Origin of the sequence: Lysobacter daejeonensis GH1-9, from assembly GCF_000768355.1 — a bacterium.
In the GTDB taxonomy this organism is placed as follows: domain Bacteria; phylum Pseudomonadota; class Gammaproteobacteria; order Xanthomonadales; family Xanthomonadaceae; genus Aerolutibacter; species Aerolutibacter daejeonensis.
Window position 1 is genome coordinate 1 of record NZ_AVPU01000014.1, and the last position, 85108, is coordinate 85108.

Annotated in this window: 71 protein-coding genes, 3 tRNA genes and 3 pseudogenes; 47 read left to right on the top strand and 30 right to left on the bottom strand. The window is 65.8% G+C overall.

The annotated features are described in order from the left end of the window. The first annotated feature begins 83 nt into the window (after positions 1 to 83). From N800_RS09035 to N800_RS09050, 4 genes are all read left to right on the top strand, one after another. Positions 84 to 167, top strand: a tRNA-Leu gene (locus N800_RS09035). Between the two features lie 176 nt (positions 168 to 343). Then, positions 344 to 1582 carry a lytic murein transglycosylase gene (locus N800_RS09040; RefSeq protein ID WP_036137457.1) on the top strand — a complete coding sequence of 413 codons (1239 nt, stop codon included), beginning with the start codon at positions 344 to 346 and terminating at the stop codon, positions 1580 to 1582. A gap of 59 nt (positions 1583 to 1641) precedes the next feature. After that, positions 1642 to 3267 carry an FMN-binding glutamate synthase family protein gene (locus N800_RS09045; protein ID WP_036137324.1) on the top strand — a complete coding sequence of 542 codons (1626 nt, stop codon included), beginning with the start codon at positions 1642 to 1644 and terminating at the stop codon, positions 3265 to 3267. 64 nt (positions 3268 to 3331) lie between these two features. Further along, a tRNA-Val gene (locus N800_RS09050) sits at positions 3332 to 3406 on the top strand. 90 nt (positions 3407 to 3496) lie between these two features. Here N800_RS09050 and N800_RS09055 read toward each other — a convergent pair. Beyond that, positions 3497 to 4684: a glutathionylspermidine synthase family protein gene (locus tag N800_RS09055; RefSeq protein ID WP_036137327.1), complete on the bottom strand. Its 1188-nt coding sequence runs from the start codon at positions 4682 to 4684 to the stop codon at positions 3497 to 3499. Next, positions 4684 to 5268: a DUF1190 domain-containing protein gene (locus N800_RS09060; protein WP_052108115.1), complete on the bottom strand. Its 585-nt coding sequence runs from the start codon at positions 5266 to 5268 to the stop codon at positions 4684 to 4686. Before N800_RS09060 ends, N800_RS09055 begins: the two co-directional genes overlap by 1 nt. A gap of 123 nt (positions 5269 to 5391) precedes the next feature. Here N800_RS09060 and N800_RS09065 point away from each other — a divergent pair, with 123 nt between their 5' ends. The 23 genes from N800_RS09065 to N800_RS09165 all read left to right on the top strand — a co-directional run bounded on the left by N800_RS09065 (position 5392) and on the right by N800_RS09165 (position 31522). Further along, positions 5392 to 5859, top strand: coding sequence for a hypothetical protein (locus tag N800_RS09065; protein ID WP_036137330.1), 468 nt, complete (start codon positions 5392 to 5394; stop codon positions 5857 to 5859). Positions 5860 to 5915: 56 nt separating this feature from the next. Beyond that, positions 5916 to 6299 (top strand): arsenate reductase (glutaredoxin), encoded by a 384-nt coding sequence (gene arsC / locus N800_RS09070; RefSeq protein WP_232227578.1) that lies wholly within the window; start codon positions 5916 to 5918, stop codon positions 6297 to 6299. Positions 6300 to 6301: 2 nt separating this feature from the next. After that, positions 6302 to 7135 carry a tyrosine-protein phosphatase gene (locus N800_RS09075; RefSeq protein WP_084087410.1) on the top strand — a complete coding sequence of 278 codons (834 nt, stop codon included), beginning with the start codon at positions 6302 to 6304 and terminating at the stop codon, positions 7133 to 7135. A 165-nt stretch (positions 7136 to 7300) separates the two neighbouring features. Then, positions 7301 to 7990, top strand: a complete 690-nt coding sequence (locus N800_RS09080; RefSeq protein ID WP_036137336.1) for a polysaccharide biosynthesis/export family protein — start codon at positions 7301 to 7303, stop codon at positions 7988 to 7990. A 23-nt stretch (positions 7991 to 8013) separates the two neighbouring features. Further along, positions 8014 to 10137 (top strand): GumC family protein, encoded by a 2124-nt coding sequence (locus N800_RS09085; protein ID WP_232227579.1) that lies wholly within the window; start codon positions 8014 to 8016, stop codon positions 10135 to 10137. Between the two features lie 28 nt (positions 10138 to 10165). Then, positions 10166 to 11350, top strand: coding sequence for a tetratricopeptide repeat protein (locus N800_RS09090; RefSeq protein ID WP_036137339.1), 1185 nt, complete (start codon positions 10166 to 10168; stop codon positions 11348 to 11350). A 97-nt stretch (positions 11351 to 11447) separates the two neighbouring features. Beyond that, on the top strand, positions 11448 to 11834 hold the full coding sequence (locus tag N800_RS09095) for a hypothetical protein (RefSeq protein WP_036137341.1): 387 nt from the start codon (positions 11448 to 11450) through the stop codon (positions 11832 to 11834). Between the two features lie 109 nt (positions 11835 to 11943). Next, positions 11944 to 13221, top strand: coding sequence for an O-antigen ligase family protein (locus tag N800_RS09100; protein WP_198032504.1), 1278 nt, complete (start codon positions 11944 to 11946; stop codon positions 13219 to 13221). 66 nt (positions 13222 to 13287) lie between these two features. Beyond that, on the top strand, positions 13288 to 14673 hold the full coding sequence (locus N800_RS09105; protein WP_036137468.1) for an undecaprenyl-phosphate glucose phosphotransferase: 1386 nt from the start codon (positions 13288 to 13290) through the stop codon (positions 14671 to 14673). 20 nt (positions 14674 to 14693) lie between these two features. Further along, positions 14694 to 15812 (top strand): GDP-mannose 4,6-dehydratase, encoded by a 1119-nt coding sequence (gene gmd, locus N800_RS09110; protein ID WP_036137345.1) that lies wholly within the window; start codon positions 14694 to 14696, stop codon positions 15810 to 15812. A gap of 12 nt (positions 15813 to 15824) precedes the next feature. Beyond that, a complete protein-coding gene (locus tag N800_RS09115; protein WP_084087415.1) occupies positions 15825 to 17327 on the top strand; it encodes a lipopolysaccharide biosynthesis protein in 1503 nt (500 codons plus the stop codon). A 26-nt stretch (positions 17328 to 17353) separates the two neighbouring features. Continuing rightward, a complete protein-coding gene (locus N800_RS09120; RefSeq protein WP_198032505.1) occupies positions 17354 to 18541 on the top strand; it encodes a glycosyltransferase family 4 protein in 1188 nt (395 codons plus the stop codon). Continuing rightward, positions 18538 to 19629 (top strand): glycosyltransferase, encoded by a 1092-nt coding sequence (locus N800_RS09125; RefSeq protein WP_036137353.1) that lies wholly within the window; start codon positions 18538 to 18540, stop codon positions 19627 to 19629. The genes N800_RS09120 and N800_RS09125 overlap by 4 nt, the downstream gene beginning before the upstream one ends. A gap of 69 nt (positions 19630 to 19698) precedes the next feature. After that, positions 19699 to 21009: an O-antigen ligase family protein gene (locus N800_RS09130; RefSeq protein WP_198032506.1), complete on the top strand. Its 1311-nt coding sequence runs from the start codon at positions 19699 to 19701 to the stop codon at positions 21007 to 21009. A gap of 7 nt (positions 21010 to 21016) precedes the next feature. Beyond that, complete coding sequence (locus tag N800_RS09135) at positions 21017 to 21871, top strand: glycosyltransferase family 2 protein (protein WP_198032507.1); 855 nt, start codon at positions 21017 to 21019, stop codon at positions 21869 to 21871. 43 nt (positions 21872 to 21914) lie between these two features. Further along, complete coding sequence (locus tag N800_RS09140; RefSeq protein ID WP_198032508.1) at positions 21915 to 23039, top strand: glycosyltransferase family 4 protein; 1125 nt, start codon at positions 21915 to 21917, stop codon at positions 23037 to 23039. Next, positions 23036 to 24196: a glycosyltransferase gene (locus N800_RS09145; protein ID WP_036137360.1), complete on the top strand. Its 1161-nt coding sequence runs from the start codon at positions 23036 to 23038 to the stop codon at positions 24194 to 24196. Before N800_RS09140 ends, N800_RS09145 begins: the two co-directional genes overlap by 4 nt. Then, entirely contained in the window at positions 24193 to 24987 is a 795-nt protein-coding gene (locus tag N800_RS09150) for a WecB/TagA/CpsF family glycosyltransferase (protein WP_036137363.1), read from the top strand. Before N800_RS09145 ends, N800_RS09150 begins: the two co-directional genes overlap by 4 nt. Then, positions 24984 to 25085, top strand: coding sequence for an NAD-dependent epimerase/dehydratase family protein (locus N800_RS15900; protein WP_156962936.1), 102 nt, complete (start codon positions 24984 to 24986; stop codon positions 25083 to 25085). Before N800_RS09150 ends, N800_RS15900 begins: the two co-directional genes overlap by 4 nt. A 247-nt stretch (positions 25086 to 25332) precedes the next feature. Further along, positions 25333 to 26349, top strand: coding sequence for an HNH endonuclease (locus N800_RS15905; RefSeq protein WP_156962937.1), 1017 nt, complete (start codon positions 25333 to 25335; stop codon positions 26347 to 26349). Between the two features lie 93 nt (positions 26350 to 26442). Further along, entirely contained in the window at positions 26443 to 27417 is a 975-nt protein-coding gene (galE, locus tag N800_RS09155; RefSeq protein WP_036137367.1) for a UDP-glucose 4-epimerase GalE, read from the top strand. Between the two features lie 187 nt (positions 27418 to 27604). Continuing rightward, complete coding sequence (locus N800_RS15360) at positions 27605 to 28087, top strand: hypothetical protein (RefSeq protein ID WP_156962938.1); 483 nt, start codon at positions 27605 to 27607, stop codon at positions 28085 to 28087. Positions 28088 to 28615: 528 nt separating this feature from the next. After that, positions 28616 to 31522: a sialidase family protein gene (locus tag N800_RS09165; protein ID WP_156962939.1), complete on the top strand. Its 2907-nt coding sequence runs from the start codon at positions 28616 to 28618 to the stop codon at positions 31520 to 31522. A 64-nt stretch (positions 31523 to 31586) separates the two neighbouring features. Here N800_RS09165 and fcl read toward each other — a convergent pair whose 3' ends face one another. Continuing rightward, complete coding sequence (fcl, locus tag N800_RS09170) at positions 31587 to 32528, bottom strand: GDP-L-fucose synthase (RefSeq protein ID WP_036137375.1); 942 nt, start codon at positions 32526 to 32528, stop codon at positions 31587 to 31589. Positions 32529 to 32669: 141 nt separating this feature from the next. On the opposite strand from fcl, the gene N800_RS09175 reads away from it, so the two are divergent. After that, a complete protein-coding gene (locus N800_RS09175) occupies positions 32670 to 34067 on the top strand; it encodes a mannose-1-phosphate guanylyltransferase/mannose-6-phosphate isomerase (RefSeq protein ID WP_036137377.1) in 1398 nt (465 codons plus the stop codon). A gap of 32 nt (positions 34068 to 34099) precedes the next feature. On the opposite strand, the gene N800_RS15365 is transcribed toward N800_RS09175, so the two are convergent. The 3 genes and pseudogenes from N800_RS15365 to N800_RS16530 form a co-directional block, all read right to left on the bottom strand. Next, on the bottom strand, positions 34100 to 35029 hold the full coding sequence (locus N800_RS15365) for a phosphoenolpyruvate carboxykinase (ATP) (protein ID WP_052108118.1): 930 nt from the start codon (positions 35027 to 35029) through the stop codon (positions 34100 to 34102). A gap of 307 nt (positions 35030 to 35336) precedes the next feature. Further along, positions 35337 to 36767 carry an asparagine synthase-related protein gene (locus N800_RS09185; RefSeq protein ID WP_232227580.1) on the bottom strand — a complete coding sequence of 477 codons (1431 nt, stop codon included), beginning with the start codon at positions 36765 to 36767 and terminating at the stop codon, positions 35337 to 35339. Positions 36768 to 36851: 84 nt separating this feature from the next. Next, positions 36852 to 37292: pseudogene (locus N800_RS16530) on the bottom strand (class II glutamine amidotransferase domain-containing protein); the annotation flags it as partial. A gap of 33 nt (positions 37293 to 37325) precedes the next feature. On the opposite strand from N800_RS16530, the gene N800_RS09190 reads away from it, so the two are divergent. Continuing rightward, positions 37326 to 38450, top strand: a complete 1125-nt coding sequence (locus tag N800_RS09190; RefSeq protein ID WP_036137381.1) for a nucleotidyltransferase family protein — start codon at positions 37326 to 37328, stop codon at positions 38448 to 38450. Here the strand turns inward: N800_RS09190 and N800_RS09195 are convergent. Next, the gene (locus tag N800_RS09195) at positions 38440 to 38883 is read right to left on the bottom strand and encodes a lasso peptide biosynthesis B2 protein (protein ID WP_052108119.1); all 444 of its coding nucleotides are present in this window, start codon (positions 38881 to 38883) and stop codon (positions 38440 to 38442) included. The genes N800_RS09190 and N800_RS09195 overlap by 11 nt on opposite strands. Then, a complete protein-coding gene (locus N800_RS09200; protein ID WP_198032509.1) occupies positions 38876 to 39169 on the bottom strand; it encodes a PqqD family protein in 294 nt (97 codons plus the stop codon). The genes N800_RS09195 and N800_RS09200 overlap by 8 nt, the downstream gene beginning before the upstream one ends. A 166-nt stretch (positions 39170 to 39335) precedes the next feature. Here N800_RS09200 and N800_RS09205 point away from each other — a divergent pair, with 166 nt between their 5' ends. Continuing rightward, entirely contained in the window at positions 39336 to 40931 is a 1596-nt protein-coding gene (locus N800_RS09205; protein ID WP_269635141.1) for an ABC transporter ATP-binding protein, read from the top strand. A 138-nt stretch (positions 40932 to 41069) separates the two neighbouring features. Next, entirely contained in the window at positions 41070 to 41969 is a 900-nt protein-coding gene (gene galU, locus N800_RS09210) for a UTP--glucose-1-phosphate uridylyltransferase GalU (protein WP_036137385.1), read from the top strand. Between the two features lie 57 nt (positions 41970 to 42026). Here galU and N800_RS15630 read toward each other — a convergent pair whose 3' ends face one another. Beyond that, positions 42027 to 42125 carry a DUF3789 domain-containing protein gene (locus N800_RS15630; protein ID WP_084087426.1) on the bottom strand — a complete coding sequence of 33 codons (99 nt, stop codon included), beginning with the start codon at positions 42123 to 42125 and terminating at the stop codon, positions 42027 to 42029. Positions 42126 to 42300: 175 nt separating this feature from the next. Beyond that, positions 42301 to 43590, bottom strand: coding sequence for a Vi polysaccharide biosynthesis UDP-N-acetylglucosamine C-6 dehydrogenase TviB (gene tviB / locus N800_RS09215; RefSeq protein WP_036137486.1), 1290 nt, complete (start codon positions 43588 to 43590; stop codon positions 42301 to 42303). A 365-nt stretch (positions 43591 to 43955) separates the two neighbouring features. Here tviB and N800_RS09220 point away from each other — a divergent pair, with 365 nt between their 5' ends. After that, positions 43956 to 44966: an NAD-dependent epimerase gene (locus N800_RS09220; protein ID WP_036137388.1), complete on the top strand. Its 1011-nt coding sequence runs from the start codon at positions 43956 to 43958 to the stop codon at positions 44964 to 44966. Between the two features lie 16 nt (positions 44967 to 44982). Here N800_RS09220 and N800_RS15370 read toward each other — a convergent pair whose 3' ends face one another. Continuing rightward, positions 44983 to 45939, bottom strand: a complete 957-nt coding sequence (locus N800_RS15370; RefSeq protein ID WP_198032511.1) for a GGDEF domain-containing protein — start codon at positions 45937 to 45939, stop codon at positions 44983 to 44985. A gap of 494 nt (positions 45940 to 46433) precedes the next feature. Here N800_RS15370 and N800_RS09230 point away from each other — a divergent pair, with 494 nt between their 5' ends. Continuing rightward, on the top strand, positions 46434 to 47348 hold the full coding sequence (locus N800_RS09230) for a DUF808 domain-containing protein (RefSeq protein ID WP_036137390.1): 915 nt from the start codon (positions 46434 to 46436) through the stop codon (positions 47346 to 47348). 55 nt (positions 47349 to 47403) lie between these two features. Here N800_RS09230 and N800_RS09235 read toward each other — a convergent pair whose 3' ends face one another. Next, positions 47404 to 50007: an N-acetylmuramidase domain-containing protein gene (locus N800_RS09235; protein WP_052108122.1), complete on the bottom strand. Its 2604-nt coding sequence runs from the start codon at positions 50005 to 50007 to the stop codon at positions 47404 to 47406. Between the two features lie 278 nt (positions 50008 to 50285). On the opposite strand from N800_RS09235, the gene N800_RS09240 reads away from it, so the two are divergent. Then, on the top strand, positions 50286 to 52634 hold the full coding sequence (locus tag N800_RS09240; RefSeq protein WP_156962941.1) for a putative bifunctional diguanylate cyclase/phosphodiesterase: 2349 nt from the start codon (positions 50286 to 50288) through the stop codon (positions 52632 to 52634). 6 nt (positions 52635 to 52640) lie between these two features. On the opposite strand, the gene N800_RS09245 is transcribed toward N800_RS09240, so the two are convergent. From N800_RS09245 to N800_RS09260, 4 genes are all read right to left on the bottom strand, one after another. Continuing rightward, positions 52641 to 53063: a universal stress protein gene (locus tag N800_RS09245; RefSeq protein WP_036137392.1), complete on the bottom strand. Its 423-nt coding sequence runs from the start codon at positions 53061 to 53063 to the stop codon at positions 52641 to 52643. Positions 53064 to 53170: 107 nt separating this feature from the next. Further along, positions 53171 to 54058, bottom strand: a complete 888-nt coding sequence (locus N800_RS09250) for a hypothetical protein (protein WP_232227581.1) — start codon at positions 54056 to 54058, stop codon at positions 53171 to 53173. 338 nt (positions 54059 to 54396) lie between these two features. Continuing rightward, positions 54397 to 55023, bottom strand: coding sequence for a TetR/AcrR family transcriptional regulator (locus tag N800_RS09255; protein WP_036137395.1), 627 nt, complete (start codon positions 55021 to 55023; stop codon positions 54397 to 54399). 28 nt (positions 55024 to 55051) lie between these two features. Further along, a complete protein-coding gene (locus tag N800_RS09260) occupies positions 55052 to 55309 on the bottom strand; it encodes an acyl-CoA-binding protein (RefSeq protein WP_036137500.1) in 258 nt (85 codons plus the stop codon). A gap of 205 nt (positions 55310 to 55514) precedes the next feature. Between N800_RS09260 and N800_RS09265 the strand changes: the two genes are divergently transcribed. Then, the gene (locus N800_RS09265; protein WP_036137398.1) at positions 55515 to 57506 is read left to right on the top strand and encodes an SDR family oxidoreductase; all 1992 of its coding nucleotides are present in this window, start codon (positions 55515 to 55517) and stop codon (positions 57504 to 57506) included. 106 nt (positions 57507 to 57612) lie between these two features. On the opposite strand, the gene N800_RS09270 is transcribed toward N800_RS09265, so the two are convergent. The 3 genes from N800_RS09270 to N800_RS09280 form a co-directional block, all read right to left on the bottom strand. Continuing rightward, complete coding sequence (locus tag N800_RS09270) at positions 57613 to 58587, bottom strand: restriction endonuclease (protein ID WP_036137400.1); 975 nt, start codon at positions 58585 to 58587, stop codon at positions 57613 to 57615. Between the two features lie 214 nt (positions 58588 to 58801). Next, positions 58802 to 59383: a phasin family protein gene (locus N800_RS09275; protein ID WP_156962942.1), complete on the bottom strand. Its 582-nt coding sequence runs from the start codon at positions 59381 to 59383 to the stop codon at positions 58802 to 58804. Positions 59384 to 59440: 57 nt separating this feature from the next. Then, positions 59441 to 60685, bottom strand: a complete 1245-nt coding sequence (locus tag N800_RS09280; protein ID WP_036137401.1) for a patatin-like phospholipase family protein — start codon at positions 60683 to 60685, stop codon at positions 59441 to 59443. Between the two features lie 188 nt (positions 60686 to 60873). On the opposite strand from N800_RS09280, the gene N800_RS09285 reads away from it, so the two are divergent. Next, entirely contained in the window at positions 60874 to 61587 is a 714-nt protein-coding gene (locus N800_RS09285; protein WP_036137402.1) for a DUF8198 family protein, read from the top strand. Positions 61588 to 61636: 49 nt separating this feature from the next. Here the strand turns inward: N800_RS09285 and N800_RS09290 are convergent, their stop codons facing one another. After that, positions 61637 to 61912 carry a polyhydroxyalkanoic acid system family protein gene (locus N800_RS09290; RefSeq protein ID WP_036137404.1) on the bottom strand — a complete coding sequence of 92 codons (276 nt, stop codon included), beginning with the start codon at positions 61910 to 61912 and terminating at the stop codon, positions 61637 to 61639. A gap of 84 nt (positions 61913 to 61996) precedes the next feature. On the opposite strand from N800_RS09290, the gene N800_RS09295 reads away from it, so the two are divergent. Continuing rightward, positions 61997 to 62803: an FHA domain-containing protein gene (locus tag N800_RS09295; protein ID WP_084087428.1), complete on the top strand. Its 807-nt coding sequence runs from the start codon at positions 61997 to 61999 to the stop codon at positions 62801 to 62803. Here the strand turns inward: N800_RS09295 and N800_RS09300 are convergent. From N800_RS09300 to N800_RS09330, 7 genes are all read right to left on the bottom strand, one after another. Beyond that, positions 62772 to 63419: a protein-methionine-sulfoxide reductase heme-binding subunit MsrQ gene (locus N800_RS09300; protein ID WP_036137408.1), complete on the bottom strand. Its 648-nt coding sequence runs from the start codon at positions 63417 to 63419 to the stop codon at positions 62772 to 62774. The genes N800_RS09295 and N800_RS09300 overlap by 32 nt on opposite strands. Beyond that, positions 63419 to 64387 carry a protein-methionine-sulfoxide reductase catalytic subunit MsrP gene (gene msrP / locus N800_RS09305; protein WP_036137411.1) on the bottom strand — a complete coding sequence of 323 codons (969 nt, stop codon included), beginning with the start codon at positions 64385 to 64387 and terminating at the stop codon, positions 63419 to 63421. Before msrP ends, N800_RS09300 begins: the two co-directional genes overlap by 1 nt. Before the next feature lie 81 nt (positions 64388 to 64468). Beyond that, a complete protein-coding gene (locus N800_RS15375) occupies positions 64469 to 65131 on the bottom strand; it encodes a TetR/AcrR family transcriptional regulator (protein ID WP_052108124.1) in 663 nt (220 codons plus the stop codon). A 5-nt stretch (positions 65132 to 65136) separates the two neighbouring features. Further along, complete coding sequence (locus tag N800_RS09315; protein ID WP_052108125.1) at positions 65137 to 65745, bottom strand: TetR/AcrR family transcriptional regulator; 609 nt, start codon at positions 65743 to 65745, stop codon at positions 65137 to 65139. Next, positions 65742 to 67169: an efflux transporter outer membrane subunit gene (locus tag N800_RS09320; RefSeq protein ID WP_036137413.1), complete on the bottom strand. Its 1428-nt coding sequence runs from the start codon at positions 67167 to 67169 to the stop codon at positions 65742 to 65744. Before N800_RS09320 ends, N800_RS09315 begins: the two co-directional genes overlap by 4 nt. Continuing rightward, the gene (locus N800_RS09325) at positions 67162 to 70323 is read right to left on the bottom strand and encodes an efflux RND transporter permease subunit (protein WP_036137415.1); all 3162 of its coding nucleotides are present in this window, start codon (positions 70321 to 70323) and stop codon (positions 67162 to 67164) included. Before N800_RS09325 ends, N800_RS09320 begins: the two co-directional genes overlap by 8 nt. Before the next feature lie 12 nt (positions 70324 to 70335). Then, positions 70336 to 71532 (bottom strand): efflux RND transporter periplasmic adaptor subunit, encoded by a 1197-nt coding sequence (locus N800_RS09330; RefSeq protein ID WP_036137417.1) that lies wholly within the window; start codon positions 71530 to 71532, stop codon positions 70336 to 70338. 183 nt (positions 71533 to 71715) lie between these two features. Between N800_RS09330 and serC the strand changes: the two genes are divergently transcribed. From serC to aroA, 4 genes are read left to right on the top strand one after another with little or no spacing between them, the layout of a single operon-like run. Continuing rightward, positions 71716 to 72801 (top strand): 3-phosphoserine/phosphohydroxythreonine transaminase, encoded by a 1086-nt coding sequence (serC, locus tag N800_RS09335; protein ID WP_036137420.1) that lies wholly within the window; start codon positions 71716 to 71718, stop codon positions 72799 to 72801. Continuing rightward, positions 72801 to 74051: a prephenate dehydratase gene (gene pheA, locus N800_RS09340; RefSeq protein WP_036137423.1), complete on the top strand. Its 1251-nt coding sequence runs from the start codon at positions 72801 to 72803 to the stop codon at positions 74049 to 74051. Before serC ends, pheA begins: the two co-directional genes overlap by 1 nt. Beyond that, the gene (hisC, locus tag N800_RS09345) at positions 74048 to 75208 is read left to right on the top strand and encodes a histidinol-phosphate transaminase (protein WP_036137426.1); all 1161 of its coding nucleotides are present in this window, start codon (positions 74048 to 74050) and stop codon (positions 75206 to 75208) included. The genes pheA and hisC overlap by 4 nt, the downstream gene beginning before the upstream one ends. Beyond that, entirely contained in the window at positions 75205 to 76518 is a 1314-nt protein-coding gene (aroA, locus tag N800_RS09350; RefSeq protein WP_036137429.1) for a 3-phosphoshikimate 1-carboxyvinyltransferase, read from the top strand. Before hisC ends, aroA begins: the two co-directional genes overlap by 4 nt. Before the next feature lie 87 nt (positions 76519 to 76605). On the opposite strand, the gene N800_RS16310 is transcribed toward aroA, so the two are convergent. After that, a complete protein-coding gene (locus tag N800_RS16310; protein ID WP_232227582.1) occupies positions 76606 to 76866 on the bottom strand; it encodes an energy transducer TonB in 261 nt (86 codons plus the stop codon). 508 nt (positions 76867 to 77374) lie between these two features. Between N800_RS16310 and serS the strand changes: the two genes are divergently transcribed. From serS to alkB, 3 genes are all read left to right on the top strand, one after another. Next, positions 77375 to 78694, top strand: coding sequence for a serine--tRNA ligase (gene serS / locus N800_RS09360; RefSeq protein WP_036137437.1), 1320 nt, complete (start codon positions 77375 to 77377; stop codon positions 78692 to 78694). A 122-nt stretch (positions 78695 to 78816) separates the two neighbouring features. Further along, the gene (gene ada / locus N800_RS09365; protein ID WP_036137440.1) at positions 78817 to 79881 is read left to right on the top strand and encodes a bifunctional DNA-binding transcriptional regulator/O6-methylguanine-DNA methyltransferase Ada; all 1065 of its coding nucleotides are present in this window, start codon (positions 78817 to 78819) and stop codon (positions 79879 to 79881) included. 14 nt (positions 79882 to 79895) lie between these two features. Beyond that, positions 79896 to 80558: a DNA oxidative demethylase AlkB gene (gene alkB / locus N800_RS09370; RefSeq protein ID WP_036137508.1), complete on the top strand. Its 663-nt coding sequence runs from the start codon at positions 79896 to 79898 to the stop codon at positions 80556 to 80558. A gap of 262 nt (positions 80559 to 80820) precedes the next feature. Here the strand turns inward: alkB and N800_RS09375 are convergent, their stop codons facing one another. After that, positions 80821 to 81399 carry an FMN-dependent NADH-azoreductase gene (locus N800_RS09375; protein WP_036137442.1) on the bottom strand — a complete coding sequence of 193 codons (579 nt, stop codon included), beginning with the start codon at positions 81397 to 81399 and terminating at the stop codon, positions 80821 to 80823. A gap of 124 nt (positions 81400 to 81523) precedes the next feature. Between N800_RS09375 and N800_RS09380 the strand changes: the two are divergent. From N800_RS09380 to N800_RS09390, 3 genes and pseudogenes are all read left to right on the top strand, one after another. Beyond that, positions 81524 to 82444 (top strand): annotated as a pseudogene (locus N800_RS09380) (LysR family transcriptional regulator); the annotation flags it as partial. A gap of 144 nt (positions 82445 to 82588) precedes the next feature. Further along, positions 82589 to 82678, top strand: a tRNA-Ser gene (locus N800_RS09385). 227 nt (positions 82679 to 82905) lie between these two features. Continuing rightward, entirely contained in the window at positions 82906 to 83553 is a 648-nt protein-coding gene (locus N800_RS09390; protein ID WP_036137443.1) for a response regulator, read from the top strand. A gap of 120 nt (positions 83554 to 83673) precedes the next feature. Here N800_RS09390 and N800_RS09395 read toward each other — a convergent pair. Next, a pseudogene (locus N800_RS09395) lies at positions 83674 to 85108 on the bottom strand (hypothetical protein); the annotation flags it as partial.

An 85108-nucleotide genomic window follows, 5' to 3' on the forward strand; every position in this document is an offset into this window, starting at 1 on the left:
GAGTTCGAGTCTCGTTTCCCGCTCCAGATTCAGGGGTTCGCCCCACGCAAAGCCCCGCATCTGCGGGGCTTTGTTGTTTCCACGCCCGGTTGGCGAAACTGGTAGACGCAAGGGACTTAAAATCCCTCGGCCGCAAGGTCATGTCGGTTCGATCCCGACACCGGGCACGCCTTTCGCGCGAGTTCCATTGGGGTTTGTCGCTGCCGTGTGACAAGCCTGCGCCGCGCGGACGGGTAACGTCGCGCACATGGCTTCGTGGATATCTTCATTACCGATGTTGGCCCTGACGGTACCGGGGCTGGCGCCTGCGCACGCCAGCACGCAGGAGCATCCGGTGGTGGTCGTGCCGCAGGCCACTTTGCCGCCCGCCGCATCCGCGCCCCGGACAGACCCGACTCCGACTGTGTCGACGGCGACGGACCTCCCGCCGGGAGTGGCAGCCTGCAGGTCGCGATTACGCGCATCGGCCATCGGCGCCGGCGTCACGCCACAGGTGTTTGATCGTCACGTGGCTACCGTCGCGCCTGACGCCTCCGTGTTGGGGTTTCTCGATGCGCAGCCGGAGTTCACCACGCCGGTGTGGGATTACCTCGCTGGGCTCGTCGATGAGGAGCGTGTCAGCGACGGACGCGAACAAATGCGCGTCCACGCCGATTTGCTTGCTCGCGTCGCGCAACGCTACGGCGTCGACCCGGCGATGGTGGTCGCGGTGTGGGGTGTGGAAAGCAATTTTGGCCGCGCGTTCGGCAAGCGGCCGCTGCTGGTGTCGCTGGCCACGCTGGCCTGCCAGGGACGCCGGCAGGCGTTCTTCCGCGGCGAACTGATCGACACGCTGCACATCATTCAATCCGGTGATGTTGCGCCCGATGGGCTCGTGGGGTCGTGGGCCGGCGCGTTCGGGCATACGCAGTTCATGCCCTCCACGTTCCGTCGCATCGCGGTCGATTTCGATGGGGACGGTCGACGGGACCTCGTGGGCAACGTTGCCGACGCGCTGGCCTCAACCGCCCACTTCCTCCAGCGGGCGGGTTGGCGCAGCGGTGCCCCTTGGGGCCATGAAGTGCTGGTTCCAGCCGACGCGTATTTGGGGCCCACGGGACGGCGGCATCGCGAGCCGTTGCGTTACTGGATGGCCAAGGGCGTCACTCGCGCGGATGGTCGAGGGTTTGAGCCGGATCGCGACACGCCTGCCTCATTGCTCCTGCCAGCGGGACGCGGCGGGCCGGCTTTCCTGGTCTATCGGAACTTCCATGCGATCTATTCGTACAACGCGTCGGAGAGCTATGCACTGGCTATCGCGCTGTTATCGGATCGCCTTCGGGGCGGGGCAGGGTTGAAGACCCCGTGGCCGACCGAGGATGCAGGGCTATCCCGTCTCCAGCGGCGTGAACTGCAGGCGTTGCTGCTGGCCCGTGGCCATGCCATCGGGGAGGCCGACGGCATCATTGGTGCGGCGACCCGACGCGCAATCGTGACGGAACAGCAGCGGTTGGGCCTCACGCCACAGGATGGCCGCGCGGGCCTGCTCATCCTGCAAGCGCTGCGCAGTGCACAAGGCAGCGGTCCGGGTGATGAACGCTAGGCCACAGGTCGTCGCCGCGACACGTTATCCTCATCCGCAATTGCCGATATGGACTGTCCATGACCCGCTACGCCCCTTATGCGCTGAGCGTGCTCCTGACGCTGCTGTCGTTGCTGGCCTGGTTCAGTGAAGGGGGTGGGTGGTGGATCGGCGCGGCGGTATTTGGCGCGCTGGCCGCGCTGGGGACGGCGGACCTGCTGCAGACCCGCAGCACGCTGCGCCGCAACTACCCGCTTCTGGCCCATTTCCGCTATAGCCTGGAGTCGATCGGCCCGGAACTGCGGCAGTACTTCTTCCAGTCCGACACCATGGAAGTGCCGTACTCCCGGCAACAGCGCGCGCTCATCTACCAGCGGTCGAAGTCGGTCAACGACGTGCTCCCTTTTGGCAGCCAGCAGGATGCCTACGCCGTGGACTATGAGTGGATCAACCACTCCATGGCGCCCACGCCCCACCGCAGCCACGACTTCCGCATCACCATCGGCGCGCAGTGCGCCCAGCCTTACTCGGCCAGTGTGTTCAACATCTCGGCGATGAGCTTTGGCGCGTTGTCGGCCAATGCCATCCGTGCACTGAACAAGGGGGCCAAGCTGGGCAACTTCTACCATGACACCGGCGAAGGCTCGATCTCGCCGTACCACCGCGAGAACGGCGGCGACCTGGTGTGGGAAATCGGCTCCGGCTACTTCGGCTGCCGCAATGACGATGGCGGCTTCAGCGAGGAGCGTTTCATTGCCAACGCGCGCGACCCGCAGGTCAAGATGATCGAGGTGAAGCTGTCGCAAGGTGCCAAGCCGGGCCACGGCGGCGTCCTGCCCGCAGCCAAGGTCAATGCGGAGATCGCGATGACGCGAGGGGTGCCGCAAAGTATGGATTGCGTCTCGCCTGCGCGGCACCACGCGTTCAGCACGCCACTCGAACTGCTGGCCTTCGTCGCTCGCCTGCGGGAGCTGTCGGGCGGGAAGCCCACCGGTTTCAAGTTGGCCATTGGCCATCCGTGGGAGTGGTTCGGCATCGCGAAGGCCATGGCGGAAACGGGCGTGCTGCCTGACTTCATCGTGGTGGATGGTGCGGAAGGGGGCACCGGCGCCGCGCCAGCGGAGTTCATCGACCACGTAGGCGTACCGATGCACGAAGCGCTGATGCTGGTGCACAACACACTGGTGGGATTGGAACTGCGTGACCGCATCCGCATTGGCGCGGCGGGGCGCATCAGCAGTGCATTCGACATCGCCCGGACGTTGGCCATGGGCGCGGACTGGTGCAACGCGGGCCGCGCCTTCATGTTCTCGCTGGGCTGCATCCAGTCGCTCAGCTGCCACACCGACCATTGCCCCACCGGCATTGCCACCCAGGACCGGACGCGATGGCAACACCTGGACGTCACCGACAAGGGGCAGCGGGTGTTCAACTTCCACCAGAACACGCTGAAGGCGCTGCGCGACCTGTTGTGTGCCGCGGGCCTGGAGCATCCGGACCAACTGGGGCCGGAGCACATCCTGCGGCGTGTGTCGCCCATCGAGGTCCGCTCGCTGGGTGCGTTGTACGCCTTCCTCAAGCCGGGTGACCTGCTGGGGCGCATTCCGCAGCACGCGTTGTTCCAGCAGTTCTGGGCGAGCGCCAGCAGCGAAAGCTTCGTAGCGCCGGCGACCGTGCAGTCGCTTCGCCAGTCGAAGCTGGTGTGAAGAAATTTCGTTCACCCCCCTTGGCAAGCATGGGGGCGATTGCTGTATACTGCGCAGCCCTTCGGGGCGGTTAGCTCAGCGGTAGAGCATTGCCTTCACACGGCAAGGGTCACAGGTTCGATCCCTGTACCGCCCACCATATGCAACAGACACAGCCGGCCTTGTGCCGGCTGTGTTTTTTCTGCGCATGCTCTTCTTTGGGTCGAGCCTTGCAGCCCGCGGATCGTGCTCAGGCCTCGATGGCGAATTTGCCCGCAGGTTCGCTGCCGACGATGGCATGCGGCACGAACCGCGCACTGTCATGCGTGATGGGGCTGTCGTCCTCGCGGATGCCGATGCCGCAGGCGTGGTCGCCCACCACCCAGCTGCCGACCATCGGGTAACGGCCGTCAAACGCGGGCAGCGGATGCAGCGCTTGGCGAATGGCGGGCCCCAGGTACGGCCCCGACTCGCTCAACAGTCGGCCATCGGCATAGCGCATGTCCACGTTGGCGCCTTCGCGCGAGAACAGCGGCTTGCGTACCCAGCCGGGCTGCAGTTCGCCGCCTTGCTCGAAATGCGCTTCCAACAGGTTGGGGTGGCCGCGATGGCGCTCCCACAGCAGTGGTAGCACGCCCTTGTTGCTCAGGATCAGCTTCCACGCCGGTTCCAGCAACTGCAGGTCCGAGCGCAGCAGCTCCATGCCGAACGGGTCGGCGAACAGGTCTTCCAGCGGGTACAGCTTGAACAGGCTGCCGATGGCGACATCATCCAGATCGGTGAAACGGCCGTCCTGTGCGATGCCGATGTCTTCCAACGCCATCAGGCCCGCCGGAAAGCCGGCCTGTGCGGCGCAGTCGTGCAGGTAGGCCACCGTGCCCTGGTCCTCCACGCTGCTGCCCACGGCCGCGAAATACATCGGCGGCTTCAGGCGCGAGGCGAGTTCTCCAAACCGTTCGACCAGCGCCTCGTGGATGGCGTTGAACTGGTCCGCATCCTGGGAGAGGGCACCGCGGTCGCGCTGGTTCTCAAGCCACTCCCACTGGAAGAACGCCGCCTCGTACAGCGAGGTGGGCGTATCGTAGTTGAGTTCGTACAGCTTGGCCGGACCGTGGCCGTCGTACGCCAGGTCCAGGCGGCCATACAGATGCGGATCGCGGCGGCGCCAACTCTGCGCCACGTAGTCGCGGAACGCCTCCGGGATGGCCAGGCGCTGCATGAGTGCGTCGCTGTCCACCACCTCGTCCACCAGCGACAGCGCCATCTGGTGCAGTTCGGCGGTGGGGTCTTCCAGATCACGCTCTATCTGCTGCAGCGTGAACGCGTAATAGGCGCTCTCGTCCCAGTAGGGCGCGCCGTTGATGGTGTGGAACTGGAAGCCGCAGGCCTCGGCGCGCCGGCGCCAGTCCGGTCGCGGCGGGATGGCGACGCGGCGCATCAGCCGCCGAAGCTGCCGGAGCGTCGTGCCGAGGTCGCGCCAAAGCCGCCACGACGCACGGTCATGGCGCGGTCGGGCTGCGCATCCACACGGATCAGGGCAGTGGCGCCCCCGGCGGACGACGGGCCGGGCTTGAGCCAGTCGTTGTGAGCGGTGCGGAACGCTGGCTCGCCTTTCGTGGTGCCAACCGGCGGCGGTCCGCCCGCGGAAGCCAGGCCCGCGCCACGGCCGTTGAGCATCTGCGACAGGAAGAAGCCCGTCATCAGCGGCCCGATGAACGAGTGGCCGCCCGCGGTCTGCTGCGTGCCGCACTGGCCCTGACCGAACTGGGACTCACACTCATTCACCGAGGCGAACTTCGGCGTGGTCTCCGCCGCCTGCAACCTGGCCTGGTCGAAGGCCTGCCTGCACATGTATGGGTTCTGGGTCTTGTCCACGCATGCTTCCACCGAGGTGAACAAACCTTCGGCGGTCTGCACCTCCGGCTCGCGCGAGCAGGCCAGCAACAGGATGGGCGCCGTGCCCATGAGCACGAGGGCGGTCCGGCGGGAGCGCTTCATCGGGAGCGTGGAGTGATCGGTCATGGCCCAAGAATACGGCATGCCCGCCAGGCGCTGCGAGATGAGATCGGCGTCCCGCTTTAACAAACGCTCTGCGCGATAGCCTCGCCCTGTGTCTGTTCCCCACGTACCAGCAGGGATTTGCCCATGAAGCACCTCATCGCCACCCTCGCGCTGCTCGGTCTGCCGCTCGCAACGCCGACCGCGTCGGCAGCGACCCAGTTGCCGGCTGGCTACGTCCCGGCACCGACGGGCAAGGGGTGGAGCGAGGGGCCGACCTTGTGGCGTGAATACGATCATGCCGGCAAGCGCGTGGTGCGTTGCATGGCCGGGCCGCAGGATGTCGAGTTCAAGGCCGCGCCAACCGGGCCGGTACAGAGCTGCAAGGACAGCCAGCGGGTCTTCCAGGGCACGATCGCGGCCACTGGTACCAGCCTAGTCCAGGACCAGGACGGCAATCGCTGGGAAGTTCGCGTGTCCGACAAGATCGAGCGTTGGACGGACGTCCACGGCAATATCACCACATGCAAGTACGAGGCCGGCTTCAAATCGTGCAAGTTCCCGGAGCCTGCCACGATCAAGGTTTCGCGCCTCACGAGCGGAATCGCGCGCTGATTCTTGCGGGCATCGCGCCGGCGTCGTCCATCGGCCAACGCCCCTGAGCGGGTACCATGGCGTCAAATCCACGCCTGCATGCCATGACCACCGACGCAACCCGCCTGTACCACAACCCGCGATGCTCCAAATCCCGCGGCGCCCTTGACCTGTTGCGCGAGCACGGCGTGGAGCCGCAGATCGTGGCCTACCTGGATACGCCGTCCTCCGCTGCGGAACTGCGTGGCCTGTTGGCGATGCTTGGGCTGCCGGCACGCTCGCTGCTGCGCGCGGGTGAGGAGATCTATGGCGAACTGGGCCTGGCAGATCCTTCTCTTGATGAGTCCACCCTGATCGACGCGATGGTCCGCCACCCGCGGCTGATCGAGCGTCCCATCTTCGTGCATCGCGGCAAGGCCGTGATCGGTCGGCCGCCCGAGAACGTGCTGTCGTTGCTGTAACGATGCTCGACCTGCATTGCCACATCCTGCCGTCCATCGACGACGGTGCCACCGATCTCCCGATGGCATTGGCGATGGCCCGGATCGCAGCGGCGGACGGCATCACCACCATCGCCTGCACGCCCCACATCTACCCGGGTGTCTACGAGAACACCGCCGCCGGGATCCGCGCCGCCATTGCCGCGTTCCAGGCGGAACTGGACGGGCAGGGCATCGCCATCCGGCTGGTTGAAGGCGCCGACGTACACCTCGATCCGGCACTGGTCGATGGCCTGCGCAGCGGCCGCATCCCCACGCTGGCCGGTTCGCGCTACCTGCTGCTGGAGCCGCCACACCACGTTGCTCCGCCGCGCTTCGAAGAGGCCGTGTTCGAGTTGATGGCTGCCGGCTACGTGCCCGTCATTACCCACCCCGAACGGCTGACTTGGGTGGAGAGTCACTACGACCTGTTCACCCGCCTCAGCCAGCGCGGTGCGTGGATGCAGATCACCGCTGGGGCCCTGACGGGCCGTTTCGGCCGGCGGGTCAAGTATTGGGGCGAGCGGTTCGTAGCCGAAGGCCACGCCATGCTGCTGGCCACCGATGCCCACCACCCCGAGCGGCGGCCACCGCTGCTGGCCGAGGCCCGGGAGGCGGCGGCCGCACTGGTCGGGGTGGAAGAGGCCATGCACCTGGTGCGGACACGGCCACAGGGCGTCGTGGACGACCTCGCGCCCGACTCGCTGCCGCCTCCCCTGCACGCCTGCGGTGGATTCCGTGCAGAAGGAATGCAAGGTGCCCGGGACAACCCGGGAGTACTGGCCCGGCTCATGCGGGGCTTCGGGATGCGGCGGTAGCCGGGCCGGCGCCGCCACGGCCGCCGACACCCCCGCGCGTGCAACCCACGCCAAAGAACTTTTCCCACGCGTGCCAACCACTGCACGCCACCCTGAGCGGCCGTTCACGCCCCGCATGGGGCATAATTCCCAAGTTGTTGAATTTGTTTAACAGGGGCCCTCCGCTTGTTCACCTTTGTCCGTGTCAGCGCTCTGCTGTGCGCTGTGCTGTTGTCCGCGTGTGCCAGTCGCGGCGATGTGGCCCAGGCGCCTGCGTTGCCGGTGGTCGACCCGGTCACCGAAGTGCTCGGCCAGCCCGAGTATCGCGTTGGGCCCCATGACCTGCTCACCGTCACGGTCTTCCAGATCAAGGACCTGGACCGCGAGGTGCGCGTCAACAACGCTGGCCAGATTTCGCTGCCACTGATTGGCGGCGTGCAGGCGGCCGGCCGCACCGTGGCCGAGTTGGAGGCGGACATCGCCCGCCTGTACAGCGCACGTTACCTGCAGGACCCGCAGGTCACCCTGTTCGTGAAGGAATTCTCCAGCCAGCGCGTTACGGTCAATGGTGCCGTGCGCAAGACCGGCATCTTCCCGATGAACGCCGCACGGCTGTCGCTGTTGCAGGCCGTGTCGCTGGGTGAGGGCCTGACCGATACCGCCAACCCGCGACACGTCGCCGTCCTGCGCCGGGTGGACGGCCGCACCATGGTCGCCCGCTTTGACCTGGAGGCCATCCGCGAAGGCCGCATGCAGGACCCCGAAATCCTGGGTAACGACATCGTGGTCGTGGACGAATCGAAGGGCGCCGTCTGGTTCAAGCGCTTCATCCAGATTGCTCCCGTCCTGACGTCCTGGTTCTACTACTCCAACTGATGAGCAACGAAATGCAATCCGGCATGACCCTGGCCACTTCGCCCCAGGGCGATCGCGATCCGGACGAGATCGACCTGCTCCAGTACTGGCACGTCCTGTGGAACAACCGCTGGCTGGTGGCCATCGTCGGCGCTGCGGTGGTGGCCATCGCGGTGGTGTTGACGCTGCTGGCCACGCCCATTTTCCGCTCCACCTCGCTGTTGCAGATCGAGCGCGAGAGCCTGCAGGTGCTCAACGTCGAAGGCGTGATGCCGACCGAGCGCGGTTATTACGGCGACGACTTCTACCAGACCCAGTACGAGCTGCTGTCCAGCAGCTCGCTGGCGTTGCGCGTGGTGCAGGACCTCAACCTGACCCAGGACGCGTACTTCAAGCCCATGGTGCAAGACGTGGGCGAGGGCCAGAAGCCTGCGCAGCGCCTGCAGGAGCAGCGCCGGGTGCTGGCCGACATCGTGCTCGGCGATGTGAGCATCGAGCCGGTGCGCAACTCGCGCCTGGTCCGGATCAATGTCGACTCGCCCGATCCCAAGGTGGCGGCCCGTGTCGCGGACGCCTGGAGCGAGGCCTTCATCGCCTCCAACCTGGAGCGCCGTTTCGATGCGTCGTCCTACGCGCGCAAGTACCTGGAAGAGCGCTTGGCGCAGTTGAAGGCCAAGCTGGAGGACTCCGAGAAGGCGCTGGTGGAGTTCGCCGCGCAGGAGCAGATCGTGTCGGTGGGCGACGACAAGCCGTCGCTGTCAGCGCAGAACCTGAGCGAGCTCAATGCCTCGCTGGCCAAGGCCCAGGACGAGCGCATCCGCGCCGAGGCCGAGTGGGCGCAGGCCTCACGTGGCGACGGCTTCGGCCTGCCGCAGGTGGTAGCCAACACGCTGATCCAGCGCCTGCGCGAAGAGCGCAGCAAGCTGCAAGGCGAATATCAGGAGAAGCTGCGCACCTACAAGCCCGACTACCCGGACATGCAGCGCCTGTCGGGCCAGATCGCGGAAATCGACCGCCAGATCTCGGGCGAAGTAGGGAACATCCGCTCGTCGGTCAAGGCGCGCTACGACTCTGCCGTGGCACAGGAAGAGCTGCTGGACGCGCGCATCGGCGGCCTGAAGGGTGACGTGCTGGACCTGCAGAGCCGCAGCATCCAATACAACATCCTCAAGCGCGAAGCCGAGACCAACCGCCAGCTCTACGACGGCCTGCTGCAGCGCTACAAGGAGATCGGCGTGGCCGGCGGCGTGGGCGCCAACAACATCTTCGTGGTGGACCGCGCGGTGGTGGCCGAGGCGCCGTACAAGCCCAGCCTGCTGCGCAACCTGGCGCTGGCCATCCTGGTGGGCGGCATGCTGGGCGTGCTGGCGGCATTCGCGCGCCACTACCTGGACCGCACCATCCACTCGCCCAAGGCGCTGGAGGAGCTCACGCGCCGCCCGGTGCTGGGTGTCATTCCGCGCCTGGCCACCGGCGTCTCGCCGGCGCAGGCGTCGACCGACCTGCGCTCGCCGTTTGCCGAGGCCTATCGCTCCGTGCGCACGGCGTTGCAGTTCGCCACGGCCCATGGCCTGCCACGCAGCCTGCTGGTCACCAGCCCCAGCGCCAGCGAGGGCAAGAGCACGACCGCTCTGGAGCTGGCACGCAACATCGCGCAGTTGGGCAAACGCGTGGTGCTGGTGGATGCCGACCTGCGCAATCCTTCGGTGCACAAGTTGACCGGGCTGTCGAACGCCACCGGCCTCTCCAACGTGCTGGCAGGCGCCGCCGCGGCCGAAGCTGCCGTGCAAGTGAGCAAGGAAGGCGGTCTGAGCGTCATCACCTCCGGCCCGCTGCCGCCCAACCCGCCGGAGTTGCTGGCCGGCGAGGGGCTGCAGGCACTGCTGTCGGCATTGAGCGAGTGCTTTGACGCCATCGTGCTGGACGGCCCGCCGGTGCTGGGCCTGGCCGACGCGCCGCTGTTGGCGCACCGCGCCGAGGCCACGCTGCTGGTCGCCTCCGCCGAGCAGACCCGCACCGATACCCTGCAGGGTGCCCTGCAGCGCCTGGTGGCTGCGCGTGCGCATGTGCTGGGCTCCGTGCTGACCGGTTTCGACCTCAACAAGGGCAACTCGTACGGCTACGGCGGCTACACCTACTACAACTACGGCGGTGACGGCCGCGCCTGAGGGCCGCGCCGTTCCTGCAGCCACGGGCATGGCCAGGTTCTCGCGCACTGCAGTTGTCGCGGCGCTGGTGCTGGGTGGCGCCGCGCTGGCTGTGCAAGTGGCGCTGCGCGATGCCGAACTCGGCCCGCCGAAAGGTGCGGACCGGTGGATGCGCGCCATCGATGCCGACCCTGTGGTGACGGACGCGGATGTTGCCGCCGCGCATGCGGTCCTGCGCGAGCGGCCAAATGACGGCCGCGCCTATCGCGTCCTTGCCCAGGCCGCGGATGCCAGTGGCAACCATGACGAAGCGACCCGCTTGCTGGGCATCGCCGTTCGGCTGGCCCCGCGTGACCGACTGACGCGGGCCGCCTTGCTCGACCGCGCTTCGGCCCGCGACGACATCCCACAGGCCCTGGAACATCTGGACGCGTTGCTGCGTGTCGCCCCGGCCCTGCGCGAGGCCGTGTTGCCGGAACTGGGCAAACTGCTGGACCGCGAGGACGTGCGCGTTGCCCTGATCCCGCGGCTGGCCGCCGGACCCAAGTGGCGCGGGGCGCTGGTCCCAGCCTTGTTGGTCAACACCACGCCGGCCGCCGGCGCCGAAGCCTTGCTCGCCGCCCTGTCGCAGGCCGGCACGCTGGCTCCTTCCGAGTTGGAGGCGCGCATTACGCTGCTGCAGCGTCTGGGCCGGCCGGCGGACGCGCGCGCCGCGTGGCTTGCGATGCTCGCGCCGGCACAGCGTGCCTTGGCCGGACCTGCGCTGTTCGATGGCGGCTTCGAGGCCCCGGAGGTCACCGGCGGCTTTGCGTGGCGAATCACCCCGCGGACCGGTGTCAGTGTGTTGCCGGATGACACCGCGCCGGCCGATGGGCAGGGCAGCCTATCGCTGGTATTCGAAGGGCGATCGGTCACTGGGTTGGGACTTGAGCAGGCCTTGGCGCTGGCCCCGGGCCGTTATCGACTGACGGGGCAGGCGGCCAACGACACCCGTGCCATGCGCCCCTTCGCATTTGAAGTCGTCTGCGCCGCCAATGGCCGCCCGTTGGGCACGGTGGAACTGCCCAACGCCAGCCTCGCACCCGCTTGGCAGCCCTTTGGCGGCACCGTACAGGTGCCGGCCGACGGGTGCACCGGCCAGTGGCTGCGGTTGCGCTACTTGGGCCGCTCCCTCAACGAACGCATCCTTTCAGGAACATTGCGGCTGGACGCCCTCGAACTGCGCCCCGAATGAGACAAACTCTCGAGTGGCCGGCTTGCGGGCCAGCCCCCGTTCCGCCTATCCTTCCGCCGGTATGTGCCGGAATTGGCACGAATTTTGGGAGTCATGCATGAAGCAGTTGGTAGTTGGCCTGATCGCCACCCTCGCCGCGGGCGCCGCGTTTGCACAGCAGCCCACCGTTCTGGCGCATGCCAAGAGCGAAGGCGTGACTGTCAGCGGTCATGCGGTGCCGGCCGCCAGCAGCATGGGCGCCGCCCCCGGCGACGTCATTGCCGTGACCTCCGGCGAAGCCAAGGTGACCTACGCCAACGGCTGCAGCGTGACCGTGACCTCGGCCGCCTCGTACACCGTGGAAGCCAAGCCGCCGATGTGCGCCAGCCCGGTCAAGGCCGCGGCCACCGACACCAAGTACTACTGGGCTGTCGGTGCGGGCGTGGTGGCCGCTGCGGCTCTGGCCGGTGGCGGTGGTGGGGACGACAAGCCCTCCAGCCCCTGATTCCAGGACGGAGTGGGTTTCACGGACGGGCCGCCTCTGCGGCCCGTTTGTTTTTCAGGGGATGTGCGTGCGGGTAGGGGTATCCACACAGGACCGATGGGCCGAAGGCGTGGCTGGCACTTTGTTGCTGGCGGCGTTGCTGTTTGGTGGCGGTCCGCGTGGGCTGGGGGATCTGGCGGTCCATCTGGCGGCACTGCCAGCGGCCGCACTGGCCGCGTTGCGCTGGCGTACCGCCGAGCGCGCATCGCTTCAGCGTTGGGTGGCTTGGGGGTGGGGCGGCATTCTGTTGGTGCTGTCCCTGTCACTGCTGCCGCTGCCGGCCAGCGTGTGGGGCCACGGTGGCCCCCGCGCCGACCTGCTGGCCGGCTTGACCGTCATCGGTGAATCGGGGGGCTGGCGGCCCTGGTCCTTGGATCCGTGGGGCACGGCGCGCGCGCTGCTGGCCGTGGGCACCGCATTCGCCCTGTGGGCCCTGCTGACCACGTTGGGCGAGGCATCGCGGCGCCGCTTGCTGATGCTGGCCATTGGCGCGGGGCTGGCGATGGCGCTGCTGGGGTTTGCCCAAGCTGCGGCCGGCGCGCACTCCACGCTGCGCCCGCATGCCTATCACCACCCGGTGGGCGCCATTGGCCTGTTCGCCAACCGCAACCACTTCGCCAGCTTGATGGGCATGCTGCTGCCGCTGACATTGGCTCTGGCCGCCCGGGCCCAACGGCACCGACGCCCCTCCGAGGCAGCGGTTTGGTACGGTGCCGCCGTCATCCTGATGCTGGCGGCCGCCCTGAGCTTTTCGCGCATGGGCGGCGCGCTGGCATTGCTGGCGACGCTGGCGGCGGTGCCGTTGTGCCTGCGGGGCGAGGGCAGGGCCCGCCGTAGGCTGTTGGCCCCGATCTCGGCCGTGGCCGTTGCCGCGGCGGGCGTTGCCGTCTACGCATGGAACGGCCTCGCCCAGCGCCTCAACCAGGACGTGGCCGAAGACCTGCGTTGGCAATACCTGCAATACGGCTGGCAAGCGGCCAAGGCCTACCTGCCATGGGGCAGTGGTGCGGGCAGCTTCCGCGAGGTTTACGCGCCCTTCGAGCCCATGGGGGCGATGCGCGACGTGCACGCACTGCACGCCCACAACGATCTACTTCAAGTGGCCATCGAGTTGGGCGTGCCCGGGCTGTTGTTGGTCGCTGGCCTACTGGCCGTGCTGATTGTTGCAGTGCGAAAATATCGTATTGCTGACTGCGGTGGACGGGAGATACTGACCGCCGCCGCATTGGCGGTTTCCGTGCCGTTGGTCCATTCGTTCGTCGACTACCCGTTGCGCACCCTTGCGGTGGCAACCACGTTTGCGATGTGCATGGCGCTAATCACGGCCAACTCGCAACGTGCTCAATGACTTAGGGGAGTCATGAACATGGTGTCTTCATCCATCGCGCATTCCGCGCGACCTGGCAGCCTTGCCATGCACAAGTTCGCCGCCATGGCGACCTTGGGCCTGCGCGTGGGCGACGCCGTGGTCCTGGTGGCGGCCGCCTGCCTGGCGTACTGGCTGCGCTTTGACACCTACTGGCTGCCCATGGAATACCAGAGCACGGTGGCGCGTGCCGTGATCGTAATGCTACTGGTGTTTGGCAGCGCCAACATCTACCGCAGCTGGCGCGGGCAGAGCCTGACGCTTGAGTTGACCCGCATGACCGCGCTGTGGGGCGTGGTGTTCGGCCTGAGTCTTTTGTACGTGCTGATGTTCAAGCTGGAAGGCGCCACCTCGCGCCTGTGGTGGGGCAGCTGGTTCGTGGCGGTAGTACTTACTACAGGGGGGGCTCGCATCCTGGCTCGCGGCCTGGCTGCGTGGGTGCGCGCCCAAGGCTGGGACCTGCGCAGTGCCGTGGTCATCGGCGCCAATGCCGACGCCACGCGCATCGTGCAGACCTTCCAGGGCAGCCCGTGGGCCGGCATCGACGTGCGCGGCTGGTTCAACACCTGCGCCGATACCCGCCAGCTGACCGGTGTTAGACACCTGGGCGACCTGGACGCGCTGGCGGATTACGTGGAGTCACACCACATCGACCAGGTGTGGGTGGCGCTGCCAATGAGCGCGCAGGCCGAGATCCAGGCCATTCTGGCGCGGCTGGACCACGCCACCGCCGACATCAAGTTCGTGCCCGACCTGTTTGGCCTGCAACTGCTCAACCACTCGGTGGACCAGGTGGCTGGCCTGCCGGTGATCAACCTGCGCGCCAGCCCTCTGGACGGCCACGCCCGTGCCATCAAGGCCATCGAGGACCGCGTGCTGGCCGCGCTGATCCTGATCCTGATCGCACCGCTGCTGGCGATACTGGCGCTGGGCGTGAAGCTCAGCTCGCCGGGGCCGGTGCTGTTCCGGCAGCAGCGCCATGGCCTGGGCGGCAAGATCATCGAGGTGTGGAAGTTCCGCAGCATGCGCCTGCATGCCGAAGACGATGGCAAGGTCACGCAGGCCAAACGCGGCGACCCGCGCGTGACGCGCTTTGGCGGCTTCCTGCGCCAGACCAGCCTGGACGAGCTGCCCCAGTTCTTCAACGTGCTGCAGGGCACGATGTCCATCGTGGGCCCGCGCCCGCATGCGGTGGCGCACAACCACCAGTACAAGAACGAAGTGCAGCACTACATGCAGCGCCACCGGGTCAAGCCGGGCATCACCGGCTGGGCGCAGGTCAACGGCCTGCGTGGCGAGACCGACACCGTGGCCAAGATGGCTGCGCGCGTGGAATACGACCTGTACTACCTGCAGAATTGGTCAGTGTTATTGGACCTGCGCATCATTGCCCTGACCATCGTCAAAGGGTTCATGGGCAAGGCTGTGTACTAACTTTGGATTTGGAGCAATAGATGGCAAAGCGTGCCCTTATTACCGGTATCACGGGTCAGGATGGTTCCTATCTGGCGGAACTTCTGTTGGAGAAGGGCTACGAAGTCCATGGCATCAAGCGCCGTGCGTCCTCGTTCAATACCGATCGCATCGATCACCTTTACCATGATCCGCATGCGGCCAATGGTAATTTCTACCTGCACTACGGCGACCTGACGGACACCAGCAACCTGACCCGCATCGTGGCGGAAGTGCAACCCGATGAGATCTACAACCTCGGCGCGCAAAGTCATGTCGCCGTTAGCTTCGAGATGCCGGAATACACGGCCGACGTCGATGGCTTGGGTGCGCTGCGCCTGCTCGAAGCGATGCGCTTCCTCAAGCTTGGTGACAAGTGTCGCTACTACCAAGCGAGCACCTCCGAACTCTACGGTTTGGTGCAGGAAGTCCCGCAGAAGGAAACCACGCCATTCTACCCGCGGAGCCCCTACGGCGTGGCCAAGCTCTACGCCTACTGGATCACGGTGAACTACCGCGAGTCCTACGGCATGTATGCCTGCAACGGCATCCTCTTCAATCACGAGAGCCCGCGCCGCGGCGAAACCTTCGTCACCCGCAAGATCACCCGCGGCTTGGCCAACATCGCCGTCGGCCTGGAGCCGTGCCTGTTCATGGGCAACCTCGACGCACTGCGCGACTGGGGCCACGCCAAGGACTACGTGCGCATGCAGTGGATGATGCTGCAGCAGGACAAGCCGAAGGACTACGTCATCGCCACCGGGGTGCAGTATAGCGTGCGCCAGTTCGTGGAACAGGCGGCCAAGGAACTTGGCATTACTCTGGCGTGGGAAGGCGACGGAGTCGGCGAGAAGGGTGTCGTGCAGGCCGTGGAAGGGGAGAAGGCGCCCGCAGTCAACGTTGGGGACGTCATTGTGGCGGTAGATCCGCGCTACTTCCGGCCTGCGGAAGTGGAGACGCTGCTGGGAAATCCCGACATGGCGAAAGCCGATCTCGGTTGGATTCCCGGGATCACCTTGACCGAAATGGTTGCCGAGATGGTTGGTAGCGACTTGAGGGAAGCACAGCGTCATGCACTGCTGCGCGATCACGGGCACCGCGTCGCGGTCGTTAGAGAGTAGTGGGCGTACGCAGTGAAAGCCCAGGAACAATCCTTGGCCGGGAGAACGATTGCAGCTGCGAAGTGGAGCTACGCGGGAAACGCCATTCGGGCTGTTAGCCAGTTTCTTGTCGGGATACTGCTCGCCAGGCTTCTTGGCCCAGCGGCGTATGGAACCATCGCCATTGCGTGGATCATCGTGGGCTTGGGTAAGCTTGTCTCGGATTTTGGCTTGGGTGCAGCATTGATCCAACGACCGGATCTTGGCGAGCGCGACATTAGATTCGCCTTCACGGTTCAGCTGCTAATCGGCTGTGGCCTCGGGTTGGTGGGAGTCGCCGGGGCGCCCGTCATTGCGGCGTACTTCAAGGACCCAGGCGCGATTCCTGTAATACGAGTGATGTCACTGCTCTTTGTAGTGCAGGCGATCGGACAGGTTGGGACGTCGCTGCTCACCAGGGGATTGCGGTTCAAGGCGATTCAGCTCGCGGGGATCTCCACTTACCTGCTCGGATACCTAGGGGTCGGTTTTGTGCTCGCATTGGCGGGGGCGGGGGTATGGAGCCTGGTCGCCGCACAGATGGTCCAAACCATCTCCTTCGCCATCGTCGTAATGTGGTTGGCAGGGACCCGCGTTGGACTTTGTCTTCAGGCTGAGTCCACCGGCTTGTTCCGTTTTGGCGGGAAAGTCATCGGCGCAAATCTCGCCAGCTGGGCGCTGCTCAACGTTGACAGTTTGTTCGTTGGCCGCGCGTTAGGAGTGACTCAACTTGGGCTATACAACCGCGCGATGACGCTTGTTTCCACTCCGACAAGCACGATCGTCGCAAGCGCTCAGCCAGTACTGTTCTCCGGTTGCTCGCGTCTCAATAAAGACTATGACCGTGTTCTGCCTGTCTATCTCGGGGTCACGGGGGGGATAGCGATCGTCGTTCTGCCAGTATTCTTGGTAATCGCTGCGATTCCGGATACTGTTGTTTCGGCCGTCTACGGTGACGCTTGGCTTGAAGCCGCCACGATCCTGACGCCGCTTGCGCTTGCGATGCCGGTATTCGCGCTTCTTTCCGTGATTGGCCCAGTGCTGATGGCAGTGGACCGGGTCGAGCTTGAGGTCCGCGCGCAGTGGGTCGCCTTGCTGATCTCTGTCCCCATCCTTGGCCTGACAGCACATCACTCGCTGACCGCACTGGGATGGGGCGTGCTCATGTCCTACCTGGTGCGATTTGTCCTGTTGGCCATGGCGATCCGGAAAGCGACCGGGTTGACTTGGGCAAGGTGGATGAACGCCATTGCCCCGGCGGCCGCATTGGCGGGAATTGTGGGAACCTCGGTATACGCCGCCGACCGGGCTTGTGCCATCAGCGACCCACACTCGCGCTTGGGCATCGACATGCTGGTCGCAGCCGTTACGTATGCGCTGGCTTTGCGCGCACTGGGGCCCACGGTCGGCCGGACGCCGGTGGGCACCCTGCTGCAGGCGCGCGCCTTGATGCCTTCACCCCTGCGCCGATGGCTGCGGATCAGCCACCTGGCTTGAGCGTGCCACATTTACGCGATCAAACAATGACTTCGAATTACACGCTGGGCATGGCAGGCCCTATGAGTGTCGCAGAGTTCAGGGATTTCCTGCATCCGGGGCAGTGGAGTGAGCGACTGCCAAAAGGTATGGGCGGGACTCCGGTAAACCTTCTGTGCAAGGAGCTTCTTCGCCGGGGGCAAAGGCTGGTTCTTTTCAGCTGTGATCCGTCTGTTGAGAACGAGGTTGTTCTCACCGGCGACAACCTCAGGATATGCATAGGGCCGCTAGGCACCCGGCCAGCGCGCAACTTCTTCAAAACGGCGCGTTCCTATCTTCGACACGCGATCCTGAGGGAGCGGCCCGATATCGTCCATGCACAGTGGACGTATGAATATGCGATGGCGGTACAGCAGCTTGATATCCCGCAGGTCGTTACTGCGCACGACGCGCCGTTACGTTGCCTTTGGCACAGCCTCATACCTTTCCGTGCTGCCAAGACGGCGATGGCCTATAGCGTCATGATGCGGGCGCGAAAAATCGTGAGCGTCTCTCCCTATGTGGCAGAGCACATAAGGCGCTATGCGTTCTATCGTCGGCCGGAGCAAATCATTCCCAATGGCATGCCGGCAGAAGCATTCATCGGCGACGTTGCTCCCGGCGTGAAAACAGGAGCAATTACCTTTGCAACCGTTCTGGTGGGATGGGGTGCATACAAGAATGGCCAAGCGGCGATCAAGGCATTTGCAAGGGTCCGAACCAAGCATCCCGAAGCCCGGCTATTGATGTTTGGCGCCGGTCACGGCGGTGGCGATCCGGCAGCAAGTTGGGCGCGCGAACGCACGCTTGCAGCGGGTATCGAGTTCGTTGGCGCACTTCCCTACGACCTGCTGATGAAGCGTCTCGCCAAGGAGGTGGATGTGCTCGTGCATCCTTCTTTGGTTGAGTCGCAGGGGATGGCTCTGATTGAGGCGATGGCCCGCGGGATTCCGGTCATCGGTGGCCACAGGAGTGGCGGAGTGCCTTGGACGCTCGACAATGGCCGGGCAGGGCGCCTGGTCGATGTGCGTTCACCGGACGCTATTGCAGCTGCGATGCACGAGCTGGCAATGGATGCTGAATTGCGTCGATCCTTGGCCATTGCCGCCCTTGATCATGCGAGGGCGGCATTCCACGTCGAGAAGGTGGCAGACGCCTGGCAGTCTGTGTACGACGATCTGGCGGCGCAACGATGAGAGTGCTGCACGTCCTCAACGAGTTGCGTCCTTCCGGTGCGGAGACGATGCTCCGTCTTGCTGGGCCTATCTGGAATAGCGCGGGATATCAATGCGACATCTTGTCGACGGGCCAGGATGTCGGCCCATATGCGGAAGCACTGCGATCTGCTGGCTATCAGGTCCATCATCTTGCGGCGCGCAAGAACCCTGCTTACTTCGTCGAATTCGCGAATCTGGTGAGGCGTGGTGGCTATGACGTGGTTCACCAGCATGCTGAGGGGATGCGCTATTGGTTCTGTCTGGCGGCCTTGGCCGTCGGAGCGAAGGTCGCAGCCACGGTGCATAGCAATTTCTCGTTCGATGGCTCGCTGAGATGGCGCCGCGCCTGGCAGCGTCGGCACTTGCAGCGCCTTGGGGTGGCCTTTATCGCAATCGCTCCTGGAGTCAGGGCAAACGAGGCTCGCCGCTTTGGCATTGAGTCGAGGTTGGTGTGGAACTGGTTCGATAGCGAAAAGTTCCGGCCAGTCACCAGCGAAGAGCGGATGCTTGCAAGACGCAGCTTTGGGCTGAGCGATCATGACAAGGTGGTCGTCTCGCTAGGCAACTGTTCTGAAGTCAAGAACCATGCGGCGCTCCTTGGAGCGCTCACCCATATGCCCGGTGTGAAATACCTGCATGTGGGGCAGGAAGATCACCAGTGTTCGGAGCAGAGGCTTGCCAAGGAAGTGGGGCTGTCCAGCCGCGTCCACTTTCTGGGATGGCTCGATGACCCACGAACCGCGCTTGCTGCCTCTGATGTTTATGTGATGCCGTCTTTATTCGAAGGTCTTGGAGTTGCGGCCTTGGAAGCCATCGGCTCTGGTCTACCGTGCGTGCTTTCACGTGCTCCCGGCCTAGTGGACCTGGCGTCGCTCGGTTTGACGCTTGAATACGCGGATGCAACGCCAGAAGCGCTTGCGAAGGTCATCACGACAGTGCTCGATAGAGGGGGCTTTGAGTCCGGGGCGGCGGATGCCAATGCCCAGATGGTGATTAAGCGGCTGAGTCCAGCCGAGGGCGGTGCCGCTTACGCCAAGATCTGGAGTGACCTAGCATGCTCGAGCTGAAGCATTCCACACTGGCATGCATCGTTATGTCGTCCAGGGATGTTGAGCAGTGCTGCTCAACATATCGGAATGAATAAGTCGTTCGATCTCACTAAAGGGAACAGATTGCCGCCGCGGTTCGGCGTGATCCAATTTCCATTGAGAGCGGTTCCGGTGGCTGCCCTGCTGGGACTGACTGGGCTTGGTTCCGCTGCGCTGCAGGCTGTTTCCGGGCGGCAATATGTCGCGGAATCAATGCGAATGTTCGGACATAGCGCGCCGTTTCTGTTTACGGTGGTCAGCCGTGTCCTGAATCTTATGCTGGTGATTGCCATAATCGCCATGCCCTTGATGGCTGCCCCTAAAAAGCGGCGTGCACCGATCCTGCTTGCGTTCGGCGCTGCCTTCTTTTTTCTGACTAACGATATTTTTGGTTCTCTTTTCGGTCGATATCCGGGAGGGATCGAGCCTCTTCCCGTCATGGCCTTGGTGGCAATGGTTGTCACGCTGGTGTTCGGACGTGTTCATCACGATGAACTGATCCGCTTCGCAAGATTCATTTTGCGCCTGATGGTTTTCGGCAGCCTGCTTTGCGCGGTTGTGATTCCAGATTGGTCATACGTTGCCGACAGTTATGCTGGTTCTCACAGGTTGATCGGGCTGTTCAACCACCCCAGAGCGCTTGCCATTCAGGCGGGCGGGTTGTTTGTTATTGAACTCTTCTTCGTCGACGGCGCGAAGTGGAAGCGGGGCGCGTCGATGTTTGGGGCAGTTATGGCGATTCTCCTGTCCGTCTCCAAGACGACGATTGCGTTGATTCCTGTCGTGATGTCGATATATGCAACTGCCACGCTCGGCGAGCGGAGGGGCGGGCACTCGCGAATCGTGAGGTTGCTCCTGGTGATGCTTGTTATCGGAGCTATTCCGTTTATTGGCTATTCGCTATACGGGAATTTCGTGGCCGAAAACGCCTCGCGCTTGGAGACGCTAACCGGTCGATCTGCGTTGTGGTCGAATGTATACACATCCTGGTTGCAGGATCCCATGTTTGGTAATGGGGCCGGATTCTTTGAGAACTCAGGGTACGCTAATGCCCATAACCTCTTCCTGCAGTCCCTTTCGGATGGCGGAGTTGTCGGTGTCGTTGGTTTGGTGGTTTTCGTCGGCTTGTTGGTGCGTTTTGCCTTCAAGGGCAGAGCGAAAGATGGATGGCTCGGTATATCGCTCTTGACCGTGGTCCTGTTTGTCGGTCTAAGCGAAAACGTATTCGCGTTCGAAAATTTGTACTCAGGCGAGTATTTTGTGTTCCTGCTGTCTGTTCTTTGTGTTGGGAGTGATCGCGTGTGTTCCAATGGCTCCGTCCCTTTGATGAAGCGAAGGGAGTCGGGTAGTTATGACTAGGCATTTGGTGGCGCTACTTGCCTGCCACAATCGCAAGAAGAAGACGGTCGAATGCTTGGCGGCGTTCTATGCTCAGGGCGCGGACCTCGACGTTGCGCTGAGTGCTGTGCTCGTTGACGACGGCAGTAGTGATGGAACAGCGGACGCCGTCCGTGCGGAATTTCCCGATGTTGCGGTTGAGCGTGGCGATGGCAACCTCTTCTGGTGCAGAGGTATGCATCGCGCTCAAGAGGTTGCCGTGAAGTCGCGGCCGGACTTCCTGCTCTGGCTTAACGATGACACTACTGTGGCGCCGGGTGCGCTGCGCAATCTTCTCGCTGTACACGATCGGGCGAAAGAGCGCGGTCAGGACGTTGTCGTTGTGGGAACTACGATAGATCCCACAACCAGCGCGCTCAGCTACGGCGGGCTGAAGCCAGTATCGCGCTTGCGGCGCTACAGCTTCGTGAAGCTTCCGATCTCCTCGGAATCGCAGGAGTGCGTTGCGATGAACGGAAACATCGTACTGGTACCGCGAGCGATCTACGAGCGAGTTGACTTGGATCCCGTGTTCGAGCACGCGCTCGGGGACATCGACTACGCCCTGCGGGTTCGTGCGGCGGGTTTCTCCGTTGCTGTTGCGCCAGGATTCTCGGGTAGCTGCTCGGCAAACGTGGCAGCGGGAACGAGTATGGATCCATCGCTGCCAATGTGGGCCCGCTGGCAGAAATTCATCGGGAGGAAGGGGCTTCCTCCGTCCTCGTGGCGTCATTTCGTGAAGCGGCACGCCGGCTGGGCTTGGCCGCTGTACTTCACCTATCCATACGTTAACTTCGTGTTGCGTATCGCCAAGGATTGCGTTCTTGGCAAGGAGAGGAATTGACATGGCGGTGCGGAGTTCCCTCGCGCGCCAAGAAGCAAGGCGGGTGCTGATCGTGCAGCGCCGCCTGACGCACTACCGTGTGCCCTTCTTTGAACGGCTGCGTGGTGAGATGAAGAGGCGCGGAGTCGAGCTGGTGCTCGCGCATGGCGACCCCACGACAACGGAAGCGTCTAAGCGTGATGAAGGCGAGCTCCCTTGGGCGTACAGACTGGGAACCCGGTACCTGTTAGGGGGACGCGTTTGCTGGCAGCCATTCTCGTCCCTTGCCCAGAACTCGGACCTTGTCATCCTTACCCATGAGAACAAGCTGCTCTGTAATCTTTGGGCGCAGTACAGGCTGGCTGGCCCGCGCGTGGCGCTGTGGGGGCATGGTGCCAACCTGCAAGGCTCTAGCACGAGCTGGCGTGAGCGATTCAAGCGACGCACAGCCCTGCAGGCCGATTGGTGGTTCGGCTATACCGAGCTCAGTCGTGCACTGATCCTAGGCAACGGATTTCCAGCAGGCAGGATCACTGTCGTCGACAATGCGATTGATACGTTGACGCTGCGCAAGCAATGTGAGGCCGTACTTCCGGAGCAGTTGTCGGCGTGGCGTCGTCAACTCGGGTCTGCAGGAAACCGGATTGGGGTGTTTCTTGGATCCCTGTATGGCGAGAAGCGGATCGATTTTTTGCTGGATGCCGCGTCGAAGATTCGCGCGCGGGTTCCGGATTTCGAGCTCGTGATCGTCGGAACTGGTCCAGAGAGCGGCAAGGTCGAGGCATTCTGCGCGACAAATGCATGGGCGCGTTACCTAGGGCCATTGATCGGGGAGCAAAAGGCGCAGGTGCTTGCCTTGGCTCACGTGATGTTGAACCCTGGTTTGGTCGGCTTGGGGATACTTGACTCGTTTGTCTGCCAGGTACCCTTGGTGACCACGGACTGCGGTCTTCATAGCCCGGAGATCGCATACCTGGAGAATGGCCGGAACGGCGCCATGACGCGGGATGTCATGGCGGAATATGTTGACGTCGTGGTCAGTCTTCTCGTCGATGGCGAATATCGCGCGCAGCTGGTGGCCGGTTGCGCTGCCAGCGCATCGCGCTACACGATCGACAACATGGCACATCGGTTCGCGGACGGCATCATGGAGTGTCTCGCCAGGCCTGTACATCGGAGTGTTTCTTGAGAGTCCTGGTAGTCCATAACGCCTATCAGCAGCGCGGCGGCGAGGACGCCGTCGTACTCAATGAAGTGACGATGCTTCGTGCCAAGGGGCACGATGTCCACCTGCATCTACTTAGCAATGAGAAGATTTCGGGCTGGATGGGGCGATTTCGAGCGGCCTGCGCGGCGGTCTTCTCAATCGCCTCCTATCGGAGGATCTCGGTGATCATCGACGGATTCAAACCTGACGTCGTCCATGTGCACAATTTTTTTCCGCTGATGTCCCCGGCGGTGTTTTATGCCTGCGCCCGGAAGCGGGTGCCAAGCATATTTACGCTGCATAACTATCGGATCGTCTGTCCGACCGCTTTGCTCATGCACGACGGAGTAGTGACTGAGAGAAGCCTTCGGGAAGGGCCCTGGTGGGCGGTGTCGCAAGGCGTCTATCGAGGTTCATGGCTGGGCACTGCGGCACTAGCGACCATGATCTCCGTGCACCGGCGCATCGGCACGTGGTCCCGGCGTGTAACCCGCTTCATCGCATTGACGGGATTTGCGGCTTCAAAGTTCGCTGCCGCTGGCATTCCGGGTGAGCGGATTTCGGTCAAGTCCAACTTTGTGGACGTTCCGCTGCAGTCGGACCGGGACCGCTCCGGCTTTCTGTTTGCTGGACGCCTTTCTCCCGAGAAGGGCGTCGAGGTGCTGGTCGACGCAGTGAAGCTCCTCGACGGGGCATTGGTAAAGATTGCGGGAGGCGGACCGCTGGAGGGAAGGCTGTCGGGCGCTCCGGGTCTCATACCGCTCGGCGTGCTGGGCGCGGATGCGATGTATCGAGAGATGGCCTCTTCCCAGGCATTGATCCTGCCAAGTGTCTGGTACGAAGGATTTCCGATGGTTCTCGTGGAAGCTTATGCGTGCGGCCTGCCCGTCATCGCGAGCCGACTAGGGGCCATGGCGGAACTGGTGGACGACGGGGTGACAGGATTGCTGTTTGATCCCGGTTCCGCGGACGACCTCGCGCGCAAGATGCGTTGGGCCATGGAACACCCGGAAGCGATGGCCAGGATGGGGCGTGCGGCGCGCGCGCGCTATGAGGCCGAGTATACGCAGGAAATCAACTATTCCCAGTTGGTGGCGATCTATCGTGACGCCATGGATGCCGTAGGGCGAACAGAATGAACGGGATACTCCGCAAACGAGTAGAAGTCATTGGTTCGCCCATCGATGCCGTCACTTGGGACGAGGCTATCGAGCGCATCCATGTTTGGGCAAGGGCGCGTGAGAGTCGTGTCGTGTGCATCTGCAACGTGCATTCCGTCGTTACGGCGCGAAGCGACTCTGGCTTCTCGGCCGTGATTCGCGATGCCGACATGGCCACGGCGGATGGATTCCCGGTCGCCCTCATGTTGCGCCGATTGGGGGTGCCCGGGCAGGAACGCATAAATGGTCCGGACCTCATGTTGCGCTACTGCAGGCATGTCGCAGCAGCCAGTGAATCCATTTATCTGTACGGTGGCAGCGTGGCGACGCTCGATGTCCTGCGCCGAAGGCTACTGGAAGCGTGCCCCGGATTGATGATCGCAGGTGCGTACTCTCCGCCGTACCGTGAGCTGACGCCGGACGAGGATGCGGCCATAGTGGCCAAAATTAATGCGTCTGGCGCCGGCGTGGTGTGGGTCGGCCTGGGATGCCCCAAGCAGGAAAAGTGGATGGCCGATCACCGCGGCCGCATCAATGCCGTGATGATCGGTGTCGGTGCTGCCTTCGACTATCACGCCGGCATCGTCAAGCGCGCACCGCCATGGATGCAGCGCAGGGGGTTGGAATGGTTCTACCGTTTGGTGACCGAGCCGCGCCGGTTGTGGCGCCGCTACCTGGTGACCAACTCGCTGTTCATCTGGCATGTCGCCAGACAACTGTTCGGTTGGCGAGCGTCTGGTGAACGGCCGGACGGCGGGCGTTCGACATGAAGATCCTGGTTTGCGGTGGTGGTGGCTACATTGGCAGCCATACCTGCCTGGCCCTGCTCGAGTCCGGTCATGATGTGGTGGCCTACGACAACTTCTGAAATAGCTCGCCGGTAGCGTTGGCGCAGGTGGAGGAATTGGCGGATCGGCACCTGTAGAGGGGGTGCTCCGGTGTGGATGCATCGCTATCTAATTACTGACCTGCCCCCACTGAGCCGTACCACGTGAAGCTGTAAAGTCCGTCAACCACGAGGACGGACATAAAGAAGAGTCGTTTCACTACCGAGCAGATTATCGGATTAATCAAGCAGGCGGACGCCGGCACATCGGTGCTTATGAGGGGAAATCATGCCTACAAATCGCTTTGGCTTGCCGCGTCACATACCTGCTGCAATTGCTTTAGAGGTTCGGCGCCGTTCGAAGTTTGGGTGCGTTATCTGCAGGAGCGCCTTCTATGAGTACGAGCACATCGAGCCGGAATTCGCCGAAGCCGAGCGCCATGAGGCGCAGAACATATGTTGTTTATGTCCGTCCTGTCACTCTGAAGTTACTCGCGGGCAAAGATCGAAGGCGTCGGTGAGGGCGGCTTACGATCAGATCCAATCTGGAGAAGCGGAGGTCGGTAATCCCGTCGGTCCTATTGATCTCTTCGACGGTACGGCAGAGGTCGTGCTAGGCGGAATCGAGTACTCGCCATTGGTTCGCTGCGTGCTGCGATACAACGGAAGCGAACTGATCCGGGTGAATCCAGGTGAAGGAGGTGAGCCTGGGGCCATTGACGCTGTTTTTACAGATGATGCTGGCGTGCCAGTCCTGTCCTTGGAGAAAAACGCATGGATTGGTTCAGTGGATCACTGGGATCTTTCGGTGACGGGGTCGCGGATTACCGTTAGAAAGCGCGAACGAGAGATCGCTTTACAGCTCCGGCTTGATCCTCCTGGGCGAATAGTGATTGAGCGGCTGGATATGCGCATTCATGATAGTCATGTGGTTGCGTCCGAAACGCATTACGCCGTCGGGCGTTACATGGAGGACGGACGGATCGGATGGTTCAGCGCTCAAGTGCGGATAACACGATCGTGCGAACGCGGAGTAGCGATCGATTTCATGTCCCCGGTCGATCTTGCGGCTACTGCGGAAGCGGTGCAGGAAGCCGTGCCACAACTGCGCAGTGCAGACGGCAGGTACATGATGGCAACTAGCTTGGGAGTGGCCTGGTTGCCAGCCGGAATCGTCATTGCGAGCGGTTGTGCTTTCGATATGTATGGAATGGCCAGTGGGCCGCGTCCGCTCGAAGAAGTTAGAAGGCGCGTATGGGCGGGCTCCGCATCCTTGAATCAATACCTTGCGACCGGCGAGGACTAATTGAATCTTGATCGCGACCATCCGTGCTGGACAACGATTACACCAGCTAATCGTTAGGCGCAGACCGGGGTGTGGTCGATGGAGGAGGAGAAAATGAAGACTTTGCTTTGCGGCGGCGCCGGCTATATCGGCAGCCACATGCTCAAGTGGCTCGTGGAACGCGGCCACTCCGTCACCGTCCTCGACAACCTCTCCACCGGCCATCGCGAAGCGGTGCAGTGGGGCGAGTTCGTGCAGGCGGACCTGCTCGATCCGGCTTCGCTGGAAAGCGCATTCGCGGGGCGTTCGTTCGATGCGGTGATTCACTTCTGCGCCCGCTCGCTCGTGGGCGAGTCGGTCGCGCAGCCATACGACTACTACGCCAACAACGTCGCCGGCACGCTCAACCTGCTGGAGGCGATGAAGCGGCATGGCGTGTCGAAGCTGGTGTTCTCCTCTACGGCCGCGGTGTTCGGCCATCCGGTGCAGGATTTCATCGACGAGGAGCATCCGAAGGCGCCGATCAATCCGTATGGCGCGAGCAAGCTGATGGTCGAGCGCATCCTGGCGGATGCGGCGCAGGCGCACGGGCTGCGGTCGATGGCGTTGCGCTATTTCAATGCTGCGGGGGCGAGTCCGGAGAGCGACATCGGCGAGTCGCACCAGCCCGAGACGCACCTTATCCCCAACGCGCTGCGTGCGGCCTTGGGCACGGGGCCGGGCCTCAAGGTGTTCGGCAGCGATTACCCCACGCCCGATGGCACCTGCGTGCGCGACTACGTGCACGTGGATGACCTGGCCCAGGCGCACGAGCAGGCGCTGGCCTACATGGACACGCACGAGGGCGCGCATGCCTTCAACCTCGGCAACGGGCAGGGGTTCTCCGTGCGCGAAGTGATCGACGCGGCATCAAGGGTGGCCGGCCGCCCGGTGCCCTACGAACTGGCGCCGCGTCGTGCCGGCGACCCGCCGGTGCTGGTGGCCTCTAGCCAGCGCGCCCGCGCCGAGCTGGGCTGGTCGCCGCGTTACACGTCCCTCGACGACATCATCGAAACCGCCTACCGCTGGCACCGCAACCCGCGCTACTGAGCGGGCGGGTAGGGATAGGCAAATTCCTACCCCACAACGCGCCTTCCGCTGATGCCCTTGCTGCGCCCTTGCGAACATAGTCCTCTCCGCTCCGGCCACACCCAGTGGCCCACGGCCCACGACGGGCCCGGAGCAGGACCCGCCGGCCTTCCGCCGGCCCACAAGGAACGCAACAAGGAGCGTCACAGTGAGCAAGAATCGCGTCAGCATGACCATCACCCCCGAGCAGGCGCAGAGCGCCCGCGCCGGCGTCACCCAGACCCGTGCGGCCTTGCCGCAACTCATCGAGCTGGAAGCCGACGAGTCCGGCCTGCTGTACATGGGCCCGCAGTCCGAGGCCTTCGTGCGCGCCACCCTGCGCGTGCTGCGCGAGAACCCGCAACTGGTGCCGCCGGGCCTCAACCTGGCCGAGGCTGAGGCCGACCTGGCCGCCTGGGATGCGCTGCGCCCCATCGCCGACCAGGTGTTGGCGCTGTCCAACCAGTTGCAGGACAACCTGACCGCGCTGGGCAGCGACGCCATGGACGTGGCGCTGGACGGCTACGCGCAGATCAAGCTGATGGGCGACCGCTACGGCCTGGGCGACCTGCGCAAGGAGATCGGCGCCCGCTGGCGCCGCCGCAGCCGCGCCAGCGCCCCGGCGCCGGAACTGGTCACCGGCGGGGGCTGAAGCCCGCCGTCCGCACCGCACCGCAACTTCGACAGGCCGCCTCCGGGGGCGGCCTTTCGTTTTTGTGGCTCAGTGTTCTGTTTTTGATGTTATAGGCACTAATCGCAGCGTGGTGGCAACAATCATGTTGTAAAAACCCCTGCGCATGATGTCGCCGGGGCGGACGTTGAAGGCACGACGGCTGCGATTGATGCCGCGCCCTCATGTCACCAGCGCGGGAGCAGCAAGCTTGATGCCGCGGGCCCTGCGCGCAGACGCGGCGGCAGTGTGATCGGCCGTCTGATGGCTGTACGTGCCCGTCCGGTCATTGCAATCAGCCCGCCATCGCATTTGCGAGGCCCCGGGCGCGCTGTCGCAAGAAGCGGCCCCCTCTCCGGCGGCCTGGCTGGGAATCTTTCTTGCTCCTCCCCCTCGTGCCTTGGACGGGCTGCGCAATTATCATTCCCCGTCGCCTGGCAACCCCGGGCGTAGGGGGACTCCGCCGAGCCGCGGAGTCGGCGGGCGCACCGCTCTGTCACAGGGGACAACATGAAACATCGGAAGTGGAGCTGGCTCGCCGCCGGCGCTGGCGTGGCGTTGGCCGTATCCGCCATGGCATGGGTGGGGCAGGGCGAGTGGACGCAGGCCTCGGTTGAACCATCGCCTGCCGCGGTGACCTCCGCCGGCACGCTGCAGGCCATGGCGGCCTTGCCCGCCGACGCGCACGTGCAGTTTGGCGAATGGCGCTTTGAAGGCCCGCGCAACGTGGCGGGCGCCGCCGTCGACATCACGGTGGATGAAGTCAACGGCGACCTGTACACGGTCAGCCGCGAGAACTGGATCTATCGGTCCACAGACCACGGCAAGACCTGGACCGCCGTGCACCGATTTGACAGCCCGCGCCCCATCAAGCGGATGGTGATCGAGCGTGGCGCGACCAGCGTGTATGCGTTCTATGCCATCACCGAGCCGGTGGAGGTGTACAACGGCGTGACCCAGCACTCGCTGCTGCGCCTGCGCAACTCCACGGGGGCGACGCAGGTGCTGCTGCCCACGTACGACGTACGCGACGTGGTCATCGGGCCGCAGGGCGTGTACGCCCTGACCGACGAGACGCGTAGCGACTTCCTGTCCAGCGTGCGGCGTACCAGCGATGGTGGCCAGACCTGGACGGTGCTGATGGACGAACAGGGCACTGGCCGTTTTGCCGAGTGCAGCCGACTGGTGCGTGCTGGCACGCGCGTGCTGGCGGGCTGCTTCGTGCGCGACTACAACTACCGCTACAACGCAGCCGTGTACGTCAGCGAGAGCGGTGGTGCGTTCCTGCCGCGTTGGCAGAACACGTTCGCCGAGTCGGGCGACATGAGCTTCGATCACCTGTTCGCGGTGTCACGCTCGGACCCGTCGGTGGTCTACATGAGCATCGACCGCTACGGCAAGGGCGGCGCCTATATCTTCCGCAGCACGGACGGCGGTATCACGTTTGAAAAGCGTGCCGACCCCACCACGGGCCACGTCTTCAACGGTGCGCTGGCCGGTCGCTTCGACCTGGCGTGCACCAACTCGTACCAGTTCTCCGCGATGCCCACCGTGCTCGCAGTGGACCCGGTTGACCCGCAGGTCGTATGGACAGGCGACGTTGACCTGTACCGCTCCGACGACGGTGGCGCCACCTTCGGTCGCGCGTGGACCGATCCCGCGGCCAATACGGCGGATTACCGCCAGCGCAAGCCGCATGGCATCGCGTTCCCGGTCAATTACGACGCCATGAATGCCCGCGAGATGCTGGTCGCCACCGACTTCGGCATCCAAGGCACGGTGGATGCGCGTGCGGCGGTGGAGGCGGCGCCGCCGACCACGTGCACCACGCCGGGTTCGGCTTCTTCAGTGGCATGGGTGTCCCGCAACGAGGGCTTCGACAGCGTGTACGTGGCCCAGGCGCACGTACGCGATGACGGCCAGGTGCTGGCCGTGTTTGGCCCCGACAATGGCGGCCAGAACGTGGCGGGCAATGGCCTGTTCTATGGTGACCTAGCCTCCCCGGCGGAGTGGCTGCAACTCTCGGCTGCCCAGCCCAAGGTGGTGCTGGCCGAGGCGCGCAGCCCGGAGGTCTTCTACACCAGTTCGTGCGGTACCGCCCGGTTCTGCCGCTGGGAGTGGGACAACGAGATGGGCCGCTGGGAGCTGGCGGCATCGCAGGCCAGCGTGGTGCAGGTGGACGGTGGGGTGATGGTACCCGACCCGTCCGATCCGGCGCGTTTCTGGGGCGCACATGCGGCCACCCAGTCGCTGCTGCGCTCCAGCGATGGCATGCAGTCCTGGCAGGACGCGGGCTACCTGAGCTCCGGGTACCCCAAGTTCATGGCCATTTCGCCCGTCAACCCGGACCATGCCGTGGTGGTGAGCGACATGAACACCATCCACCGCCGCACCGATGCCCGCAGCGCGGTCACGGGCACGCGATGGGAGTCGATGTATCAAGTGGCGCCGTGGGAAAGCCCGTGGCGCGCGCGCTCCGTCATGTACGACAAGCGTGACCCGAATCGCGTCTATGTCACCGGCACCGCCGAGCCTTCCGTCGTCACCAGCCGTGACGGCGGCGCGACCTGGCAGTTGGCCGATGCGCTGGGTGAGGTGGACGGCCTGCCGGGCCGGGACACCGCGGGCGTCGCGATTCATCCGGACAACAGTGACGTGCTGGTCGCGGGCACCAGCAACGGCGTGTACGTGACGTGGAACTACTCGCAGGCCTCGGGCCAGAAGTGGTTCCCGGTGGCGGCGCCCTTTGGCAATACTTCGATCGTGCAGGTCGCGTTCCGTACCGACGAACAGGGCGCACGCCGCCTGTACGTGTTCACCGCCGGCCGCGGCATCTGGTCGATCCCGGTGCAGGCGCAGCGCTTCTTCGACGTGGGCCCGGACCATTGGGCGTATGGCGCCATCGAAGCGCTGGGCGCGGCCGGCATCACCACCGGTTGCGCGGAATACCCCACGGTCTATTGCCCGGAGGGACCGGTGGCCCGCGACCAGATGGCCGTGTTCCTGCTGCGCGTGTTGCACGGTGCCGACTACAAACCGCCGGTGGCGACCGGTGTGTTTGCCGACGTGCCGACCGGTCACTGGGCCGCGGGCTGGGTGGAGCAGCTGCGCCGGGAGGGCATCACCAACGGTTGCTCGACTGACCCGCTGGCCTATTGCCCCACACGCGAGGTCAACCGGGCGGAAATGGCGGTGTTCCTGCTGCGCGCAAAGCACGGGACGGCCTATACGCCGCCGCCGGCAACCGGCGAATTTGCGGATGTGCCCGCAACGCATTGGGCCGCGCCCTGGATTGAGCAGTTGGCGCGCGAAGGTGTGACCCGCGGCTGTGTGCTCGAGCCGAAGGCCTATTGCCCGGACTCGACGGTCGACCGCGCGCAGATGGCGGTGTTCATCACCAAGGCCTTCGGAATCTGAAGCGCCGGAACAGGGGGCACGTCGCTACGGCAGGCGTGCCCCGCAGGAGGCGAGGCCGGGTGCCTCAGCCCCGCACGTCGGCCTGATGTTCCAGGAACCACCGGTAGGTCTGCTCGATGCCCTCGCGCAGGCCGATCCTGGCCTGCCAGCCCAGCGCATGCAGGCGGCTCACGTCCATCAGCTTGCGCGGGGTGCCGTCGGGCTTGCTGGTGTCGCTGACGATGGCGCCCGGGTACCCGGTGATGTCCTTCACCAGCTCGGTCAGCTCGCGGATGCTGATGTCCTCGCCCACGCCGATGTTGACGATGTCCTCGCCTTCGTAGGTTCTGGTCAGCTGCACCACGGCGTCGGCCAGGTCATCCACGTGCAGGAACTCGCGGCGCGGGGTGCCCGTGCCCCACATCACCACTTCGGCGTCGCCGCGCAGCTTGGCCTCGTGGAACTTGCGGATCAGCGCCGGCAGCACGTGTGAGTTGTTGAGGTCGAAGTTGTCGCCCGGGCCGTACAGGTTGGTGGGCATCAGGCTGATGGCGTTGAAACCGTACTGCCGGCGGTAGGCCTGGCACAGCTTGATGCCGGCGATCTTGGCGATGGCGTACCACTCGTTGGTCGGCTCCAGCGGGCCGGTGAGCAGGTACTCCTCCTTCAGCGGCTGCGGGGCCAGCTTGGGATAGATGCATGACGAGCCCAAGAACGTCAGCTTGGTGGCGCCGTGGCGGTAGGCGGCGTCGATGACGTTGTTCTGGATCTGCAGGTTCTGGAACAGGAAGTCGGCGGGGTAGGTGTTGTTGGCGTGGATACCGCCCACCTTGGCTGCGGCCAGGAACACGTACTCGGGCTTGTGCTGGGTGAAGAACGCCTCCACCGAGTCGCGGTCGCGCAGGTCCAGGCTGTCGCGGCCAGCCAGCAGCAGGTTGTCATAGCCCTCGGCCTGCAGGCGGCGGGTGATGGCACCGCCCACCAGTCCACGGTGGCCTGCGACGAAAATACGGGCGTTGCGCTGCATGCGGTACGGTCCTGACGGTAAGGGGTCCGCTATTCTAGGGCGAGCCGCACCGTGGGTTGACGGATGCGAGACTTTTTTCCGCTACCGGTGGCCCTGGGTGCCGCTAGGCTATGCGCAGTTTTCTAGGAGTGAAGTGCACGCATGATTCCTGTGATCCTGTCCGGCGGTTCGGGTACGCGCCTGTGGCCCCTGTCGCGTGAGGCGTTTCCCAAGCAGTTCCTGAGCCTGGTGGGCGAGGACTCCATGCTGCAGGCCACTTGGCAGCGGGTGGCGCCGCTGGCGTCGGCCGCGCCGATCGTGGTCGCCAACGAGGACCATCGCTTCATGGTGGCCGAGCAGTTGCGCGAGTCGGGTTGCGGCAAGGCGACCATCCTGCTGGAGCCGGTCGCGCGCAACACCGCGCCGGCGATTGCCGTGGCCGCGCTGGAAGCGATGGCCGGCGGCAACGACCCGCTGCTGCTGGTGCTGCCCTCCGACCATGTCATCGTCAATGCCGAAGGCTTCCGCCAGGCGGCACAGGCCGCCGCGGGCGCCGCCGAGGACGGCGCGCTGATCACCTTCGGCATCGTGCCCACTGGCCCCGAGACGGGCTACGGCTACATCCTGGCCGAGATGGGCGAGGGCGTGCGCCGCGTCATCGAGTTTGTCGAGAAGCCCGACGCTGAGACCGCCAAGACCTACGTGGCCAGCGGCGACTATTTCTGGAACAGCGGCATGTTCATGTTCCGCGCGTCGGTGTTCCTGGGCGAGCTGGCGGCGCACCAGCCGGCCATGCTGACCTCCTGCCGCGAGGCGCTGGCCAAGGCCCGCCGCGACGAGGACTTCGTGCGCCTGGACAAGGCCGCGTTCGCGGCCTCGCCGTCGGACTCCATCGACTACGCGGTGATGGAGAAGACCCAGGCCGCGGCCATCCTGCCCATCAACGTGGGCTGGAACGATGTGGGCAGCTGGTCGGCGCTGTGGGAAGTGGCCGAGCAGGACGGCGACGGCAACGCGCACCACGGTGACGTGCTGGCGCAGGACTGCCGCAACACGCTGGCGTGGGGCGACGGCCGCCTGGTGGCCCTGCTGGGTCTGGAGGACGTGGTGGTGGTGGACACCGCCGACGCCGTGCTGGTGGCGCACAAGGACAAGGTGCAGGAGGTCAAGGGCATCGTGTCGTCGCTGAAGAAGCGCGGTCGCAGCGAGCCGACCTGGCACCGCAAGGTCTACCGGCCGTGGGGCAGCTACGACTCCATCGACATGGGCGAGCGTTTCCAGGTAAAACGCATCACGGTCAAGCCGGGCGCGTCGCTGAGCCTGCAGATGCACCACCACCGCGCCGAGCACTGGATCGTGGTCAGCGGTACCGGCCGCATCACCCGCGGCGACGAGGCCATCCTGCTGGCCGAGAACCAGAGCACCTACATCCCGCTGGGCGTGAAGCACCGCCTGGAAAACCCGGGCGTGGTGCCGCTGGAGTTGATCGAAGTGCAGTCGGGCAGCTACCTGGGCGAGGACGACATCGTCCGCTTCGAGGATGTGTACGGTCGCGGTTGAGCCCGTTCGCAGGCCAACTGAAGGGGCGGCGTTTAGAGCGCCGCCTCAAGGTAGCGGATCACCTCGGGCAGCAGTTCGTAGCGGCGTGGGTACGCCAGTTCCAGCACCGGGATCCGGTTGCTGAGGCTGGCGGTCTTCGCGAACAGCTGGCTGACATTGGCCAGGTCGGACAGATCCAGTTGGAAGCCGTGGCAGGTAAGGGCCATGCAGGCTTCCTGTCCGAGCAGGCGCCGTGTGCTGAAGGCATCGGCTGGGGCGCCGAGTACAACGACGGCGTGCAGATGCTCGGGTGCGGCCGGGTCAACGTCGGTTATGTCGAGCCGGCGTTTGGCGCTGTAACCCGCCATGGGGCGGGTCTCCTCGGGGCCTTCGGCAAACAGCGAGCCCAGCGAATCGGGGAGCAGCCGCAGGCTGGGGTAGGTGGGCCAGGCGTAAACGCCATCCTCCCGCACTTCGACGCGGGCGCCATCATCGGTGCGCAACGTGGCGCCCGTGGCGTGGCAGGCGCCGGCAAACGTGGATTTGCCGCGGCCGCTTTCGCCCAGGATCAGCACGCATTTGCCCGAGTGCAGGCGGATCAGCGCGCCATGCAGCATCAGCACTGCTTGTTGCGCCAGCAGCCGGGGAAGGGCTTGGTCCAGCAGCACGTGCCGGACTGCGTCCTCGCAGGCCCCCGGCCAGGCGGAGACATGCACTTGATGGTCCGGTGTGGCCAGGATGGTCGCCACCCCGGGGAATTCCATCAGATAGCCCTCGCTGCAGCGCGCGCAGGTGAGCTGCGTGCCGTGGTCAGGGTCCGTGAAATCGTGGCGCCAGCGGATATCGGTACGTTGCGCGCAGGGCGTCACCGGCGCGGTGACGATATGAAAGCGGTAATGGGCGCCAGTAGGGGCAATCGGAAGCTCGGGCAACACGAAGCCCGCGGCGACGGCATCGCCGGCAAACAGGAATTGATGCGGCATAGACGGCCACCAAGTGGCCTCCATGAAGCAGTGGCGGGCCTTCCCCTTCCCGCCAGTGCGATTATGGGTTCAGCACTTTCCAGTGCTTATGGGCGGGTCTGCCAGGAATTGCTGGTTTCCTGGCCCTTGCCAACCTTTCCGGCGACTGATGCGGCGCTGGTCAGGTCGCGGACGTGGCCAAACTCCGACATGGCGGGGGCGACGTATTGGGCACGCGCCGACTTGGTGACGTAGGGCGGCTGATCTTGTTGTACCGACATTGCTCAATCCCCTGATTTGAGTTCTTCGTCACAAATATTAGCGTGACTCAGTTCTCAAAAGCGAGTGTTCTTTGAACTTTGGCCTGCGTCTGGCCCGGGGATGATTGCCGATCCAGCCAGTTGGCCAGCGTGGCAAGGTTGAACAGCAAGGCCCAATCGTCGGAGTCGGCTGCGGCCTGCAACGGGGTGGCCAAGGCTTGGGCGATTGCCTGCGGCGCAACGTAGGGACGCAGCAACTCCTGCTGTGCCTGCAGGCGCTCCACGACGTCCCGGTGATGCCGTTGCAGCAGCGCTTGGGTTCGCGCCCAACCCAGATGCTGCTTGTCCTGTCGCCGCAGGACCAGTTCTGGCAAGCGCCCCACCATCGCCCGGCGCAGCACGGCCTTGGTCCAGCCCCCCTGCAGGCGCTGCCGGTCTGGCAGGTTGAGGTAAAAGCCGAGGCAATGCCGGTCCAGAAACGGGTGCAGGGGCTGGATCCCGTGGCTGGCGGCCACCCGGTGGTACCGCTCCACACCCACCGTCAGGAAGGGGTGGTCAAGAGCCTCCTCGGCCTCCGCGCGGGCAGACCAATGCGGCATTCGTGCGGTCCAGTGGTCCAGCCCATCCAGCCGGGCGGGCAGGTCTACGTGGTGCGCAAAGTCCGGATGGATGATGCCGTCGGTTTCATCCGTCGAGTGGGAAGCGCTGGGGCGCCACCCCTGCCTCAGTGTCCGCGCCCAATCCGGCACCACGGCTCGGCGCACGACCTGCAGGAACTGCTGGGACGCCGTCGGCCCCATGGGGTAGGTCCGCGCCAGCCCTTGGACGTTGCGCCAGGTTTCCAGCACATGCCCGCGGCGCAGCCGCCGTGCCAGGCCATTGCCCACGAGGAATGGCATGTCACCGTCAACGCCGTCCAGGACGCCTTCCTCGCCATCCGCGGCGGCGGCGAAGTAAGGCGCATGCAACGGCAGCATCATCGCGTCGAATGGCTCTTCGCACTGCCAGGCGTGTTGCCACGTGGCGTCGGCGATAGCGCCGACGGACGCATGGTCCAGCAGCCGCGGGGCGAACCCGTTGAGCCTGAGCATCGCGTGCACGGCGCGGGTTTCGCTATTGGGTGATCGACTGTCGACCAGCGAATACGTGCGCAGCGGCCCCATCCCCGTGGAACGCAATTCCGCGGCGGCCAGGGCGGCCAGGGTGGACGAGTCCATTCCGCCGCTGACCATTGCACCGGCGCGATGACCGGCCAGGTGGTGCCTGACGGCCGCCTGGAGCGCATCGCGCAAAGCCTCGGCCCACTCGTCGTCGCTGCGGGCGACGCTGGACGCGGGCTCATCGGCCAGTGACCAGTACCGCTGGCGACGGGCTCCATCGCGGTCCACCAGCACACAGTGCGCTGGGGGCAGGCGCTGCACGTGTGCGTGGAAGGTGGAGGTCTTGTCGATGCCTTCCAGTTGGGTGACCAGGAAGTCGGCGATGCGGGCTTCGTTCAAATCCCGCGGCACGCGCGGGTGGGCAAGTACGGCGCGTGCGCTGGAAGCAAACGCCAGCAATCGCCCGTGGGTCAGGTGCAGATACAGGGGGCGGATGCCCATCCGATCGCGGGCGAGGAATATGACCTGCCGCCGCGGGTCATGCACGGCAAACGCGAACTCGCCATCCAAGTGCTGGAGTGCATGTTCTCGCCAGTGCTGCCATGCGCGCAGGATGAGCGCGGCGTCATTGTTGGTGTCAGGGTGGTGCGCCGGAACACCCAGTCGCTTGGCGAGGGCAGTTTTGTCCCGCAGGTGTGCATCGGCCACCACCACACAGCCGCTGGTGGGGTCGCGGGCAATGCCACGCTGTTCGGCGTGCCGTGGCTGCTTGGCCCACTGCACCTCGGCCAGGGCCGCATGGGGGCTCACCTCCTGCGTCGCGACGGACCAGGGAGTCAGCGCAAGGGCCCCCTGCATGGCCGCCAGTTCGTCCGGTGCCACCACTTGGCCGTCGATGTGGATGAAGCCGCAGATGCCGCGCATGGTCGTGGGGAGGTGCCTGTTAGTATCAGTGTGATGGATTTCTCACTTCCCGTCGCTGATGCCGGCCGTGAATGGCTGGCCGCCCTCATCCGGGGTGGGCCGTCATTGCCCGCGACGCCCGGGCTTGGAGCCGATTCGCTGCTGTGGCTCGCCCAGGAGGAGGGCGTTGTCAGTCTGGCCGCGGAGCGTCTGTCCGCGTGGGGGAGCGACGGCGATCTGCTGGCGGTGTTTTCCGCCGCGAGCCGCCGTGAGGTGGCCTTGGCGATGTTGCGGCACGCTGAATGCCAGCAGTTGCTGGCATTCCTGCGGGAGCGGGATGTGCCTGCTTTATTGCTGAAAGGCTCGGCGTTGGCGTGGTGGCTGTATCCCGCGCCGCATCAGCGCGAATGCAGCGATATCGATCTGTTGTTGCCGTCGCGGCACGTGGTGGATTCGCTTGCGCGGGATCTGAAGGCCTTGGGGTACGACCTGGGCTATACGCAGGGAACGCGTGCGTACGAGCGCGTGTGTCGCAAGGCGTTGTCCCCGTCGCTGCAGTTGGACTTGGATCTGCACTGGGGCCTCAACAATGCGCCCGTGTTTGCCGATGCATTGCCCACGCAGGCGCTGTGGGATGCGGCCATTCCGTTGCCGGCCCTGGCCCCCAATGCGCGGGCGCTGGCGCCTCACCATGCGTTGCTGCATGCCTGCATGCACCGCGCCATCAACCTCTACACCGGTGTGGGCGACCGGCTGAAATGGCTGTACGACGTGCACCTGTTGGCACTGCACCTGCAGCCCGAGGAATGGCAGGTACTTCAGACCACATGCCGCGAGCGGCAACTGGCAGGGGTCTGCCTCTCGGCGCTCCGAGCGGCCGAGCGTTGGTTTGGTCCGGCCGCACCCGCCGCTGTATTGGACGAGTTGGGTTCCCTGCCCATTGGCACGGGCGTGGATGGCGCCCGGCTCAGTGATTGGCGCTACATGCACCGGATGAACCTGCGGGCGCTGCCGTCCACTTGGGCCCGGATGGATTGGCTGGTCCGCAAGTTGTTTCCGGAGACGGGCCACTTGCGCGAGATGTACGGCGCGGACCGATCACGCATGGGGCTTTGGTGGGCCCGTGTACGACAGTTGGGCGGCAGGTTGGCCCTGTCAGGTCGACGCCTCAGTCGCTGAACCGGACCAGTTCGGGCGGCAGTTGGCGATGCTGGGCTAGGGGAATGCCCTGCAGCTCGATCCAGGCGTGGGCATCCAGGTTGGCATCTCCCGGCTGGGCTCCAATTACGAGCTCCGCGGGAAGTCCTCGGCGGCGCAGCCACCAATGCACCAGCAAGGCCTGACGCAGGCAAGTGTTGGCATACAGGCCGCGCTTGCCTGCAATGGCGGCGAGTTGGGCCAGCCGTTCGGCCCGCTGCATGTCGAGCGCGTCGGGCAGGCGTGGCGATGCGAGCCCGCGCAGCCGCCCCAGGCTCCGCCGGGTGGCTTGGAGGCCGCGAGCGCGCAAGTGCAGGTCCACGATGGGGAGCAGCAGGGTTAGCGCCGCCAGTTGCCACTTCTCCTGCCAGGACAGCGCCAGAACGCGGCGGACGGGATGAACGGACTCAGGCATCCAGGGTCAACAGACCGGCTTCGGCGAGTTGCGCCACCAGGGTGAGCATGTCCTGGGCCAGTTGGTCCGCGCCGACCTCGTATTCCTGCAAGACCGCCTGGTGCGCGGCCTGCAGGCTGGGGTTGGCGGTCAGCAACTGCCAGACACGCGTCCCCACGGCATTCAGGCCAAAATAGCGCTCGCTGCGCAGATCCAGAAGCACCGACTCGGTGCCTGTAACCTGCATGCGGACGTCAGGCGACAGGTGGGCGTTTGACGCCATCGTGGGCGACAGGGGGAAGGGCATGGTCACGATCGAAGGGGCGCAATAAGTGAAGGGCGAAAGTGACCGCGAGGGGGCCGGGGCCAGTATACGGGCGCGAGGGATGCCTGAAAGCACGGGCTCGCCGTGGCGGTTCCTGCGGACCATGCTGGGGCCATACCGGACGGCTGCGGGCTGGCTCGCGGCCTTGATGGCGTTGCAGAGCGTGGCCGCACTAGGATCGCCCTGGATGGCGGGCCGGTTCTCGATGGACTTGCTGGCGGCCCGCCCTGTGGATGCCTGGCTGGGGTTGTGGTTCGTGCTGATCGTGTTGCAGGTGGTCCTGGGATATTTGGCTGGCCTGCGCTCGCAATCCCTGGCGTCACGGCTGGTGGCGGACATCTCGGTTCGCGCCTTCGACCACCTGCAGTCATTGTCGCTCGGTTGGCATCACGACCGGCGGCGCGGCGAAGTGCTGGCATTGGTCACGCAGGATGTGCATCGACTTGCGTACTTCCTGGTGCATACCTCGGTGCCGCTGTTGCCGTTGGTGCTGACGTGCATGGGTGCATTCGTGTTGATGCTGCGGGTCGATGCCTCGACGGCGATGGCCGTGGTGCTGGTGCTCCCCGTCATATTCGTGGGGCTGCGGCTGGCCCGACGGCGGTTGCGGCCTTTGGCGCGGATGGAGCATGACGCGTCCGCGCGTAAATGGGCGCTGGCCGAGCAGAACTTGGCGATGTTGCCAATGGTGAAGGCTTACGCAGGGGAGGCGCAGGAGTCGGCGCGCTATGCGCGGCAGGCCGAAGAATTGAGCGGCCTGGAGCTTCGCCTGGGAAGGCTGCAGCAGCTGATCACACCGGCGGCCCGGCTGGTGGCCGCGGCCGGGGTTCTGGTCCTGTTGGGGGTTGCAAGCCGCAACGTGGCGGCTGGGGCCTTGTCGGCTCCCGAACTGATCACCTTGTTGTTGTATGGGCTACTGCTTACGCAGCCGTTGAGCCAACTCGCCGGTGTGTACGGGCAGGTGCAGACGGCCCGCGAGAGTGCCGTGCGATTGTCGGCGCTGTTCGCCGAGGCACCGGAGCCGGACGAGGGGCGGCGTGAGTTGGACCACGTTGCCGGCGAGGTGGTGTTTGACGGCGTAGGCTTTGCCTACCCCGGAAGGCCTGCCCTGTATGAGTCGCTCAACCTGTCGATCCGTGTAGGTGAAACCGTGGCGATAACCGGGCCGAATGGCGCCGGCAAGAGCACGCTCGCGCACCTGCTGCTGCGCTTTGTTGCCCCCGACCAAGGGCGGGTACTGCTGGATGGCGTGGACATCTCGGAGTTGCGCCTGTCCAACCTCCGTTCGCACGTCGGGCTGGTGTCCCAGCAGGTGCTGCTGTTCCATGGAACCGTCCTCGACAACATCGCCTACGGCCATCCGACTGCGGGTCAGGCAGAGGTGGAAGCGGCGGCAAATGCCGCCATGGCGCACGATTTCATCGTTGGCCTGCCAGACGGATATCGCACGGTGGTCGGGGATCAGGGCGTTCGGCTGTCCGGCGGCCAACGTCAGCGCATTGCGTTGGCAAGGGTGTTGCTCAGAAACCCCGCCGTGATCGTGCTGGACGAAGCCACTGCCATGTTCGACCCCGAGGCGGAGCGTGCATTCATTGCCCGGTGCCATGCCGTACTCGAGGGGCGAACGGTGCTGCTCATCACCCACAGGCCTGCGAGCCTGGCGTTGGCGGACCGCGTATTGAGACTGGACGGCGGCCGTCTGGAACCTGTGTCCGTGGCCGCGAACGAGCCGGATCGGGGCTGACAATTTCTCATCTGGGCCTCGGGCGGCGGCGGCGGTTCCGTCTCTGTCACGTATCGCCATTAGAATACGGCGATCGAAGTCACGCCCCTGGCAGCAGCTTGCGTGGCGGGACAAGCACCATATCGAGGACAGTGCATAGTGGCAGCTCGCATTCGCAAGGCCGTGTTCCCCGTGGCTGGGTTGGGTACCCGTTTCCTGCCGGCAACCAAGACGGTGCCCAAGGAGATGATGCCCATCGTCGACAAGCCGCTGATCCAGTACGCGGTGGATGAGGCGATCGAGGCTGGATGCGACACGCTGATCTTCGTGACCAATCGCTACAAGCACGCGGTGGCCGACTACTTCGACAAGGCGTACGAGCTGGAGCAGAAGCTGGAGAAGTCGGGCAAGCAGACCCAGCTGGACCTGGTGCGTAACATCCTGCCGCCCCATGTGCGGGCAGTGTTTGTGACCCAGGCCGAGGCACTGGGTCTGGGGCATGCGGTGTTGTGCGCGAAGCCGGTGGTCGGCGACGAACCGTTTGCGGTGATGCTGCCCGACGACCTGATCTGGAACCGCAACGGCGACGGGGCCTTGAAGCAGATGGCTGACCTGGCCGAGCGCGAGGGCGGCAGTGTGGTGGCGGTGGAAGATGTGCCCCGCGAGATGACCGCAAGCTACGGCATCGTTGATGCTCCGGAATTTGACGGGCGATCGGGCCTGGTCAAATCGATGGTGGAGAAGCCGGCGCCGGCCGATGCCCCTAGCACACTGGCCGTGGTGGGTCGCTACGTATTGGACCCGCGTATTTTCTCTCTCCTGGAGACGACCCGCCCCGGCAAGGGCGGCGAGATCCAGTTGACCGATGCGATCCAGCAGTTGCTGGCCGAACAGCCCGTTTCCGCCTACCGTTTCAAGGGCACCCGCTTTGACTGCGGCAGCCACCTGGGGCTGATCGAGGCGACGATCCGGTTCGCCCTGGACAATGAGAAGCTGAGCGCTTCGGCGGCACAGGCCATGCGCACCGCGTTGGATGAGTTGGGTGTCGTAGAGCGTTAAAAGCGCTGTCGATCTGCAACGGCCTGGTGGAGGCGGACGTCCCCGACGGGCCGAGGATCAATCGCTACGCTGGTGCTCGTAGCTCGCATTGCAGATGCCCATCACGGCAACGCCGATGCAGGCGCCAAGCATGAGGCCAATGATGAAGGTCAGCATCCCGGGCTCCCTGGTAGTAGCCCCCGCGCCGGAATGGCGGGGGACGGCTTGTCAGGCCGTTGAAGGATCACAACGGATTTTGCACAAGCCATCCGGCCACCGGCCGTGATTGCGTCACACTCCAGCAGCCTTGGAACCTGCGCGCGCACTTGAATCGAGTGGCCGGAGCCACGCCTCACAGGCGCCCGTCCACCGCCTCCCGCGGTAGCAAACACTTCACGTCGTACACCACGTTGCCATCGGGTTTGCCGAAAACGCGGACGCCCTGGGCCCCCAATCGCTTGAACTCCTCGTGGCCAACGGCGAGCACCACGGCGTCATAGGCGCCGGGCTGCGGAGCTTCGATGGGCGTCAAGCCATATTCGTGCTGCGCCTCGGCGCCATTGACCCACGGGTCGTACACGTCGACCTGTGCGTTGTATCCCTGAAGGGCATCGATGATGTCCACCACGCGGGTATTGCGCAGGTCCGGGCAGTTCTCCTTGAAAGCCAGTCCGAGCACCAGCACCTTGCCACCCACCGGGTTGATGCGCTTGCGCACCATCAACCTGATGACCTGCTCGGCCACGTAGGCGCCCATGCCGTCGTTGGTGCGTCGACCCGCCAGGATCACGTCGGGGTGGTGGCCCACCTGTTGCGCCTTGTGGGTCAGGTAGTACGGGTCCACGCTGATGCAGTGGCCGCCCACCAGCCCCGGGCGGAAGGGCAGGAAGTTCCACTTGGTCCCGGCAGCCTCCAACACTTCCAGCGTGTCGATGCCCAGCTTGTTGAACAGCATCGCCAGGTCGTTGACCAGGGCAATGTTGAGATCGCGCTGGGTGTTCTCGATGACTTTGGCCGCTTCGGCCACCTTCAGGCTGCTGGCCTTGTGGGTGCCCGCGGTGATGATGCGGCGGTACAGCGCGTCCACGTAGTGGGCGGCCTCGGGCGTGCTGCCGCTGGTGACCTTGAGGATGCTGGTGACGCGGTGCTGCTTGTCGCCGGGGTTGATGCGCTCGGGGCTGTAGCCGCACCAGAAGTCGACGTTGAACCTCAGCCCCGATACGCGCTCCAGGACCGGCACGCATACCTCCTCGGTGCAGCCGGGGTAAACGGTGCTTTCGTACACCACCACGGACCCCGGTTTGAGCACCCGCCCCAGGGTCTCGCTGGCCTTGACCAGTGGGGTCAGGTCCGGGCGCTTGGCGGCGTCAATGGGGGTGGGCACCGTGACGATATAGGTATTGCAGGCGCCCAGGTCATCCAGCTGGGTGGTGTAGCGTAGTCGCGTCGCCTGGGCCAGCAGCTCGGGCTCGACCTCCAGCGTGCTGTCACGGCCGTCCCTCAGTTCGGCAACGCGCGCGGCGTTGATGTCGAAGCCAACGGTATCGAATTGCTTGCCAAACTCTACGGCGAGCGGCAGGCCGACGTAACCCAGTCCCACGATGGCGATGCGGGCGTCGTCCGGCGTCAGATCGAATTGCATGGCATCCCCAATGGCGCTGTTGCGCCGGTGCTGTTTGCGCCGCGGCCGGATCGACGCGCCAACGGCTTTGCAGATTGGCGTGTTGTAGATCAGTCGCTTCCAGTGCAATCAGGCGGCTGCCGAACCCCATGGCCCTCATGCGTAACGGGTAATACGTAAAACAGTGTAGCAGTGGGGCAACTGTCGTGATGTAGGCGACAAGGGGCGCCATATCAAGCCTTATCAGCCCAACGTGGGCACGGATCTTGCTGAAAGAGGGCCAGGGGGATGGAGTCCGCCCCTGGTTTGCTCCAGACGCCGCGAAGACACCACGCAACCGCTAGAATCCGAGGCCAGCGCGTTTCATCCTTTTCTCGGGAATCCCCATGAAAGTTCTGGTAACCGGCACCGCGGGTTTCATCGGCTCACACGTCGCCCAGGTGCTGCTAGCACGTGGCGATGAGGTCATCGGCTTCGATAACCTCAGCGACTACTACGACGTCACCCTGAAGCACGCGCGCCTGCAGCGCTTGACGGGCAACCCGGGGTACACCCACATCACAGCCGACCTTGCCGACCGTGCCGCGGTGGAAGCTGCCTTTTCGCGTCATAAGCCCCAGCGAGTGGTCCATCTGGCCGCGCAGGCCGGCGTGCGCTATGCGGCCGAGAACCCGCACGTTTACGTGAGTAGCAACGTCACCGGCTTCCTGCACGTCCTCGAGGGCTGCCGCCACCACGGCGTGGACCACCTGGTGTACGCCTCCACCAGTTCGGTTTATGGCGCCAACACCCGGATGCCATTCTCCGAACACAACTCGGCCGAGCACCCGTTGACGCTATACGCGGCCACGAAGAAGGCCAACGAGCAGATGGCGCACAGCTACAGCCACCTGTACGGAACGCCCAGCACGGGCCTTCGTTTTTTCACCGTGTACGGCCCGTGGGGCCGCCCGGACATGGCGCTGTTCCTGTTCACCAAGGCGATCATCGAGGGCAAGCCGATTCGGGTGTTCAACCACGGCCGGCACAAGCGCAGCTTCACCTACGTCGACGATATCGTGGAAGGCGTGATCCGGTCTTTGGATACGTTGCCCGGCAAGGATCCGGCCTGGCGCGGAGACGCTCCGGACCCGGCCACCAGCGGCGTGGCGCCGTTCCGCCTTTACAACATCGGCAACGAACGACCGGTGGAACTGCTGCGTTACATCGAGGTGCTGGAGCAGTGCCTGGGGCGCAAGGCCGAGATGGAACTGTTGCCCCTGCAGGCCGGTGACGTGCCCGACACCGAGGCTGACGTATCCGACCTCATCGCCAACGTTGGCTACCGCCCGGTGGTGCCAGTGGAGCAGGGCGTGGCCAATTTCGTGGCGTGGTACCGCGACTACTACAAGGTCTGATACGGGTGGCCTGCGGTCAGCTCACATCGGGCGCCCAGGCCACGCGATTCCTGCCACCTTGTTTGGCGATGTAGAGAGCCTCGTCTGCGCGCTTCATCGCCGTGCCCAGTGTCTCGCCGGCCCTCAATTGGGCGATGCCAATGCTGACTGTGATGCCGCGTTTTGCTTCCAGATCCGCAAACCGTCCCCGGATGCGCTCTGCGAACTCAGCCACCTCGGTCGCAGCGGACACCGGGACCACAACCACGAACTCTTCTCCGCCAAGGCGGGCGGCCACGCTCCGCGCAGGGCTCAATCGCATCAACAGCCCGCTTAGGGCTTTGAGTACTTCATCGCCCGCGGCGTGGCCGTATACGTCGTTGACGAGCTTGAAGCGATCGATATCGAGAAACAGCACGAACACCAATCGACAGCGCCGCGCACCCTCGCTCAGGACAGAGGGCGCCAGTTCGTTCCAGCCGCTCCGGTTGTGCAGGCCGGTCAATGGATCGGTACGAACCCGGGTCTGGAGTTCCATTCGGTGCAGGTGCGAGTGCATCGCAAGCCGCATCCGGAAATGGCGCAGCACTGCACCAAAAACCACGACCAGTCCGGCATGGAGCCAAAACAGCTCTGGGGTTGCTTGAAGGTGTTGGGATGCGTGGTACGCCAGGAATGCGGCGGTCGCCAGTGCGATGGCGACAACGCCAGCGAGCCGGATGGTCAGGGTGATCGAAATGAGGGGAAACAGCAGGAACAGGGAGATCCGCTCCGCATGCGCGACTGGCTCGGTGGCCGCGGACGCAAGCAGGAACCCCAGCAGTGGCATGTAGATCAGGATGCCGAAGATGCGGACAACGAAAAGCTCGCCATACAGGCTTAGGTAGGCCGCCATCAGCAGGGTGGTAATGCCGGCGCCGACGAGGATCTCGGGCATGCCTCCCGGCGTGACCAGGCCCCACTGCTCGAGCACATGGAGCAGCGCAACCAGCACTCCGCCACACACCAGTACCAGGAAGTGGGCGAAGCGCGAGCCGGTGAGTTGCGCGCGAGCGAACGCACGTCTGCTTTCCCCTTGGGTGGAGCCCCACTCGCGTCGGGACCAGGCCCTGGGCAGCCGAAACCACGGGAGGTGCAGCCTGGGTTGCGTACCACTGGGGGCGGACATGACGTGCGGGGAAAGCATGAGTTCGCCAGTCTCGCGTGGAAGAGTCCGCCAAACCATGACGGTCCGCATACGTCAATGTTTATCTTGATGAATGTAGGCGACCGTAATCACAGTTTGAAGGTGGCGTTCGATGGGCGGGGGGGCGCTTTCCAGCCGGATCTTCACAATTGCTCCAGGTCGCCGGGGCACCTTGCAGGTCTTGGCCCGAAGCCTTGGGGCCCGCGGGGTGCGGCGTCCGGTTCCCCCGGCCGCTGGCCGTCATACCCCCTCGGGGGCTCTTGAGCCACAATTGGCCTTTCCCTTCATCGGACACCGAATCCATGGCCGGCGCCAGCCTGTTTACTCTCCTTGATGACATCGCCAGCGTGCTCGATGACGTATCCATCCTCACGAAGTTGGCGGCCAAGAAGACGGCGGGCGTGCTCGGCGATGACCTGGCACTCAACGCGCAGCAGGTGACGGGGGTCAAGGCCAACCGTGAGTTGCCAGTGGTCTGGAGCGTGGCCAAGGGGTCGGCTGTCAATAAGGCCATCCTGGTGCCGGCGGCGCTCGCCATCAGTGCGTGGCTGCCGTGGGCCGTGACGCCATTGATGATGATCGGTGGCGCTTTCCTCTGCTACGAGGGTGTGGAGAAGCTCGCCCACCGGTTCCTGCATTCCAAGCAGGAGGATGCGCAGCATCATGCCGAGCACCTGCAGCACCTGGCCGACCCCAACCTGGACGTGGCCGCTCTGGAGCGCGACAAGGTCAAGGGCGCCATCCGCACTGACTTCATCCTGTCGGCGGAGATCATCGTGCTGTCGCTGGGCGTAGTGTCGGGGCAGCCATTCATGCAGCAGGTGATGGTTTTGGTCGCCATTGCCGCGGCGATGACGGTGGGCGTCTATGGGCTGGTCGCCGGCATCGTCAAACTGGACGACCTGGGCCTGTGGCTCACGCAGAAGGGTCGGGCGCTGGCCGCTGTGGGGCGTGGCATCTTGATCGCCGCGCCGTGGTTGATGAAGGCGCTGTCGGTGGCCGGTACGGCCGCCATGTTTCTGGTGGGCGGTGGCATCCTGGTCCACTCCGTTCCGGTGCTGCACCATGCGGTGGAAGGCATCGCGCCGGACGGCTGGGTGGGGGCGGTCGTGACGGCACTGGCCAACGCGGGGGTGGGGATCCTTGCCGGCGCTGTCGTGCTGGCGGGCGTGACCCTCTTCAACAGGATGCGCGGAAAGTCAGCAGCCGCGCACTGAAGGATATGCCTCCCGCCGGGTCCCGGGTGGAGACGTCTGGTGGCACCGATGAGCCTTAGGCCTGGACCTTGATGAATGCCGTCACCGCTTCGCGGATGGCAGCGTCATTGTCCAGCGCCCCATGGCTGGTGGCGCGGGCCGCAGGCGTATTGGGCGCCCACGCGCCACCGGGCGTGGGCAGTTGGCGCACCATGCTGCCCCACGCGTGCGTGGGCAGCGCGGGCACCAGGTGCTTCTCCATGCCCAGCAATGGCGTTTCCTCATGATCCTCGAACGAGCGCGCCACCAGGTACAGCAGCGACTTGCCGTACGGTTTGCACGTGGGATCACCGCGCTCGGCCGCATCGGTGAGGTTGGACACCAGCACCGGAATGCGGCGTTGGGCGATGTAACCGCCCAGTTGCTGGTCGAACACGTCCAGCCGAACCGCGGGCGCGAGCAGACTGATTGAACGCACGTCCAGCCCTTGTTGCAGGGCGCGTCCGCCCAGCCACGCGTGCACGATGGCGCCGGCGGAATGCCCGACCAGGTGCAGGCGGATGCGTGGCAGGCTGGCTCGCAGGTCTTTGCGCTTGAGCCATTCGAACAACTGCGCGACGCCGGCGTTCTTCGCCCCCGACAAGGCATCGGCATTCTGTTTCATCTCGCCCCAGAGCTTGCCCCCGGGCAAGCGCGCCAGCCCCTCCAGGCGCTCGTCACGCCATTCCTCGAAGCGCTTGCGGAAGCGGTTCCAGCGCTCGCCGCCGGTCTTCTCCGCCTCACCCTTCACTGCGTCCTCGAAGATGTTGGACAGCGTGCTGAACGCGTCCGTTTCCCACATCAGGAAGATCGGGAACACGCGTTCGGTGTACAGGTGCGGGATCCAGGTGCGTGCCGTGGCGGCCGCGGCGTCCTCGCCGGTGAGCCCGCCGTGTGCATACAGTGCGATGTCCACCGCGTCGGTCTTCTTTAGGCCCCACGCGCGGCACGCTTCAGGCAAATGGTGTTCCAGCAGCAGGCGCAGGTCGTCGGGGCCGGTGCGGAAACGGCCACGGCGGCTGAGCTGGCCTTCGTTCTCCATGTTGATGACGAAGGGCGCGATCTCGTGGTCGGCCAGCGTGGTGTTGTTGGACACCACCGCCGCGCCCGTGCGCGCGTCCAGACGCAACGAAGTTGCACCCGCCACCGCTTCGTGCTCGACGGTAACCACGCCCAGTTGCACGACCCAGCAGTCCATGGCGTTCTCGATCCAGTCCTCGTAGGTCAGCACGCCAAAACCGCCGCGCCCCCATTCGCCGCCCCACGAGTTCTGGATGATGAAGCCCTCGCGGGTGTAGCCCACGATGGCAAACGCATGGCCCTGCTCCTGTGAGCCGGTGGCATGCTTGATCGTCGGCACCTCGTCCGCACTGGTAGGCGCGGGCAGCGTCATTTGCTGCATCTGGGCGTCCCAGCCCTTGTGGGTGAAGGCGCTGGCGTATACCGCGCCGGCCTCGCTGAGCGCGATGTGGATGTCGCGGATGTTTTCGGGGTCGATGCGGTAATAGGCGCCCAATGGCCGCTTCACCGCGTCCAGCCACCAGTCGTCCAGTGAGCCGGGCTTCGGACGGGGCATCGTGTTGCGCGGCCACAGGCGCTCGCAGCTGGCGCCATGGCGTGACCAGCCCTTGAGCGCGCCACGCAGCGAGGAGCCGCTATCGTCTTCCTCGTCGTCCTCGGCCCATTCGTCGTACCGGCGCGCCATGCTGTAGAGCATGTGGCCGGAGATCACCTCGACCGGGCGCCGGCCCCGATCAAGCAGGTATTCGATCACCGTGGCGAGCGCAAAGCCGGTGCAGGCATTGGTGTCGCCCTGTTGTTTGGTGGGATTGGGGTCCAGCGGCAACATCACGTCCGCCGGTGCCACGGCGATGCTGGGCCGGTATTCCCAGTCGCGCAGGTCGACAGGGTCGGGGCGGACGTTGCGGCGCTTGGGCAGGCGGCGACGCAGCGTGCTCAGCGGTGCGAACTCACTGCGGCCCGGAGGCAGCGTGCGCACGCTGGGTGTCGTAACCACGCGAGGCGGGGTATTCGCCCGACCTTGGGGGCCGCCTTCCTCCTTCGCTTCCGCCGCCAGTTGCGCGTAGGCGGTGGCCAGACGGGCCTCATAGCGGTGGATGGCATGCCCCGGTCCGTTGTAGACCGCGGCGAACGTGCGCCAGTCATGCTTGCGCAGCGCCTGCAGGAACGGCGGGCGCGCGACCAGACGGGCAAACACGGAGACCTGCTCGTCCGGGCCGCCATGCTGCGCCGCGACAAAGGCCTCGACGGTGTCGTGCCCACAGTAGGGGTAGTTGAAGCCCATGACCTGGAACAGGCCCCAGCTGGCAGATTGCAGCGCCGCGGCGCGGTCGAGCTGGCAGGCCTGGTCCAGACGCTTCCATTCGCCGGCCTGATTGCGTGCGTATTTGCGCGGATCCCACGCCGCGTGGCTCAGATGTGGGTGGCTGGCGTCGAACTGGCCACCGGTCAGTCGGTGGAAGGCGTGCCCTTCGAACAGGATCTTGGGCTTGGGGGTCCGGCCACCCACGAAGCCGCGCCCCGCGGTCTCCACGCGGGCAACGGCCTTCAGTGCGGTCTCGTCGACCTCCAGTGCCTTGGCCAGGTCGGTCCACGCCAGTTCGGAGACATCCCTGTTCATCTGAACACTCCATGTGGTCGGTCACGGTGGAGGCACAGCGTGGCATGCCCGTGTCTCGCAGATTGCAACGCCGACGATGCAGGAAACAGGCCACGCATTTCACGCCATCCAGCGACCTGTGCGTCTCTTCATTGCAATGTGTGACGGCTGTCAAACGCTCGCCGTGAGGTGCGGCCGGGTTGTGGCATCATCGAAAATCATGGCGTGCTCGCTGCGGGCGCGCCCGATCCGGCGATGGCAGACGCGCGGCAGTGACGGCATCGGAAACTCTACACATCGTGGGTGCGTGGCCTTGGGGCGGGCTGGTGGTGACGGGGGCGGTCACGCTGCTCGCGGGCTTCCTTGTCGGCGCATTGCTGCGTCGTAACCGGGTGCACGTGTCCCAGCTGGAAGCCGCGCATCGTGCCTTGCTGGAAGCTGACCGTGCGGCGGCTATCGGGCAGGGTGAGCTGACCCAGTCACGTGAGCGGGTCAAGCGCATGGAAGGGCAGCAACGCACCCTGTTCGTCGACAACCCCGTGCCCATGTGGATCCATTGCCCCACCAAGGGGTGTGTTGTTGCGGCCAACGTGGCGGCGCGCGCTGCGTTTGGATTGACCGAAGGGGTTGTCTCTCCCGAGGGCACGCCGGCTCATTCGTTGGCGTGGGTGCTGGACACGCTGGCGGCCCGTCGGCAGGAAGAGCGGCTGGGTGGCGAACGATGGTCGTTCCCGATGCCGGATGGGCGAATGCTTTCGGCCCAGTTGCAGGTGCGTGACCTTGAGTTTGGCGGTGTGCCATGCCTGTTGGTGACGGCGGTCGGCGCGGCGGATATGTTGACGGTCGACTCGGCGCCGCTGCGGCATGAGATGGCGCACGAGGGAGGACCGAACTGGGACGACGAGAAACGCCGGTTCGCGACCGACCTGCGCCTGTTGCGCCGTGCCGTGGAGACCACCGACAGCGGCATCGTGATCACCGACGCCACGGTGGCCGACCACCCGATCATCTACGTCAACCCTGCGTTCGAGCGCATCACCGGCTACGCGAGCGACGAGCTGGTGGGGCGCAACTGCCGCTTCCTGCAGGGCACCGACCGCGAGCAGGCGGCCGTGGACGCGATCCGGTCCGCTTTGCAGAGCGAACGCGACGTGCGCGTCACCCTGCGCAACTACCGACGCGATGGCAGTCTGTTCTGGAACGACCTGCACCTGACCCCGCTGCGCGCTCCCGATGGCGTGGTCACGCACCACGTGGCCATCGTCAACGACGTCACCGAGCAGCGGCATTACGAGGACCAGCTGGCCTATCGCGCCACCCACGACGACCTGACCGGACTGCCCAACCGTCAGTTGCTGCTGGATCGTCTGGAGCAGGCGATCCGCATGGCGGACCGCAATGGGTCCAGCGTCGCGGTGATGTTCATTGATCTGGACGACTTCAAGCTCATCAACGACACGTTGGGGCATGCCGCGGGCGACAAGGTGCTGCGCGCGGTGGCGTCGCGCTTGTCCGGGCTGGTGCGCGATACCGACACCGTGGCGCGATTCGGCGGCGATGAGTTCGTGGTGTTGCTCACCGAGCAGGGCGATGCCACGGCACGCAACGCGGTGATCGAGCGGGTTACCCATGCCATCTCGCAGCCCATCATCATCGACGGCACGGCCCACGCCATTACCCCCAGCATTGGGCACGCCAGCTATCCGGAATCGGGTTCGTCCGCGGACATGCTGTTGATGCGCTCGGACATGGCGATGTACCAGGCCAAGCGCCTGGGCCGTAACCGCGCGGTGGGCTATGACGCCAGCTTTGACGCCAACACCTCCGAACGCCTGCAGCTGGTCAAGGAACTACGCGAGGCGTTCGAGAACAACGAGTTCGTGCTGGCGTTCCAGCCCGTGTTCCACCGCGACGGTCGCCCGGTGGCGATGGAAGCGCTGGTGCGCTGGAACCACCCTGAGCAGGGCGAGATCCCGCCAGGCCGCTTCATCACGGTGTGCGAGGAAAGCGGCATGATCGGCGAGCTGGGCCGCCGGGTGCTGACCATGGCCGCGCAGCACCACAAGCGCCTTTCGGCCCTCGGGTTGGGTGAGTTCCGCATCGCGGTCAACGTGTCGGCCGCGCAGTTCGCCGAGTCGCTGTACGAGGACGTGCAGCAGGCGATGGCAACCTACGGCCTGCGTCCCGGCGCGCTTGAGCTGGAGCTGACCGAGTCCATGATCATGGACAACCCCGAGCACGCGATCGCGACGATGGAGGCGCTGACGCACTTGGGCGTGAGTATCGCGGTGGACGACTTTGGCACCGGCTATTCGAGCCTGGCCTACCTCAAGCGCCTGCCGATTCGCCGCCTCAAGATCGACCGCTCCTTCGTGCGCGACCTCGCGGAGAACTCCAGCGACCGCTCCATCTGCCAGTCCGTGATCGCACTGGCGAAGGCGCTGGAGCTGGAAACCGTGGCCGAGGGCGTGGAGACCGCTGCCCAGCGTGACTGGCTGGCGGAACACGGCGTGGACGAATTGCAGGGGTATTACCTGGGCCGCCCGACGCGTTTCGAGGGCGCGGTGGCTTTGATGGTCAAGGCGCTGCCCGCAGACCACCCAGTGGTGGCCAGGCTGACCCAGCCCATGGCGGCGGGCGTGGCCTAAGCCGGGTTAGCGGACGACGGTCACCGGGATCGGGCTTTCGGCGATCACCTTGGTCGCCACCGAGCCGAGGAACACGCTGGCCAGTGCGGTGTGGCCGCGCGAACCCATCACGATCAGGTCCGCCTTCAGGTCCTTGGCCGCCTTGACGATGGTGGGGGCTGGGGTGCCCACGCGCATGTCTTCCTTGAAGGTGATCTTGGCCCGGTTGAGTGCGGCCCGCGCCTGGCGCGTGGCGTAGGCGGCGTTGTCGGCGTGGTACTTCTCAACGCCTTGGGCGCCCAGTGAAACCGCGACGCTGCGCAGCAGGGGCTCGTCCGCGAACAGCAGCGTGACCTTGGGCGGTTTGGCCATGCTCGCGGCCAGCTTGGCGACATGCTTGACGGCGCGGGTAGCGACGGCGCTGCCGTCAACGGCGAGAAGAATGTGCATGTCGGCTCCTGGTCGAAAAGGGCGTGCGGGGCCCGGTACGGCCAGCTTAGCGCCGTGGCGCGACGGCCGTTTGACTGGCGTCAATCGGGCAACACACGACGCCTGACTTATTCGAGCTGCGCGCGGGCAAATGCCGCGTCCAGTGCATCCATCGCGTCCAGCGGTTTGAGCGCGCCGGCGACCTCATAGGCCTGGGCCGCCTCGGCTTCCTCCTTGTCGCCATGCAGGAGCAGCAGCAGGTTGCCGTGTTCGATATTGGCAATCGGGACCTGGGGCGTCAGGCGCAACGCAGTGCTCATGTGCTTCTTCGCCTCGCTGGCCTTGGCGCCGTAGGTCACGCCGCCGATCATGCTGCCGACCTTGCCGATGATCTCGCCGTGGTACAGCGCCATGGCGGTGTGCGCCTCGGCGTGATTGGGGGCCAGTTCGAGCGTGGCTTCGAGCGCGGCGCGCACCTTGCCGGCAATGCCGGCCTTGAGGGCTTTCACGATGCTGATGCACTGGCTGTAACGGCCCAGCGCGAAGGCATGGCGGAAATGGCTGTTGGCCTCGTCAGGCAACGCCTTGACCGCGGCCTCCGCCAGCTTGGCCGCCTGTTCGAAACGCTTGAGCTTCTCGGCGTCGTCGTCGACCAGATGCGTGGCGTGGATGCCGATGGCCTTGACCGCCACCGACGCACCCACGGGGCCCAGCGCGACGCCAGCGTCGTAGGCCGCCTTGAAGTCGCCTTCGTGGAACGAGCGCCAGGCATCCTGCAGCGCAGCGGCCAGGGCGTCCGCATCAAGGCCCTTGGGCGCCTGCTTGCCGGCGGCTGCGATTAGGGCGGCGGCCCGCTTCTTGTCGGGATAGGGTTCCTGGTCGCCGGCGTGGAGCTTGGACCACGCCTTCTTCAACGCATCGCCCTCGAAGGAAAAGCCCTGCATGTCCTTGGGAAGTGCTGCCCACGATGCCTTGCCTGCCATGACCTGTCCCTCGCTCCAGTGAAGCCCCAGCATCCCCAAAATCTCCTGTGCTGGCAATTGCTTGGGGGAGGGGGAAGGGCGGCCCGATAGTGTGTTTGCTCGGTTGGCGACCGCCACAGTAGCCTGCGGAACCGGTATGCCAACCGGTCAAGGGAGCCCTGTCCATGGCCGCCAGTACGCGTCGAACCCCGCGGTCCAAACAGACCACGTTTCGCCACCTTTGGCTGGCGGGACTCGGTCTGGCAGCGGTGGTCCGCCGTGAGGCGATGGCACTTCCGCAGCGCGTGTTGGCAGGCGGGAGGCACTGGAAGGACGAAGCGAACAGGCGGCGCCCCGGGGGCGGGGGGCGTCGCGACGGCGACTGAGCGGCGTCAGTCGCGGTAAGCGCGGGTGAGTGTGTGCAGGTGCATCCGCTCGGCATCACGCAGGAACGGCGCGATCAGCATCATCACCTGCACGATGCCCTGGCGGATCGCGACGTGCTCGTCCTTGTCGCCGCGGGCCGCCGAATAGTTGAGCCAGAAGGTGGCAATCAGCAGCACGTTGGTCGCCGTGGCCGCCAGCTCCTCGGCCGAGCCGCGCATCACCCCGGCTTTTGACAGGCCGCGAATGACCAGGTGCGCCTGCTCGTCGGCGCGCTTGAGGATGCGGGCGAACCGCAGGCGGAGCCGCCGGTTGCGGCTCAGTATCTCGACCAGATCCCGGTGCAGGAAGCGGTAGTCCCAGATGCACTCGAACACCATGTGCAGCTGCAACCAGACGTCTTCCAGCCCTGGCAATCGCCCCTCGGGCGCACCCAGCGCGCTGTCCATGCGCTCCTCGAAGCGCGCGAACAGCTGCTCGATGATGTCGTCCTTGTTGCGGAAGTGGTAGTACAGGTTGCCAGGGCTGATCTCCAGCTCGTCTGCGATGTGGTTGGTGGTAACGTTGGGCTCGCCTTGGGCGTTGAACATGCTCAACGCCATATCGAGGATCTTCTGGCGCGTGTCCCTGGCCACTAAGGCAACGTCCTCTGCGGGTGCGGCGTCAGCCGCGTAGTTTCTTCACCAGGTCGACGTACTTCTTCATGGCGTCTGCCTGGGGTGTGCCCTGGAGCTTGGACCAGGCCTCGTATTTGGCGGTGCCCACGAAATCGAAGAAACCGGGCTTGGGTCCGCTCACATCGCCTTCGGCCCCCTGCTTGTACAGCGCGTACAGGCGCAGCAGGGTGTCGTTGTCCGGGCGCTCGGCGAGTCCCTTGATGTCTTCGGCGGCTTGCTTGAATGCAGTTTGCAGGTCCGGCATGGGGCCCTCCCAGGCGCCACGAAGCAGTGGGGTCATCACACCATGCAGGTGGGGGGTGGTCAATACGGCGGGGAATTGTGGGCGCGTCGCCACTCTGGCAACGTAGGCGCGACGGCGCCGTGCGTGCCAGCGGGTCCGGGCCGGCGCCGGGCGCGCAAGCCGAATCCGCGATGGAGTGCGCCGGGACCACAACCAGGAGAGGGGCATGGGCTATTTCGTCACGGGCGCGACGGGCTTCATCGGGCGCTTTCTGGTCACCAACCTGCTGCTGAAGCGCAAGGGGCCGGTGCACGTGCTGGTGCGCAAGGACTCGGTGAAGAAGCTCGAGGCCATCGGCCAGAAGATGGGCTGGGACATGAAACGCGTGGTCGTGGTCGAGGGCGACATGACCCGCGCCAACTGCGGCGTTGCGCCGGCCAAGGTGAAGGCGCTGCAGGGCAAGGTGAAGCACTTCTTCCATCTGGCCGCCATCTATGACCTCACCGCCAGTGCAGAGTCGCAGCGCGCAGCGAACATCGAAGGCACGGCGCATGCATTGGACCTGGCCGCCGCGATCAAGGCAGGCTGCTTCCATCACACCAGCTCCATCGCCGCGGCGGGCCTGTATCCCGGCGTGTTCCGCGAGGATATGTTCGAGGAAGCCGAGGGCTTGGACGATCCGTACCTGCGGACCAAGCACGAGTCCGAGGGCCTGGTGCGTGCGGAAAAACGCATCAAATGGCGCATCTACCGCCCCGGCATGGTGGTGGGCCACTCGCAGACCGGCGAGATGGACAAGATCGACGGACCCTATTATTTCTTCACCTTCCTCAAGCGGCTGCGCGAGATGCTGCCGCCATGGATGCCTACGCTGGGCCTGGAAGGCGGTCGCATCAATATCGTGCCGGTGGATTTCGTTGCCGATGCGATGGACCACATCGCGCACAAGCCCAAACTCGACGGCCATTGCTTCCACCTGACCGATCCCGAACCGATGCGCGTGGGTGAGGTGCTCAACACCTTCGCCCGTGCCGGCCATGCGCCGGAGATGACCATGCGCATCGATGCGCGCATGTTTGCCTTCATCCCGGGGGGCGTGCGCATGGCGGTGGGCAGCCTGCCGCCGGTGCGGCGCTTTGTGGGCATGCTGCTGCGCGACTTCAAGGTGCCCAAGGAAACGCTGAAGTTCCTGACCTACCCGACGCGTTTCGACAACCGCGAAGCGGAGCGGGCACTGAAAGGCAGCGGGATCAGCGTGCCCCGATTGGACACCTACGCCTGGCGCCTGTGGGACTACTGGGAGCGGTATCTGGATCCGGACCTGTTCATTGACCGGTCGCTCAAGGGCAAGGTCAAGGGCAAGGTGGTGGTGATCACCGGTGGCTCCTCGGGCATTGGCCTGACCACCGCGCAGAAGGTCGCCGCCGCGGGTGCGACCACGGTCATCGTGGCGCGTGGCGAAGAGGAGCTGTTCAAGGCCCGCGACGAGATGAAGGCCGCCGGCGGCAAGGTGTTTGCCTACACGGCGGACCTGTCGGATATGGCCGATTGCGACCGGCTGGTGAAGACCGTGCTGGAAGAACACGGCAGGGTCGACATCCTGATCAACAACGCGGGGCGCTCGATCCGCCGTTCGATCGAGCTTTCCTACGACCGCTTCCATGATTTCGAGCGGACCATGCAACTCAATTATTTCGGCAGCCTGCGCCTGATCATGGGCTTCCTGCCTGGCATGACCGAGCGCCGCCGGGGGCACATCATCAACATCAGCTCCATTGGCGTGCTGGCCAACTCGCCGCGCTTCTCGGCGTACGTGGCATCGAAGGCAGCCCTGGATGCCTGGAGCCGATGCGCGCAGGGTGAACTGTCGGGCAAGGGCATCTGCTTCACCACGGTCAACATGCCGCTGGTGAAGACGCCGATGATCGCGCCGACCAAGATGTACGACAGCGTGCCCACGCTGACCCCGGATGAGGCGGCGGACCTGGTGGTGAAGGGCATCATTGAGCGCCCCAGTCGCATCGCAACGCGCCTGGGCATCTTTGCCTCGCTGATTAACGCGCTGGCGCCCAAGGCCTACGAGGTGGTGATGAATACTGCGTTCGAACTGTTCCCGGACTCGGCCGCGGCCAAGGGCGACAGGAAGGCGCTCAAGGATGAGCAGCCGAGCCATGAGCAGATTGCGTTTGCCTCGCTGATGCGTGGGGTGCATTGGTAGGCAAAGGGCTCCCGGGCGCGCGGGTGTAACGGGTAGCTGTTGAAGCGCGAAAGGCCGCCGGGGTTGCCGGCGGCCTTTCTGGTGTTTGAAGCGCTGCGGATCTACCTCAGAAGGTGGCGCACTGCAGGAAGCGCACGCGCGCTTCGCTGCCCGCGGGCGGCTGCAGGTGCAGGCGCGAGGTGCGGACCGCGTCGAAGTGCTTGACCACCGCGCAGATCTCGTCGACCCGCTGCTGGTTGGCATCCTCGGTTAGTTGCACCATCAGGGTCGAGCGGGTGGACCAGAACACCGACTCAATGCCGGGCAGGCCGCCGACCTCCTCAATGACCTGTTTGCGCTGATCGGCCTCGGGCATGGTGGAAACGCTGACGGTCGGTGCGATCGCAGGGGCAGGGGCGGCACTCGGGCTCGTCGGAGGGGGGGCGGAAGTCGGTGTGCTGACCGGCTGGGCCGAAGCCAGCGGGCCGGCTGCGGCGGTCTCCTTTGCGGTCCGACTGCCTTCGGGCGCAAGCAGCATGGCCAGGCCAAAGCCCACCACCAGTGCCCCGAGCCAGCCCAGTGCAGCGGTTCGCGTGATCTGCGCCCTGGCTCTTTCGTGCAATCCGTTGTGCACGCTGGGAGGCAACAATGGATCGATCAAGGGCCACAACGCGTGCCCATCGAGCATGTCGACGTGACCGGCGAGCTTTCGCGCGGAAGGTTCGATGTTGCCCAGCGTGACCAGGATGCCGCCGGCCGCACCATTGAGGCGAATCGCGTCGGTGAGCTCGCCGACCTGGGTGCCGGTGACGCGTGTTTTGGGGCCTTGCTTGCAGCTCAGCAACCAGGTCTGGCCACCCCGGGTGAGGCGCAGGTCGGTCTGTTCGGGGTTGTGTTCGTCGGGGTGGGCCTCGAAGCCCTGCGCCTGCAGCGCTTCGATCACGAAACGGGAGAATTCGCGCCAGCGCATGCCGGCCAGCGTGGCAATACCGCCGGCCACGATCAGTTGACGTTGCTTGACCAGCCAGAGGTACGCCATGAAGCCGCCGCCCAGCACGATGGCGACCACGAGCACGATGGCAATAAACGACGCGTTGAGCATTCCCACCCCGGAGTAGACACCCAGTCGCGCACTATACGTGTCCGACGTTATGGCGTTCAGTGCCGGTGGGCACAGGAAACCCGTGACCGCGGTCGGGGGATTGGTGGCGCAAGGGGCCCGCCAGTCCTTAACCGTAAGGGGAGGGGAGCAAACGGTAGGCGGGACTGGCGGGCTTGATCGGGCATGCGGTCAACGCATGCCGGGCGGCCTTGCTTTACGGGCTGGACGGCTTCGCCGGCGTGGCGGCCGACTTGCGGGCGCGCGGGGCGGTAGCCTTCTTCGTGGCTTTTTTCGCCGGGGCGGATGCGGCCTTGGTCGCGGTCTTGGCGGCGCGCTTGGCCGGGGCCTTGGCAGCCGGAGCCGGCTTGGTTGACTGGCGCAATTGCGTGGTCAGCGCATCGACACGGCGACTGAGTTCGTTGAGGTCGTCGCGGCCCGGCACTCCCAGCTTGTTCATCGCCCGCTGCACGCGGTCCTCGAACACCTTTTCCAGGCGATCCCAGGTGTCGGCCGCGCGCTCGCGGGCGTTGCCGACCTTGGTCTCCACGGCGTCGCGTACCGCATCGGCCTGGCCACCGGCCAGCTTGCGCGCGGTTTGTTCCAGGTTGAGGCCTTCCTTGACCAGCGCCTCGAACAGCTTGGTGCCCTCGCTCTGCGCGCGTCCGAAGGCCCCCATGCCGGCCAACCAGATCTGCTGTGCGGACTCGCTGATCGTCTTGGTCAAGCCCTCGGCCGAGTGCGTTGCGCCGGCCTTCTTGGCAGTGGACTTCTTCGCGGACTTCTTGAACGTGGCCATGGGGCCCTCAAGGGATGGGTGGGTTGTGTTCCAAGATGCGCCGCGGGTCTAGAGCTTTCACACCATGCCAGAGGTCGCACGCTGCTCCAACTCGTCCAGTGCCCGTCGCAGCCGCGCGGTGGCATCCGAATCGCGCGAGGCGGGCGGGAGGCCGTCGAAGATCGAGCGGCGCGGTTGGTTGACCACGCCCTCACGCAGCGCCAGACCATGGGCCGCCAGCATGGGGCGCAGGATCTCGGCGCGCCGGCGCAGGTCGGCGAGCGTGTTGCGGTAGCCGATCTGTGCGATGCGCGCCCGCGCGGAGAAACTGAAGGCGTTGGTAAAGAACATTTCGCCGTCCCGGGCGTTGGGCTCGAAGATCAGCTGGTCGATGTTGGGGTATTGGGTGGCGTACTTGGCCAGGCCCACCTGCATGCGCGACTGGAGCAGGGTGCGGAACGTCTGCGAGAGCACGGCGGGCAGGCCGCCGCGGGCGAGGCGCCCGGAATGGCCAGCACCGGCCTCCAGGCCCTGGTCCTCGCTCTGCGCATTGAACGGCACCAGCGGGTTGACGCCGATCAGCAGGTCGATGTCCTGCTCCAGCACAACCGAGGCGTGCATGGTGCGGCGAAGGGCACCATCGACAAAGCTGCGGCCACGGATCTGCACGGGCGGATACAGGCCGGGCAGGGCGGCGCTGGCCTGCACGGCCTTGGAGATGGGTACATCGCGCCATTGTTCACTGCCAAAGCGGACCGCCTCGCCGTTGTCCAGGTCCACCGCGATCACGTACAGCGGCACGTCCAGCTTGCGGAAGTCGTTGGTACGTCCGCGGCGGGTCAAGACGTCGCGCAGGAAGTGCTCGACTTGGGCATTGTCGAACAGTCCGGTGGGCACCAGGCCGCCGAAGCGCATGATGAAGTTGGACCAACCTGTGCCCCACGGTGCGTGCTGCATGTCGCCCCACCACTTGCGGGCGATGCGGGGCAGGGCTGCGGCGCGACGCATGTACTCGGCCACGGCGGGGCGCATGAAGTCGGAAGGGCGGAACACCGCGTCGTAGCTGTCGCCGGTGATGAAGATGCGGCAGATCTCCTCCGTGCGCATGCGGTTGGCGAGGCCGGCGGCGAGGAAGGCTCCGCTGCTGACGCCGACGTAGCAGTCCATGCGGTTGAGGTCCAGGCCTTCGATGGCCTCGTCCAGCGCGCGTAGGGCGCCGAGCTCGTACATGCTGCCGATGGGCCCGCCGCCGGCAATGGCCAGGCCGATGCGGGGCTTGCCGTGGGGGGCGCGGCGTTCGCGGGCGGTGTGGAGTGACAGCATGCGCAGCGGTACGGAGGGTTTGGCCCGAGTGTAGCCCAATCATGGACAAGGCCTGTGGCGGCGGCGTCACGGCCTGTGGCAACCGCGCCGGCCCTGGGGCAGTTCATCGGCAGGCCCTAGCGCAACGTGGCCGAAAGGGGACTCGGCGAGGTTGCGGCCGGGCAACCGGGCACCCGATCATCCGAGGCATGGCCCGAACCCGCGATCTGTCCGTCCGGCTCCCCGACCTGTTGCAGCGCCACCAGCGGTTGACCAACCCGGTACTCGAAGCGCGCAACCGGCTGCGCTGGCTACCCGAGTTGCGACGATGGCAGGCAGAGCGCTTGCGCCGCAGTTTCGCTCACTTCCTGGAGAACCCTCGCCACCGTGCGGCGGCCGAATTCTTCCTCAGCGACGTCTATGGCGACCACGACTTCAGCCGGCGCGATGCCGACATCGCCCGTGTCGTGCCGCTGATGCAGAAGCTGTTGCCGGACACGTTGCTGGCCAGCGTGGCGGATGCGGTCGAATTGGGTTTGTTGACCCACGCCTTCGACCTGCGCATGGCTGAGGTGTTGGAAAACCTCGCGCCCGGGCGCAAACGGCTGGATGATGCGCTTTACGGTGAGGCCTACCGCGCGAGCGGCTTGCCCCGGCTGCGCAGTCACCAGATTGACCTGATCGCCCGCGTGGGCAAGGACTTGGGACGGGGCTTGAAATTGCCTGGGGTCCGCATGTTGTTGAAGCTGTCCCGCGGGCCCGCGACGGCTGCCGGGCTGGCGGAGTTGCAAGGGTTTCTGGAGCGTGGCGTGGACGCCTTTGCGCGGTTGGGCGACCCGGCGGCGTTCGTCGCCGAGATCGAGCAGGACGAGCGCGCACTGTCACGCCGGCTGTTTGCTGGCGATCCCCGGACGCCGGGTTGAATCGGGCGGCCTTGCTTGCGTGGACGTGGCGCGCGGTTTTGCCGATGCGTCAGGCGAAGCGCTCGTCCAGTACCCGGCGGATCTCCGCTTCAATCGGGCCTTTCAACGCGCCCAACAGGAAACCCAGCTTGGCGGTGACGTGCACGTTGCCGGGCTGCAGCACAATGTGCCCATCCACGCCACTGCGGGTGAAATGCAGCAGGTCGCCGTCCCAATGGTGGTCCACGCCGAATCGCTCGTGCAGCTTCGCGGCCACTTCCTCGACGACGGCGCGGGCTTTGGCTGGCGGCAGCTTGTGGGCGTGATCGATGGCGATGTGCGACATGCGGGGACTCCAAGGGGTGCGTGAGTATTGTGGCGGCCCTTGCAGGTGCTTCCAAGTGGCCATGCCGTGCTAGATTTCCCGCACGTGACTGCCCCAAGACTCCGCTTCCCCCATCGTGACCACCTCGACCTGGTGCTGACACCGGGCGTGCATGCCGTTGGCCTCGACGCCGACGGTCGCCCGCGCCCGGTCGAAAGCGGTGTCGATGCGCGGGTGCAGTTCTGCGTGGACCGACGCGGCATCTGGCTGCAACTGCGCGAAGGCTCGCGCGGGGTTCACGTCAACGGGCGACCCGTGCGCCGGATGGCCATGCTGCGGCCGGGCGATGCGATCTTCTTCGAAGGCCAGTTGCTGCAGTTGCTGGGCACGGAGCCCTTGCCCGCACCTCGGGAGACCGTCCAAACCGACGGACAGGGACATGCCGTGCTGCGTGGCGTGGGTGGCACCCACCACGGTCGCGCCTTTCCGCTGGACCGCCCGCGCATGGTGGGCCGCAGCGCGGACTCGGACATCGTCATCACCGACCACGATTTCGCCGAACGGCACGCGCGCCTGGAGCCGCATCCCAATGGCATCGTGTTGCGCGACATGGGCTCGGAGACCGGGAGCACGGTCAACGGACATCCGGTCCGTCACGCGCTGCTGCGGGTAGGCGACCAGGTGGTCTTCGACACCACGCATCGGTTCGTGGTTGAAGCACCGCTGCGGGCGCTTGCCGAGACGTTGCCGGATTCGGAGCTGCTGGAGTCGGACGAAGCGGCGCCGGTGTTGATCAATACGGGACGGCGGGCGACGCTGTCGACCTCGGTGCGGCGTATCCCCTGGCTGTTGCTGGCCGCGCTGATGCTGGCCACCCTGCTTAGCTTGCTGCTGCTTTTTGGCGCGCGCTGACGCCGCGCCACCGCTGCACCACGCGCCAGCCCAGCAACGTGGCCAGAATCACCGCATAGAGCAGCGGTTCGCGGATGTCGGACTTCACTAGCCACCAGAAGTGCAGCACGGCCAGGATGCCGATGGCGTAGATGGCCTTGTGCAGCCGGGCCCAATGGCGGCCCAACCGGCGGATCGCGGCCTGCGTCGATGTGGCAGCGAGTGGGAGCAGCAACAGCCACGCCAGGAAGCCCACGGTGATGTAGGGTCGTTTGGCGATCTCTTCGAAGATCTGGGTCCAGTAGCCGCGCAGATCCAGAACGAGATAGGCCGTCAGGTGCAACGTGGCATACACGAACGTGTACAGGCCCAGCATGCGCCGGAAGCGCAGGAGCACGGTCTGCCCGGTGAGTTGGCGCAGCGGGGTGATGGCCAGGGTCAGCATCAGCAGGCGCAGCGCCCACAGGCCGAGTCGATGCTCGATCTCCGCGACCGGATCAGCGCCCAAGGCACCGCTGCCGGTGAGGAACTCCTCGCGGATCTGCATCGCCAGGATGGCCGCAGGCGTCAGCGCCAGCGCATGGACCATCGCCTTGAGCGCCAGGTTGGCCCGGGAGGAGGGCCGCCACGGTGCCATCAGAACCACTTCCTCAGGTCCATGCCTTTGTACATGCCGGCCACCTGTTCGGCGTAGCCGTTGAACAGCCGCGTGGGGATGCGCTCGGCGAACAGTTTGCTGGCCGTACCTGCGATCCGCCGCTCTGTCTTCTGGCTCCAGCGCGGATGGTCCACGTTGGGATTGACGTTGGAGAAGAAGCCGTATTCGTCCGGCTGCAGGTCGTTCCATGCGGTCGGCGGCATCTTCTCGACGAAGCGGATTTCGACGATCGACTTGATGCTCTTGAACCCGTACTTCCATGGCACCACCAGCCTCAGCGGCGCGCCGTTCTGTTGCGGCAGCGGCTTGCCGTACAGTCCCGTGGCCAGCAGTGTGAGGGGGTGCATGGCCTCGTCGATGCGCAGGCCCTCGCGGTAGGGCCAGTCGATGCTGCGGTACACCAGCCCCGGCATCTGCCGTGGGTCGGCCAGCGTGGTGAAAGCCACGTACTTCGCCTTCGAGGTGGGCTGGAACCGCTTGAGCACTGCAGCCAGCGGTACGCCCAGCCACGGAATCACCATCGACCAGCCTTCCACGCAGCGCAGGCGGTAGACCCGCTCCTCGGGCGTGAGGCCCTTGAGCAGGTCGGTCTGGTCCAGCACGCCGGGCTTGGCACACTCGCCGCTGACCGCGATGGTCCATGGCGAAGTGCGCAGGGTCTTGCGTGCCTTGGACGGGTCGGCCTTGCCGGTGCCGAACTCGTAGAAGTTGTTGTAGCTGGTGACGTCCTCGATGCGCGTCAGGGTCTCGTCGGTGCGAAAGCCCGAACGCGCCTGCTGGGGCGTGATGGGCGCCCTGGGGGGCGCCGGTGGGTCAGCCTCGGCGCAGCCGGGCAGGGCCAGGGCAGTGCTGGCCGCCAGCGCTGCGATCAGGCGCCGGCGATCACGGTACACCGCCTCGTCGGTAATCTCGGTGGCGGGAATGCGGAGGGCATCGCGAAGGGACATGGGACGACGTCGAGAGGGGGTCTTTCCAGTAGACAGCGGCGACGGTTAAGAAGTTGCATCGTCGCCAGTACGAGGGGTCCATCAGGTGCGTGCGGCCGGGGCCTGCCTGTAGGCGCGGAGGAAAGTACCGACGGCGGCGGTTACATGACCGGTAAGCGCGGCCTTGGTGAGCGGGGGCGCACCCGAGGCGAGGCGCAGGAACGGCTCGGATGCCACCAGCGCGAAGAATTGCGATGTCGCCATTTCCGCGTCGGTGATCTCAAGGCCGTCGTCGTCGGCGGTCTGGTCCAGCATCGCGGCAAATGCCGCGCGGTAGGGGGCGACGCAGCATGTCCAGAAGGCGCCCGGCGCGGTCCATCCCGATTTGGCGGCGGCGTCCAGGAGTGCCCGGGCGTCCAGCACCAGTTGGCTGGTCGCCAGCGCGCACAGCTGCTGGCCGATGGTGAGCAGCCGCTCGGGCAGGGGGCCCTGTCCGCGGTCAACCAGCGTGGCAGGAGCGGGGAGGTGGCCGAGCAGGTCGTCCAGTAATGCCTGCAGCAACTGCTCCTTGCTCTGGAAATGCTTGTAGATGGTGGCCTTCGACACGCCAGCAACCGCGGCCAGGCGGTCCATGTTGGCCGCTTCGAAGCCTGCACGCGTGAACATGCGCCGGGCCTCGACCAGGATCGCACGGTGCTTGTCAGAATCCGCGCGGCGGCCACGGCGTGGGGCGTGCCCGGACGTTTGTGGAGTGGACGTGGCCATGGGGATCAGGGCTCGAGCAGCCGCGGAATGACCTCGTGCAGGGCCGCGGACAGCAGCTGGCGGTCGAGGTTGGGCTGGCGGGTTTCACGTACGCGCAAGCCTTCGAACAGCAGTTGCAGGATCAGCGCGCGCGGCGGGACCAGTGCGGGTGGCAGGGCGTGACCGCCCTCGTCCTTGCTGCGCATCAGCCAGTCGTGAAGCGCGTGGCGCAGGCCTTCGTCGAAGTTGAGTACCGCCGCGGCAATCTGCGGGTCGCGCGTGGCCTCGGCGGACAGTTCCAACAGCAGGGACGCGTTGAGGCGGCGCGAATCATCGCCACCGGCACGTCCATAGCCGGCAATCATCTCTTCGGTCAGGTCGATCTTGCGGTTCAGGCTGATGTCTTCGCGCAGATACTCCAGCTGGCGTTCGACAATGGCCTGGATGATCGCGCTCTTGTTCTCGAAGTAGCGGTAGATCAGGCCTGGACTCATCCCGGCCGTCTCCGCGATCTTGGCCATGCCCGCCGCATGGAAGCCGAACTCGATGAAGCATTGTTGCGCGGCGCACAGGATGCGCTCGCGCTGGGCCTGCGTCCGGGCTTCGGCTTTGCTGCTGCGGGCTTTGACGTTCATTGACCTGTTTCGCTCCATCCGCCGCCGAGCGCCCGGTACAGGGCGACCCGGTTGGCCTGCTCGGCCTGGCGTACCGTGATCAGCCCTTGCCGGGCTGCATACAGTGTGCGCTGTGCGACCAGCCGTGTCAGGTAGCTGTCGCGTCCGGCCTCGTGCCGCGCGCGTGCCAGCGTGTCGGCGCGGGTGGCCGCGTCCACCTGTGCCCGCAATGCCTGCTGCTGCTGGGCCAACGCCTCCGACAGCGCCAATGCGTCGGCGACGTCGCGGAAGCCGGCCTGGATGGCCTTTTCGTACTCGGCCAAGGCGATGTCGCGGTCGACATGGGCCACGGCCAGGTTGGCGCGCAGCTTGCCGCCCTGGAAGATCGGCAGCGTGATCGACGGTACGAAGCTCCACGCATGCGTGCCTGCGGAGAACAGGTCAGACAGTTCGCCGCTGGCGGCGCCGACCGAGCCGGTCAGCGAGATCGACGGGAAGAACGCCGCGCGGGCCGCACCGATGTTGGCGTTGGCGGCCAGCAGCTGGTGTTCGGCCGCGCGAACGTCGGGGCGGCGCAGCAGCGCTTCCGACGGCAGGCCGGCGGGCAGCGGCAGCAGGCCGATTGCGTCGTCGCTCGGGCCGCCGGGCAGCAACTCCGGCGCCAGCGGGGTGCCGACCAGCAGTTGCAGCGCGTGGGTATCGCGGGCCACGTCGCCGCCCAGCCGGGCCACGTCCGCGCGGGCGCCTTCCAGCTCGGCCTGGGCCTGGGCCAGGTCCAACGCAGAGGTCGCGCCCACGGCGTGGCGCTTTTCCGCCAGGGCGAGGCTTTCCTCGTGGTTGCGCAGCGTGGCCTGCGCGATCTGTTGCAGCTCCTGGTCGGCCGCCAGCGTCAGGTAGGCGTTGGCCACCTCGGCAATCAGGCTCAGCTGCACGCCGATGCGTGCCTCGTCGGTGGCGAAGTAGCGTTGCAGCGCGGCGTTGCTGAGGTTGCGCACGCGCCCGAACAGGTCCAGTTCGAAGGCGGCCAGGCCCACGCCGGCGGTGTAGGCCTCGGTGACCGGGGCATCGCCGCCGCTGCGCTGCAGGGTGGCGGTGGCGCCCAGCGCCGGCAGGCGGTCGGCGCGCTGGATGCGGTACTGGCCGCGTGCGCGCTCCACGTTGAGCGCGGCCACGCGCAGGTCGCGGTTGTTGGCCAGTGCGGTTTCCACCAGTGCGTCCAGCTTTGGATCGGCGAAGAAGTCGCGCCAGCCGATGTCGGCGATGGGGACGGTGGGCACACCATCGGCGGGTACGGTGGTCGGCGCGCCTTCGCCGGTGTTGGCCGGTAGCGGCCAGTCAGCCGGGGTGGCTGTGTCGGCGGCGGGCAAGCTGGGTGCCAGGGTGGCGCAGCCGGTGGTGAACAGCACGGTGGCCAGCGCCAGCGGCGCAAGAACGGACTTAGTCATGAGCGGTGACTCCTTCGGCGGCCGCGGGCTTGGTGGCCTTGCGGCCACCGAAGATGCGCTGCACCACCACGAAGAACAGGGGGATGAAGAACACGCCCAGCGCGGTCCCCACGACCATGCCGCCAAGCACGCCGGTGCCGATGGCGCGCTGCGCACCCGAGCCGGCGCCGGCGGCGATGGCCAGCGGCAGCACGCCCAGGCCGAACGCCAGCGAGGTCATGATGATCGGCCGCAGGCGGTCCCGCACGGCCTGCATGGTGGCGGCGACCAGCTCCATGCCGCTTTCCAGGTTGGCCTTGGCGAATTCCACGATCAGGATCGCGTTCTTGCTGGTCAGGCCCACCGTGGTGAGCATGGCCACCTGGAAGTACACGTCGCGGCCCATGCCGGCCATGGTGTTGGCCAGCGCGGCGCCGAGAATGCCCAACGGCGCCACCAACAGAACGGCGGTCGGCACGGTCCAGCTCTCGTACAGCGCGGCCAGGCACAGGAACACCACCATCAGCGACAGGATGTACAGCAAGGAGGTCTGCGAGCCGGCCTGCTGCTCCTGGTAGGACAGCGCGGTCCACTCGATGCCGAAGCCCGGGGGCAGCTCGGAGACCAGGCGTTCGATTTCCGCCATCGCGTCACCCGAGGACACGCCCGGGGCACCCTGGCCCTGGATCTCCATCGCCGAGACGCCGTTGTAACGCTCCAATCGCGGCGAGCCGTAGTCCCAGTGCGAGGTGGCGAAGGCGGAGAACGGCACCATCTCGCCCTGGTGGTTCTTCACCGACCACAGGTTGAAGTCGTCCGGGCCCATGCGGAACTTCGCATCGCCCTGCACGTACACGCGCTTGACGCGGCCGCGGTCAATGAAGTCGTCCACGTAGGCGCTGCCCCAGGCGGTGGCCAGGGTGGCGTTGATGTCGGCAATCGACAGGCCCAGCGCCGACGCCTTGGCCTGGTCCACGTCCACGCGGAACTGCGGAGTGTCTTCCTGGCCGTTGGGGCGGACCGCCACCAGCAGCTTGCTCTGCGCCGCGGTGCCCAGCAGCTGGTTGCGCGCGGCCAGCAACGCCTCGTGGCCCTGGCCGGTGTTGTCCTTGAGGAAGAAGGTGAAGCCGGCGGCGGTGCCCAGCTCCGGCATGGCCGGCGGCGGGAACACGAACGCCATCGCATCCTTGATCTGCATCAGCGCACCCATGCCGCGGCCGGCGACCGCGTCGGCGCTCAGTGCCGGGTCCTCACGCTCGGACCAGTCCTTGAGCTTGACGAAGGCCATGCCCGCGTTCTGGCCCATGCCGGCAAAGCTGAAACCCTGCACGCTGAGCACCGAGTCCACTGCCGCCTTCTCATTCTCCATGAAGTGCTGCTCGATCTTCTCGATCGTCTGCATGGTGCGTTCCTGGGTGGCGCCGGCCGGCGTCTGCACCAACGAGAACAGCACGCCCTGGTCTTCGCCCGGAAGGAACGAGGTGGGCATGCGCGCGAACAGCGCGCCCATCACCACCACCATCGCCGCGAAGATCGCCATGAAGCGGCCCGGGCGCTGCAGGATGCCGCACACGCCGCGCTGGTAGCTGGTGCTGGAGCGGTCGAAGCCGTGGTTGAACCAGCCGAAGAAGCGCGCGAACCGACCGTTGCCGCTGTCGTGGTGCTCACCCTTTTTCAGTGGCTTGAGCATGGTGGCGCACAGCGCCGGGGTCAGAACGATGGCGACCACCACCGATAGCGCCATTGCCGAAACGATCGTGGCCGAGAATTGCCGGTAGATGATGCCGGTGGAGCCGGACATGAACGCCATCGGGATGAACACCGCCGACAGCACCAGGCCGATGCCGACCAGCGCGCCGGTGATCTGGTCCATCGACTTGCGCGTCGCCTCCAAAGGCGACAGGCCTTCCTCGGTCATGATGCGCTCGACGTTCTCGACCACCACGATCGCGTCGTCCACCAGCAGGCCGATGGCCAGCACCATGGCGAACATGGTCAGCATGTTGATGGAGAAGCCCAGCGCGGCCAGGATGCCGAACGTGCCCAGCAGCACCACCGGCACGGCGATGGTGGGGATGAGGGTGGCGCGGAAGTTCTGCAGGAACAGGTACATCACCAGGAACACCAGCACGATGGCTTCGAGCAGGGTCTTGATGACGTTCTTGATGGACACGTTGACGAACGGCGTGGTGTCGTAGGCGGTGACTGCCTTGAGTCCGGCCGGGAAGCTGGGCTTCAGGTCGTCCAGCGCCTGTTCCACCTGGGCAGCGGTATCCAGCGCGTTGGCGCCGGTGGCCAGCGAGACGGCGATGGCGGTGGCCGGCTTGCCGTTGTAGCGGGTGATGAAGTCGTACGTTTCCGCGCCCAGTTCCACCCGGGCAACGTCGCCCAGCTTCAGCGTGGAGCCGTCGCTGTTGGCGCGCACGATGATGTCGCGGAACTGTTCCGGGGTCTGCAGGCGGTCCTGCGCGGAAATGGTGGCGTTGATCTGCTGGCCCGGTACCGCCGGCGTGCCACCCAGCTGGCCGAGCGCGACCTGCGCGTTCTGCGCCTTGATGGCGGCCACCACCTCGTTGGTCGACAGCTTGAAGGTGTGCAGCTTGTTGGGGTCCAGCCAGATGCGCATGGCGTACTTGCCGCCGAACACTTGCAGGTTGCCCACGCCCGGCACGCGGCTGAGCGGGTCGACCAGGTTGCTGCCCACGAAGTCGGCGATGTCGTTCTTGTCCATGCTGCCGTCTTCGGACACGAACGCGACTACCTGCAGGAAGCTGGACTGTGCCTTGGCGACGTTGACGCCCTGGCGCTGCACTTCCTGCGGCAGCAGCGGCATGGCCAGCTGCAGCTTGTTCTGCACCTGCACCTGGGCGGTGTCGGGATCGGTGGCGTTGTCGAACGTCAGGGAGATGGTCGCCATGCCGTTGGACGAGCTGTTGGACGAGAAGTAGATCAACCCATCCAGGCCCTTCATGTTCTGCTCGATGATCTGCGTCACCGAGTCTTCCACCACCTTGGCCGAGGCGCCGGGGTAGGTGGCGCGGATCTCGACCGCGGGCGGGGCGATGGTGGGATACATCGACACCGGCAGCTTGAAGATGGCCAGGCTGCCGGCGAGCATGATGATGATGGCGATGACCCACGCGAAGATGGGCCGATCAATGAAAAAACGAGCCATGCGCGGCGCCTCTTACTTGCTGCCCGCGCCGGCGGCGGGCTTGGAGAAGGGGTTGGCGGCGGTACGGGCCGGGGCGGGGGTGCCGGCCTCACTTGCCACCAACGGGGCGCCAGGCTTGATCTTCTGCAGACCTTCGACGATCACGCGGTCGCCGGCCTTGAGGCCGTCTTCGACCAGCCAGCGGTCGCCGATGGCGCGACTGACCTTGACCGGGCGTGTCTCGGCCTTGCCGTCCTTGCCCACGACCAGCGCAGAGGTGTTGCCCTTGGGGTCGCGGGTGACGCCTTGCTGCGGAACCAGAATCGCGTCCTTGCGCTCGCCGTTGCCGACGACCGCGCGCACGTACATGCCTGGCAGCAGCACGCCGTCGGGGTTGGGCACCACAACGCGCAGCGCGAAGCTACCCGTGCTCGGGTCGACGGTGACTTCGGAGAAGGCCAGCTTACCCTCGTGGGCGTGGGCGCTGCCGTCTTCCAGAAGTACGGTGACCGGCAGGCTGTCGGTGTTGCCCAGCGCACCGGTCGCCAGGCCCTTGCGCAGCGCGAGCAGCTCGGCGCTGGATTGGGTCAGGTCGACGTAGATCGGGTCGAGTTGCTGCACGGTGGCTAGCGGTGTGGCTTGGCCGGCGCTGACCAGTGCGCCCTGGGTCACGCTGGATTTGCCGATACGGCCGCTGATGGGCGAGGTGATGCGCGCGTAGTCCAGCGTCACGCCGGTGCCATCGACCACGGCCTGAGCCGCCTTTACGTCGGCTTCGGCCTGGCGCAGCTGTGCCTGGGCGTTGTCGTTGTCCTGGCGGGCGATGGCGTCGATCTTGACCAGCTCCGCGCTACGGCCGGCGTTGAGACGCGCGGTGACCAGCGCGGCCTGGGCGCGCGCCAATGATGCGCGGGCGGCGTTGCTGTCGGCGCGATAGGCGGCGTCGTCCAACTGGTACAGCGGTTCGCCGGCGCGGACTTCGCCACCCTCGGTGAACAGCCGGCGGCGGACGATGCCGGACACCTGCGGGCGGACTTCGGCGATCAGCGACGGCGTGGTCCGGCCCGGGAGCTCGCGGATCAGGGTCACGTCCTCGGACTTGAGGGTGACCACGGAGACCGGCACGGCCTGGGTGGAGCCCTGTTGGGCGGGGGCATCGCCGCCGCAGGCGGTCAGCACGAGGGAGAGCGAAAGGGCCAGCGGCACCAGACGGAAGAGGGGGCGGGGCATGGGGGAGGGTTCCGGGAGGGAGATGGTTCGAAATAGAGAATGAACGATCATTCACTATTTGTCAAAGCACCGGCTGAACATGCCCGAACCCAGGCCCCGCGGTCGTTGCGCTGGAAACCGTAGCCACCGTCAGTGATGCGCTGCGGCATACTGAACGGCCCTCGTTTGACCGGAGTTCCTGCCATGTCCCGCGCCTACAACTTCAGTGCCGGCCCCGCCACGCTGCCCGAGGCGGTGCTGCGCCAGGCGCAGGAGGAGATGCTGGATTTCCGTGGCGTGGGCGCCTCGATCGTCGAGCTCAGCCACCGCGGGCCGGAGTTCATCCAGGTCGCCGCCGAGGCCGAGGCCGACCTGCGTCGCCTGATGGGCATCCCGCAGGACTACGCCGTGTTGTTCACTGCCGGTGGCGCCACCACGGCACAGGCCTTGATCCCGCTGAATTTCGCTGCGCCCGGGCAAGTAGCCGACTACGTGGTCACCGGCCACTGGGGCAAGACCGCCCTCAAGCAGGCCGCGCCGTACGTCACCATCAACCTGGCGGCCAATACCGAAGCCGGCGGGTTCCGCGACGCGCCTCCGCCGTCCACCTGGTCGTTGTCGAAGGACGCGGCGTACGTGCACTACACCGCCAACGAAACCATCCACGGCGTGGAGTACCGCGACATTCCCGACGTCGGCGAGGTGCCGCTGGTCGCTGATTTCAGTTCTTCAATCGCCTCCGAGCCGCTGGATGTGTCGAAGTTCGGTGTGATCTACGCAGGCGCGCAGAAGAACCTCGGACCGGTGGGCATCAGCGTGGTGATCGTGCGCCGCGACTTGCTGTCGCGGGCCGGTCAGCCGCGAGCGGACATCTTCAACTACGCCTCCAACCTGGCCGCCGAGTCCATGCTCAACACCCCGCCCAGCTGGAACTGGTATCTGCTGGGTCTTACCGTGAAGTGGATGCTGGCCGAAGGCGGCGTCGAGGAGTTTGCGCGGCGCAACGCCCGCAAGGCCGCACTGCTGTACACCACCATCGACCAATCGGGTGGCTATTACCGCAATGAGGTGGTGCCTGCGGCCCGCTCGCGCATGAACGTGCCGTTCTTCCTGCACGACGCGGCCTTGGATGCACCGTTCCTGGCCGAGGCCAAGGATGCGGGCCTGATCTCGCTGAAGGGCCATCGGGTGCTCGGCGGCATGCGCGCCTCCATCTATAACGCCATGCCGGAGGAGGGCGTGCAGGCGCTGGCGGCGTTCATGCAGGACTTCCAGCGGAGGCATGGCTGATGGCCAGGACGCCGCCCGACGGCAAAAGTGCGAAAGCCGGGACGAGAAAGCCTGCCAAGGCGGCGAAGCCGGGCGCGGCCGCGGTTGTTGGCGCGGAGCTTGCCAAGCCGGCTGGTTCGGCCCTCGCCAGGTCCGCCAAGCCCGAGCAGCCATCGGCGCCGGCCAAGTCGCCCGCGCTGGACCTGGGTGTGCTGCGCGAGCGCATCGACAGCGTCGATCGCGCGATCCAGGACCTGATCGCCGAGCGCGCGCGCTATGCCGGGCAGGTGGGCAAGGCCAAGGGAAAGCTCGCCGCCGCCGTGGACTACTATCGCCCTGAACGCGAGGCGCAGGTGCTGCGCCGCGTGGTGGACCGCAACGAGGGCCCGCTGCAGGACGAAGTCCTGGTCCGCCTCTTCCGCGAAATCATGTCCGCGTGCCTGGCGCAGCAGGAGCCGCTGAAGATAGGCTACCTCGGCCCCGAAGGCACGCACACGCAGCAGGCCGTGTACAAACACTTCGGCCACTCCATCCATGCGATGCCGCTGGGCAGCATCGAGGAAGTGTTCCAGGAAGTGGAAGCCGGCAACGCCGACTTCGGTGTGGTGCCGGTGGAGAACTCCACGCAGGGCACTATCCAGTCCACCTTGGACATGTTCCTGACGTCCAAGGCCAGGATTTGCGGCGAAGTGGAGTTGCGCATCCACCAGCACCTGCTGTCGCGTTCGGGCCGGATCGAGGACATCGAGCGCGTGTACGCGCACCCGCAATCCTTCGCACAGTGCAAGGCGTGGCTGCGTCAGTACTTGCCCAAGGCCGAGAAGATCGCCGTGGGCAGCAACGCCGAGGGTTGCAAGCGCGCGCGCACTGCCGACGACGCGGCCGCCATCGCCGGTGCCAGTGCCGGCCCGGTGTACGGGCTGCAGCGCGTGGCCGGCCCGATCGAGGATCGCCCGGACAACACCACGCGCTTCCTGGTGTTGGGCCGCGAGTTGTTCCCGCCGTCGGGCAACGATCGCACCTCGCTGCTGGTGTTCATCAACGATCAGCCGGGTGCATTGCACCACGTGCTGGAGCCGTTCGCGCGGCACGGTTTGAGCATGAACCGCATCGAGTCGCGCCCCGGTCACACCGGGCTGTGGCAGTACGCATTCTTCATCGACGTCAGCGGCCATTCGGAGGAAGCGGCCATGCGCGAGGCGCTGCGCGACTTGGGTGCGTACGCCACCCAGGTCAAGGTGCTGGGATCGTACCCGGTGGCGATCGTATGAGCGCGACGCTGGAAGCGGCCCCTTGCCCCAACGTGCACGACGAGGCGTGGTATTCGGCGCGCGCCAGCCGAGGCGTCCAGGCGCTGAAGGCCTACGATCCCGGCCACGACCTCGTGGCCTTGCGTCGTCGCTTTGGCGCCGCACAACTGGTGGAACTGGGGTCGAACGAGAACCCGTACGGCCCTTCGCCGGTGGCGCGGGCCGCCGTACTGGACCGGCTGCACGAACTGCATCGCTATCCCGACCCGTTGGGTGCCGACCTCAAGCGCGCGCTGGCGCGCGTGCATGGCGTCCGCGAGGACGAGTTGCTGCTGGGCAACGGCTCGCATGAGCTGCTGATGATGATTGCGCAGGTCTTCGCTGGCCCCGGCGCCGAGGTGGTCTACCCGCGTCACGGCTTCGCGGTGTTCGCGCTGGCGGCGCAGGCCGCCGGAGCGACCTCGCGCGTGGCCGATGCCCTGCCGCGCACCGATGCGATGCCCGCGGGACACGATCTGGAGGCGTTGCTGGCTGCGATCACGCCCGCCACGACGCTGCTTTACCTGGCCAACCCCAACAACCCCACCGGTACCTGGCTGGGCGCCGAGGCGCTGCGTGCTTTCCTGGCCCGTGTGCCTGACCACGTGATCGTGGTCTTCGACGAAGCTTACGCCGAGATGGCCGATGCGCCGGACTACCGGAGTGGCTTGGCGTTGCGCGATGCGCATCCCAACCTCGTGATCAGCCGCACTTTCAGCAAGGCCTATGGGCTGGCGGGCCTGCGCGTGGGTTACTTTGTGGCGCCTGCCGGCTTGATGGCCGTGATGGAGCGCGTGCGCGAAAGCTTCAACGTCAACCTGCTGGCGTTGGCGGCATGCGAGGCCGCGCTGGGCGATGCCGAACACCTGGCTTGGGTCCGGGCTCGTAACGCCGAAGAGCGCACGGCCCTCGGCGAGGCGCTTCGTGCACGCGGCCTGCGGGTGTTCCCGTCGCAGACCAACTTCGTGCTGGTGGAATTTGGCGAGCGCACATCTGCCGTTGAGCGCGCGCTGGTGGAACGCGGTGTGATCCTGCGCCCCATGGGCGGCTATGGCCTGGGGGATTGCCTGCGCATCACCGTCGGCACTCGCGACGAGAACCGACGCCTGCTGGCCGCACTGGACGAGGTGCTGGCATGAGCGGCAGCACGCAACACTGGACCGCCAGCCGCGGCCGCGCCCTGCGGGGCACGATCCGCGTGCCGGGAGACAAGTCCGTATCGCACCGTGCGGTCATGCTGGGGGCGCTGGCCGAAGGCACCACCCGCATCACCGGTTTCCTCGAAGGCGAGGACACCCGGGCTACGGCGCGCGTGTTCGAACAGTTGGGCGTACGTATCGAGACGCCGAGTGCCAGCGAGCGCATCGTGCATGGCGTGGGCTTGCACGGCTTGCGCCCCAGTGCATCAGCCCTGGATTGTGGCAACGCCGGCACGGGCATGCGCCTGCTGGCGGGCGTGCTCGCAGGGCAGCGCTTCGACAGCACGCTGGTGGGCGATGCCTCGCTCTCCAAGCGCCCCATGCGCCGTGTGATCGACCCGCTGTCGCGCATGGGCGCGCGGATTGATGCCACGGGTGATGGCGTGCCGCCACTCCACGTGCACGGCGGCCAGCCCCTGCATGGCATCGAATACACGCTGCCGGTTGCCAGCGCGCAGGTGAAATCGGCCTTGTTGCTGGCCGGCCTGTACGCGAAAGGCACCACCCGCGTGCGCGAGCCGCACCCCACCCGCGACTACACCGAGCGGATGCTGCAGGCCTTCGGCTGGCCCATTCGTTTCGGCCCCGGCGAGGCGGAGCTTGAAGGGGGGCACGTGCTCAGGGCGACCGACGTCGCCGTGCCCGCGGACTTTTCCTCGGCTGCGTTCTTCTTGGTTGCCGCCAGTGTCATCCCCGGGTCACGGTTGACGCTGGAGCGCGTCGGCATGAACCCCCGGCGCACCGGTCTGCTGGCCGCGCTGCGCCTGATGGGCGCGGATATCCGCGAGGAGAACGCGGGCGAACAGGGCGGCGAGCCGGTCGCGGACCTGCGGGTGTCGTACGCACCGTTGCACGGCGCTGTCGTGCCGGAGTCGCTGGTGCCGGACATGATCGACGAGTTCCCGGCCCTGTTCGTCGCTGCCGCCTGCGCCACGGGCACCACCACGGTCAGTGGTGCCGCCGAACTGCGGGTGAAAGAGTCGGACCGCATCGCCACCATGGCCGCCGGCCTGCGTTCGCTGGGCGTCGCAATTGAGGAAACACCTGACGGCGCGATCATCCTAGGGGGCCCTCTGGAAGGCGGCCGCGTCGACAGCCATGGTGATCACCGCATCGCCATGAGCTTCGCCATTGCCGCGCAGGTTGCCCAAGCACCCGTGCGCATCGACGACGTGGCCAATGTGGCTACCTCGTTCCCGGGGTTTGTCGAATTGGCCAGCGGGGTCGGGTTCGGTCTGGAACCGGGCTGATCAGCCCAATCCAACGGCGGTGCCGGCTTCGTTCGCCTCGAGTCGCTGCCGTGTGCCTGTCGGTTCGGGGTTAGCCCTCGCCGGTCATTACGGGGAGAAGCTGATCGGAACGATCACCGTGCCAGGCACCGGTTCGCCATTGCGTCGTGCCGGGTGGAAGCGCCAGCGGCGCACCGCATCCATCGCAGCGCGGTCCAGATCGCGCGAACCGCTTGCCTGCGCCACGCTGACCTGCGACGGACGCCCATCAGGGCTTACTTCCACGCGCACCCGGACCGTTCCCGATTCGCCGCGCCGCAACGCGCGACTGGGGTAGCGCGGGGCGGGCGTCTGGCCGGCAATGGGCATCGGCAACGTCGTCGCCGTGTTGCTGGGCGCTGGCCTGGGGGCGGCGGGGGGCGCCGGCGCGGCCGTTGGCGGGGGTGGGCGAGGGGCTTCCACCACGTAGGGTCGTTCGGATCTGGCGGTGCCCATGTCCGGCTGCTGCCCCATCCCGCTGGCATTACCGCGGGCATCGCCCGCGGGAAGCGGCGTCGGCAGGGGGGCGTAATCCCGCGGTGCTGCAGTGGGCGGCGTCTGGTTGGCGTGGAAGAAGTCATTCTGCCGGCCGCCAGAGATGGCCCATGCGAAAAGGGCCAATCCCACGATGAACGCCAGCCCCACCCACAGCAATGAACGGGTGGAAGGCTTCCAGGCGTCAAGATTAAGCGGGCGGCGAGGGGGGTGGGAGACGGGGGTCGACATGCGCGGTCCAGACAGCGGATGTCTGATTGTTGCCAGCCTCTGGCTTAACAAAACGTCAATCCGGGGCCAACGCTGCGATAATCCCGGTTCTGATCACTATTCAGGCTTTGCCATGCTCGACCCGAACCTGCTGCGCCAACAGCCCGCCGAACTTGCCGCCCGCTTGCGCGAAACCCGCGGTTTTGAGCTCGATGCGAGCGTGCTGGAGTCACTGGAGGTCGAGCGCAAGCAGATCCAGGTGCGGACACAGGAGCTGCAGAACCTGCGCAACACCAAGTCGAAGGAAATCGGTCAGCTGATGGGGCGCGCCAAGTCCTCCAGTGATGCCGCCCAAGCCGAAGCGATCACCGCGCAAGTGGAAGGCATCAAGGCCGAAGTGGCCGGCTTCGGCGATGAGCTCAGGGCCAGCGAAGAGCGCCTGGATGCGATCCGTGGCGAGCTGGAGGCCATCGCGCTGGGCATTCCCAACCTGCCGCACGAGTCCGTGCCGGCGGGCAGCGACGAGGCCGATAACGTCGAGCAGCATCGCTGGGGCTCCCCGCGCCACTTTGATTTCAAGGTGCTGGACCACGTCGAGCTGGGTGCGCGCAATGGCTGGCTGGACGGCGAGACCGCGGCCAAGCTGTCAGGCTCCCGCTTCACGGTGCTGCGTGGCCCCATCGCGCGCCTGCACCGCGCGTTGGCGCAGTTCATGCTCGACCTGCACACCGACGAGCACGGCTACCAGGAAACCAACGTGCCGCTGCTGGTCAACGCCGACAGCATGCGCGGCACCGGCCAGTTGCCGAAATTCGAGGAGGACCTGTTCTCCACCGAGGTGGGCGAGAGCAAGCGCTACCTGATCCCGACCTCGGAAGTGCCGCTGACCAACATCGCCCGCGACACCATCCTCGAGGCCGAGGTGCTGCCGCTGCGCATGACCGCGCATTCGATGTGCTTCCGTGCCGAAGCCGGCAGCGGCGGCCGCGACGTGCGCGGCATGATCCGCCAGCACCAGTTCGAAAAGGTGGAGCTGGTGACGATCGCCAAGCCTGAAGAGAGCTACGCCGAGCACGAGCGCATGACCCGCTGTGCAGAGGTGGTGCTGGAAAAGCTCGGTCTGCCGTACCGCCGCGTGCTGCTGTGCACCGGCGACATGGGCTTCTCCGCCACCAAGACCTTCGACCTGGAAGTCTGGCTGCCGTCGCAGGATACCTACCGCGAGATTTCCTCGTGCTCCAACTGCGAAGGCTTCCAGGCCCGCCGCATGCTGGCGCGCTACCGCAACCCGGCCAATGGCAAGCCGGAGCTGGTGCACACGCTGAACGGTTCGGGCGTGGCGGTGGGGCGTGCGCTGATTGCGGTGATGGAGAACTACCAGAACGCCGACGGGTCGATCACCGTGCCCGAGGCGCTGCGGCCGTACATGGGCGGGCTCGATATCATCGCCTGATGCCTTGGGCGGGGCATCGCGCTTCCCCGGGCGGCGTGGGATTTGACCGCAAGACCCGGATATCGCACCGTGACCGGGTCGCCTAACGTGACTTCCGCGCAACCCAGCGCGGAGGACGCCCGATGAACGCCGCACCCGCCAACACCGCTGCGATGGACCCGCGCTGGGCTTCTGTCCTGGCTCGCGATCCCCGTGCCGACGGCACTTTTGTTTATTCAGTCAGTACAACGGGCGTGTATTGCCGCCCCTCGTGTCCGTCGCGCCATGCCAGGCCGGAACACGTCAACTTCCATGCGTGCGCGGCGGACGCGCTGCAAGCGGGTTTCCGCCCCTGCCGTCGCTGCCGCCCGGACGAGCCCTCGGTGGCGGAGCAGCATGCGGCCCTGGTCACCCGCGCGTGCCGTCGCATTGAAACCGCCGAGCGCCCGCCCAGCCTTGGCGCGCTGGCCAGCGCGGCGGGGCTCAGTCCCTACCATTTCCATCGCGTGTTCAAGGCGGTCACAGGCGTGACGCCCAAGGCCTACGCCGACGCTCACCGCACCCGTCGGCTGCGCGATGCCCTGCAGGAGGGCGTCCGCGTCACCGACGCCATATACGACGCCGGCTACGCCACCAGTGCGCGCTTCTACGAGCAGGCTGAGCAGGTCCTGGGCATGAAGGCGCGTACGTACCGCGGAGGTGGTGCCGAGACCCGCATCCGCTTCGCGCTGGGCCAGTGTTCGCTGGGGGCCATCGTGGTCGCCGCCAGCGACAAGGGGCTATGCCACATCGCCCTCGGGGATGATCCAGAGCATCTGCTGAAGGAGCTGCAGGACCGCTTTCCCAAGGCCGAACTGGTGGGCGGTGACGTCCAGTTCGAGGCGTGGATGGCAACGGTGGTGGGTTTCGTGGAGTCGCCGCGCTCCGGGCTTGCGTTGCCGCTGGACGTGCGTGGCACTGCGTTCCAGCAACGCGTGTGGCAGGCGTTGCGCGAGGTGCCCGTTGGCGAGACCGTCAGCTATGCCGAGATCGCTCGGCGCATCGGGGCACCGCAGGCCGTGCGTGCGGTCGCCGGCGCCTGTGCCGCGAACACGCTGGCCGTGGCGATTCCGTGTCACCGCGTGGTCCGCAACGATGGTGCGTTGTCGGGCTATCGCTGGGGCGTGGCGCGCAAGCGTACGCTGCTGGCGCGCGAAGCCCAGGCATGAGGGAGGCGTCGCCCATGTGGACGCCGGACCTGTTCGGCAGCGTGTCATCCGATTCGGGCGCAACCGCTCGCGAAGCGCTTTCGGACGGCGCATGGGTGTTGCGGGGGTTTGCGCTCGATCACGCGGAATCCCTGCTGCAGGAGGTGGACGCGATCACGCGGGCAGCACCGTTCCGCCACCTCGTCACGCCTGGCGGCTTCCGCATGTCGGTGGCGATGACCAATTGCGGTCGGCTGGGCTGGGTGAGCGATCGCCGCGGCTATCGATATGACGCTCGCGATCCGGAAACCGGGCACTCCTGGCCCGTCATGCCAGAGAGCTTTTTGAAGCTAGCAACACGGGCCGCGGAGGAGGCGGGTTACCAAGGTTTCGCTCCCGATGCCTGCCTTATCAACCGCTATCAGTCCGGTTCGCGTCTGAGCCTGCATCAGGACCGGGATGAGGCCCGCCTGGAAGCGCCTATCGTCTCCGTATCACTCGGGGTGCCTGCGACGTTCCTCTGGGGGGAGTTGGAACGCGGGGGGCGAAGCCAGCGCGTGGGCCTGCAGCATGGTGATGTCGTGGTTTGGGGCGGGCCGTCGCGGATGCGATTCCATGGCATAGCGCCTCTGAAGTCCGCCTGGCACCCAGCAACCGGCGAGTTTCGGGTCAACCTGACGTTCCGCTGCGCTGGCTGAGGCAACCCCCTTCTGAGGGTGATACCGCCGGTCTGCACGACTCGAACCGAAACTGGCGGGGCAGCTCAAGGCGAAGATCGGAGAGGTGCGCACCGCGCGGCAGCTGGCCAACGTCCAGCCGTTGCGGAACCCATGGATGGAATGACGGTCCTCCGAGGGCGACCGCTTCCCAGAAAAGAAAGGGCCCGCCTTTTGGGGCGGGCCCGAATGCATCCGGCGGGGAGGGGGAGGGAGCCGGATGCAGGGGACAGCTACGGATTCCTCAGGCGGCCAGGGCAAGCGGCGCCGAAATGGAGTCCTTCGCGCCGGCAATGGCATTGGCTCGGTGTTCCGGCGAATAGGCCACGCCCTCGGCGCGGACGAACTCCACGTCGGTGATGCCCAGGAAGCCCAGCACGAACGTCAGGTACGGCTCCTGGAAGTCGCTGGGAGCGCCGGTGTGCAGGCCGCCGCGGCCGCTGGCCACGATCACCTTCTTGCCAACGGCCAGGCCTTCCGGACCATTCTCGGTATAGCGGAAGGTCTTGCCGGCGACGGCGACGCGGTCGATCCACGCCTTCAGGGTCGAGGGGATGCCGAAGTTGTACATCGGTGCGCCCACGACGACGACGTCCGCGGCCAGGAACTGCTCCATGATCGCGGCGGCATCGGCTGCCTCTTCCGCATTGGCGCCTGCCAGCGAGCCGCCGGTCAGGTGCGGGACGGGATTGGCGTCCAGGTCGCGATATTCGACGGAAAGGCCCGGGACGGCGTTCTGCCAGCGGGCGACGACCGCCGCGCTAAGGTCGCGGGTGACGGAGTTTGCGCCCAGGGCGCTGGAATCGATGTGCAGGAGCTTCATGGCGTGCCTCGTTGTCGGGTGACGCGGTCGGTGCGACCGCCTTGGGACACAACGTTAGGCTGTTGCCTGCGTGGGATAAACCTGTTCAAATGTCACGAAACGTTCTGAATATGGAACTCTCGCCGTGAACGATCTCAACGACCTCTATTACTTCGCAGCGGTGGTGGACCATGCCGGCTTCGCCGCCGCCGAGCGTGCACTGGGCATTCCCAAGTCGCGATTGAGCCGCCGCATCAGCCAGCTCGAATCGGACCTTGGCGTGCGCTTGTTGCAGCGTTCGACGCGCCGCTTCGCGGTGACCGAAGTGGGGCAGGGCGTGTACCGCCACGCCCAGTCGATGCTGGCCGAAGCCCAGGCCGCGCGGGAGGTCGTGGATCGGCTCAGTGCCGAGCCGCGCGGCGTGATCCGCGTCAGCGTGCCGGTCGCGCTCGCGCAGCACCAGATGCCCAAGCTGCTGCCTGAATTCCTCGCGCGCTATCCGCAGGTGCGCGTGCAGATGCACGTGAGCAACCGTCGCGTCGACATCATCAACGAAGGCATCGATGTCGCCCTGCGCGTGCGCTCCAAGCTCGACGACGACGGCAGCCTGGTGATGCGCAGCTTCGGCATGACCCAGGAGCTCCTTGTCGCCAGCCCGGGCTACCTCAAGGGCATGGGGCGCCCGAAAGTGCCGGAGGACCTGTCCGAACACGTGACCCTCAGCGTCAGCGAGGACGAGGCGCGCCAGCGCTGGGAGCTGCACGGCCCCGATGGCGAGGTGCGGCGCGTCGAACTGCGTCCGCGGGTAATGGGCTTTGATTTCCCGATGATGATGGCGCTGGCCGAGCAGGGCGTGGGCATCACGCTGCTGCCGGAAACGGTCTGCCACGAGGCCGTGCGCAGCGGCGCGTTGCAGGTCGTATTGCCGGAATGGCGTTTGCCGCAAGGCATCATCCATGCGGTCTTCGCCTCGCGTCGCGGCCTGCTGCCGGCGGTGCGGGTGTTCATCGACTTCCTGGCTGAAAAGGTGCCCGGGCTCATCGAAGCCGTCCGCCTGGAATGCGGTGAGGTCACCGGTATCCCCTGCCAAGGTGCCAAGGGGGCCGACGCGGGGCACAAGGCCAAAAAGCCCGGAAAAGACTAGGGTTTGGGGCGAAGGCCGTGCGAGAATACGCGCCGCGCGTGAATGGCGCCGCGCCCGATTTCTCCTGGACAGGTGGCCGAGTGGTTTAAGGCAGCGGTCTTGAAAACCGCCGAAGGTTAATCCCTTCCGTGGGTTCGAATCCCACCCTGTCCGCCAATTTGCCGCCTCTGGTGGCTGATTGGGAATGTTTCTCTATGTGATTGCAGTGTCATCACCGCTGCTTCACGCTGCCCATGCTGGTGCCGTCCCCCGAAGCGGCAATCGGGAGCCACTAAGGATAGTGAGCTCCCGAACCAGCACCTATTGCCCTCGGGCGGTGGTGCGCTTGCATACCGTCCGAGGGTTGCTTAGTCTCCGCCGATCATTCATCAGCGGGGTTAAGGATGACCATCCGTGTATTCATCGTGGACGATCACGCGATCGTCCGCACCGGCATTCGCATGATCCTGTCGGCCGAGGTCGACATCGAAGTCGTGGGCGAAGCCGAAAGCGGCGAGGCCGCGCTGCCGCGGATTCGCAACCTCAAGCCAGACGTGGTGCTGTCCGACCTGCACCTGCCCGGAGCCAGTGGCCTGGACCTCACCGAACGCCTGATGAAGTTCGAGGACCCTCCCAAGGTCATCGTGGTGTCAGTACTGGACGATGGCCCAATGCCGCGCCGCCTGTTGGAAGCTGGGGCTTCGGGGTACGTCGGCAAGGGAGGAGATTCGCTCGAACTGGTGGCTGCCGTGCGCAGCGTCGCCCAAGGCAAGCGTTACCTTGCCAATGCGGTTGCCCAGAACATTGCGTTGTCGGGACTTGGCCTGGCGTCTTCGCTGGACATCCTGTCCGCGCGCGAGACGGAAGTTGCGTTGTTGCTGGCGCAAGGGTTGAAGAACGAGGAAATCGCACGCCAGCTGCTTTTGAGCTCGAAGACCGTCAGCACGCATAAACAGCGGTTGTTCGAAAAGCTGTCCGTGCGCGACACCGTGACGCTCGCGCGGCTGTTGCGCCAGCATGGGATACTCGATCCTACCGAGGCGGGTCCCTGAGGCCAGCCGCTGACGGCGAGTGGCCCAAGCCCGTTGATGGCAGGCGCCGTAACCGTGTCGCCACCATGAAAAAGGCCGCGCAATGCGCGGCCTTTTTCTGGGCACTGCCTGATCGCGGGATCAGGCCTTGCCGTCCTCCGGCTTCTCCGCGTCATCGAGGTCGGCGTCGGTGTCGGCGCGCGTCTTCCCGTCCACCTTCGGCAACGCGTCGAACAATCCGCCGGTCTGCGGGACATCCCCGGCGTAAGGCACGGTTTCCGCGGCGAGGATCTCGGCTGCAGCGCTGGCAGGCTCGGCCGCCGCAGGCAGGGACTCAATGGGCTGCGCGATCTCGGCCTGCGCCGCCTCAGCCGCCGCGATGGCAGGCTCGGCGGGAGTCTCGACCGTCGGGGCCGTCGGCTCGGCAGCCGGAAGCTCAACCACTTGGGCCACGGCGACCACCGGCTCGACGATTTCCGGCTGGATCACTTCGGGCTCGACCACTTCCGTGGCGACCACAGCAGGGGCAACCACTTCTGCCACTACCGGATCGACGCTGAGCGGCTCGACCGGTGCGGGCACTTCAGCCGGGTGGCTGACCGCCGGAGCGGACGTGTCCGGCGCTGGGGCAGACGGTGCATCCATCACCACTGGCTCAACCTTCGAGCCCACGGCCACCGTCGCTGCCGCGACGGCTGCGGCAACCGGCGCCATGGGCATCGACGGCTTGGTCGGAGCATCCGCCACATCATCGAAATCGAACTCGGGTTGCGAACGGTCTGCGGCCGGAGCGTTCGGACCGACAGTGCCGGAGTCCTGTTCGTCCTCCTCATCCATCATCAGCTCATCGCTTGCAGCCTCGTCCGAACCAGCGGCGGCGCCCTCACCGCCACGGCGACGGCGACGGCCGCCACGACGGCCACGGCGACGACGGCTAGCGCCTTCGGCAGCAGCTTCGGCCTCGGTCGGGGTAGTGGCCGAGGCGGCCACGTCCTGGGTCACGATGACCTCGTCCTGGGCCTTCGGCAGCTCGTCATTGGCTGCGAGTGCGGTCACGGCGCCCGCGACGACAGCCGCTTCAACCGCCGGTTCGCTCTTGGGAGCCGGCTTGGGCTGTTCGGGGCGCGGCGGGCGGTTGCCCTGCGGTTGAGCCTCCTGACCAGACTTGCGCTCTTCGGCCTGCGGCTTCGGCGGCTTGGGAGCATTCTGCTGTTGCTTCTGCTGACCCTGCTGCTGGCCCTTCTGGCCTTGCTGCGGCTTCTGACCCTGGCCCTGACCTGCCTGTGCATTGCCATTGCCGGACTGCGGACGACGCTCGTCGCGGCGGCCATCGCGGCCTTGCTTGCCGCCACGCTCGCCACGGTTCTCACCGCGACCATCGCGCTGATCGCGTCCCGGCTTGCCGCCGCGCTCGCCACGGTTGTCGCCGCGGCCACCGCGGTTGTCACGGGCCGGTGCCGGCTCCACGGTGATCGGCTGGCTGCCGCGGAAGAAGCGCAGGATGCGCTCGACCACGCCGATGGAGTGGGTCGGCGCCACGACGGGGGCCGGCGCGGGCGCCGGTGCCACGGGGGCG

Bases quoted from the DNA above. Each gene is read 5' to 3' on its own strand.
- N800_RS09045 (WP_036137324.1), top strand. From the start codon at position 1,642: ATGACCCGCTACGCCCCTTATGCGCTGAGCGTGCTCCTGACGCTGCTG.
- N800_RS09055 (WP_036137327.1), bottom strand. From the start codon at position 4,684: ATGCGCCGCGTCGCCATCCCGCCGCGACCGGACTGGCGCCGGCGCGCC.
- N800_RS09060 (WP_052108115.1), bottom strand. From the start codon at position 5,268: ATGACCGATCACTCCACGCTCCCGATGAAGCGCTCCCGCCGGACCGCC.
- N800_RS09065 (WP_036137330.1), top strand. From the start codon at position 5,392: ATGAAGCACCTCATCGCCACCCTCGCGCTGCTCGGTCTGCCGCTCGCA.
- arsC (WP_232227578.1), top strand. From the start codon at position 5,916: ATGGCGTCAAATCCACGCCTGCATGCCATGACCACCGACGCAACCCGC.
- N800_RS09075 (WP_084087410.1), top strand. From the start codon at position 6,302: ATGCTCGACCTGCATTGCCACATCCTGCCGTCCATCGACGACGGTGCC.
- N800_RS09085 (WP_232227579.1), top strand. From the start codon at position 8,014: ATGACCCTGGCCACTTCGCCCCAGGGCGATCGCGATCCGGACGAGATC.
- N800_RS09090 (WP_036137339.1), top strand. From the start codon at position 10,166: ATGGCCAGGTTCTCGCGCACTGCAGTTGTCGCGGCGCTGGTGCTGGGT.
- N800_RS09095 (WP_036137341.1), top strand. From the start codon at position 11,448: ATGAAGCAGTTGGTAGTTGGCCTGATCGCCACCCTCGCCGCGGGCGCC.
- N800_RS09105 (WP_036137468.1), top strand. From the start codon at position 13,288: ATGCACAAGTTCGCCGCCATGGCGACCTTGGGCCTGCGCGTGGGCGAC.
- gmd (WP_036137345.1), top strand. From the start codon at position 14,694: ATGGCAAAGCGTGCCCTTATTACCGGTATCACGGGTCAGGATGGTTCC.
- N800_RS09120 (WP_198032505.1), top strand. From the start codon at position 17,354: ATGACTTCGAATTACACGCTGGGCATGGCAGGCCCTATGAGTGTCGCA.
- N800_RS09125 (WP_036137353.1), top strand. From the start codon at position 18,538: ATGAGAGTGCTGCACGTCCTCAACGAGTTGCGTCCTTCCGGTGCGGAG.
- N800_RS09130 (WP_198032506.1), top strand. From the start codon at position 19,699: ATGAATAAGTCGTTCGATCTCACTAAAGGGAACAGATTGCCGCCGCGG.
- N800_RS09150 (WP_036137363.1), top strand. From the start codon at position 24,193: ATGAACGGGATACTCCGCAAACGAGTAGAAGTCATTGGTTCGCCCATC.
- N800_RS15900 (WP_156962936.1), top strand. From the start codon at position 24,984: ATGAAGATCCTGGTTTGCGGTGGTGGTGGCTACATTGGCAGCCATACC.
- N800_RS15905 (WP_156962937.1), top strand. From the start codon at position 25,333: ATGCCTACAAATCGCTTTGGCTTGCCGCGTCACATACCTGCTGCAATT.
- galE (WP_036137367.1), top strand. From the start codon at position 26,443: ATGAAGACTTTGCTTTGCGGCGGCGCCGGCTATATCGGCAGCCACATG.
- N800_RS09165 (WP_156962939.1), top strand. From the start codon at position 28,616: ATGAAACATCGGAAGTGGAGCTGGCTCGCCGCCGGCGCTGGCGTGGCG.
- fcl (WP_036137375.1), bottom strand. From the start codon at position 32,528: ATGCAGCGCAACGCCCGTATTTTCGTCGCAGGCCACCGTGGACTGGTG.
- N800_RS09175 (WP_036137377.1), top strand. From the start codon at position 32,670: ATGATTCCTGTGATCCTGTCCGGCGGTTCGGGTACGCGCCTGTGGCCC.
- N800_RS15365 (WP_052108118.1), bottom strand. From the start codon at position 35,029: ATGCCGCATCAATTCCTGTTTGCCGGCGATGCCGTCGCCGCGGGCTTC.
- N800_RS09190 (WP_036137381.1), top strand. From the start codon at position 37,326: ATGGATTTCTCACTTCCCGTCGCTGATGCCGGCCGTGAATGGCTGGCC.
- N800_RS09195 (WP_052108119.1), bottom strand. From the start codon at position 38,883: ATGCCTGAGTCCGTTCATCCCGTCCGCCGCGTTCTGGCGCTGTCCTGG.
- N800_RS09200 (WP_198032509.1), bottom strand. From the start codon at position 39,169: ATGCCCTTCCCCCTGTCGCCCACGATGGCGTCAAACGCCCACCTGTCG.
- N800_RS09205 (WP_269635141.1), top strand. From the start codon at position 39,336: ATGGCGTTGCAGAGCGTGGCCGCACTAGGATCGCCCTGGATGGCGGGC.
- N800_RS15630 (WP_084087426.1), bottom strand. From the start codon at position 42,125: ATGCTGACCTTCATCATTGGCCTCATGCTTGGCGCCTGCATCGGCGTT.
- tviB (WP_036137486.1), bottom strand. From the start codon at position 43,590: ATGCAATTCGATCTGACGCCGGACGACGCCCGCATCGCCATCGTGGGA.
- N800_RS09220 (WP_036137388.1), top strand. From the start codon at position 43,956: ATGAAAGTTCTGGTAACCGGCACCGCGGGTTTCATCGGCTCACACGTC.
- N800_RS09230 (WP_036137390.1), top strand. From the start codon at position 46,434: ATGGCCGGCGCCAGCCTGTTTACTCTCCTTGATGACATCGCCAGCGTG.
- N800_RS09235 (WP_052108122.1), bottom strand. From the start codon at position 50,007: ATGAACAGGGATGTCTCCGAACTGGCGTGGACCGACCTGGCCAAGGCA.
- N800_RS09245 (WP_036137392.1), bottom strand. From the start codon at position 53,063: ATGCACATTCTTCTCGCCGTTGACGGCAGCGCCGTCGCTACCCGCGCC.
- N800_RS09250 (WP_232227581.1), bottom strand. From the start codon at position 54,058: ATGCTGGGGCTTCACTGGAGCGAGGGACAGGTCATGGCAGGCAAGGCA.
- N800_RS09260 (WP_036137500.1), bottom strand. From the start codon at position 55,309: ATGCCGGACCTGCAAACTGCATTCAAGCAAGCCGCCGAAGACATCAAG.
- N800_RS09265 (WP_036137398.1), top strand. From the start codon at position 55,515: ATGGGCTATTTCGTCACGGGCGCGACGGGCTTCATCGGGCGCTTTCTG.
- N800_RS09270 (WP_036137400.1), bottom strand. From the start codon at position 58,587: ATGCTCAACGCGTCGTTTATTGCCATCGTGCTCGTGGTCGCCATCGTG.
- N800_RS09275 (WP_156962942.1), bottom strand. From the start codon at position 59,383: ATGGCCACGTTCAAGAAGTCCGCGAAGAAGTCCACTGCCAAGAAGGCC.
- N800_RS09280 (WP_036137401.1), bottom strand. From the start codon at position 60,685: ATGCTGTCACTCCACACCGCCCGCGAACGCCGCGCCCCCCACGGCAAG.
- N800_RS09285 (WP_036137402.1), top strand. From the start codon at position 60,874: ATGGCCCGAACCCGCGATCTGTCCGTCCGGCTCCCCGACCTGTTGCAG.
- N800_RS09290 (WP_036137404.1), bottom strand. From the start codon at position 61,912: ATGTCGCACATCGCCATCGATCACGCCCACAAGCTGCCGCCAGCCAAA.
- N800_RS09300 (WP_036137408.1), bottom strand. From the start codon at position 63,419: ATGGCACCGTGGCGGCCCTCCTCCCGGGCCAACCTGGCGCTCAAGGCG.
- msrP (WP_036137411.1), bottom strand. From the start codon at position 64,387: ATGTCCCTTCGCGATGCCCTCCGCATTCCCGCCACCGAGATTACCGAC.
- N800_RS15375 (WP_052108124.1), bottom strand. From the start codon at position 65,131: ATGGCCACGTCCACTCCACAAACGTCCGGGCACGCCCCACGCCGTGGC.
- N800_RS09315 (WP_052108125.1), bottom strand. From the start codon at position 65,745: ATGAACGTCAAAGCCCGCAGCAGCAAAGCCGAAGCCCGGACGCAGGCC.
- N800_RS09320 (WP_036137413.1), bottom strand. From the start codon at position 67,169: ATGACTAAGTCCGTTCTTGCGCCGCTGGCGCTGGCCACCGTGCTGTTC.
- N800_RS09325 (WP_036137415.1), bottom strand. From the start codon at position 70,323: ATGGCTCGTTTTTTCATTGATCGGCCCATCTTCGCGTGGGTCATCGCC.
- N800_RS09330 (WP_036137417.1), bottom strand. From the start codon at position 71,532: ATGCCCCGCCCCCTCTTCCGTCTGGTGCCGCTGGCCCTTTCGCTCTCC.
- serC (WP_036137420.1), top strand. From the start codon at position 71,716: ATGTCCCGCGCCTACAACTTCAGTGCCGGCCCCGCCACGCTGCCCGAG.
- pheA (WP_036137423.1), top strand. From the start codon at position 72,801: ATGGCCAGGACGCCGCCCGACGGCAAAAGTGCGAAAGCCGGGACGAGA.
- hisC (WP_036137426.1), top strand. From the start codon at position 74,048: ATGAGCGCGACGCTGGAAGCGGCCCCTTGCCCCAACGTGCACGACGAG.
- aroA (WP_036137429.1), top strand. From the start codon at position 75,205: ATGAGCGGCAGCACGCAACACTGGACCGCCAGCCGCGGCCGCGCCCTG.
- N800_RS16310 (WP_232227582.1), bottom strand. From the start codon at position 76,866: ATGCCCATTGCCGGCCAGACGCCCGCCCCGCGCTACCCCAGTCGCGCG.
- serS (WP_036137437.1), top strand. From the start codon at position 77,375: ATGCTCGACCCGAACCTGCTGCGCCAACAGCCCGCCGAACTTGCCGCC.
- ada (WP_036137440.1), top strand. From the start codon at position 78,817: ATGAACGCCGCACCCGCCAACACCGCTGCGATGGACCCGCGCTGGGCT.
- alkB (WP_036137508.1), top strand. From the start codon at position 79,896: ATGTGGACGCCGGACCTGTTCGGCAGCGTGTCATCCGATTCGGGCGCA.
- N800_RS09375 (WP_036137442.1), bottom strand. From the start codon at position 81,399: ATGAAGCTCCTGCACATCGATTCCAGCGCCCTGGGCGCAAACTCCGTC.
- N800_RS09390 (WP_036137443.1), top strand. From the start codon at position 82,906: ATGACCATCCGTGTATTCATCGTGGACGATCACGCGATCGTCCGCACC.